The organism is Nitrososphaerota archaeon (assembly GCA_016872055.1).
GTDB lineage: Archaea > Thermoproteota > Nitrososphaeria > Nitrososphaerales > Nitrosopumilaceae > Nitrosotenuis.
Genome location: VHBH01000005.1, coordinates 1 through 92,036 on the forward strand (window position 1 = coordinate 1; position 92,036 = coordinate 92,036).

A 92,036-nucleotide genomic window follows, 5' to 3' on the forward strand; every position below is an offset into this window, starting at 1 on the left:
GCTTCATGCATCATCTGGCTTTTTGCACAACCAGCTGCAAGCTCATCGCCTTTTCCTCTTCTCATAAGGCCTCTATACAGACCATCTTCTAGTTTGACACCCTCTCTTTGCTCCCATTCTTCTACAGTAATGGAATATTTCTTTTGGATTCTGTCTCTGTACCATTCTGGAATGACATTGAATGCACAGAACGGAATGATTCTAAGATCTGGAGTCAAATAGTGAATATCACATCTTTGCAGTCTTTCCAAGTCCTCGTTGTATTTGTCCTGGAAATGCATCATGCCTAGGAATAATCCCTTGACATGCCAAGAGCCAACTGCATCAAATGATCTCTTCATTAGGATATTACCAAACATCTTTGCCAAGTCTAGACCTGCTGGCTGTTTTTTCTTGTCAACAAAACTTGAAAGTTTTCTTACTACTTCTAACATTGTAAAGTACTTGTTTTTGCCAGAACGAATTTCCTCTGCTTTATCTTCGAATAATTCCAACATACCCTGAATGTCTGCAAATCTTGGCAGTGGAACAAACTTTTTGGTCTCTGCATCTTCAAAGACATAGGTGCCTGCACCACATGCAAAATGAATTGATAATTCGTATTTTGGTTTGCTAGAGAATGCCTCAATGACATTGGTCAGTGGCATGCAGCTTGGGACTGGGAACCAGTCATCAACTGTAACTTCGCCATTTGTCTGCTCTTCGATTCTCTGTATGCAATCAGGAATTGTGATTCTGTATTTTTCACGCTCTGCTTTGCCCATTCTGCCAGTAAGTGATACTGGTTGGAAGTTTACTGCGTGAACTACATCCATGTTCTTTTGAGCGTATCTAATGATGCCGCCTAGTTCATGGTCGTTAATTGATTTGATAACTGTTGGAACAAAAACAACTGTTGTACCAGTCTTTCTGCAACTATCTAATGCAAATGGGATCTCCCAGTGGTTCTTTGGATTTGTTCTTGCAGTGACGCCATCGAAGCTCAGATACAAATTGTTGCATCCTGCTAGTCTTACTTCTCTTGCTGCCTCTGGGTCTAGTGCATGTCTGATTCCGTTTGTGTTCATCTGTACATGATCAACACCTTCTTGCTTCATAATTTTGATTAAATCGGTAATATCATCTCGTAGCATCGGTTCTCCACCAGTAATCTGAATAGAGTTTCCTGGAATTGGTCGCTCTGCTTTGAGGGTTTTCATCATTGCACGAACTTGATCATGTGATGGTTCGTACATGTATGCACCTTCAAGGCCCTTCTTTACGTAAAAGAAGCAGTACCAGCATGTCAGGTCACACCTGTTGGTTACAATCATGTTTGCAAGACCACTATGTGATAGGTGATTAGAACATAAACCGCAATTATTTGGACATGAACATTTCTCAATCATTACGTTTGGTGCATGTGCGCCCTTGCCGTCAGCCCAATAGGTGCTGAACTTTTTGTACATTTCATAAGAGCCAAAGTACAATTCTTCACATTCACCGTGTGTTGGGCATGTTTTGCTCATAAAGACGCGTCCGTCCCGCTCAAAGACCTCTGCATCCAAAATCATGTTACAGTCAGGGCAGATGCTCTGGGTGAATCTGATTGTGGATTTCTTTCCAAGCGTCTTTGTCGAGTTTCTTGAGAGCTGAATTAGCGACATGTACTAGTTGCAGTTTTTCGAATTGATATTTAATGTATTTCCCACCCTGCCCCGTGGTATTTGGTAGATTGATCGGTTCTGTGTTTAAATACTGAAAAACTACGCATTAGATCTGATGAACATTTCGGATAACACACGTAAGTCGCTTGAAAAGATCGGCCTGACAAGCTATGAGATCAGGACATATTCTTCTTTACTAAAAGGGGGTGAGCTTACCGCGTCTGATCTGAGCCAAAAGTCAGGCGTGCCATATTCCAAGATTTATGAGGTACTCGGATCGCTTGAGGAAAAAGGCTGGATCGGCTCTGACGATTCCAGACCCACAAAATATTTTTCAAAATCCCCGGCAACTGCGCTAGAGGCAACAAAGCAAAAGATAGAATCTGATTTTAAGGAAAATGAGAATATTGTTTTGCGGGAACTGGTGCCATTATACGAAAAAAGCGGCGTAAGTGAGAGGCCTGACATCTGGGTTTTATCAGGCATAATGAATATTGCATCGAAAATCCTAGAGATGGTTGATTCTTGCAGAAATGAGGTATTGATCGCCCTGCCAAAGGCAAACGAGATGTTAGTAAAGCAGGCATTGCCGAAATTGCGCCAGCTACATGACAAAGGTGTTGTAATTACAATATTGATGTCAGATGAGATGGACAGGGAGTCGCTCAAGGCTTTGGCCAGAGTATCCACAGTCAAGGTCAAAAAAGGTCTGTTTGGGGGAGGAATAATTTCGGACAAGCGCTATGTGGTGATTTTGCTTGGTCCAATCAACGATGCCTCAGAAGGAGAGGCAGTAGCCATTTGGGCAGACCATGCAGGTTTGGCTGTCTTTGCAAGGGAATACTTTGAATATTTGCTCAAAGATGCAAAGGGTGTATCATAATGGATTCGACAAATGATGAGATACTGTTCGTCGGAACTGCCGAGGCAGAACATGTTGAAATGTACCTAAAAGCAATCTGGCACATCAAGGAGAGAAACGAGCCAGTCAAGATCAGTACAATTGCCAAGATGCTAAATGTCAGGCAGCCAAGCGTAGTCCAGATGCTAAAAAAGCTAAACGAGCAAAACTTGGTAAATTACAGCAAGGCAGGCGTATCTCTGACAGAGGGAGGCGAAAAGGTGGGTTCTAGTATGATGCGAAATAGTAGACTGCTTGAGGTCCTAATGGATAGCGCGTTAAAGGTCAAAATTGATGAGGAGATGGTTTGTGGAATAGAACACCACATGAATAAACAATTCACAGACGCATTATGCACAATGCTAAAGCATCCACGCAAGTGTCCGCACGGACACGCTATTCCACCAGGCTCTTGTTGTTCTGCGTAAGGTTATATCATAGAATATAGAATTTCTAGCATGGCATGCTTTTGCGGATGCGAGACATATGTCAAAGACAAATATGGATTCAAGGTAGGTTGTGTAAATTGTACACATGGCCCGCAAAACCACGATGATGAATTTCGATTCGCATCTCGCAAAAATGAAAGCGCTAGTCAAAAGCGAGATGTAGATTTCGGATAATCATTCCCCAATAATTTTGACTAGAACTCGCTTTGGTCGCATCCCATCAAATTCTCCGTAAAAGATTTGCTCCCAAGGTCCAAAGTCCAGTTCGCCGTCGGTTATTGCTATTATGACTTCGCGCCCCATGATTTGTCGCTTAAGGTGTGCATCTGCATTGTCTTCCCCGGTGTCATTGTGTTGATATTGGTTTATTGGTTCGTGTGGTGCCAGTTTTTCCAGCCAATTTGCATAGTCTTTGTGAAGACCAGACTCGTTGTCGTTGATGAAAACACTTGCAGAAATATGCATTGCGTTGACAAGACACAGGCCCTCCTTGATTCCGCTTTTTTTGACTAGTTGACGCACCTGTGGTGTAATATGTACAAATTCTAGTCGTTTTTTTGTGTTAAATGTCAGATATTCTGTTAGGAATTTCATTATTCTTGGAAAACAAATTTTGAATTAAATCTTTTAGCAAAAATGCAGGCTCAGAACTCAAGATCTATATCATTTTTAGAATCAATGGGATAAGGTCATCAACGCCTACGTACAATATAGTAGAGAGGGATTTTTAAAAGAAGCTTGATAAGGCGCAATGCCAGTGCTAAAGAAAATGGTTGCAATCGACGCTCCAGCCTCACTTGAAAGCTTTAGACGATTCATCGTAGCAAGTACATGCAGCTCATACATGCCCCGAAGCTATCTTGAAGACCCAGAGGTATTTCCAGAGCGAGAGGAATCACTGGGTTCCATTTACGTAGAGGCGGCAGACAAGGTAACACTAAAGAAAATTCGTGACATTACGTTTGTAAACGCACGAGACGTCTTGGGTATAATTTACAACTCAAAGAGCGGCAATACAACACTAAAGTGGAGGCAGCTTAGAAGAAGGGGCGGCAAAGTGACTGGTGAGGCATCATCTAATTCGCTTGTCAATTTGGCAGAAGGTGGTGTAATTACGCCAGACTGGGTTGATAATTATCTGAAAAAGAAAAATATGCAAAGTACCAGTACTGTATAATATCACTTTACACAATACCATTCCATGATTACAAAAATCATCGACGACAATACTGTATCATTTTTAGTCGAAGAGCCGGATGATTTGCTGGTATTGCGCAGAATTATAAAAAATCAGGACACCATAATCTCAGATACAACGCGTGTAATAAAACAGGACAAGGATTTCTCCAGGCCTGACAGGGGTGAGCGAATCAGGATTCGCATAGCACTGGAGGTTGAAAAAATAGCGCTTGATGCAGTATTTGACAAACTGCGAATCCACGGCACCATTACAGAGTCAACAAATGAGGCAGTATCAAAAGGACTGCACCATTCAATTCTGGTAAGAATTGGGGATTCATTTAACGTTGTAAAAAAGAAATGGCAGTCAATTGAGCTGAAATTGATCAAGACAAAAGACGAAAGTCTTGGGTTTGTCTTGGTTGCAATTGACAAGGGTGACTGTGGAATAGGCAAGCTAAAGGGAACTCATCTGGAATTAATGCAAAATATGTACTCAGGCTCTAGCGGAAAGCAGTACAAAACTAATTTTAATATTCAGACATTTTTTGAAAATGTTGCAAAAGCACTAAACACGGTACTCAGGGAAAACTACAGTCTAGTCATTTTTGGACCTGGCGAGACAAAAAGACAGTTTGCCAATTATTTAGCAAAAAGCCCCATCTCAAAGGCCCACAAAATAGAGACAGTTGACGGAATCGATTCTGGTGGGGAAGATGGAATTTACACGTTTACCAAGTCCCGGGCAATGCAGCAGATACTGGGTCAGAGTAAGCTTGCCAAGGTGTCAGCCATACTAGAAGAAGTAATGATTAGGGCGAACAACAAGAGTAGAAAATTCACCATGGGTTTTGAGGAGACAAAAAAGGCAAACGACCTTGGGGCAGTAGAATCACTTGTTTTTTCAGAAAAGATAATCCAGACTCATGATGAAGAGCAAATAATACAGTTCCTAAACGATGTTGAATCCAAGGGAGTCAAAGTTTACGCATTGGATGCGTCAACCGATATCGGCCTCCAAGTATCAGGCCTTGGCGGAATTGTATCCCTTCTCAGATTTGCAGTGGATGTCTAGCCAGTAGAGTCAATAAGCCATTGTAGATATGGTTTGTTTAGATCTTTTATTGTTATTTCGGCAATTTCCGGTACTTTGTATGGATGTGTAAGCTTGATCTGTGCTTTTAGTTTTGACTTGTTTTTTTGTGTTGTTTTGAATACTGCCAATACTTCGTCTGTGTTTTCTATTTTGCCTTGCCAGGTATATACCGAAGATATTCTAGTCATGTTTACGCACGCTGCAAGTCTTGACCGTACAAGCTTGTTTGCTATTTTTTGAATTGATTTTTTATTCGGATATGTGGATAAAATCACTACTCCTTTCATAGCAAACGATAAATGGGCGTCATTAAAAAAAGTAGCAATTAATTTGAACTTGGATTTTTTATCGCAGAACGCCATAATCTATGTTTTAATGGCTTGGGTAATCATACTTGGGGTAACCAAAGCACTCAAGCTGGAAAGGTACGGATTTGAGATAAAGCCGTACAGCCTCGTATACAAGAACACCCAAGTTCAGGTAGCACTGACCAAGATGCTTGGTAGAACCAGGCGAGGCATACGCGTCTTTGCCGATGTAAGCGTGATTGCGGGCTTTATTATGATGGGCTTTGGGTTTTGGTTTTTGATAGACAATGTTACTAAATTCTTTGACAGGCCGGAAGAGTTCTCAGAGTTGACTGTTTTGATTCCAGGTGTTACATTGACGTCATCTTCTGCAATTTTGTATTTTCTGTTGTCCATTCCAATTGTACTTGTAATACATGAAGGGGCTCATGGCATAGTTGCAACTCTGGAAAAGATCCGAATCAAAACAGGAGGATTTGCCATATTCATTGCAATGTTTGCCGGATTTGTAGAGCCGGACGATGAAGAATTCAACAAGGCAAAAAAAATCTCAAAGCTCCGAGTAATAGGTGCAGGTGCTACTTCAAATGTCATATTTGCACTTGTGCTTGGCGCCATTTTACTGACAAACCCGTTCTTTGCAATCGTTGTGCCAGAGCCAATACGAAGTACATTCTATGAGACCCCGCAAGGAGTGAACATACTGAGCATAATGCCTGGTGGAGGCGCAGAAAAGGCAGGATTACAAATCAATGATGTCATAACATCGATTAATGGAATTTCGGTTATAACACCGATTGATTTTGCCAAGGTGAAGCTTCTACCAGGAGAAATTGCCAAGGTCACAGTATTTCGAGACGGAGTCAGCATTGATCACCAAGTAGAGATAATGCCTTCTCCTGATGATCCCACCAAGGGCCTAATTGGGATAACACGCGATAATTCCATATCATACAAGCCAGTCTACAATTTCATAGAATGGAAGAGTCCTGAGCTGTCAATGTTTTTGCTGTGGCTATGGATGATCTCATTTTTCATAGGAATAATCAACATGCTTCCATTACCAATCCTTGATGGGGGCAAGTTCATCCACAGCATAATTGACAAAAAGCTTTCAGATTCAATGGTAAATCGCACAATGTGGGCAATCTATGGCTTTACCTTTACCCTGTTTGGCCTAAACATTGCGTTATCATATCTAAAATCAGGCTGGTTTACAATCTAGGGCAATTATCGTTAAATTTGGGCTACTGGCACCAAAGCCATGAAATGCGACAGATGTCAAAACACTGCAGCCTATTCTAGGAAATATTCTGGCGAGAGCCTATGTTCTGAATGCTTTTCAAATTCCATATTGCGTAAAACTGCGAAAACCATTTCAAAATACAACATGATCCAAAACGGCGAATTGGTTTGTGTGGCAGTCTCTGGAGGAAAGGATTCACTTGCATTGTTGCACGTATTGTCAAAGATGGCAAAAAATCACAATTTTAGAATTCATGCGGTGACAATAGATGAAGGGATTCCAGGATATCGCGATGAGGCACTGGACATAGTAAGGGATTTTTGTGCAAGGCTCGGAGTAGAACACACCATATACCCATACAAGGACTTGTTTGGTTTAACATTGGATGAATCACTAAAACAAAATGAAGACGACAGATTGTCATCGTGCTCCATTTGTGGTACATTTAGAAGGCGTGCAATGGATCATGCAGCAAAGCAAATTGGGGCAGACATTATTGCGACGGGTCACAACCTAGACGACACACTCCAGACATTTGTCATAAACACATTATCTGGAGACACTAACAAAATTGGCTGGATGGATCCAGACACCTCCGATAACACCCTCCGAAAAATAAAGCCATTTTGTGAGATTTACGAGTCAGAAATCGTCTTTTATGCATTCACAAATGATTTGCCATTCCAAACCGAGCCGTGTCCCCACATGAATGAGGGAATTCGGACAGAGATTCGCGAGTTTTTGAACAAATTAGAGAACCATCACTCTGGAATAAAGAACAACATGTACCGATCTGTTCTAAAAATATCGCAAACCATGAAGGATGTCAATTATAAAGAAAAGATCAAATGTGCAAATTGCGGCGCAGAGTGCACTGGTAAGGTTTGTTCTGTGTGCAAGATGATCATAGATCTGCGCGAAAAACCTTAATGCACATATAACATTACGTCGTAACTATATTCGGTAGTAGGTAGGATCGGGGCGCTAGCCGTGCCCTTTTCTGAAACCGGCTCTATGCAGAGGTCAGTAACTGCTGGATAAACTTCCAGATGGATAATTCCCGCTTGATGTACTGAAATGAAATCACGCCGAAGCGGGTGGATACAGGCACGTGATTGCTCGAAGGAGTAATCTTAGTGTCGAATTGCCGAAATGGATGAGGTCCGGGAGGGAGCAATCCTAAGGCAAAGTATTCACGCTACTTCGTCAACGTGGCGGATCTTGTACATCTTGAGATGGGGTTACTTGTCTGGATCGGAACTGGCAGATCTACTACCACTTGAATTATTTAGTATTATATCAGTTCATAAATATGGATGGATTGTTTTTGGGGCCAAAAAGAAACTACGAAGACTTTAAAAAACAGATACCAAAATCGGCACTTTCCATGTTTGGGTCATTAAGGGAATATTGTCTTTCGCTTGGGAATAATGTAGTAGAAGACGTCCGTGCACACAGAATAGTGTTTGGAAAATCGCTTTCATTTAGGTGGTTTGTGGACCTCGAACCAGAGGGAAACTCCATAATTGTCAAGATACAGCGAGACCGAAAAGAACCGTTTCAGATCAAAACAATAACAAACGAACAGGAATTGGATGCACTCAAGGCTACAATTTCTGATGCATATAACACCATACGCTAGTACAATACTTCAAACTTGGCAAATTCGCCTTTGAATTTTTCATTTCGTATTTCTACGTCTTCTACTCGTGCGTTTGCAGGACCTGCGTGGCACCACTCCACCACATTACTGACATCAAGATCTTCGCCTTCGATTACTGCCTCGACTCGGCCATCTTTGAGGTTTCTAACCCAGCCTGTAGTGTTATTCTTTTTTGCAGTCACTTTCATTGCCTGGCGAAAAAAAACGCCCTGTACTTTACCCTTTATGAGAAGATGAACGCGTTGTTTTGCCAATTAGGAATTGATCTTGTCTTGATCTTAATCAATTTTAGGGTGCAGAAAAATTGGATTATGCTCTTTCTTTGACTCGAGATCGTCCAGTCTTTCTTGCCGCGATGCTTCCTACTTTTGCTCCTGGCGGTGCATCTCTTGCGACTGTTCCTCCACCACCCATGTGTTGGTGTCGTCCTCCTCCGTGTGGATGGACATATGCTGCTTGAGCTACACCCCTGACTATTGGATATTTGTGGCCCTTTGATCTGTATCTTCTCCATTTGTTTCCTGCATTAAGGAATGGTCTGTCTCCAGCTCCTCCTCCTGCCAGTACTCCAATCATGGCGCGATTCTTTGGGTTTAGTGTTGTAAATGCTCCAGACGGTAGTTTTAAGATAACACCGTCCGTACCATGCGAGAATACGGTTGCAGAGCCGCCTGCGCTCTTTGCAATTGCTCCACCGTCGCCAAAGTGCTTTTCAACGTTGCACACGACGGTTCCGTCTGGAATGTTTTGAATGCTAATTACGTTTCCTTGCTTAAGATCTGCGTTTAATCCAAATTTGATAGTGCTGCCAATGGTTGTTCCGAGAACTGCAGGAATCATGGAAACGGATCCATTTTCAAAGCGGACTCGTGCAAGCGGTGTGTCCCGGCCGCTCTCATGGACCAGATCGACTACTGTGCCTGTGTGATCTTCTGCCAAGTCAAAATATGGGTATTTTGCTGGTGAAATCTTGCTAGTTGCGGCTGCTCTGAATTGCATGCCTCCCCGGCCACGTCTTCTAACTAATGGTCGCTTACCCATTTTTGGTGATGGTTGAGACTTTGGATTTTAAGCTTTGTTTTATGTGGAGAAAAAACGCCAAAGATATAAAAAATACGCTGAGATGATAGAAGTATGAGCCAGAGCGCCCTTTCTCTCAAAGTTCTTGAAGCATACACACGAGATGTTGGACGTGGGGTGGCAAGAATCGACTATGATTCTATGGACACATTAAATGCCTCAACTGGTGATGTCATTGAAATTAAAGGAAAAAGAAGAACCGTTGCAAAATGCCTTCCACTATACCCATCAGATGAAGGTAAGGGAATTATCCGAATTGACGGCCTAGGTAGAAACAACGCAGGCATTGCAATTGGCGATACCATTACAGTTCGCAAGATAAAGGCAGTGGCTGCCGAAAAAGTCGTAGTTGCACCACTAGAGGCAATCCCCCCAATTGATGAGAGATATTTGGCAGACGCATTAGAAAGTGTTCCACTAATCAAAGGCGACAACGTAATGGTGCCATACTTTGGAGGACGATTGACATTTCAGATAATTGGTGTTACTCCCGCAGCTGATGCTGTACTGGTTACACAGAAAACAGTTTTTCACATTGCAGAAAAAGGAGAAACACTTCGCGGTGTACCACAGGTAACATACGAAGACATTGGCGGACTAACTGATGAAATCAAAAAGGTCCGTGAAATGATCGAGTTGCCGCTACGACACCCAGAGATATTTGAAAAACTCGGAGTCGAAGCACCAAAAGGAGTTTTGTTGTATGGTCCACCAGGAACTGGAAAGACTTTGCTAGCAAAGGCAGTTGCCAATGAGAGTAATGCTCACTTTATCAGCATTTCAGGCCCAGAAATAATGAGCAAGTTTTATGGTGAAAGCGAGGCAAGACTCAGAGAAATATTCAAGGAAGCCAGAGAAAAATCACCATCAATAATTTTCGTAGACGAAATCGACTCTATTGCGCCAAAAAGAGAAGAGGTAACTGGTGAGGTAGAGCGACGTGTCGTATCACAAATGCTATCACTAATGGACGGATTGGAGGCAAGGGGCAAGGTAATTGTAATTGCCGCAACAAACAGACCAAACGCAATTGATCCAGCACTGAGAAGACCAGGCAGATTTGATAGAGAAATCGAAATCAAGGTGCCAGACAAGAAAGGCCGAAAAGACATTCTAAATATCCACACAAGAAACATGCCACTTATCACAGAAGAAAACGATGTGGGTTATGTCAATATAGATAAAATTGCATCAGTTAGTCATGGCTATGTAGGCGCAGATTTGGAATATCTTTGCAAGGAAGCAGCAATGAAATGCCTTCGAAGACTATTACCGGAGCTAAACATGGAAGATGAAAAACTACCTCCAGAAACGCTAGACAAGCTTATTGTGAATAACGATGATTTCCAAAAGGCACTCATTGAGGTAACCCCCTCAGGAATGAGAGAAGTTTTCATTGAGAACCCAGATGTAAAATGGGACGACATTGGTGGACTAAAGGAAGTAAAGCAGCAACTCCAAGAAGCAGTAGAGTGGCCAATGAAGCATCCGGCACTATATGACAAGCTGGGCCATAGAATGCCAAGAGGAATCCTATTGCATGGAGCGAGTGGTGTCGGAAAGACATTGTTAGCAAAGGCAGTTGCAACTGAAAGTGAGGCAAACTTTGTCTCAGTGAGAGGACCAGAATTGTTATCAAAATGGGTTGGAGAATCAGAGCGAGGAATCAGAGAGATATTCCGACGTGCAAGACAGGCATCACCATGTGTTGTATTTTTCGATGAAATTGATTCTATTGCACCAATTAGAGGAGCGGGTGCTGAAACAGCAGTAACTGAGCGAGTAGTAAGTCAGCTCCTAACAGAACTGGACGGAATGGAAAACATGCACGGAGTAATTGTTCTTGCAGCAACTAACAGAGCAGACATGATAGATCCAGCACTACTAAGGCCTGGACGATTTGACAAAATCATACAAATCCCAATGCCAGACAAGGACAGCAGACGACAGATCTTGGAAATCACAGCAAAAAGCATTCCTGCAGTATCTGACAAAAATCAACTTGACTACGTCAATTTGGACAAGATTGCAGATCTCACAGATGGAATGAGTGGAGCGGACGTAGCTGCAATTGCAAACACAGCAGTGTCCATTGTAATTCACGAGTATCTAGACAAGAACCCAACAAAGGAAGAGCTAGAAAAGGCATCAACTGACGCCAAAGTAACTATGAGACACTTTGAGGAAGCAGTCAAAAAGGTAAAGACCCAAAAAGACCTCAAGATTGGCCAAAAGATAGCAGTGCCTTACTATAGATAACTAAAATAACAACAAGACTTAGTTTTTCGTAAATGTCAGAATACAGAGGCTACAATGGCAGGGCCCTAGAATTCCTAAAGCAAAACAAAGTCAAAGTAGGAGACACTATCAAAATTACAACTGATTTTGAGCAGACTGCTACAATAATGCCGAGATATGAGCACAGTGATGACTCCCACATTGTTGTAAAATTCAAGAGCGGTTACAATGTGGGCCTAGGTCTAGAAAAGATAAAAAAAATCGAATTTCTGTCCAACAGTTCCTCTGCTTTGGAAAATGATAACACCATAAAATATAATTCTGCATTACCAAAAATTTTGTTGTTATCCACTGGTGGAACAATTGCAAGTAGAATTGACTATAGAACCGGCAGTGTTACACCAGCACTCACTGCGCAAGAGCTAAATGCATCCGTGCCAGAACTGGCAGAAATTGCAAATATTGATGCCGAAGTGTTGTTTTCTGAATATTCAGAAAACATAACACCAGAACACTGGGTAAAAATTGCGCAAAAGCTCGACTCGCTTGCAAATTCCGAGTATAAAGGAATCCTAGTTGCGCATGGAACTGATACAATGCAGTACACTGCAGCATTTTTGTCATTTGCACTGGCTGGTTTTCCAAAGCCAATTGTATTGGTCGGCTCTCAGAGATCATCAGATAGGCCTTCATCTGATGCCGCACTAAACCTAATTGGAGCTACAAAGTTCATCGTAAAATCTGGCGTGAGTGGCGTCTTTGTTGCAATGCACAATTCTGAAAACGATAACGACATTGCGTGTCATCTTGGAACACGCGTACGAAAAAACCATACTAGTAGGAGAAGTGCCTTTGAGACGGTCGGTGCCAAGCCTGCTTTTGTTGTATCTAGTGATTCGGTAATTCAGAACTTTACTGGACAGTACTACACCCAAAAAAACTATACTCCAAAAATAGGACTAGACTCCAAAGTGGCGCTGGTAAAGTATCATCCAGGATACGATCCAAAACTAGTTGAGAATTTACTAGACCAGGGATACAAAGCAATAATTTTTGAGGGGACTGGTCTTGGGCATGTTGGCAGAACAATGTACGATGTGATTAAAAAAGCAAAACAAAAAGACATCTTTGTGGGAATGGTATCGCAGTGCTTGGACGGTCAAGTAAACATGGCAATCTATGAGAGTGGAAGAGATTTGATGCATTTTGGCGTGATACCTTTGTCTGATACGATTTCTGAGATTGCACTTGTAAAAGCAATGTGGGTATTAGGCACAGATGCTAAAAACATCAAAAATATTATGTTAAAAAATATTGCATCTGAATTTAGAGAATAAGATTTAAGGCAATCAGAGGTAGGTTTTGCGTGGAGCCTCAAATAGACAAAATTGGCTTAAAGGTAGGCCTTGAGATACATCAGCAGTTAGCCACCAATAAAAAGTTGTTTTGTGGCTGCAAACAGCTAGAACTAGATGAATATCCAGTCCAGTTTACAAGAAAATTGAGGCTGGCAAAAAGCGAGCTCGGTAAATACGACCCAGCGGCGCTCTTTGAATCATCAAAATCAAAACAAATCCAATATTTTGCAAATCCACAGAGTAGTTGTCTTGTGGAATATGACGACGAGCCACCTCACAAGCCGGACCAGGACGCAAAAGACACTGCGTTGATCATTGCCTCTGCACTAGGTTCGGATATTTTTGATGAAAGTTATGTTATGAGAAAAATAGTAATCGATGGTTCTAATACGTCAGGATTTCAGAGAACCATGCTGGTATCACAGGGAGGACACATTAGGGTAGACGGTCAAGATGTTGGTGTCCAGACAATTTGCCTTGAAGAGGATGCTGCAAAACTGCTCAAAGATACAGATAGCACACGAGAATATGCAGTTGACAGACTTGGAGTACCACTTTTAGAAATTGCACTAGAGCCAGTCGAAGGTAATCCGGCATTTGTAAAAAAAATCGCACTGACGCTTGGAAGACTGCTCAGAGTGACTCGCAGAGTGAATCGTGGAATAGGATCAATCAGGCAGGACGTAAATGTCTCAGTTTCTGGTGGTGGAATTGTAGAGGTGAAGGGAGTCCAACAGCTAGACCAGCTTGAAAAAGTGATTTTGTATGAGGCAAGTCGACAGCATGGATTACAGCTAATAGCACACAAACTGGAAAAAATCGATCATGGCTCCATATCAAGGGAACAGAGTGTTGATGTTACGGCATTTTTTGCAGATTGTAAATCAAAGATAATTCAGAAATCAATCAAGGATGGTTACACCATCAAATCACTAGGAATCAAAAATTTTGCTGGCATGTTTGGATATGAACCATATGCGGGAGTACGACTAGGAAAAGAGCTTGGGCAACAGGTACGGTTTTTTGGAATTGGTGGTATTTTTCATTCTGATGAGCTGCCAAATTATGGCATAGAACAAGACTATGTTGACAAATTGCGTGCACTACTAAAGTTAGAAAAAAATGATGGATTTTTCATAGTTGCAGGTCCAAAAGACAAGCTAGAGTTTGCGCTAGATGCAGTGATTAACAGAATTAAAGCTGCAAAAAATGGGGTTCCTGCAGAAACCCGTGCTGCAACAAATACTGGTGAGACGGTATTTTTGAGGCCGAGGCCTGGTTCATCACGAATGTATCCGGAAACAGACATTCCTCCAATACTAGTAAGCAAACAAGAACTTGAATTTGCGCAAAAAAATATTCCAAAATCTTGGGATGAAACAATAATAGAACTACAAAAAAAATACAGACTAAACTTGCAGTTAGCAGAACAAATCTTTGATTCTGATTATTTGGAGTTGTTCGAGTCAGTTTGCACAAAATATCAGAATCCAAATTTCGTTGCATCAGCCTTGTGCTCTACTATAACTAATCTGCAAAGACAAGGACTAGACGAGATGCTTCTCAAGCCAGAACACATTGCAAGAACATTTGAGTTATTGTCAGATGACAAAATTGCAAAAGAGTCAGTCGAGATTATCTTTGAGAATATAATGTCGGACAAAATAAAGTCGCCGGATGAATTTGTACAGGACCAATCTTCCTTTGACGAAATGAAACTAGAAAAATTCCTCGACGAGTTGGTTCAGAATAATATCAGCATAATACAAAAACAAGGCACTCGTTCTGCAGGCATGCTAATGGGAATTGCAATGAAATCGCTTCGCGGTAAAGTTTCAGGCGAAAAAATAAGCATATCCCTAGAGTCAAAAATTACGAAAATATTAGAAAAATAGGAAAATTAGTTTATTCTAATTTTTTTCTTCCTGTTCCTCTACCCGTTGAAACATAGCGACCCTTTGTAGAAGGTTTAGCATTTTCTGGAGTATCACCGAGTTTTCTTTTGCCTGTACCACGGCCAGACACAACATATTCGTCCGCTGCTTTTTCTTTCATTTTTTTCTGGTATTCTCTGAACTTTTCGCCAGCCCATTTTTCATCGTCAGCTTCTGCAACTCTACGTGATGTTCCCCTGCCGCCGACTTTAACGATTTTTCCCATTGGTAAACATTAGAACTAACTATGGTTTAAAGTTGTTCATAATTTTGGTTTTTTATTGTAATTTATGCGGGAGGTGGGATTTGAACCCACGAACTCCTAGGAGATAAGGATCTGAACCTTACGCCTTTGACCGGGCTTGGCGACTCCCGCAAACAGTGGTTTTTGCTTCCAAAATAAAAGTCATTTATTAGTAGTACAGCAGGATATGTACAATTGGAATTCAAGGAAATATACTGCAATAACTGCAAAAAAATACTAGGGCGCTATAACATCAGGTATTTTTCTGATGCTAAGATTGCCGAGTTGCTAAAATCAACTCACACATCACACTTTAGAAATGGCCACCAAATATCAATAAAAAAGATCAGTAAGTAGATTATTCGAAGGTTTTACCGAGTTTTTCCAGCAATTCCTTTTGCTGCTTGTTCAGTTTTGTCGGTATGTCTATGACCAGTCTTACATACTGATCACCTCTTCCCCTAGAATTCATGTATGGGAGGCCTTTGCCCTTTAGTTTTGTAATTGTGTTTGGCTGTGTTCCTTCATCTACTTTGACTTTTTCTGGCTTTTCTAGTGTAGGTACTTCGATTGTTCTGCCTAGACATGCATCGACTATAGAGATCTTGGCATCATAGAAGATTTCTGCGCCATCCCTTTTGAAATGCGGATGTGGTTGAACTCTGACTCGAATTACAAGGTCGCCATTTTGGCCATGTGGTATTGATTCGCCCTCGCCGGATATTACATAATCACCGTTGTCAATTCCTGGTGGAAGTTCAAATGAAAGATGTTTGGTGCCGCGGATTTTTCCAGATCCCTTGCATCCAGAGCAAGGTTTTGAGATGAATTTTCCTTCGCCATAACACTTTGAGCACGGCTGAACAGTAACAAACGTGGAAAATCCCATGTTGCGTGTAATTCTGACTTGGCCTTGCCCCTTGCAAGTAGGGCATGTCTCAGGACTAGTACCTGGTGCACAACCAGAGCCGTTACAGTCCTTACAGTCAATATTTTTTTTGATGTCGATTTCTAGCTTTTTGCCCCTAAATACATCATCAAGAGATACTGATACTTCGTGCAAAAGGTCTTGGCCTCGCTGTCTTGAAAATCCTCCAAATCCCCCACTTCTTCCAAATAACGACTCAAAGATAGAATCAAAGCCGCCTGAACCAAAATTAGAAAATACTTCGTCAAAGTTTCCTCGTGCCCCAGAGAAAATATCCTCTGTAGAGTATTTGCCGTCGACTCCAGCATGCCCATATTGGTCATAGAGTTTTTTCTTTTCAGAATCAGAAAGTACTGCATAGGCTTCCGAGATTTCCTTAAAGTGTTCTGCCGCCTCAGGAGACTTGTTTCTGTCAGGATGAAATTTTAGCGCCATCTTACGATATTGCGATTTTATTGTATCTGTGGAATCAGATTTGGATACTCCCAATACCTCATAATAGTCTCGTTTTGCAGACATTTCTTATTGTAATGGATTGATTAGTAATTAGTTTGTAGAGCCTGGATTCTGCGTGTTTTGTTCAGATGGGCCTGACTGTTGTTCTGGTTGTGGTGGTTGCTGGACATTTTTGTATAATTCGGTTGTGATTTGATTTACCAGAGTTTTTAGTGCCTCAAGCTTTGGTTTGATTTCATCTGGGGTTTTGTCCAAGACTTCTTTGAGTTCTTTGACAGACTCGGAGATTTTTATTCCTTGTTCTTGCGTCAGTTTGTCTTTGAGGTCTTGGGTAAGAAGCTTTTCAGTAGTATAAACAAAGCTTTCTGCCTCATTTTTGATGTCTACTGATTCTTTTTTCTTTTTGTCCTCTTCGGCAAACTTTTCTGCATCTTGTTTTAGTTTATCAATTTCCTCCTTGGACAGTTTTGTCCCCGCCTGAATCGTTATTTTTGCTTCTTTTGACGTGCCAAGATCTTTTGCTGTGACATTTATGATTCCATTCGCATCAATGTCGAACTTAACCTCGATTTGAGGGATTCCTCTTGGTGCTGGCGGAATTCCGGCGAGATTGAAGCTACCAAGTGATACATTGTCAGCTGCCATCGGTCGCTCGCCTTGAACTACATGAATCGTGACTGCCGTTTGATTGTCTGCTGCCGTTGTAAAGACCTTGGTTTTTGAGGTCGGAATTGTTGTGTTTCTTTCAATTAGTGGTTCTCGTAGACCGCCTAGTGTTTCAACTCCTAGGGTTAACGGAGTTACATCCAACAATACAATGTCACTGGTAACATCACCTGCGATTATTCCTGCCTGTATTGCAGCACCCATTGCAACTGCCTCCATTGGATCAACACCAGATTCTGGGGTTTTGCCAATGACGTCGCCTACAAATTTTTTAACCATTGGAATTCGTGTAGGACCACCAACCAGTACGATCTTTGAGACATCTCCAGTAGAAAGTTTTGCATCACGTAATGCGTTATCAATTGAGGTTCTGCATCGCTCTACAATTGGTCTGATTAGTTCCTCGATCTTTGCCCTAGTTAGTTTTAGCTCTAGATTTTTTGGGCCTGATGATTGATCATATGAGATAAATGGCAAGTTAATGTCAGTCTCCATTACTGTGGAAAGCTCTATCTTTGCTTTTTCTGATGCCTCTCGAATTCTTGTCATTGCGGTACTATCTTTGGTCAGATCAATTCCAGTTGTTTTGCGGAATTCATTTACAACATGATCAATTAGGATTTTGTCCATATCCGTGCCTCCCAACTGTGTGTCTCCTGATGTGCTCAGTACTTCAAAGACGCCACCTCCCATCTCCATTATTGTGACATCTAATGTTCCGCCTCCAAGATCAAAAACTAGGATCTTCATTTCTTGGCCTGCCTTGTCTAGGCCAAATGCCAATGATGCTGCTGTTGGTTCATTGATAATTCTTACAACATCAAGGCCTGCAATTGTTCCTGCGTCCTTTGTTGCCTGTCTTTGGTTGTCATCAAAATAGGCAGGAACCGTGATTACTGCTTTGGTTACTGGTTCACCCAAGAACGCTTCGGAGTCTTTTTTGATTTTTTGCAAAATAAATGCAGAGATTTGTTGTGGTTTGTAGTCTTTGCCCTGTACTTTGAAGATATGATCAGAACCCATCTTTCTTTTTGCTGCGATTATGGTATTATCGGGATTTGTGACTGCCTGTCTTCGTGCTGGCTCGCCTACAAGTAATTGACCTTCTTTTGTAAAGGCAACTACAGAAGGAAATGCTTTTCCACCAATTGAGGTGCCCTCGGCGGCCGGAATCAAGGTTGGCTTGCCTCCCATCATTACAGATGCCGCAGAGTTACTTGTTCCAAGATCTATTCCAATTATTTTTGCCATTTTTTCACCATTTGATTATTTTATTGCGATTTTTTTGATATTTCGACTAGTGTCGGTCTAAGTGTCTTACTATGAGAAATATATCCTTTCCTTAATTCCTTTGTAATTGTGTTATCATCAAGAGAATCATCATTTATGATAGCAATTGCCTCATGCAAATTCGGGTTAAATATCTCACCTAGTGCACTAATTGGTCTAACGCCATAGCTTTCCAAGAGGGAATCAATGTTTTTTAGAATTCCATCGAGGCCTTGCGCTTCCGGGTTTTCCTTTTTTAGAACTTCTTTTGCACGCATTAGATCATCATATATTGTTAGAAATTGTATCATGAATTTGTCTAGTTTTTCTGCAACACCGTTTTGTATGTCAGATTTGGTCTTACGCTCCAGATTGATGTAATCAGCAAGAGATCGCTTGAGTTTGTCTTCACAGTTAGTCAGGCTTTGTTTTAGCTCCTCAATTTCATTGTTTAGTGGTTGCTCTTCAGAAGAAGTGATTTGATCTTCATTTTGTTCTGACATGATAAATGAATTTTTCTATTCTAGTTTTATTCTTTGTGTGATATTTCACATAGTGGATTTGCTTTTATTATTATGAGATCATCGTCTTTCCTTTTGCGCATATTTTCATAGTCTGCTTTTGAACATATGACAAGAATTGTTGTTTTATCATTATGGAATAGATCCAGATTTGGATCCTCGTATGCTTCCACATCTCCAATATAGTCACGCAGTTTAGTGATGAGGTTTTGTAGCATCTCTATTTTGTCTCCTCGCATTTCATATTGGTCCAATGACCATGATAGTGCAATCTTTGTTCTGCTTGCCTTTAGATCGTTTTTCTTTAGAGTTGCACGAATTTCATCTATCAGTCTTTTTATGTAACCATCTATTCCCTTGAGGCTTCCATTAATTAGATACATCAATGTGTTTGCACCTTCAAATGAAGTACCAAGTGAGCGAAGATCATAGAGTCCATTTACCATATCATCTAGGAACAGATTCTGAAAATCGTCTGACTGAAGGTCTGTTTTTGTAGTGTCGTCATGTGCAAACTTGCATACTTCAAGAACACTGCATAAAGTGGAGAATCTTGAGAGGACGTTTATTGCATGGAAATGTTCTGATGAAGAGATTCCCACAAGCGATAGTTCTTTTTTAGAATTCGTAAGAAGATTTGTAAGAACAGGATCTGATTTGTTGTTAAACGAGCCTATTACCTTGGGTGGTTGATTTCCCCCTCCAAGTGGATAATAATAATACGAAATTGATTTTCCTACTTCAAGCCCAGTCACGTGTTCTAGTAACGAAATGTTTTCGCCATTGCCGCCAATTCCAGTAGGTAGAGTATAGACGACAGAGCTGCCCTTTTTGAGTGATGATGTAGCATCTTTGAATTTGGAGTGAACTTCGGTTTTTGTTTCCTGGCCAGTCTTTCTTATTCTTGGTGCAAAAAATAGGTATTGCGCCTTTGATATTGCAACGTCGATTGGCTCCATTGCAAGTAATGGTTCGTCTTCTTTTAGCGCAGAAACATTAGGATAGGTCTTTGCGATCTCTGCTTTGAGTGAGATTGCGGACTGAGAAGACTCATCGATGATAAATACATTAGCTCCATTTATTGCCATTTGACATGCAATAGAGTAGCCTTCAGTACTCAGACCATAAACTACTACTCTATCAGATGCCAATTCAATAGGGCTAGGCACAAGACTAAGAAAAACTTATTGTATCAAAACTTAGCAGATTTGATGTCTTGAAGATTTGGTTTGATATTTTGACACCAAAGCAAATCTTGTTTTTCGATCCAATGATCAAACGGTTGAGGAAGAACAATTCTATCTTGTGTACAACTCGAAACTACCGCGAAGTAAACGAGCTTTCAAAACTAAAGAAAATGAAGTTGATAGTAATAGGCAAACATGGCGGAACCACCAAACCCGGCAAACTAGATGCCTCACTAAAAAGAAGCACAGATCTTGGTACAATCATAGAAAGATTCAAGCCAGATCTTGCCATAAGCTTTTGTTCCCCAGAAGCCTCACGAGTGGCATTTGGCCTTGGAATCAGACATGTTGCATTTTGTGATTCACCGCATGCAGAAGCAGTAATGAAACTATCAATACCGCTTGTCGATAAGCTGTTAATTCCATGGGTCATACCAAAAAAAGAATTTGCAAAATATGGGATTGCTCAAAAGGACATCATACCATACAAGGCAATTGATGCGGCAATTATTGTTAAGAATGCAGCAAGATCAAAGATAAGAAAAAACAAGGAAAAAACAATTCTAATCAGAGTAGAGGAAGAACAAGCTGCATACGTACAAAAAAATAATCACACAATACAGATGATTCAAAAGATCTCCAGTGATCTCCCACAGTACAAGATATTGATACTTCCAAGATATAGATCTCAAATTGTTAAACTCAAAAAAACACTAGGAACTAGAGTTCGAATTCTAGGTAGAACTATAGTTGGTAGTGAATTATTACAAAATGTGGATGTCTTCGTGGGATCTGGAGGAACGATGACTGCGGAATCTGCTTTGCTTGGAATTCCAACAATATCGTACAATGCAGCACCAAACTTGGTTCAAGATTATCTTGTGAGAAAAAAACTCGTCATACTTGAATCAAATCCAAATAAAATAATTTTACAGATTGAAAAGTTCTTGTCCTCGGATAACCGTTCCTTACAAAAAAATGCACAAAAAACTTTGGCATCAATGAAAGATCCTTACAAAAAACTGATCCAAACAATCAGAAAGTAATAGAAAATATCATAATAGGGGTTTTTGAGGAGTCATTATAGGAAGCCCGGTAGTGTAGCGGTCAAGCATAGGGGCCTTTGGAGCCCTTGACCCCAGTTCGAGTCTGGGCCGGGCTACTTTGTTTTACAAATCTAATTTTGTGAGAAGTTTTATTGCAATTATAAACAAAATTGTTGCAACGCTGACTAGTACTACCATCTCAAGTATGACAAATTCATTAAATGTCCCAAAGATTCCCGCACGAATAATGTCAACTAGATACGTTAATGGATTTAGGTAAAAACCGGTTGCCAGAGGCTCTGGTGCTCCTTGTGCGGGATAAAATGCAGTGCTTACAAAGGCAAAAAATAGAAAAACCGTGTTGATTATTACGTTGAATCCCTCACTGGATCGAAGCCTAGTTGAAATTATTGATGCAATAGAGCCAAACAGAATAGAGCCAACAATGGAAGCAAAAACAAGAAACGGAATAGTAAGCAAGTTGAATTGGACTGATTTGAAAAATAATGGAAAACCAATCAATGTGATCAATGCAGCACTAATCAACCCAACAATAGCTATTGTGTAGATATTACTCAAAATGTAATGGCTGCGCTTAAATGGCCCAACCAAAATTTGCTCAAACATTCCATGTTTTCTGTCGTTCCAGATTATGATTCCAGAAACCAACGTACTGTTCATAATGTTAAAACCAATCATGCCAGATGCGATAAACGCTGGATAATCCAGTGATATTTCGCCGAATTGGACTGAATCGATTAATGTAGTATAAGCAAATCCCGCCACAAAAATATACACAATAGGAAATAATACCTGCCACACTAGGAATCCAGGATTCAGGGATATTGTCAGGTTTCTGTTTACTAGCCTAATTGTTGGATTCATTTGTATCCCTGACCATTTTAAGAAAGATCTCCTCAAGCGTAGTCGGCATTGCAGATAGATCCTCTATTGCAATATTGTTTTCAATTAGGATCGACAGTACCTGTGATAGTACAATTTCCGCCTTGTTTGACTGTATTATGATGTCCGTTCCAGTGTTAAAGTCAATGGTGCACCCAGATATTCCCGATAATAGATGTGATAACCTCTCGTGTCTGTCCAGAAGATGGATTTTGATTGTTTTTTCCTGTCCAAATTTTATTTTGAGCTGATCTGGAGTGTCTACTGCCAGAATTTTGCCCTTGTTAATTACTGCAATTTCATCACAGAGATATTCAGCCTCTGTTAAAACGTGCGTGGTATAGAATATGGTCAAGCCTGCATTTGCTTTTTCTTTTAGATAGTTCAATAGCCTACGCCTCGCGCTTGGGTCCAAGCCTACTGTTGGCTCGTCCAAAAACAAAAGTTCCATTTCGTGCATGAATTCACGAGCTACCTGTACACGCCTACGCTGTCCAATTGAGAGATCTTCGTTCTTTTTCTTTCTTATTTCTCCTAAATCAAACACATCGATTAGCTCCTCTGTTCTTTGTTTTCGGGTTTTTTTGTCCACGTCCCACATCATTCCATATTTTTCTAGAGATTTTTCCACAGATAAGTTTGGCTCATAGCTTGGTTGTTGCAGTACAACTCCTATCTTTTTTCTTACCTCTAGAGGGTTTTTGATCGCGTTTACTCCCAAAATTTCAATCGTTCCACTTGTTGGTGGAATCAAAGTTGTGAGCATTTTGATCGTAGTTGATTTTCCTGCGCCGTTTGGTCCCAAAAATCCAAAAACTGTACCTGGCTTGATGTCAAGATCTATTCCATCCACTGCCATTAGGTTCCCATATGATTTGAAAAGCGATCTGGTTGTAACTGACACTAATCTGCTGTAATCCCATCTCTTAATTTACATTAGTGAAATTCTTATTAGTAATCAAACTATGGATAGATCAAATTGTCTGAATTTGATGCACTGCTTTCCAAATTGCTGGAGCAAAAACCAGATCTCTCAAAAACTGATGTTGAGGCTCTGATCGCAAAGAAAAAGGAAAAGATCGGTGCTGGCTATCTTACAGACCAAGGTGCATTATTTTTGGTAGCATCCGATTTTGGCATTACAATCTCAGAGCCACCAAAAAGCGAGATTGCAATCAAGGACCTGCATGCAGGAGCAAAAGAAGTGACATTACAGACACGTGTACTCAACGTATCACCAAAGAAACAATTCTCAAGAAAGGACGGATCTCAGTTTTACCTTCGAAACATGACTGTATATGACAAGGACTCGGCAGTAGTAGTGAAGCTCTGGGATGAAAAGGCAAACTTACCAGAGATGACAAATCTAAGCCCAGGCGACTTAATCAAGATAATCAAGGCATATGTCAAGTCCGACCTCAATGGTCAACTAACAGTCAACATTGGCTCCGGTTCTAGTATAGAAAGAACAGAGACAGAAAGCGTAATTCCTTCCATTGATTCCATCACTAAGGATGTTTCTGAGCTAAAAGAGGGAGATAACAATGTGGTAGTATCTGGAGTGCTAGATGGTCCAATTACATTTTCAGAATTTACAAACTTTAAAGGAATGCCTGGAACTGCCTTGCGCCTCAGACTAAAGGGAAAAGACGATCGCTCCATGCGGGCAGTGTTGTGGAGCAAAACAGATTCAGAGATGCCAAAAGTCATTCCATCTGGAACCAAGGCAAGGCTCATTGGTGTCAAGGCAAAGATAAACCAACAGGAACTTGAGATTCATGGAAACGAATCAACCATACTGGATATTCAGGCAGAAAAACAAGTAGAACCACTGGTAATCAGAATTCTTTCTTCGAATAAAAATGAAAATGGGCAGAAAATGATTTTGGGTGTAGATAAACAAAGACAACTCTATAACATTGTCGACACTGCAAACATCACAGAGCAATTTTCGCAAGAAGAAGTACTAGAATGCATGCCATCTAAGCTTTATGGAAATAATGTCACAATAGACTCTGAATCATTTGTTAGAAAAATTGACGAGGACTTGCCAAAACTTGTGGATCTTCGAACCAAGATTACTGATATCAAGGCGGACAACAACACATATTGCATTGAGGCAATTATTCTAAAGGCGCCAGAGAGAAGAAACGTCCAAACAAAGACAGGAGAAACAATAACTCTTTCTGAAATGTATGTGGAGGACGACACTGCCCAAATTTGGCTCAAAGGGTGGAGAAACCAAGCACGATTATTAGATGAGTGCACCATAGGCGAGATTATCTCAGTTACCGGAGTCACTGCAAAGCAGGGTTTGGAGGGAAGAACTGAGCTGTTCTTGACTCCGTACTCAAGCATAAAGAAGAAAAACTAATCCCAGAATCCCCGCGTAGTCACGTACTGGCGCTCGGCCTCATAGATTTGCCGATACAAGGTTTCCTCATCAACCATATTTCTCAGGATTCTTGATGCAGTGTCAACTCCTACTCCATATCCAGACAGAACTATGAGTGCAGTTTTTCCAAAATTTTCTAAAAGTGACGCCGCCTTCCATGCACGGGAAAACTTGTGATTCTCATCTGGGGTGATCATTTTTCCTGCAGCCTTTTTTTGTACGATTTTTGTCAAATCATAGTCAGAATAAAATGTTACAGCGATCTGCCTTGCTTTGCAATAAGGGCAGATTGGGATGTTCTCTATTTCGTTTGTTTTCATTATTCTCTCCCATTTCCCACATCTAGCACAGATGAACCTGTGCGAGGTTTTGAGGAGACGTGCTTTTACCAAATCAAGTATACCTTTGTCAATGCTACTAGGTGATGAGTAATATTTTGTAGTATGATCCAAGATTGGATCGGCAAGCTTGGAGAATTTGTTTTGCTCAAGCCAATGGATTTGAATATTTTGGGATTTAATGTCATCTAGGATCTGTGTTGTCTTTTCCAGATCATACTTGTCATGGAATAATTCTCTCAAGGCTTCTTTTACAAGAGGGGTTTTGATGTATCTCTCAAAGAGAAATCTCGCTGACTTTTTTTCATATACTGCACCTCGTCCAACGACCCCAAATTTTTTTGCCACATTCCAGGTTCGCCAGCTTACATTATGTGTTCCACCTAATGACGCAGTGACTATTTCGTATAGATCGTATGTATCAACAAGAATTTGCTTTACATGATTTTCTAGGATTCGGCCCTTAGAGGATAAAACAATTCTATACGCATCTGATCGCGCATCTACCTGTAGTCCTGTCTTGGAAGAAAGCATTGATGAGAGTAGTGTGGCCAAAGTGGAGTTTATCTTTGTGCCAAAACAGCTATGAATCACTATCATCCCCTGTCCGCGCACGGATTCTACTACAATTGTTTTGTCATCAGGAATTATCGGCAAATCAAGTTGAGTGATAACGTTGTCAGGTAGAACTAGTGAGCCTGCACGTATCTTGCTTCGAAACTTGCCCACCTTTGATGTGGTTTTGTAGTCTACTGGAATATTTTCTCCCTCCCAATACGGTACCGTGATTCCACCTGAACGAATTGGTTCCACGTTTACTTTTAGTGAGGATTCATCGACGTTGATGATTCTCCACTGTGAGCCGCGCAAGACAAATACATTTCCAGGATCGCCAAAATCCCCTACAAATCTCTGATCAAGGCTTCCGATTATCTTTTTTGACACAGTGTCGATAACCTTGAATTTTAAAATGTCAGGTATGGTGGACAAATTTTCAAAATAATACCTATAGCACTTAGAGGTTTTCTTAAAGATCATCTTTTCCTTGTCAAAAAATATCAAATAGTTGGATTCTAGCAGCTCAACGACGCCAACCAGATCATCTATCGTAAGATTTCTAAAGAGAAATGAATTTCTGAGCAGTTCCAATGTATCGATGACTGACATGGAACCAAGCTGCATTGATAGTCCTACCAAGTGATGTGCGAGGACATCAAGGGATCCGTCATGGATCAGTTGATCTTCGATAGAACCTTCATGAATTCTCTCCAAGATTGCTTTTGTTTCTAGCTCATCGTCTACATTGTTCGTTACAATTAGACCTTTGGCGGAAGAATGCTTGTTGTGTTTGCTTCGACCTATTCTTTGCATGAATTTGGAGACCTGCCTTGGGGAGCCATAGTGTATCACAAGCTCAACTGAGCCAATGTCCAGTCCGAGCTCAAGAGATGACGTGCATACGACTAGTCGCGATTTGCCAGATTTGAGGTTGTCTTCTGTCTCTTCACGTACTTGTTGTGACAAAGAACCATGGTGTAATTCAACTGAGACGGGTGATTTTTCACGTAAAATTGATGCTAAAAATTCCGCTTCACCGCGCGTGTTTGTAAAAAGCAACACGGGGGAATCCAGATTTAGTTTGGCAAGATATTCTACTATAAAATCAGCCACATCGCTAATGGTTCCATTTACGTGTTTGATCTCTACATCATATTTTCGAATGGTGTTGTCACGAATTATTTGGTATTTTCTCTTGGTTCCAACCAAGAATTTCGCAGCATCATCTGTATTGCCAACTGTTGCGGAGAGGCCTATCCTTGTGATTGTGTGATTTGTGTTTATTTGTAGTCTTTCAAGACTAAGCGACAGTTGAGAGCCCCTTTCATTGGATAACAAATCATGAATTTCGTCAATTATGACCCATTCCAGCTCCGATAGTGCATTTAGCATTTTTTCCTGTGTCAGTAAAATCACCAGTGTTTCTGGCGTAGTAATCAAAATGTCTGGCGGCAGAGCGGTTATTCTTTTTCTGTCTGCCTGTGATGTGTCACCATGACGAATCTCTATTGTCAGGTTTTCTGATTCCGCATACTTGATTATTCTTTTGAATACGTCTCGATTTAATGCCCTTAGTGGGGTAATGTACAATGCCTTTATCTTGCCTGTCTGCCTGCTTGAAGATAGAAACGAAAATACTGGAATCACCGAACACTCGGTTTTTCCAGAACCGGTTGGCGCTATGATTAACGAGTCTTTTTTCTGAATTATTAGTGGTACTGCTTTTTTTTGGATCTCTGTTAGATTCGTAAAACCTAGGCTGTGAAACTTTTCTAAAACAGAGTCAAGTAGTTTGTTGTGCGTCTTTTTTTGACTTTGCTCGCTCATAGATCATTATTCCGACAACTCCAATTACAAACAAGACCACAGAAATCATAGGTATGGAGTCGAAAATTCCTGCCATGGCTTGTAGATGTATGCTAGAGTTAAATAGCTTAAGGCAGATCAGATAGGCCTTGTTTTGTTATTGTGTATAGAAAGCGATTTTTTTTCATTGGGTTAATTACTTGGCCTTCATAGTTTGCTTGCATTCTAGCAAGCTTGATCTTGATGTGCGTATATATCGAGATGATGGAATCCATGTTTTCTTGTTCAAGCTCGTCAACTTTTCGCATCATGTTTGTAATTACAATTGGAATCTTTGTTTGTGATGTGATTTGAGATAGTTTTTTCATGTACGTGGAAAATTGTATTGTCTTTTCAAGAATTTGTTCCTCTTTTGGATATTCAAACGAGAAAAGATCAGTGACATTATCAATTATTATTAGAGAAAAATCAGATTCCTGAATTTTATCAAGACTTTTTTGTTGTTCCATTACGTTTGTTATTCTTCCAACAGTGATTTTATCAAGAAAGTCTGCATTCATTTCTTTAAATTTTGCCATCTCCACTAATCGTTCGGGCCTAAAGTTTCCCGTTGTGTCCTGATAGAAGACTTTATTGTTCTCTGACATAGAATTCAATATAATTTGTAGTGCAAGCTGGGTTTTGCCTGTACCACTTGCACCAAAAATATCAGTGATTGTGGAGCTTTTCAATCCGCCGCCAAGAATTTGATCCACTTTTTCAAGTCCCGTTCTGATCATGCCAATGAAATCTACAAAAATACAAAAAATAAACGAATCCAGTATTTTTGCTATAAAATAGGTAAGGCTTTTATTCTGGTTACCAAGCTAGCAACTCAAGAGAACAACCATTGTCACAAGTAAGCGCAAAAAGACCTTTAACGACACTACAAAAAAGTACTAAAAAGAAAGTCACCGTACGACTAAAGAACGAGGTAGAGTACAAAGGTAAAATGGACAATGTCGATTCATACATGAACCTGATTATGACTGATGCTGAAGAAATGCACGGTGGCAAAATTATTGCAAATTATGGTAGGGTCATAGTTAGAGGAAACAACGTATTATTCATCAAACTAGAAAACGACCTGTAGGTAATCTTAATGGCACGAAGTTTCCTTTTTACTTCTGAATCAGTAACAGAAGGACATCCTGACAAGATTTGTGATAAGGTTTCAGATGCTCTGCTTGACGAATTTTTGCGACAGGATCCAAACTCACGAGTCGCAGTAGAAACAATGACTACAACTGGAATTGTCGTAGTTGCAGGCGAGGTAACAACCAAAGCAAAATTTGACATCCAAGATGTGGTCAGAAGAACAATTAAAGAAATCGGATACGACAAGCCGGAATATGGTTTTGATGCAGACACATGTAGTGTCATGGTTTCAATCCATGCGCAAAGCCCAGATATTTCACAAGGAGTAACTGCAACTGAAAACAAGGATCAAGGCGCCGGAGATCAGGGATTGATGTTTGGTTATGCAGTAAACGAATCAGATGAACTAATGCCATTGCCAATACTGATTGCACATCAACTTACACGAAGACTATCTGAGCTGAGAAAAAGCAAGGGATTACCATGGGTAAGACCAGATGGCAAGTCCCAAGTCACAGTAGAATATGAGGACGGCAAGCCAAAAAGAATAGAGGCCATAGTGATTTCAACTCAGCATGCCCCAGAAGTCACCAATGATGAGATAAGAAAGCAGATCATCGAAAAGATCATCAAGCCAGTTTGCGGTAAATGGTGGAATGACAAGATCAAAATTCACATAAATCCAACAGGACGATTCGTAATCGGAGGCCCACCAGGAGATTCCGGCCTAACAGGAAGAAAGATCATAGTAGACACATATGGTGGTGCTGGCAGGCATGGTGGCGGAGCATTTTCTGGTAAAGACCCATCAAAAGTAGACAGATCAGCATGTTACATGTGCAGGTACATTGCAAAAAACATCGTTGCCGCGGGTTTGGCAGAAAAATGTGAAGTCCAAGTTGCATATGCAATCGGTGTTGCAGAGCCAGTTTCCCTAATGGTAAATACCTTTGGTACAAGCAAAATCCCAGAGGAAGAAATCGAAAATCTCGTGCGAAAGCACTTTGACATGAGACCGGCAGTAATCATTTCCCAATTAGATCTAAAGCGACCAATTTACAAGGACACTGCAGCATTTGGTCATTTTGGAAGAACCGATGTTGCCTTACCATGGGAAAAAACAGACAAGGCGGATACTCTCAAAAAGGCAGCGGGTCTATAGTACAGGAAATCCTAGTTTTATTCCAGAGAGTTTTTCTAGTTTTTTGTGACTAGACGTAAAATCACCAATCATAATATTGAGATCATCAATTCCATATGGGATCTTTTTTGGGTTATTAAGTGCGGTAAAATAGGCCTCTTCCAGAGGAATTTTTTTAATTTTTACTTTTTTACCTTTGATGAATTTTTTTACATAGCTTTCAAAGCTAATTGTCCTTGGGCCAACCAGATCAACTATTTGGCATGAGAGTTTTTTGTTCATAACACAATTCAAAATTACTTTACAGACATCATGGATTGCTATAGGTTGTAGCCTATACAGCCCAGAGCCAGGTATTCGTATTGTCCCTTGCTTGATTTGCTTTGAGAGATTTTTTGATAGAGAATCATCTGTCCCAATAATATACGACGATCTAAGAATTGTATAGTCAAGACCTGACTTGATGATTAATTGTTCTGCCTTTAGCTTTGATATGAAATACCCAAATGTTGTAGTGTCACTAACTCCTAGACCACTTATATAAACAATTTTTTTTATGTGTGATCTTTTGCACAATCGAATGATTTTTTGTATTTGCTTGACATTGATCAGTTCATAATCGGCATCCTTGGTTTGAGCACCAATACCAATCAAGTGAATTAGTGCATCACATTTCATTTTAGGGATATCATCCAAATCTGAAAAAATAATGTTTTTTTCAGATTTGAAATGCATGTGTTGTTTTCTTGACAAGGAAATTACTGGAATGTTTTGATCTGCGAGAAATTGTCTAAGATTTTTCCCTACAAATCCGGTAGAGCCAGAGATCGCAATTGTGAGTTGTTTTGCCACAAACTAGGAAAATCAACTATAATTTTAAATGTTAAACCAGACTAGAATCATCATTGAATGTAGCTCAGTGCTATGAAATTTTCGAACTACAAAAAGATGCATCACATAAGGAGATAAAACAGGCTTACAGAAAACTGTCACTTAGGTATCATCCAGATAGAAACAAAAACAGCGATGCTGAGAAGAAATTCAAAGAAATAACGCAAGCATATCAAATCCTAAAGCTGGAGCGAAAAAAGAACAACTCTACACACAGAGACGTAGAAACAGCACAGACCGAGTTTTGGAAGTATTATGATAAGAAGACCTCTGAAGTGCATTTTGGTTATGAGGCATATAGAGAAGGACTCAAACGCAATTTTGGAGTCAATGTAGACGAGTTAAGAGAGTCAGAAGAGAGGCCGGTATCACATAAGATGACACATTTGTTGTTATATGGAGGTCTTGGCGCAATAGCAATGTGGATAATCATTTCAGAGATACTCAAATAATCCAATAAGAGTTATTATCCAAAAATAGAATTAGTCATTGTGACTGAAACTGAAAAACCTCGCCAAAAACTGCGAACAGGTTTTACTACAGGCACATGTGCAACAGCGGCTGCAAGAGCAGCTCTGATATCAATAATTACAAAAAAGAAGATCAATTCGATCAAGGTTTCACTACCAAAAGAAAAAGAAATAACAATCAACATTGAAAGCTGTGAATTTAGCGATATCACATCAAAATGCTCCGTGATTAAGGATGGAGGAGACGATCCAGATGTTACACATGGTGCAGAAATATTTGTCGACTTGGAAATAACAGACAACACAGGCCAGATCGAAATTGATGGTGGGGATGGAGTCGGGCGGGTAACAAAGCTTGGTTTAGGCCTCGAAGTTGGCTCTGCCGCAATAAACTCCACACCAAAGAAAATGATAATTCAAAATTTGACAGAAGTGGGAAAGGAAGTATTGCAAAAAAATGGAATAAGAGTTGTGATTTCTGTTCCAAAGGGAAAAGAGATCGCACCAAAGACAGACAACCCAAGGCTCGGAATTATAAATGGAATATCGATTCTTGGTACCACCGGTATAGTAATTCCATATTCTACAGCATCATTTGCTGCATCAATACGTCAAAGCCTTGATGTCAACGTTGCAATGGGAGACAACACGGTAGTTCTGACAACAGGTGGAAGATCTGAAGATTTTGCTAAAAAAGAGATCAAGCTGCCAGACCATTGTTTTGTTCAGATGGGTGATTTTTCTGGATATACAATTCAGCAGTGTGCCAAAAAATCAATCAAAAAGGCACATGTTGCCGGATTCATAGGTAAGCTAACTAAGATTGCAATGGGCGTAAAGCAGACTCATGTAAAGGGCTCCAAAGTAGACATGGATTTTTTGGCAAAAATGGCGCAGAAATACTATGCCGGTCAAGAAGTCATACAAGATATAAAAAAAGCAAACACCGCAAGACATGTCCAAGAAATCATAATCAAAAACAAGATAGGTGGATTTTTTACCGGTGTTTGCAAGGAAGCCTATGAGCAGATGCGCGCTCACTCTGAGAATAAAGTTGAGATTGACGTAATTCTCTTTGATTTTGATGGTCATACATTAGGTAGATATCCCTAACAAGAAAATTTATCTAGCAACAAAAAACGGCAAGACATGGATAAAGTTGCAATTTTGGCAATTACAAAAAATGGTATCAGGATTGCATCTACAATCAAACAATTTTTCCCAGGGTGGGAAATCTTTGCGCCATCAAAATTTCAGAATAATGCCATTTCTGCAACATGGTACAACGAGCAAACTTCGGTCAAAGTGGCAGAACTTTTTGGAAGATTCGATGGCCTGGTTTGTCTATTTTCCCTTGGTGCGGCAATAAGGCTTGTCTCACCATTTCTTAAGGATAAAAAAGTAGACCCGGCGGTAATAGTAATTGACGATAAGGCAAGTTTTGTAATTTCAGCCTTGTCTGGCCACATAGGAGGAGCAAACGAGCTAACAGAAGAGATTGCCAAAAAGATTGGCGCAACACCAGTAGTAACTACGGCAGCAGACGTAAACAAAACCATACCAGTGGACTTGGTTGGCCAAGAGTTTGGCTGGGAAATAGAGGACGATTCTAGTGTCACTAGAATCAGTGCCTTCATGGTAAATGAGGAAAAAATTGGGATATACCAAGAGGTTGGAGAAAAGAACTGGTGGAAATCAGAGTTGCCAAAAAACGTCACAATCTACCAAACAATCGATCAACTCATGCAATCAGATTCGAAGGCATATTTGATCATATCAGACAAGATAATTAGTGACATAATTGCAAAAAATTCTGTGATATACAGACCTAAGACACTTGTTGTCGGTATTGGGTTACATGGGGACACCTCAAAAGAAAAGATCAAAGAATGCCTCAACCTTACTCTGGCAAAACACGATCTCAGCGCAAAATGCATAGCAAGATTTGTTTCAATCAAAAAACCTAAAGACGTTCAAGGATTAGTCGATGCTGGAAAAGACATGCAAATACCACTAGAATATTTTGATAGGGAGGAGCTTGCCAGAGTTACCATCCCAAATCCCTCACAGATGGTGGAGGCCTATGAGGGAACCCCAAGCGTATCAGAAGCTGCCGCAATCAAGAGCTCAGGTGGAATACTAGTCGTTGAAAAGCAGAAATTCCCGCCAGATCTTACAATTGCAATAGCAAGGATTGAAAAATGAAGCGTGGACTATTACTAATCGATAGGGGAAGTAGAGAGCAAGAGGCAAAGAATGAGCTGGAATACATTTGTAAAAAGATCCAGCAAAAGAGAGACTATGCCTATGTGAATTACTGTTTTTTGGAAGTGGTTCCGCCGTATATTGAGGAAGGAATTACAAATTGCCATAAAGAGGAAATTGATGCACTGACCATAGTTCCATATTTTCTATATCCAGGAAAAAAAGTCAAAAATGCAGTAACAGAGGCCGCAAAACTTCAGGCAAAAACCAAGGTCAAGTTCGTGGTGACAAAGCCAATGTCCATGCACAAGAGCATGGTAGAGATTGTAAACTCCAAAATAGAATTGGCCTTGAAGAAAAACAGTATTGCACTATCAAATAACAAAGTGGATGTTTTGGTGATAGGTCATGGAAGCAAGGACCCAAACGCCCAGATTTCAATGAAATACGTAATTGATAATCTCAGACCAAGCTACAGAAATGTCGAACATTGTTTTTTGGAAATAGAAGAGCCAAACATTGCTCAGGGAATACAAAAATGCGACAAGAACAATCCCGAAGTCCTAGTAATTGTGTTTTATTTTCTGCATGAGGGGGCACATGTAAAAAGAGACATTCACCAAGATCTCAATCCAGCACTAGAAAAATCCACATTAAAAAAAACCATCATAACAGAACATATTGGAACAGATGATAAGATGATCGATTTTGTTTTAGAGCGAGTACGTGAGGCAGAGAATGCAAACTAGTAAAGGCCAATCAATAGAAGACGAAAGCATGGAGATAATAGAGCGTGAGATCGGCCCACACCCATACAAAGGACATGAATGGAAAATAGTGCGAAGAGTGATTCATTCTACTGCCGACTTTGACTTTGCAGGCAAAAATGGATTAGTTTTTCACAAAGATGCTGTATCGTCAGGCCTTGACGCCCTAAGATCATGTAAGAATATCATAGTTGATGTAAACGGAATAATCGGCCTTCTCAACAAGCAAAACTTGGCTGACTTTAAGACAAGCGTCATTTGCGACATTTCAAATCCAGTTGTTGTAAAAGAAGCAACAAGACTAGGTAAAACCCGTGCCCAAACGGCAATGAGAATTAGGGCAAAAGAGATGAACGATGCAGTGATAGCGATTGGCAATGCTCCTACTGCCCTCCTAGAAGTAATTCAGATGGTGAAAGAAGGAATAACAAAACCGGGCCTAATAATTGGCGTACCAGTTGGATTTGTCTGTGCAGCAGAATCCAAGGAAGATCTGCAAAAGATGGACATTCCGTTTATTACAAACAAGGGTAGAAAGGGTGGAACTCCTTGTGCCTCTGCAATTGTCAATGCTCTCTTTAAGATAATTCGAGAAGGTTAGGTTTTAGAAAATTTCATGCAATTATTTACAAAATTTTTAGCATGGGCTGCCCTATCAAAATAAAGATGCATGTATGACGCTAAAGCATTATCTTGGATCAGTCCGTCTTTTTTGTTTTTGATTCCAACTCCAATTGAAAGATCGTATGCAAATTTTGCATCCTTGGGTATTGAGCTTAGCTCGGAGTAATGGAATTCATGGCCAAACAATCTTGTTGAGCTTTTTGCAATTATGCAGTTTGAGACCACATTTGCTCTAGTATAGTTTAGTGTCATTTTCTTTTCCATGCTTGTTACGGCGTCAAATAATCCCACCATTGAATATTTTTTAGAATCATATTCAATTGATTTTGTAAGGTACATCAGTCCTCCACATTCGCCGTATATAGGCATGTTTTGCTCTGCTAGTTTCTTTATCGATTTTTTCATTGATTGGTTTTTTGCAAGTGGCTGTCCTAGCACCTCTGGAAATCCTCCTCCAATGTAAATTCCAGAGCATTCAGGCGGAGAATCATCAGAAATTGGACTGAAAAACTCTATTTTTGCGCCATTTCTACGCAGCGAATCAAAGTTATCATAATAATAGAAATTAAATGACTTATCAAGGGCAACGGCTACTGTTACCTTTGGCTTTTGCGGTTTTTGCCCAGATGGATTTGGTATTGTGCCGGCGCGATTTGCAATTGAGATTATCTTTTCAATGTCCAGATTCACAGAGATTGTCTTTGCAATTTTTTTGATTTTCTCCTTGAGATGCACCTGCTCTACTGCAGGAATTAGTCCTAGATGGCGTGATTCTAACAATAGTTCGGAATTTTTTGGAATGCAACCAAGAACAGGAATTTTTAGTGGCGCAAGCGCTGACCTGCACATTTCTTCGTGTTTTTTGCTTCCAAGCTTGTTAAGAATTAGGCCAATAATTCTGGAATTTCTATGGAATTTTACATAGCCTAATGCAGTTGCTGCAATAGAGCGTGCGGTTTTGCTTGCATCCAAGACCAAGATGACTGGCGACTCTAGAATTGTTGCAATATGATGTGTACTGGACTGGTTTGTTGCCCCGGAAAATCCATCATAATATCCCATCACACCTTCTATGACAGAAATGTCGGATTGGGAGTTTTTTGCAAAGCCCTCAAGTATTGCATCTTTGCCCATTATCCACGAATCTAGGTTTCTTGCAGTATTGCCGGATATCGCGGAAAGATACGTAGGATCGATGTAGTCAGGGCCAACCTTATACGGCTGAACCGAATATCCCTTTTGCTTGATTCCATAGATGATAGAGCAGGTAATTGAGGTCTTGCCTACACCACTTGTGGTACCCGCAATTACTATTCTGGGGATTTTCATTTTCTTTCTCTTAAAATTAGAACTATACCAATCTTTTTCTAGCCTAAAATGGTTATTTGGTTATGGATGAAGGTCTTGTAATTGTGTATACAGGCAATGGCAAGGGAAAAACCACTGCCGCACTAGGCATGGCACTTCGGGCAATAGGACACGATCACACCATTTGTATGATCCAGTTCATCAAAGGATCATGGCATTATGGCGAGATGAGCTCTTCCAAGAGACTAGAGCCAGAGTTTGAGCTAACAGCAGTAGGAAAGGGCTTTGTTGGTATTTTGGATGACAAGACTCCAAAAGAAGTACACCAAAAAATCGCCAAAGAGGCAATAGAGATAGCAAAACAGAAAATTCTTTCAGAAAAATACAACATTGTAATCCTAGATGAAATCAATTATGCAGTAAATTTGGAGCTAGTTGATGTTAAAGATGTTTTAGATTTGATAAAAATCAGGCCTCAAAAAGTAACTCTTGTACTGACTGGAAATCATGTAAAACAGCAAATAGTGGATGTGGCGGATCTGGTCACAGAGATGCGAGAGATAAAACATCCATTTCAGAAAGGAATCCGCGCAAAAAAAGGTATTGATTTTTAGACAACATTAAATTATGTAGCCCAAGCCAGAGCTGCATTGGTCACTCAAACTCAGGAGCTTCCAGAAATAGGTGAGATTGTTCTTGCAACTATCAGTAAGCTGACTGATCACGGAGCATACGTAACTCTGGACGAATATGATAACATGCAGGGCTTTTTGCACGTATCAGAGATTGCACCCGGTTGGGTTCGCTCTGTCAACAAGTTTGTGCGCGAGGGCGAAAAAAAGGTCCTCCTAGTAAAAAAGGTGAATCCCGGCCGATCCGAAATTGATCTTTCACTTAAACAAGTATCAAAGGAGCAACAAAAGAAAAAGCTTCTTGAGGTAAAAAGAATTGAAAAAGGCATAACACTGCTGGATGCGGTGAAGACGTCAGCAGGGTTAACAGACAATGACATTGAAAAGCTAGAGGATGCAATTTTTTCAAAATATGATTTTGTTTATGACGCGTTTTTGGATGTAGCGACGAAGGGAATTGTGGCACTAGATGAGCTCAAGCTGGCAAAAAAGACCGAATCTGCAATACAAGAGACAAGCTCCAAGATAAAGCCGCCATCTGTTGAGATACGCGGAATTTGTGAGCTGACATGCAGCCAGCCAAACGGTGTTGAAGTAATCAAGAACGCAATCTTAGATTCCATTGGTGATCAGACAGCAAGCATTTCCGTTACCTATATTGGAGCACCAAAATACAGACTAAGTGTCACAGGTCCAGACTTTAAGACAGCGGAAAGAATGCTCAAGCCAGTTCTTGACAAAATTCAAAAAATCATAGAAAAGAACAACGGCATCTTTAGCTTTACCAGAGAAGAGTCAAAAAAGACAAGGGAAGGATAACTTGAAGTTCCAGCTCCGCAAGTGCTCAGAGTGCAAAAAATACACATTAAAGGAAGAATGTCCCGCTTGTCAAGCAAAAACCATAACGGCTCACCCAGCCAAATTCTCACCAGACGACAAGTACGCTCGCTACAGAATAATGAACAAATTCAAGGACTAGGAAATTCTAATACTTTTAATTCGTGCCGCCTCAAAGTCAACCGGCCTGTCGTTCAGATCAGTTTGCAGTGATGCTATTTTGTCAACTACTTGTTGACCTTGAATAACTTTGCCAAATATTGTGTACTTGCCATCTAGGAATGGCGCATCGCCAGTCATAATAAAGAACTGTGATCCTGCGCTGTTGATGTCGGTTCCGCGCGCCATCGACACTGCGTATTTTATGTGCTCGAGATTACTAATTTCCGCATCTATGCTATAGCCTGGTCCACCAGTTCCCCATGTTCCTGGTGGCTGGTCCTTTGTATTTGGGTCTCCTCCCTGTATTACAAATGTGGATATGATTCTGTGAAATAGTGTTCCATCATAGAATTCCGAGTCAGCTAGTTTTACAAAATTTGCAACCGTGTTTGGCGCGATTTCTGGATTTAGTTCAACTACAATATCACCAAAGTTTGTCGATATTGTTGCAATGGGATTACTCGACTCTGGAGTTTCAATGGGGGTTATCGGTGTAGTGGCCGGTGCGATTGGAGCTTCTGATGGTACATAGTCCTTGTTTATTTCATAAATCAGAACACCGTTGATTGCTCCAGATTCTTTTATGAAAAAGCCAGGAGACAAGTACGCCAGCTTTAGTGGACCGTTTCCTTCTTTTGGATACTTGATGTCATCAAGATACACTGGGGTAAATCCCGAAACATAAGAGTCGGCTTGTCTCTGGCTTGCAAGATCAACATAGCCATATACAGTAAATGGTATCATTCTACCTAGTAGAGTGTTATTCCAAAATTCTGGAGTAGAACTAATGCCATCATCATAGAGAAATTGTTGAGAGTCAAAACCACCAATTCTCATAAACCATTGTTTTTTGCTCTCATCACCACCACCCTGGACAAAGAATAGTGGAGGATCTTCACTATTGATTCTCTGTGCTGCCACATAGATCAGAACATAGTCAGCGTCTATTTCTTGTAGTATTTTCCATCCTTGGTCAGGCGTGCTCAAAAATGCCTGAGCTAGCTGCTCTATTCTCCAATCAATCAAAGTAGAATTGTCTGCAACGGATTTTCTCTCACCTAGCGTCGTAATCCAATAACCATAATCCCACCATGACGCCACAACTGCATCATCTGGTGTTTTTTCCCTTAGCCAAGTCATGGCATCAAGCCAGTCATTTGTTGCAATTAAAAAGTTGCTTCCGCCGTTCAGTATTGTTGGTGGTGCCTTTCCACCATTTACCCAGTTTGCACTTGCTGGCACCATCAATGGTGTTATCAGAAATATTGTAATTACAACAAAAAATGAAATCTTGATCGTCGTTGGATGGGATTTGACTAGTTTCTTGCTTTCCTGCCTTACGGGTTTGAAAATTTCTTTTGTCAATAATGCAAGGCCGATAGAACCCAATATCACAAGTGCGAGAGATGAGAACAATTCTAGTCTGATAAATGCGGAGCTGATGTATACGCCAAGTAGGCCGAAGATTAGTGAAAATACTTGGACGTCTCTTCGCTGATTTGCGACATTTGTGAGATTCTTAAAGATAAGCCAGATCCCGATTCCGGCAAACACCATAAAAACAGAATTGAATAAAAATGACTGAAATATCGTGGTTGTGGCGTGCTCTGCTACAGAGTCAGTTAAAGGATCAAGTGTGGTCAAAAACGGATTTACTGCATTAAGGTATCTAAAGGCAGGCAGGCTAAACACGTTTGTAGAGAGTATTCCGACTCCGGCAAGTATTATTGCAATTAAAAACAACGCAGTATAGCGTTGCACCTTTTGCTCACCAGCAATTTTTTGGATAAATGATGATGCGATCAGGAATAACGTCGGGCCGATTATCAAAAGGCCGCTTGCCTTGCCAAAGAATCCAAGGCCTGGTCTTTCAAGTGGCATAAGAGAGATCGCCAGACCCAATATGAACAGAGGTATTACCCATCTCAGAAAATTCGTATCCTTTCTGGTAAACGGTAATGATAAGATGAAAAGTCCTATTGGAAGGACAAAAAAGTCGGTTCCTCCCCATGCCGAAAACGCAAAGCCAAGCAGTATTCCTCCGCCAAAAAGCTTTGCTGCAGCTATTTTATGTGAGGATGATTTTATTCCGCTCAAAAATAGGTACACTGCAAGCAATCCATAGAACAGACCCAATGGTTCAGACTTGAACCAACCAAGCGAGCCCCTTGTGATTATTGGTAACGATACAGAGTACATAAGTGCCGCAAACAAGCCAGCGGTGGTTCCGCCAATTACCCTGACGAGTGCAAATACAACAATTGCAGTTAGTGAGCCAATAACCAGAGGAAACACAATTGTAAATCCATACAAATCCCCACCAAATGCGCCATAAAGAACTGCAGTGGTAATATGTAACATGACCTGGGATGTTCCTGCAACATCTCGTCCAAACGGATACCAGCTCATGTCGTCGTGCCATTCAAAATATGCAGGGATTCCGTTTTCTACTATAAACTGGGTTGCTCTGTAATTGAAAAACGGATCAAACTCGTTTAGATGAAATCCGTACTCTGCTGGCTGGCCTCGGATCATTGCAGATATGGAAAATGATAATGACAAAACTCCAATTATGAGCAAGTGGTGTAGGTAAAACTCAAAGCTACCTACAGAGAATAGTCTTTTATTAGAAAGCAATTGTGTTTTTTGCCCAAAGTGCGTTTATTACTCTTTTGTGGGTATTTGAACTTGGCATGAGCTCACAAGTTTTTTGAAAGACTCTGCATCATCTTTGTTTCCAACAATGCTTCCATAATGCATCGGTATTGCAAGCTTGGGCTTTACTCCCAGAACAGAGCTAGCCGCCTCTTTTGCAGTCATGACGTATGTTCCACTTACTGGTACAAAGAACACGTCTGGTGAAAGTTCATTCATTTCAGGAATATAGTCAGAGTCTCCCGCATGATAAAACGTCGAATTGTTAATCGTAATGATGAATCCGACCTTTTTGTCCTGCTTTGGATGAAACGGCTGGTTTGTTTGCGGATTTATCTTGTCAAGATTGTACGCAGGAATTGCCCTTATCTTGATGCCGAAAACAATCTTTTCTTCGCCTGGTTCTATTCCAATTACCTGATTGCTATTTGCCTTGATTTGGCCTAGGCATTCCTTTGCTGCAATGATTGTGGTTTTCTCTGTGGATGTATTTTGCAGATCGTCATTGCTTAGGTGATCAAAGTGATTGTGCGATACTAGAATAATGTCGGCATTGATTTTTTTTTCTAGTTGGTACGGATCAATGCAGACAGTCAGATTATCATACGATAATGTAAATGTGTCATGGCCGTACCATTTGATTTGCACTCCATTGTACTCCATGGATATAATTCTGGAATAATCAAGTTAAACCTTTGCTGGCTTCAAGCACTATTCTGTTGTTTGCTATTGATATGACAGAGCCACCGTGGTTTTTAATTTTGTATTTTAGGGCCTTGTCTATTGTTGCAATTACGCCGCCTGTATCTTTGACATGAGACAGAATAGAGTCGTCTGCAAAACTTCCGCCAATTTTGATTGTCTGGAAATTCTTGATGTATTGGATGGTAGTTGTCGCCTCTTTGGTTTTTTCCTCTCTTTTTGCAAGATTTTTTAGCTCTGCAATAACAATATCTGGCACCAAAAACTGGATTTCTCCAATGTCTGTATCAAGTGTGGCCAGATTTTTGATTCGGTGATTAGCTAGATGGATTAGAAAGCTCGTATCGCATATTACCTTAACCAACTATTCCTGCACCAATTAGTCTCCATCTGTCCTCTATTTTGCGGCTCAGCGCAACATTACTTTTTTCAAAGAGGCATACTGGTCGCTTGAACTGTACCTCGATTTTTTCTGATTTGACTTTGGCTACTTTTGCCAAGACGGGGGCAGTGCCAATATTTAGTCGCAGTGACTCTCCTACCTGTATTGGTAGTACTTTGATGTCATTCATTGTTCCAACTGCGGAATCAAAGAGGCTTACCTCAAGTCGCGCATCGGATGCATTATCTGGTAGTGTTTCTGGCTTGCCAATGACGCTTCCGACAAACGAGTCGCCTCGCGTCATTGATGGATCGAGTTTAGTGCCTATCGCCACTAATCCTCCAGGCTTTACATTGTCTACAATTCCTGCAGCCGTACCCAAAGAGATGATTTGGGTTCGGATTGGCTCATAAGAGCTCTTTTTGGAGTTCAGGATTCCTGGTTTTATTTCGATTTCATCACCTATCGAGAATGTTCCCTGCGTGAGGCTTCCTCCAATTACGCCGCCCTTGATATCCTTGATTTTGGTTCCAGGCTTGTTCACATCGAATGATCTTAACACATGCATTACTGGCTCTTTGGATTCTGCCCTAGTCGGAGTTGGAATTGTTTCCTCTATTGCGCCAATCAAAGCATCAATGTTCAGTCTCGATTGGGCGGAAATTGGAATTATTGGGGACTTGGATGCCTTGGTTCCCTTCACAAACTTAACAATGTCAGCATAGTTTGCAGTCGCATCCTGATATGATATTAGATCAACTTTGTTTTGAATAATGACAATTTGCTGGATTCCAAGAATTTGCAGTGCTAGGAGGTGTTCTTTTGTCTGTGGTTGTGGGACTTTTTGGTTTGCCGCAACCAAAAGCAATGCCCCATCCATTAGTGCGGCGCCAGAAAGCATGTTTGCCATGAGGCTTTCGTGGCCTGGACTGTCCACAAAACTGACTACTCTGGACAGCTCGCTTTCCTTTCCGCAATTAGGACAGGTCGGCGTAGTTGAATAACCAAGTGGTACCTCGCACTTTTTGCACTTGTAAAATGCCGCATCAGAATAGCCAACGCGAATAGTGATTCCTCGCTTTAGTTCTTGGCTGTGAACACTGGTCCACTGGCCAGTCAATGCTTGGATTAGCGTTGTTTTGCCATGATCTACATGGCCTGCAGTGCCAATGTTGACACATGGTTGATGACCATATTTTTTTACATACCAATCAGGTAAAGTTTCACGCCAATGCAATGAAAAACTTCGAAAACTGTACTATGTTAAGTTATGCCTTGTTTTCCACCGGAGGTGCTTCTTCTATTTTGATCTCGCCGTCATAGGAGCAGTTCAGCTGATAGATCTCTTCGGAAATTGTATTTCCTCGGATCAGTCGTCTTTTTCTTTGGCCATCACTAACTCGTTTTAGGCCAACTCCCTTTGATATGAGGACCTGCTTTCTTGCAGAGCCGTAGATGTCTGCTCTCATTGGAATTCCGGATTTGTCGCTACCTCCAGTGATTCTAAGTTTTCCTGCAAGGCCTGCAATTGCCGCGTCAACCTCTCCGCCAAGATGCAATCCAATGAAGGTATTTGCCTCTTTGTCCTTAATCTCTTTGGAGACTGACTTTCCATTTTTGTCCGATATTGTTAGCTTAAAGTTAGCCAAGTATTGCTCAGTTTTTTTGGCCGGCTAATAAACCATGTGAAAAAATAAAAGCAAATGATCCGCAATAAACAATTATGAAAGAAGAAATTATGTGCCCCAGATGCAATAACAAAATGGACGACATGCAAGCATGCCACATGGTTTGCAGTAATTGCGGTGCGCACCTTGACTGCTCAGATAAGGGCTCTTTCTGGTAAATTATAATCCTGGCCTTTTTGGTAGATAATCAATCGACATGTTGACTGCCTTATCCTTCATTATTTCCAAATACGTGTCATAGTCGGCCTCAAAATTGCAGTGCGGGCATTTTACCCGCGTTACATCATCGTCTAGTATTGCAGTCCTGTCGCATTCCGGGCACTTGGCATCCATGGTAGTATAATATTCTCAAAACTATATTAACGCTAATTTGCAGAAACCGATCTGCGCGGTGTTAGTCCAGCCTGGCAGGACGTCAGCTTCCCAAGCTGAAGGTCGCGGGTTCAAATCCCGCACACCGCATTATTGATTCAGTATGTTTTGAGGGGAATTTTGGGAAGAATAATAGTTCTATAAATTAAATTCATGACTAAGATACGTACAATATGAAGACAATTTACATCATATTTGCAGTTGCCGTAATAATTGGAGTTCTAGTTTATTTTGGATTTGTAAATGTGGATGTGTCTCCAAAACAAAAATTCAATGAACGGCTTTCACAGTTAGATGAGCAGTTTGAGTCAACTAAAAAAAGTTTTGAGGGGGGATTATTGAGTGAGACAAAATATAAAGAAAAATTAGAGGATTTGATTAGTAAGCAAGAAAATTTGTATGCCGAGGTAAAAAAATATCCCTGGAATGATTCAGAGATGACAGATTACAATCAATGGTTTAGAGGCATCATGAAATTTCCAAGTAAATTAGAACAGGAATATCAAAAATATTTTGGATAGATATTTCGTCTATATTTTGAGATAAATCTATAGATAAACTACATCTCGTTTATTGCTTGGGTTATGGCGTCACGATCTTTAGCATTTGGAGTATATTTTAGATAGTTTTCAAAGTCCTGCTTTGCTTGCTTGTTTTTGTTTTGCGACATGTATACAATTCCGCGGTTTTTGTAGATTGGGCCAAACCTGTTTTCGTTTATCTCTATTGCAGAAGAATAGTTTGATTCAGCCTTTTCGTATTGTTTTGTTTTGAGGTAATAGTTGCCTAGTCCCCTATACGCCAGATAGCATTTTTTATTAGAGTCAATGCTTTTTTGGTAAAATGAAACGCATTCTGCCAAATTTTTCTCATTGAATATTCCGCCTAAAAGGCACAATGCCGTAGAATTAGAGGCATCAAGTGTGATTGCCTCCTTTAGTGACTTTATTGCCTCGTCTTGCTTTGCCTGCAGGTTTAGCTTCTCAGATACAAAGCAGAGCCGGTTTGATTTTTCCTTGGACTTGTTATCCACGTGTATTTTGGAGATTATGTCTGGCGGAGCAAGCAATATCATCAGCATTCCGTCTTCCTGCCAGAGTTTTTCAAATTGTTTTTGTGGTATTGCACCGATTTGGTCCTGCTGTGGTATATAGTGGATTATTGTCCTCTCAGAGTCGTCATAGCCAGAAATTACTGATGCGTGCTGGACTATCTCGTACAGCCCCGGTAAAATAACAATGGGTGGAATTCCCATGTCTATTATTTTTTTTAGTTCTAGTATAGTAGAGTGTAAAATCAGGCTGCCTAAGCCGTGTCGCTCTGCTAACTCGATTCCCTCAATTAGAATACTCCCCCGAACATTTGGGTATTTTTTTGCAATTTCCTTTGCCTCCGATATTGGTAGATTAACGTTCCAGTATTTTGAGACGGCACTTATGGCTAGTGGAAGGCAAATATTTTCCTCAATTACCTGTGGAAGTAAGAGCTCGTGCTCACTCATTGTTTTTTGAGCCTAATGTTTTGTATTAATACTGATCAGAGTCTGATGAATTTTTCAATTAGGGACAAGCCATCTTGGGTCATTTCTGGATGGAATTGTGTTCCATAGATTTTGGAATTCTTGTATTGGATTATCTCATATTTGCAGGAATCAGAGTGTGCTAGCTGTATGAGGGATTTGCCTAGTGTGGATATCTCATAGTTGTGGCTTTGGTACACTTGGATTATACCACTGCATAATGGGTTTTGTTGTGTTGTTCGTATGGTGATTGGTCCCTTTTGTATTGAGGACATTTTACGAATGGTACCACCAACTGTTAGGGCAAGAATTTCTGCTCCGTAGCAAATCCCAAGCATTGGTTTGCTTTGAGCTATACAATGATTGATGATTTTGGAGTTTAGTGCATTCATTTTCTGGTCGTTGTGCCTTCGCCCAGAAAGAATTATGGAGTCAAAATTACTCAGATCCGCCAATTGTAACTTGTCAAACGGCAGGGCAGCATGATCTGTTTTTGCAGAGTCCAAAAAGTCGACAATATTTTTTGTAAATACCGAGCCATTGTCCACTAGTAACAACATTAGAGAAATTTAGGGAATACTTCTTTTATTTGTGATTACTTGCCCACAATCACGGAGATATAATGAAGCTCAGGTACGCCTTCCATTGTCGATAGGACGCCAATGTTGATGGTGTCTTGTTCTTGCCATATCAGGACTCGCCTTGTCTTTTGCAGTACAAACTCGTCTAGGAATTCATCCAGTAGCTTGTCTGTTGCTTCGGCGTCAACTTGTGAGAATAGTGATACTTCACCTTCCTTAAACGACAGGGGCACAGACAGGCTTGTAGGTGTGACTATCTCCAACCCCTTTTGTTCAAATGTCAACTTTATCTTGGCAATTCTTGCCTCTTTGTCAAATCCTGGCTCCGGCTTGGATGTTACAGATGACGGAACTACTCCTGCCAGCTTTTGAAGATATGCCTCAAAGGCCTCTTGTTGTGTGTTGCCCAATCCGACATAATATTCCCCATTGAATGCGGCTCCGACTGCGGCAATTGTTCCTAATTGTGCTACAACTCCGTCTCCAGAACCTGCAGTATATACTGGAATAAAGTAAACGTCATGCTCACCTACCTTGTACAGAATATTATCTCCAATTCTTGGAGTTCTAAGCAATGTCTTTAGCTGTGCAAAATTATTGTCTTTTTCTAGTGCCTCTCTGACCGCAGTAGGTCCGATAAGCTTTGTAGTAGAGTTGAGTGGGACTTGATAGAAATGCATGTTACCAAGTGTTGACAGGTCATTTTCCACTATCATGTATCCAGAGAGGTTTTTTCCTCTAGAGTCTCGGAGCTCTAATGACAATAATCCTAGGAACTTAGTACTGTCAAATCCAGGAGGCTTTGCCTGAATATAGTATGCATCTATTCTTTCTGGAATCTGGAAGAATGTGTTTGCTTGGATGAATGTCTCTGTGTCAGTTACGTGGTAAATGTTGAACATTTCTGTCTTCCACGTGAATAGTTCCTGTGGATAACGAATCTGCTCGGTAAGCCAAGACGGAATTGGCAAAAGCTTGTCGCCATATTGGGATTCCAATATATCTGCAAAATAATCATCGCCGTGTTTGAGTAAAGTAATGTCGCCGTCGTATGTATCCACAAGTGCAAATCCTACCAGTCTGAGATACGGATTGCCCATGGACCATGGCACTGAATTAGTGTCAAATCCGATTATTAGTGGCACTAGCCAATATGTGCTGGTGCCATCGGTGACTGGATAGATGTCTAGCTTTTGTCCAAATAGATCATACAGGAAATACGGGTATAGTGTTTCCATTCTGTCATAGACATCCTTGTATCTCATGACATGGACTGATGTATTTGGATATGAGAGTAAAAAGTTAGGCTCAAAGACCCAGCTTAGTGGCGGTGCCAGTGTTATTCCGCCTGCGCCTGAATACATAGCATTATTGATTTCTGCACTTGTGCCCCCACGGTTGGTTGCATATGCAGACCATGTTTCCTGGAACAGCCCACCCTCTCCATAATAAATAGACCTTTGTGAAAATAGATCAGCGGCTTTAACTGACTGGCCTGTTGTTGCCTCCAGAGTAAGGAATCCATCTGGTACGTGTGTGTAAACTAGGTGTTCGTTGTACCACCTATTTTCAAGACTAACTGTGCTTGGTATTACTGGCTTCATTGATGCAGTCCAGTACAGAGTATTGTTGAATCGCAAAATGTCATTGTCTCCAAATGTGATATACGGGATTAGGCCGATTTCCGGCTTTAGCTTGGCAAATGCAGCCTCCCAGTCCCAGATCCTAATAGAATCCAGGACATCGCGGTTTTGCTCCATGTAGGACTTGATGTTGTTTGGAGAAATCGATGTAAGCTTAACATCATTTGGGGTTACGGTAATTTTGTCTAGTTCTCCTAGGTATCGGTTCAGTGTGATTTGTTGCTGGGTGTATGGACCTAGGTATTCGATTTTGCGAGTGTCTGCAATGCTGTTGTTTACCGCCATTACTGTTCCAGCAATAATTCCAATTGCAATTAGCGCAAAAACCCGGATGTAAATGTCGCGCTTTATTGGATGAGTCAGGACCTTGGAGCGAATTTTGTCATAGATGGCAAATGCAATTAGGACAAAGCCTGCGCCTAGTGTTCCACCAATTACGTATTTTGTATTGTAATCGATTTTATCAGTAAAGAACATGTTGATTCCAGCCCAGATTATGCCGATTCCTATGACTGCCTCCATAATGGAAACATAGTTGAGGTACTTGGGCTTGCCTTGGGATGAATCGGAAATGTAAGATGTGATTACCCTGATTATAGAGTGCAGTCCAACATAGAGCCCCAACCTTATTCCAATTACACCTAGAAGGGACGGGACTAGAATCGTTAGTGCCGGAATTATCTCTATTATTGTGAGGGCTGCTTCTGATGACTGCGGGGTGATAAACGGTAGTGAAAACAGATTTGGTAGCTTTTCCAAACCAAGATCGTTTCCATCTAAGAGATATACTAGTGCAAGGCCGAACGTCATATTGACAAAGAATGCGCCAAAGAGGAAGATCTTGGTGATCTGCCAAATTGCAAACTGCGGAACACTTAGCTTGTAATCCCTAAAGTTGGAAATGTTTTTGGTTACTGGATCCTGTGCTGTTCTGTTTAGGGACATCACCATTACATGGATTGCATACCAAACTATTGAGGAACGGTTCTTGGCATCTACGTTGACTAGGGCTATTGCGGCCAAGACCACTGCAGAGATCAAGGAGTATTGAAATGGCCTTGTGAACTGGTCTCCAAACTCTGTCATATTCATTGATAGCATGACTCCCTGGTTTCCTACCATTACGAAAACAATGATTCCAATTATGCCGACTATGCCAAGTCGGATCAGCTTACCTGCGCCTGGGGGTGATGAACCGGACTTTGAGGAACTGTACAAATTCAAATTTTGCTCAATTTTGGATAGATTAATGTCTTCGGGATGCTGTACGCCTATGAGATGCTTGCACAGCCCTTGCAAATCATGTAGACTGCGGCATATTTAGGCACACTTAGGTGTTCTTTATTGTATGGACCAAACTTTTTGTTTTTAAGCCTAAACGATACTGGGCAGTCGGTAATTACGGAAACCTCACTTTCATCAATAAAGCAGGCATCTGAACTTGGGTTGAACTTGGCAATATCCGTACAAAGCATCTTGGTAAGGCCTGACTTGGAGTTGATTGTGCCGCCTAGTCGGAATATTCGATGAACATCTATTGTAACATTTGGGTCTATTTGCGCGCCCAACTCTTTTTGGAGCGACTCTATCTTTTTTTTAAAGGGGAAATATCCTTCAGATATTATCTGTTTTGATATTTTGGCCTTGTTTGATTTTGCACCAAATACTGCCTTTGATACTCGGCCCAGCCAGCCCTTGTCATCTAGGTCTGGAAATACTGACTTTGCAAAATTTGTCCGAGCTCCAAATGTTTCCGGTGTTACTCCGCGAAATGTCAGATAATCTATGAGTTCTGCTCTCTGCTTAGAATCTAGGTTCTCGTATACTGATGTGACATGGACGTGAAACCCCTCGTTTCCTGAGAAATAAACTGTAATATTTTCCCTTGGTATGCCAAGGTCACTGATTAGAATCGTGATCAGCTTGTCGAGTTCTTTTTTTGCCCCGGCAATGCAGTCATTGCACAACACCGATACTGTTTCAAACTTGGTTGCATTACATTGTGGACATGACTCGGAATTGCCAATTTTGCCGCAAGAGGTGCATTTTTTGATCGTATGATTTTGCCTGCAAGGCAGATGTAGGTCTTTGGCATCAATGTCAAATATGAGATCTGCATTTTGCCAGTCTTTTTCTGCCATTGGTAAATTTGGGAATGAATAACGTGCATTAGAACAATATACATCAGCTGGAATGTTTTTCATCAACAACAGGTGCAGTTCCTTGTCTGATTTTAGCGAGATATGTCTAATCATACCGGAATTGAACTTTTGATAGCCAAACTCACGCATCTCTGGATTTTTTGGCGTATGAATCAGATCAAAGTGATCAAAATAGTATTTTTTGAATGCTTCCTCTAGGAATTTTACGTCTTTATCATGCATTTGGGATTTTTTTCCTCCCAAATTGTAATGGATTGATTATGTTTGCGCATTCTGGGGTGGCAAAGCAGAGATTTTCGCTTTTCAGCTTTTCGCATGAAGGACATGCGTATTTGGTGCCACTTCCAAAGTTTCCTGCGAGGTGCTTTAGTTGGTATAGTGTGATTTTCTCGTTATAGTCTGGCGCGTTTTTGAAAAGAGGTGCAATCTCTTCTATCGTTTGGCCTTTGTTGAGAAGATAAGTTGCCAGCATGAACCTGCCGGAATGAGGGAGATTTTCGCCCTTCTGTAGTACTTCCAGGGCGTGTTTGATACATGGTGGTCGTTCTGTTGTTTCCACTATTTGGACTGTGAATTTTTTTCCCAGTATCAATAGAGTCTCAATTGGCTTTCTAAATGACTCTGGTATACTAGGAATGTTTGCAGATTGGATTTTTTTTGCAATGAAATTATCAAGCTCTTTTCGTATCAGGCGGACAGTTTCATGTGCGGAAAGGAAAACTTTTCCGTCATCTACTAGTCTGTTGACTAGCTTCCATTCTTGTTCGTGAAAATGCACCGAATGCATCAGATAATCAGACGCAGGTATGACAAAATAATCTGCTGACTTTGTGACATTCATTGAGAACAGATCCTTGATGATTTTGATTGCAAGCTCCTCGTTTGTGTGAGAGTTGATTAGGTCTTTTTCTAGGAATTTTTCTGCACGTCTGGCCTCTGCCAGAGAGAATCTTTTGATTAGCGTATTCATGTTAGTCTGCTTGAGCAGTATTACCGCTACAAGAAAGGAAAAGACCTCGATGTCCAAGTTTTTGATGGAAAAATCAGAATTGAAGATTTTGCCGTCTGCTGCTGTTTGGATTCGAGATAATGCTAGATCAATTATTGGCTTGAGATCCGCATCATTGCCAAACTGCTCTAGCGTGAATCCTTTTTCGCGCAGATAGTTTCCTGCCTCTGCGAGAAATGGATATTTTGCAATCTCTTCCGTTCCAAGCTTCATACATACAATAATACAATTTCTAGTTAAAAATCAGAGCCTGATTTTGGTTTAAATTATGATGGTATTGGGAAACAATATGCGAGTGGGACTGCATGTATCCATTTCTGGCTCACTTTCTGCAGCAATTGATAATGCAGTGGAACGAGAGTGTTCCGCGTTTCAGATATTTACCCGCAGCCCAAGAATGTGGACTGCAAAAGATATTTCAAAAAATGATGCCCAGGAATTCAAGGATAAACTATCTGTAAGCAAAATAGATAGACTTGCAACCGTTGCTCATATGCCATACCTGCCAAACTTGGCCTCACCAAATTCTGCCACACATGAAAAGTCTGTTTCTGTCTTGGTAAAGGAAGTCCAGAGGTGTGGAGAAATTGGCATTCCTTATCTGGTTGCGCATTTGGGAAGCCATATGGGAGAGGGAGAAGAAAAAGGAATATCTCAGCTAATAAAGGCGTTTGAAAAGGCAGCAGAGGTAAAAAACGATGTTGTTATATTATTAGAGAATACTGCAGGGCAAAAAAATTCTGTTGGATCTGATTTTTCCCAGTGGTCGGATATATTTTCTAGATTAAAGCCAAAGAATAGGTTTGGTGTTTGCCTTGATACTTGTCATGCGTTTGCATATGGATACGATCTAAGATCAGAAAAGGACGTGTCTGAGACATTCAAGGAATTTGATGATAGAGTCGGATTTGAAAACTTGAAGATTTTACACTTAAATGACTCCAGGGGTGAGCTTGGATCAAACCTAGACAGACATGAACACATTGGTCTAGGTAAAATTGGTGAGCGTGGAATGGCATCTGTAGTCAAGCTCGCGAACAAAAAAGACATTCCCATAATTTTAGAGACGCCAATCGATGGCACGCGTGATGATTTTGGCAATATTAAAAAGGTAAAAGAGATTGCATAGCTTGGAATTTATTCCTATATAGGATAGCATTGTAATGAACTATGATAGTGTAATGCAGCTTGCACTGGAGCGTGGATTTTACTTTCCTAGCTGTGAGATTTATGCAGATGCACAGGCTGGATTTTGGGAGTATGGCCCGTCTGGCGTATCAATGAAGACTAAATTCATTGAATTGTGGAGACGGGAATTATTACGACGTGATGGAATGTTAGAGATAGATGGCTCACAGATAATGTCAAAGTCTGTCTTTGAGGCATCAGGACACCTGGCAAGTTTTGCAGATCCCGTTGTACGCTGCATTAGCTGCAAACTAAACTATAGGGTGGACAAACTTATCTTTGAGCAGACAAAAATAGAGATCCCAGAAAGTGCTGACCTGCATGAATTTGACAAGGTTGTCACAGAGAAAAATATCCGGTGTCCAAAGTGCAAGGGCGAGTTTGAGCGTGCCCGTAAGTTCAACATGATGTTCAAGGTAGAAATAGGCCCGGAGGCAGAAACAGCATACCTTAGGCCAGAGACGTGCCAGTCCATTTTTGTTGATTTTCCAAGACTGTTCAAGACAATGCGTGGCAAATTGCCACTTGGAGTTGCCCAAATTGGGAAAAGCTTTCGAAACGAAATATCACCTAGACAGTCATTATTGAGATTGCGCGAGTTTTACCAGGCAGAAATTGAGGTATTTTGCAATCCTGCCAAGCTAAACGACTTGGATCGATTCACCCAAGTTCAAAATACGACGATTCGGCTGTGGATTGATAATTCTCTAAAAGCCATGACGTGTCAGGAGGCAGTAGATTCTGGATTATTGCCAAACAAGTTTGTCGCGTATTACCTCGGATTGCTGACTGAGTTTTATGAGAAAACAGGAATAGACATGACAAAATCTCGATTCCGCAGACTGGGAGAAAAGGAAAAGGCATTCTATGCCACTGTTGCGTTTGACTTTGAGGTGCAAACAACAATTGGCTGGCTTGAGCTTGTAGCATGCAACTATAGATCTGACTATGATCTGACTAGCCATGCTACAAAATCCAAGGAAAAATTCGAAGTATTAGATGATGAGCAAAAGGTCCTGCCGCACGTATTTGAGATATCAATGGGAATTGACCGCTCTTTGTACACCATATTAGAGCATGGTTTGCGTGAAGAAAAGGAAAACGACAGAATTGTGCTTTCTATTAAGCCGTATTTGGCACCAGTACATGTTGGGGTCTTGTCTTTGGTCAAAAAGGATGGTTTGAAGGAGAAAACTGATGAGATTTTTCTTGTGATAAAACGAAAGTATGACGCATTTTTGGATCATTCTGGAGCCATTGGCCGCAGATATAGAAGGCTAGATGAGGTAGGCGCTCCATTTGCCATAACGGTAGACCACCAAACACTCCAGGATGATACAGTGACTCTGAGAAGTCGAGATTCTATGAACCAAAATAGGATCAAATTATCAGATTTAGAGTCAATTCTATCCTCTGCAGTGTCATTTCCATAATCTAGGTCTATAGATCATCGTTCAAATTGATGATGTTACTGTTACTAGAAATGTCTTCAATGTATAGGCATAGTCTAAATTGTTTTATCGTAACAATTTAGTTGTGTATGTATAGCATTTGTATAACATTGTAAGAGAGACTAATATGATGAAAAAATTATTCAGAGAAAATTAGTAAAAACAAAAAGAATTTCGCCGATCAATCTACTCATAAGTAGAGGAGCTTGATTGGGACGAAAGTCCAGATGGTGAAGGAACAGATGGGAATCTGTCGCCAATTTGCTGTTCAGCAACCGCTGATGCTTCTTGTAAGATCTTTTCGGTTTCTTCGCTTGAAACGTCAGATCCGACATTGAATGCATCGCCTGCCAGTGAGTCCATCATCAGACCGCTGAGTGTTTGTGTCATAGAGTTTAGCTCTGCGTCTGCTTCTGGCATAAAGCGTCCTAGTGAGGACTTGAGGCCCTTCATTGTCGACATTGCTGGACCTATTGCTACCATTGCATCACCCAAGTCATGGATGGTGGTCAGGCGCAACTGTACTTGCTCTAGTGCCATTCTTGCATTGCCTAGCATCTTTGTGACTTTACGAATTTCAGCTAGTTCGTTTGATAAGACACGACTTGCGCTGGTGTCATGCTGTTGCATTGCAGCTACGATTCGTTTGAATAGTTGAGCGTCACGTTCGTGCAATTTGTTTAACATTGAATCCATTTTTGAGATTTGTAATTGCAGTTTGTTGACTGCAGTTTGAATTCTTGGTTTCAATGCGCCCTGTGGTTTAACAGAGTCTCGAAGTCTGTCTGCCACACTTGCAGTGTCCTGACGTGCCCAATTTTTCTCGAAGCCGGTCATGAACCACCGTTTTGGATTTTCTTCTTAATGGAATTAGTGCATTTTAGTGAGCTAGGTACTAAATTTAGCTAACAAACTGTAAATTGGGTTTTTTCAAAATCCAACTATGGCAAGAATTGTAGTTTTTGATTCGGGTCTTGGATCACTATCCATCATAAAATCAATTCAGAAATTTACCAAATCGGAAATAATCTATTTCGCAGACCAAAAAAATTTTCCATACGGGACTAAAACCAAAACCGAATTAAAAAAAATAATAGATAACACAATCAACAAACTGGAAAAGAAATTTCATCCAAATGTGATCATAATGGCATCAAACACACCGTCAGTGTTGTTTCCAGAATACTTGGACTCTGAAATAATCGGTGTGTTGCCACCAATTAAAAAATCTGTGTCACTTACAAAAACTGGAACAATCGGAATTCTTACAACAAAAATAGCTACAAAAAGTAAAGAACTCTCAGAATACGTTAGGAAATCATCTCATAACACATATGTAAAAAAAATTGATGCAACAAAACTGATAAAACTTGTAGAGACTGGAAAATTCCTAACAAATCCAGATTATTGTGAAAAAGTTATACTAGATGTTCTTGAAGACAAAATTAAAAGAAACAAAATTGACGTAATCACATTATCAAGCACGCATTTGCCGTTTTTACTGCCAATGTTAGAAAGAAGATTCCCATCTGTCAAGTTTGTAGATCCCGCCGACGACATTGCAAAGACCATCGCAAGAAGAATAAAAAAATCCCCCCGTAACAAACTACGAATCTACACTTCAGCAGATGCAAGATTATTCCAAAAACATTTACAGAAAATCGGAATTAAAAATACTGTTAATTTTTTACCTTAGCTTTTCTATATCCATGACTAAATGTCTTGTCATATAGTTTGGAATATTCATACGACTTAGGCTTTATGACATCACCAATTATAACAATTGCAGTTCGCGTAATTTTTTGCGCCCAGACTTTCTTGGATATGTCTTCTAGTGTTCCGGTGATGATTTTTTGGTCCGGCCAGCTTGCCCTATATACAACGGCCACAGGCGTAGTTTTTGGGTATCCGCCCTTAATTGCCTCCTTCACAATGTCAGATAGTAGGTGTACACTAAGATAGAAAATCATTGTAGATTTGTGCTTGGCCAATTCAGAAATTTGCTCTTCCTTGGGAACCTTGGTGCGCTTTTCTGCACGTGTTATAATCATAGTTTGAGTAACTCCAGGCAACGTCAACTGTAATCCCAATGCAGCAGATGAAGCCAAAAACGACGTAACACCTGGAACCACAACACATTCTATTCCTTCTTTTTCCAGATTGTCTGTCTGTTCACGAATGGCACCATAAATTGCAGGATCACCATCGTGAAGTCGTATTGTAAGTTTTTTTTGGGCGACGCCTTGCTTAAGGATCTCAAATATTTCTTCTCGTACTAGGCCAGCCGCATCATACATCTTTGCCTTTTTGCAAATCTTTAGTATTTCATTTGGAATCAAAGAACCAGAATACACCACAACGCCCGCTTTTTGTAGTAATTTTTTTGCCTTGACTGTTATGAGATCAGGATCGCCAGGACCACACCCAACAAAGTAAACCCTAGACACGCTTTACCACCATTATGGAAAAATATTTCGTAGTCATTGTATTTTCGTTTACCTCACCCAGCGTCATTTTGCGGACAATCTCATTTGACGTACCCAAATCTTGGCCTATTGCAAATATGGAATTATCAGAAAAGCCGGCTTCCTTAAGCAATTTTATGACCTGATCAAAATAGCGGCCGTCTTTGAGAAATATCATAGTGTCACAGTTTCTTGCTGTCTCTTTTACCCGCGACAGATCATAACAAGATGGGATTACTGCCATGGTCTCTGCGCCCTCTGCCAAGCTTATTCCTACCTTTGATGCAAATGTAAACATCGATACTATTCCAGGAATGACGTTGATCTTGATGTTCGGATATTTTGTCTGCAATTCTCGATGTAGATATATCCATGTGCTGTACAGGTACGGGTCGCCCACTGTCAGGTATACTACCTTTTTTCCCTCCATTACTTTATTGGCTAAAATTTTCGTGTTTTTCTCCCATGTTGTTTCCAGTGTGTCTTTGTCCTTTACCATTGGAAAGACCAAGTTCACTATTTCCGGCATTTTTGATTTGTCCAATAACGATTCTACCACGGAAAGAGCAATACTTGGCTTGTCCTCTTTTGCCGTAGGACATGCAATGATTTGTGCGTCTTGAATTGCCTTTACTCCCTTGACTGTAAGCAGCTCTGGATCGCCAGGCCCGCACCCAACACAAATCAAATCATGCATGTAAGACCAAAAAATTTTCCTAGTTAAAAGCGAATCTAGGTCTTTGTTGCAGAAATTATTGTCACCGGATTTCTTGCAAGCATCATTGTTCCAGTACTAGTCTTTTTGCTTTTGGATATGGTGATCTGTGTAATATCAACATCAGTAAATTCAAGCTTGTATATTACATCCAGTACAGCATACAAAGTTTCAATCAGTATTACACCAATTACTACTCTTGCGCCAGACTTTAGTTTATCATTGCACAGTGTTACAATATCTTTGGTATCACCTCCTGTACCGCCAATGAAAATCGCATCAGCTAATGGCAGTTCCGGGATTTTCTGCTTAGCATCAGATAGTATAAGCTCCACATTTGTGATTCCGAATTTTTCTAGGTTTTTTCGTGTAAGATCTATTGCATTTTTGTCAATGTCTATCCCGTAAATTTTGCCAGACTTTCCTATTTGTATGCCGGCCTCTACTGTTATGGACCCACTACCGCACCCAATGTCATAGACAGTATCTCCCTCTGATAGACGTGCCTTACTGATCTGTATTGCGCGCACCTCTTCTTTTGTTATTGGGACGTCCTCTGTTCTAAAAAATTCCTCGTCAGGTATTCCGGGTGTCTTGTGGTTCCACATATTAAATTGGGTTAAGCGGGGCAGTGCCAGTTCCCGGCAGGTGTACCAGTGTGTACGATAAAATCCACATGAACAAGTACAAGAACACATACGTTCCGATTCCTGTCGTTACTAGTTTTTTTCTGTCAGATGAGGGTAGTCCTATCTTCATACTTTTGCCAATAACAGCAGATGCGATAAACACTATAATCATAAATCCAATTGAGGCCCATCTTCGCTCCTCGCCATCTATAGAGTCGAACAGAAACGTTGCAATCACGCCGCCAATTGCAGCCATCCCTATTCGTATCCAGAATAATTTGTCCAATAGTTTTTTGCGCCTATCAAGCTCGTCCTGACTGTCTGTCGGAGGTACGACCTCTGGGGCTTTGTCATCAGCAGGATCCGACGGATTTGGGGATTTCTTTTTTGGATGCTTCAATGAAATTTCTAAGGGTGACTCGAGCAAGTCTGGTTTAAAACGTTTGGTCGCACTCAGTTCATTAGTAGAGCACGACTGAGACATACCATGGGACTAGCTGGAATAGAGCTTGCGTTTTTGGTCAGGAATATTTCTGAGAAAACTCGAGATTACTATGTCAACAATATTTATTCGATAAACCAGAACAGCATTCTATTCAAGCTGCACCATCCAGAAAAGCCAGACTTGTTCTTGGTGGTCTCGTCAATTGGGATGTGGTTTACTGGAATCAAAATCGAGGCTTTGGAAGAAAACAAACTTGTAAAAAGGCTACGCGATGATCTATTGCGGCTTAAGCTGGTCAAAATAGAGCAGATTGGAGTCGAGCGAATCGCATATCTGACATTTTCCGGGTTTGATAAGGAGTTTGTCCTGATTTGTGAGTTTTTTGGCGACGGAAATATTTTGTTGTGTAATAAGGATCTCAAGGTTTTGGCATTATTACATTCAATCCAAGTACGACATCGGGAGCTTCGTGTTGGTACAATCTATACACCACCACCCCAAAAAGGCCTCAACATTTTTGAGATAACTCCAGAGAATTTTGTCGAATTAAAATCAATTACAACGCCGATTGCAAAATGGTTTGGCAGAACATTTGGCCTGCCGACAAAATATGCTGAAGAAATACTTCGGTCCGCAAATGTAAGTCCTGAACTTGCAGCAAATGTAGTCACAGATCAAAATATTATAGATTTGGTATCATCTGCAAAAACCCTAGTTGGTACAATAATTTCCGGTAACCATACACCTACAATTGTAAAAACAGAAGACGGTCTAGATGTATATCCAGTTTCTGTTACAATACCAAATTCTGAGCAAGAACCCTCCCCAAGCTTCATGGAAGGCCTAGACAAAATATTCTCAAAGATAATACTTGAAAAGGGAAAGGAGATAAAATCTGGCTCACTCGACAAAAAAATTACAGACATCCAGTCGACAATAGACGAGCAAAGTAGGGCAATATCACTGGTAAAGGAAAAGGCGGAAAAAATCTCCAGTGTGGCAAAATCTCTATACACGTTTTCCTCTCATGGTATAACAAACATCACTGACCCTGCAGCATCTGAAAATCTAAAATCACAAAACGCAGAACTAGTCAAGGATAGAGGAATATTATTTCTCAAAATAGACGATGAGAAAATCCAGATAAAGGCAGACGCGTCGTTTCCTGCACTCGCGTCAACTCTGTTCAACGAGGCAAAGAGGCAGTCTTCTGCAATAGAATTAATCGAGTCATTGAGAAGAAAAAACCAAAAAGAAATTGACAAGCTCAAGTCCAAGTCGCAAGAGACAAAGAAGGCAGTCTTTTATACGGAATTTAAGAAAAAGGAATGGTTTGAGAGATATAGGTGGTTTTACACATCTGATGGCCTGCTAGCAATTGGCGGCAGGGATTCGTCGTCAAACTCAGCCATAATACGAAAGCAACTTGCAAAAAACGACAAGGTCTTTCATGCAGAGATTTTCGGCTCACCGTTTTTTGTTCTAAAGGGCACTCCAGAATCATTGCCGTTTGATTCTCTAAATGAAGTAGCACAGGCAACTGTCTGCTTTAGTCGTGCATGGCGCGAAGCAATGTATGGCATGAGCGCATACTGGATAAATCCAGATCAGGTAAAAAAAGCAGCACCAAGCGGGCAGTTCCTCTCCAGAGGATCATTTGTCTTGGAAGGCCACAAAAATTTCATCAAGGCGCCAAACCTGAAGCTTGCAGTTGGAATTTTGTATCATGATGAGCGATATATCATAACGTGCGGGCCGCCAGAACCAATTAAAAAGATCTGCATTTGTTATGCAATAATAGAACCAGGACTAGACGAGATGACAGAATGCGCAAAGAGATTACGAGTGGAATTCATAAAATTGCAGGAAGACATTGCAAAACAGTTCACCATTGACGATTTTGTACGAGCGCTTCCTGCAGGCGAGAGTCACATTACAGAATCAGGCAACACCAAAGTTGAGTCACCCTAGTTTTTTAACAGACGCAATGCTTGGAACAATAGCAAAAAAACTCCGAATTTTTGGCTTTGACTGCAAATATCACAATACAATGAATGATAATGACCTGATACTTGCGGCAAAAAAAGAAAATCGAATCATAATAACTAGAGACTCTAGACTTGCGGCAAATGCAGTCCAGTCCCACATTACAACAATAGAGCTAGAGACAGACACAGAAAAAGAGCAGCTAGTCGAAATTGCGCATAAAATAAACTTGGAGAAATTTTCTATTGACTATTCTAGATGTTCGTTGTGTAACGGTATGTTAGAACAGGTAGAAAAATATGCAATAATAGAAAAAATTCCGCCAAGAATTGCAGAATCTGTGGAAAAGTTCTGGCAGTGCAAAGATTGTAATCATATCTATTGGGTGGGAACTCATATTAGAAACTTGGAAAAATTAATTGCAGAAATAAATGGCATCATTTAGCATAACAGATCAGGATGGCCAGCTTCTAGTATCTATTGCAAGAAAAGTTGTGACAGAATTTGTCAGTAGTGGTAATAGACTGGCTCTTGGCAAAGACATTGAGACAAGACTGTCCTTTGATGCAGGAATCTTTGTTACACTAAACTCTAAAAATGTTCTACGAGGCTGCATTGGATTTGCCCTGCCAAGAAAGATCTCAGAATCATTGCCAGAGGCAGCAATTGCAGCTGCAACAGAAGATCCAAGGTTTTCTCCAGTGGAAAAAGTGGAGCTTGGCAACATCATATTTGAGGTTACAGTGCTTACACCCCCAGAAGAAATACACGTAAATGATCCTGCCATACTCCCAGACAAGATCATAGTCGGACGGCACGGCCTGATAATAAAACAGGGATACAATTCTGGATTGTTACTGCCGCAGGTACCGGTGGAATACGGCTGGACAGAAAAAGAATTTCTAGATCATACCTGCCAAAAAGCCGGCCTACCCTCAAAATGCTGGATGCAAAAACAAACTAGAGTATTTTCATTTGAGGGAATAATCTTCAAGGAAACAAAGCCAGGCGGCGTAATAATTCGAGAAGATCTATAGCTTGCCAGAATCAGTGTCTAGTGTGAGGCTGGAACCGTTTTGCAGTTTGTCAAATTCCTGCTCACTTGCAATTACAAGTGGGATGTTTGCAAGGGCACATCCAGAGGCCACAGTCAAGTCGACTTTTTTGCAAATCATAGCAGCCGGTGCAGAATTGTTTGATTTTATTGAATATATGGTATAGGCCCCGACGCTGCTTCCAACTCCGTTTGGAAAAACAAGAATTGAGTCCTTCATCGGCATGTTAAACAGATCATGCTTTGAATCATGAATTATTCCCGTTTTTTTGTCGACTGTGCCAAGAAAGTTAATCGGTATGTTTGTCTTGAGAATTTTTCCCTGTGTCTTTCCTGCAACAATAACCTTCATCTTGTTTCATCTGATATTATTTGCGAGAGTGGTTTGAGGTTTACACCTACGCCATTAGAATTATTCAGGTAATATGCTCCCTTGATGCTGTTTGTAGTAACAGAGTCTATCTCGTTTTTATCGACAAGTGGAGAAAGACACGTACAACAGTCAGAGAGAATTTCACAGCCTGCTCTCTCTATTTCGTTTGTGTATCCGAGCTTTCTAGCATGCTCTTGGACAGTTCTTGGGCAAAAAACCATGCATCGCTTTGAAAATTCACGCCCCTTTAACATTGAGGAAAGATCTGCAATTTCCTGCAGTCCAAGCTGCGGGCTGCCCAGGGTTATGATATCTCCCTTGTCTGCGGTGTTTAGCTCATCATGGATTTTTTGCATTTCCTTTTTGTCAAAGTCGACTTTTTCTGAGCCAGGTGTTTCTTCTCCTAGAATAAACTTGCCACACCTGCCAGATGTGCCCATCCCACCGCACAATGCCTTGCATTTACGCCTATCCATGCCTGAAACACCAGATAACTGCACTGCATTATCAGCTATTTTGCCTGCAAAATATCCAAGCATTCCAAATTCAAGCTCGTCTGGATTTTCTAGCCTCATTCGAATTGTAAGATTTGGTGTATCGGCAATCCTAAGATCCGAATATGGTGATTTGCCTGAAAGTGCGCTAGCTAAAGCAGAAAATGCGCTTTCCTTATTTGTTTTTAGGTTGCCAATCGAATTTGCATAGATTGCCGCATTGCTTTCAGCAAAAGAGACCTGCGTTCCCTTTTCCGGCAGATCAAATATTTCGTATGGAACACACGAAAAAGAAGGAATGACTCCCATTTTCTTGTACGAGTCTGCAATGCTTTTTTGTTTTCGTACAAATTCTTCTGACAAATTATATTTTGATACGGAATCAAAGTCAAAGCCCATTGGGTTTACTGTAGTCATCACTTTTACCTTGGCATCTAGGGATAATTTTGATAGAAATTCTTCCCCTGCGTCACCAATTGTGTTATAGTTGACGCCGGAAAGATGTGCCCACTTGATTGGAACTAGTTTTTGTGCATTTGTTGCCTCGCCTGTTGCAACCAAAATTCTATATGCAGTCTCTAGTGTTTCTCCATATTCACCCTTTAGTGCAAGCTCTTCTTCTCTTGTTAGCTCCATGGTATGAATTGCTTTTTGGCAGTATAATACTTGTTGCAGGTTTATTATTGGATATGCACAAAAAAAATCATGCAGAGGATTCTCTCCGGCATGATTCAAACCATGAATGCAGTCAAGCCACCAAGAATGACTGCATTGCGGGAGCTTCGTGAATCCGAGCAAGGAGATCCGTTTGCAATTCTGATTGGTACTATCTTGTCGGCAAGAACCAAAGACGAGAACACTGCCAGAGTCGTAAAATCACTGTTTTTGCGCTACAAGAACGCAAAGGAATTGGCAGGGGCCAAAGTAAAGGATGTTGAAAAAATTATCCACTCAATTGGGTTTTATCACGTCAAGGCAAGGCGAATTATACAAGTAGCAAAGATAATTCACACACAATATAAGGGAAAAATCCCAGAAAACATGGATTTACTGGTGGGCCTGCCAGGGGTAGGCCGAAAGACGGCAAACTGTGTCTTGGTGTATGCGTTTGAGAAGCCTGCAATACCTGTAGACGTTCACGTACATCGAATCTCAAACAGATTAGGGCTCGTCCAAACCAAGACGCCAGAGCAGACAGAGCAAGAACTAATGAAGAAAATCCCAAAAAAATTCTGGCTTCAGATAAATGACACATTTGTCATGTATGGCCAAAACATTTGCAAACCAATTTCCCCAATGTGTGATGTCTGCAAAATAAAAAAGCTCTGCAAGTATTATTCTATGAAGAACGGCGCTTAGTCAGCAATAGTACGCCGATCAGGGCACCAACTCCGCCTGCCACAAAGAACGGATAATAATGAAATGGATTCTTTGATGCATCTCCAGACATAACACCCACGGTAAACGTTCCAGAGTTTATTGCCGGAGGATCGGTTGGCTCGTTTATACCATACACAGAATAGCCACCAACTACAAAGTTTTTTAGATCAATTCCGTCAACTACGGTTCTTTGGCCGTTGTTAACCATAATTCCGTGCGAGTCGCCGTATGCTATAACCACGTCTTTTCCATCGAACCATCCGTTCTTGTCAATCCTTGTTGCAGGTAGATATCCTTCTTCTGGAAAATTGATTGCAACCCAGAACTTTCGCTCAGGTGGACTCCCCATACCTATTTCGACGAACTTGTTTTCTATTTTTGCATCATATAGACGCAGTACGGCGTTTCCGTTTGGATTTGAGTAAAGGAGTTCATTAATGATAGTGACTTGCCAAGAGACGGGATGTTCATTTTTTAGCGGAATTATTGTGATGTCTTCTCGCATTTTGTTAAAGTCACTTGGTGGAACGCTGATGTTTTCTAATGACAGCGATGGGTTGCTGTGTTCATTTGCATATGCAGGAATGGCCAAAGACATTGCAAGTAAGAATAAGATTAGGAATTTCATTCTACAAACGACCTTTTGAATGACTGGATTACCTTGACCACTTCTGGTCTCATGATATATTCAGATGGTGACTTGCCCTCATCGATGATTTGTCGGAGCTTGGTTCCGCTGATTTGCTCATGAAAGTCTGGAGAATGTGGACATGCGCGCTCGTTTGTAAATGCAAGACATTTTTTGCAATAATAAAATGCCGGGAAGAACAAAGGCTTTATGTCCAAGTCCGGAAAATCAGAGAAGATTTCTTGCGCTGCAAACGGGGAATAGTATTTGCCGACTCCTGCATGGTCTCGGCCAATTATGATGTTGGTGCAGCCATAGTTTTGTCTCATTATAGCGTGGTGAATTGCTTCTTTTGGTCCTGCGTATCTCATTTCGGTGTGCAGGGTTGCAAGCGTACACCTGTTCTTCGGGTAATAATTCTCAATCATGGTGATATATGATTCCAAGATTACTTCGTCGACAAAGTCACCGGATTTTTTCTTGCCGATCAATGGATTTACAAATACGCCGTCGCATGACAAAAACGACTCTTTTTGCAGCATTTCGTGAGCAACATGAGGGGGGTTTCTAGTCTGAAATGCAGCTATGGTCTTCCAGCCTGCATGTGAGAATGCCTTTCTTGTGTCAGTTGGGGTTAGCCTGTATTTTCTAATTGGGTCTGCGCCAGGCCTCGTGACATAGTCGATTTTCCCTCCGATAAGATAGTCATTCATGGATATTGTTTTTGCAACGCCTGGATGATTCACATCAGTTGTGCCGTAGACTGCCTGTGATGTTTTTGTTTTATCAAAGGTATAGATTTCCTCTACGTGTAATACGGCAAACTCTCCGTGGGTTGTCTTTAGTGTAACATCGCCCGAGTCCTTTGCCTTTTGTGCGGTTTCCTTGTCCACATCAAGAACTATTGGAACGGTCCATGCAAGATCGCTTGCCAGCCTTCCCTTTGATACAACACCATCGAAGTCTGATTTTACTAAAAATCCCTCCAGTGGGCTGAAAATTCCGTCTGCAATGTTTTCAACATCGTTTGCCAGATCTTCGCTAATAGAAATGGAAAACATTCCTGCCGTGTTTTTTTGCGAAATTCGGCTTACCAGTCTTCCGCCGTGTGGTCGTATTGCGTCCATGCCTTCAGTGTTTCATGTGCAAGCCGCACTCTTTATGTGTATCAGACTCCCACCACCATCTACCTGAACGGAGGTCCTCGCCTGGCTTAATCGCTCTGGTGCATGGCTCACAGCCAATGCTGGTATAGCCACGGTCTAGGAGTTTGTTATATGGTAAATTGCGCTCTTTAATGTACGATAATACCTGGTCCCATGTCCACTCTATGATTGGGTTTACCTTTACTATTCCGCCGTGGAGGTGATCTAGCTCCACCATTGCTGCGTGGGATCGGTTTTCGTTTTGGTCCCGTCTCAGGCCTGTAACCCAAGCATCTAGTGTTGAGAGAATTTTGTTAAGAGGGCGGACCTTTCTTATTTCGCAGCAGAGCTTTCTGTTTTCCACTGAATCATAGAACAGATTAATCCCCTTTGTACCGACCATTTCTTCTACTGCCGCAGTTTCTGGGAACATTACCTCGAAATTGATATTGTATTTTTTTGCTATTGCGTCCATTACGTCATAGGTTTCCTGGTTTAGTCGGCCAGTATCCAATGTGAAAAATCTCGCCTTTGGATTTACTTTTATAATCATGTCAGTGACAACGCTGTCTTCTGGGCCAAAGCTTGACGCCTTGGCAATTTTGTCGCCAAATGTTTCGTACGCCCACCTCAATGCGTCTTCTGGGGTTTTAAGTCGAGTGTTAACCTTGTCGATTTCTTCTTGCGTGTACAACTGTATGTATAGTGAAAATTTGTCTTATAATTATTTGGAGGGATCATCCAGAATTATAAGCAGGGTTTTGGCATGAAAAAAAATGAATGAACCTGCATTTGTAGTTGTTTTTCCGTCGATTTTTGCCAAAAACAAGCAAAGTCTGCTAGTATCTAACATTAAAAAAATTCTCAAAATTCAGAATCATGGATATTCCACAATTACAACGGACGATGATCTCATAATAATAGATGCAAACGATCCAGTCTTTGCATCGTCTGCAATAAACCAGCTTTTTGGTGTAGGCCAAGTCTCCATTGCAAGACGAACTGAGAATAAATTCAATGAAATAGTATCTACTATTGCAAAAATTGGCAGCAGCCTTTTGTTGCGGGGCGATGTTTTCTATGTCAAAGTAGAAGGTCATGCATCTGGTTATTTGCCAAAAGACGTAGAGATTGCTGCAACATCTGCACTAATTGAAAAGACTGTAGACATGGAATGCAAGCCTGGAACTGAAGCAAAACATGACAGTCTAATCCATTGCTATCTTACCAAAAAGAACGCATATGTTTCGATATTTTTGGAAAAAGGCCACGGCGGAGTTCCGTACAATTCCCAAGAGGAACAGATTTTGTGTTGCATCTTTGATGAGCTCTCCGCGATTTCCTGCCTTGAGGCAATAAAACAGGGATTTGATGTTAGAATTTTAGTTTGCTACACCACGGATGCAAATCTGATGGAGCTAGTCAAGATGACAAATAGGATCATCCCAAGACTACCAAGCCCATCAGTAACACTTGACTTTTGCCAAATTGCAATAAAAGATACTGCAAAGACGTTGCAGCAAAAAATTCTTGTGACATCCAATGTTTTGTGCCAGCTTGCAAAAAAGCACAAGATCCAAAGGGTTTGCCTTTCCCTATCACCACTTGTGTTTCCAATTTGGCTAATTGAGCAAAGCCTAGACACCGTGACAAAAAACAAGCTTATTCCGTGGATTGTGCTTGCCGGGCTGGATCAGGCTATCATAGACACTGCAAAAGAGATCGGCCTTGGGAAATATCTATCCAGAATAGAAAAGCTTGGTTCACTCAGATTAGCTAAGAGCAAAGACGACGTATCTGAAATCACACAAAAGGCAGTTAAGTCGTACCAGTCAGTTACAGTCAGGATTGGCCCAAACAATGTCCATGACATTTTGGACTCTCTTGATCACTGAAAATTTATTGTGCAAAATTTGAGGTGTTGCTATGAAAAAGATAGGCCAGTTCATCTATTCGTGGGGAAACGGTCACTATTCCCGTATGATGTCACTAAATGAGGAGCTACCCAACTTTATTCCGCAGTATGAGGGTCATTTTGCAAGCAAGGATGAAATCTACCAAAAACTACTGCAAAAATTTCCAAAGGAAAACGTGCACGAAGCACTTGCCCCTACTCCAATTGACGGCAAATACGGACCTGACGTGTTCTTATCAATGGTTAACACATTATTGCCAGTGCGTGGTAACCCCCCAGTAGTAAGACAGGTTGTAAGATACCTAAGAAAAGAGCGCGTGCTTTTTGATTCGCTAAAATTTGATCTTGTAATTAATGATGGTGATATGGGCCCAAACGTTTTGGCAAAAAACAGAAACATTCCATCCATATTCATAACAAACCAGTTTAGGCCGAGACTTTGGAAGTCCAGATTTTACTTTTATCCAGGAGTATGGTACGTATCAAAACAAATTGCCAAGGCAACAATGATTACAGTTGCCGACTCTCCACCTCCATATACTATGTGCGAGTATAATCTAAATTTTCCAGAAAAACTCAAAGAAAAAGTTGTTTATGTGGGCCATTTTGCATCTGACAAAAAGAAAAAATCCGACGTAAAATCTGATCTTGAAAAGATGGTTGAAGGCCACAAGTTTGGTTATTGGATGAGAACGGGCAACAAATCCACAAATGATATCACAGGTAAAAAATATGAGGAAGCATTTTCCCAGATGAAAAAGGAAAAGAGGGTCATCTCGCATGCAAGAGCAGACCAATCAATTGACAAAGTAAAGGACGCTGACGGCAAGACATATTCCATTTCAGAGGCACTGGAAAAGAAAATAGACTGGATTCAAATTGACGTAGGATTCCTATCAGAATCGCAAAAAGAAACAGTTGTGGAGGAATGCGACTATGCAGTAATCAACGGCTCACACACTGTCATGGGTGAAATTATTGGAGTAAAGGGAAAGCCAATAATCGGCATTCCAGTGTATGATGAGCAGACAAACCAGATCCAATGGGCGCAAGAACACAAACTTGGCATATTGGCAAACAGTACTAAACAGCTTATTTCTAGCATTTCGCATTTAAAGGGAAATTATGATTCTTTTGGGGACGCAGTAAAACAATACCAGAGAAACTTTGTTGCAAATGGTGCTAGAACCACTGCCAAGCTAGCTGCAGAGATGCTAAGTTCACGATAAGAGATAATAGCTTTTTTGATCGCAGTAGAATGGTCTGGTACGCGGTATTTCGATGGGCGAAATGACCGAAAGGGATGATGATAATGATCCGCGTGCCAGATTTTGGCTTTCTAGTGGGAACGCTTTTATGGAAAAATTTTATGGCAAACTCATTGGTTAATTGCCCAGAATGTGTAGCAAGGGAACGCAAGGCAGTTATTGAGCGAGAGGCTGCTAGTGGAAGCCAAGAAGGGGTTCAAAAACTCTTAGAACAGATAGAGATCCCCATGAAGTTTGATCCAGTAACAAAGCACTACATCTGCAAAAGATGTGGTCTGTATGCCACACGAGAGCAAGTAGGCGACATTCGCGAAAAGGTAAACAGACGAGATCCAACAAAAGAAGATAAGCACTATGACTATTTGGATTGGTGGCAAAAAAGTAAAAAAGACAAGATATAGGATTGGTGTTTCTTGGTAAAAAAGAAGGACGAGCTCCCAGATTGGGTATTAGATGATATAAAGGGCGCAAGATTTGCAAAGCCAGAACTATTGACCAGAACTGGTTACATTCTTGAGGTGTATATGGCTGACAAAAAAATTGATGCTCAGATATACGAAGCAGTAGAGGACGGTCGCCACATAATAACATTGGATCTCCCAAAAAATGTCAAACCGGCTGACTGTCAGACAGGAGCCGTGTATGAATTTGCAATAAACATGCTTAAGGCACCACTGGCAAAGAAAACAGTTGAGTTTCTAAAAAATGAAAAAGAAATCGAAATGTCTGCAATATACCAGTTTGAGCTCCAAAAGCTGACGCTTATGGATGTTGCATCAGACAATTCCGAGTCGGAAGAATAATAGAATTATTTTTGAAGTTTCCTAAATGCTGCACCCATTATGGGGTTTATCACAAAAGGTATTGTGTGCTTTAGCCAGACTCCGATTCGCACTATACCTGGCACAATTATTTCTAGTCTTGATGACTCAGATGCTGATAAAATTGTCTTTGCCACTGTTTTTGGGTCTAGCGAGGTCTGGGAATATTTTGGCATTTTGCTAAATGATTCATGATCAAAGAAATTAGTTCTAACCATTATTGGACTGACGACAGTTACGCCAATGTTTGTGCCCCTTAGTTCGTGCTTTAGTCCCTCAGAAAAGCCAAGCATTGCAAATTTTGATGCGCAGTACGATGCGATTCCTGGCAGGCCAAACGAGGCAGCAACCGATGCAACATTCACAATGTGGCCGGAATTTTGCTTTTGAAATGTAGGCAAAAAGCTTTTTGTGCAATATACCATCCCCAGATAGTTTGTTTTCATTTGGGATTCAATCTCTTCTATTGAGAGATCTGATACAGTTCCATAAATCGCAAAGCCTGCGTTATTTACCAGAATGTCTATTCTACCAAATTTATCCAGGACTTGGGCGGCCATTATCTTGACTTGGTCCTTATCGGAGACATCGCATGGGCAGACTAGTACATCAGATTTTAGCAATTGTTGCAGTTCTTCTAGTTTTTCCTTTCTTCTTGATACTAGTACTAGCTTTGAACCCTTGTTTGCAAACTCGATTGCCGCTGACTTTCCAATCCCACTTGATGCGCCAGTAATAACTACGACTTTGTCTTTGAATGACATGTTTTTTGGATTTATACAGTAATGATATGTTGGTTTCTATTCAGCTGGCTTTTGGTATTTTCGAAGCGCCATTTTCATTAGCAAAAACCACGCAATTGGAATTGGTAATTGATATGTCGCAATTCTCCATGCGATTATCGCATCCCATTCTACACTGTCACTTGGCAGCTCCAGCATGAACTTATCTAAATCCGACAGATAAGCCCACGTGCCAAATTCCGCAAGACCTGAACCACCTACCGTGATAGGCATGTTTCCAATTGCGTTGCCCGCCATTACTGCCAAAATGGAATCTATTGCGCTTACTGTCTGCTCAGTTCCAAATGAAATGAACATGAATGAAATTCCAAAGACAAGCCAAGACGCTAGCGAGATTAAAAACGATATTACAAATGCCTTTTTTGCATGTGGTGCACGAATATTTTGGCGCGTCATTGTACAGACATCTATCATCCATTGATTAGTCTTGTCCAAGTATTCCTGTCCTTTTTCCTTGCGTAATCGCAATACCAGATTTACAAAGATTTTTGGCACCTGAAAGTCTCGCTTGGCAGTCAAAAAGAATAATCCCGTCCACAATACAACAACTGGAATTGTAGTGCCCAAAACAATTGCACCAATTATTACATGCCCAGCTAAAATGGCTACTATTCCAGCAGTCAATGATAAAATACCTGCTGCCAATACTTCTGTCACCATCTCAAATATTCCAAGCCAAGATGCCTTTGATGCGGGCATGCCACGTTTGTTCATCCAGTATATTCTGACCACTTCTCCGCCAACAAACATTGGCGTAGTCATTGTTACAAATTCAGAACCGATTCTCACAAAGATGGTTCGCCAAAGAGATTCTATTTTTCCATGAAATACACCGATGATGTAATGGAATTTTATTCCTTGCAGGAACAGCTTGCCCATCATTGCCGCAAAGGCTGCAAGAAAATTCATAATTCCTACCGCAAAGACGTCCTCTGGTTTGACATCAAAAGATACGGCAATTATCAAAAATGGAACAAGGCTAGCTGCAAATGCAACAATTCGCCATTTCATTTTAGCAGGTTTTCAACTGAATCAAATATAAGCCAACAACTCTGACATTTACAAATTGAAAGCAATTTTTGTCGCGGGAACAGCCGGTGCTGGAAAATCACTACTCACATCTAAGATTCATGAATATTACACCAGAAACGGAGCATTTACTGCAATTTTGAATTTGGATCCCGGTGTGATTTCACTACCATACACGCCAGATATCGACATTAGGGATTCTATAGATATTGTATCCATAATGAAGCAGTATGATCTTGGACCAAATGGTGCACTGATGATGGCAAATGATCTGATTGCATCCAAGCTTGACGAGCTGCAAGAGGAAGCAGACAAGATTAATCCTGATTATTTGATTGTCGATACGCCGGGACAAATCGAATTATTTGCGTATCGTACCAGCGGCCCCTATTTTGTGAATAATTTTATGGCAGATCAAAAGTCTGCATTGTTTTTGTATGATGGGGTCCTAGTCACAACTGCAGTCAATTTTGTATCCATGGCACTTCTTGCTACATCTATTAGACTACGAATGGGGATGCCGACAATCAATGTATTGACAAAAACTGACTTGATTGCAGACAAAATCTCCGAGATATTACGATGGACTACAAATCTAAAAACTCTGGAAAATGCCATCTCTGCAGAAGCAGACGGTGAAACCTATGTGCTTGTGACAAATATTTTGCGCAGTCTAAACCTATCCGGCTTTGCTCAGGGGTTGATTCCAGTATCCAATGCAACAGGTGAGGGAATGGTAAACTTGGAAGGCTCACTGAGCAGAATTCTTAACCAAGGAGAGGAGATTGAAGACTGATGAATTCTGTTACCGCCAAAGCGCCATCATCTACTGCCAATTTAGGCCCAGGCTTTGACGTGTTCGGCCTTTCACTGGATGCATTTTATGATACGGTTACATTGACCAAACAAAAAAACGGCATTTCAATAATTACTGGTGATTCCATTCCTGTTTCCCCAAGCAAGAACACCGCAGGACTAGTAGTCCAATACATGAAGAAAAAATTCAAGATAAAAAGCGGAGTCCAAATCAGGATCAAAAAAGGAGTCCCGGCCGGATTTGGGATGGGAAGTAGTGCGGCCTCTGCAGCCGCCACTGCGATTGCGTTTGATAGGTTGTTTGGCCTTAAGCTGGACGATAACACCTTGGTAGAGTGTGCAGGGGTTGGTGAGCGTGCAAGTGCTGGCTCTATTCACTATGATAATGTGTCTGCGTCGGTTTTGGGTGGATTTGTTATAGTTAGGACCAATCCACTTGATGTGCTCAAAGTTTTGCCCCCTTCTGATCTGAGACTAGTTGTGGCGGTGCCAAAGATGATGGTTCCTGCAAAAAAGACACAAGTCTCCAGAAGTGTTGTGCCAAAGCAAGTAGCGCTTGCAGATTCGGTGGTTAATTTGTCAAATGCAGCTGCAATCGTTGCGGGATTTGTGAGTAAAGACTCGGAGTTGATTGGTCGATCAATCCACGACATCATTGTAGAGCCCGCGAGAGCACACCTAATTCCGGGATTCAATTCTGTCAAGAAAAACGCTCTGAAGGCAGGAGCATTAGGCGTTACAATTTCTGGCGCTGGACCTTCTGTTATTTCATTTGCCACAAAAAAGACAAACTTGGACAAAATAGCAAGTGCAATGAAAAGGGGATTTACCTCTGCAAAAATAGATAGTACTGTTGTGATTTGCAAGCCTAGCAGCGGCGCAAAGACGATCTAAATTGAAAAAAGCAGTCCTGGTTCTCAGTGGTGGGCTGGACTCGTTGTGTCTTGGGGCTCATCTGGCCAAAAAATATGACTTGTATGGAATCACGTTTTCATACGGACAACGGGCATCAAAAGAGCTAGAGGCTGCAAAAAAAGTAGGAAAGACTCTTCACCTCAAAGAACACAGAATAATTCCACTTGACTTTATGAAGTCACTCTATGGGGCAAGCAATGTCCTTACAAGCTCCAAAAAGGTGCTCCCATCAAAATTTGAATATTCCATTGTGGTGCCAATCAGAAACGCAATTTTTGTAACAATTGCAACCGCGTGGGCATTTTCACTCAAGGCATCCCTCGTCGCATATGGCGCTCACACAGACGATACGAAATATCCAGACTGTAGGCCTATATTTGCAAAAAAGCTGGAATATGCCCTAAATCAGGGAGAAATTGATGGAATCAATCTAGGAATTAGAAACAAGATTCAGATCTGGTCTCCATATTCAGCAGGCATATCAAAGAGCACCCTAATCAAGTCAGGCTATGAAAAATTTGGTGATAGAATATTTCAGACTTGGAGCTGTTACGCAAACACAAAATATCATTGTGGAAAATGTGAGTCCTGTAATAACAGAAAGGCCGCATTTATGCAGGCAAAAATTAAGGACAAGACAAAATATCTAGTATCTGGTTTCTAGAACTTTTTTGCGCAAAATTCGGGGTCGTATTCCCATGTACCAAGCAAGAACAATTGCTGCAATTATTCCAAAAAAGTACCAGTTTTGCATTGCAGAATCTGCGTCTTTTGCTATAATATTTACGAGCTCACGAGAACTAAGTGCCGCTATTGCCAGAAGAACAAAAAACTCTATTGCAAGCCACGTAAAGTGAGGCCAAGATTCCCCTGGAACGTGAACGTTGTTATGTACTCCCACAAAGAGCTAAACTTACATTTGATTATTTATCTTTTTCAAAGAAGCGATGATTTAGAATTACGAATTATGGCAACAACATCCTCGCGATTTTCCCTTCTTTCATAGTATCCTCGATATGCTGTTGAGGTCATTGTTGCGTCGTTTTTGACTCCTCTCATTTTCATGCAAAAGTGTTCTGCATCTGTTACTACCACTACTCCCTTGACTCCCTGAGCATATAGCTCATCAGCAATATCTTTTGTCATGCGTTCCTGAATTTGGAGGCGTTTTGCATGTTTTTCCACAAGTCGAACTAGCTTGGATACGCCAAAGACTCGGCCATTTGGAAGATACGCAATGCTGATTTTGCCAACGATGGGAAGCATGTGGTGCTCACACATTGAATGGAACTTTATGTCCTTTACTACAACTGCGTCCGAGTCCTCTGAGAACTGGACCGATAGTTGAGAATCTGAATCATAGCCCGAGAAGATTTCCTCATACATATCTGCAATTCTTTCTGGCGTTCCTCGCAGTCCTTCACGTGTTGGATCTTCACCTAATTCTATGATTATCTCGCGGACTAGTTTACGCACTCGCTCTTTGTTCATGGTGCACCTATCAGTTTGTGTAGTTGCGGTACGACTCGTACCTCATTATAGTAAGGATAAACTAAATCGTAAAAGTTCAAAAGTTTCTGCAATGTCGGTTCTGCTATTCCGTATGTCGGTTGTATTATAAAACCCTTAAGATCCCTAGTGCCAACAGTCTTGAAAATTTTCTGCACTAAATCTAAAAATGTTTCCAGTGTTGTTTTTGATGAAACAACAATTTTGATGTAGGTTGGTTTTTTTGCTGCAACTGATTGCCTTAGGCAATCAAGTGCATTTTCTATGAGTGTGGAATAATGTTTTGCATCTACAAATTCTGAGTCTTTGGTTTTGAGCTCAATTTTGATGTAATCAATGAATGGTAGAACCTTGGCAAATTTTTTTGAATCAAAGCATGATGATTCCAAATATGTTGGGATTTTTTTTGACTGGATGAATTTTGCCATTTCTGAGACTGCCTCTGCCTGCACTAGTGGATCGCCTCCTGTGAAATTGACCTTGTAGGTATTATCTGCGAGATTTTTTTCAACTAGTGCACAAGCATCTGAAATTTCGTATTCCTGACCAGAATCCATTGGGAGGGATTCCTTTGTGTCGCAGTAAAAGCAGGTAAATGGGCATCCTGCCAGCCTTACAAAGAGGGTTTTTGTTCCATAAAGAATTCCTTCACCTTCAAGAGATGTGAATATTTCAAAGAGTCTAACTTTCAAGTAGACGATCTAATTACAGTCATTATTTAATTCAGACTAGTTCAGGACAGGCTGCTTTGAATACATGAGGCCTGCCATGAAAAAGATAACGCCCAAGATTCCGATTAGGCCTCCTACAAACTCGATTGTCTCAATCCATTCTATGTTTGTTGGTGCCCACAAAAACGCCATCAATGCGCCCACTATTATCATCGGTACGCCGACGCCAACAGAGATTTGCTTTGATGCCATGCAAATTTGCTTTTCTTCAAAATCTATATGAAGTTTTGTTAGGATCTGTCGGATTTGATATTCTCTGTTTGGACTTATGAGTCATCAAATTCTGCAGAATCTAGGTATTGATAGATTTCATCAATTAGTGCGTTGATTGCTCTGATTATCTTTTTTGAGTCTGCGCCGGTTTCTTTGAGTTTGGCAAGCATAGATTTTGCAGAATCTAACTTGGGCTTGATAGTATCATCAATATGAGGCTCTAATTCAACTAGCTTTGCCTCTAGTCTGGAAATTTCGGCTGAATTTCTTTGTACCTTATTCTGTTCTTTTGCCTTTTGTCGCTCTTGTTTTTGGGACTTTTCTTGTTGTTTTGTATCCGCCTTTAGCGCTTCCGAATCTGGTGTTTCTGATAACTGAGATGTTTCCTGTTTCGGTGCGTTTTGCACTGACACGGCGCTAGTCGGTTGAGTTTGTGATATAAAATATGACTCGATTACTTTTATTGTTGTATCTAATGTCCTTAGTAGTTTTATAGAGTCATCAGTTGATGTTGGGTATTTTAGTAATGCCAATAATGATTTTGCCTCATCAAACTTGGGCCTCATAGTATCATTGATTTTTGGTTCTAATAACAATAGTCTACTCTCAAGCTTGGATATCTCTGAGAGAATTTTTTGGTTCTTGGTATCAAGTAGGTCCAAGTTGATTTGGTAGACTCGCTTTATTTTGATGACGATTTGGGATGGTTCGCCTCCGCTTGCTGCAAGTTCTTCTTTTGCCTTTTGTAGCTTGGTAATTTGTTCTTCTGATAGGTTTAGTTCCTTGGCTTGTGCGAGGACAGTATCAATTTTGGTTATGTACTTGTTTGCGAAAGAGATTGCCCTTGTGTTGGAGCGCTCTGTTACCATGTTTTTGATTATTACCTGAAGATCAGATCCCGCTGTTTTTAATTCTACAAGTGTTTTTTCCAGCGTTGCCATATCGCCGCTTGCAAGACTTGATTTGGCAGATTGTAGCAATCCATCAATTCTGGTAAAGTCGATTTGGAGGTTGTTCTTGGCGACAACTGTTTTTAGCATGTTAATGTTTGACTCGAATCTTTTGAGTGTATTGTTATAATCAAAGTCGGTTATTGGTGCTGTCATCTTTGATACGACTGGTTCATGAGTCGGGATTGTTTCAGAGAATACTTGGGTTACTTGTCTGAATACCTTCATTGCAGCCAAAAAGTGCTTTTTTGCCGCAACGGCATCATCTGTCTTGACAGCTTCGATTAGTTGCTCAGTTTCTGAATTGCCTTGGGCATACAAAGCCTTAGCCTCTTCTGAAACAGAAGGCATTCTATCTAGTTGGATCTTTACTTGGTCTCTTGCCTTTGTTGCTAGATTTACAAACGAATCCAGTTTGGAATCCGCAAATGCTGGCGCAACCACCATGCTAACAACAAGGGCACACAATGCAAGTGTCAGTATGATTTTCATTGTGATTCCTGCCTTTTCTTTAGTCGTACCAAATTCTGAAAGTCTTTTTTCTCTATCTCTATAACACCTTGTCGTTCAAGTCGTTTTACTGCTCGCCACATTGTGGTTCTAGGTAAGAGGAATTTCTTTCGCAGATCACGCTCAAAGGCTTGGCCTCCGTTTTTCTCTAAATATGATACTAGTTGCTTGTCGTCTTCTCTCATTTCCTGAGTTACTAGCTCGTCTGAATCTACATCTGATTCTTGCTCTGAATCCTCCTCGTCTTTGCTGAGAAGTGGTCTCATTGTCTTTTTGACTGCGCTCTTGGTCTTTTTGAGTAGAATTGTAAGTACAGAGACTGCACCGCCTATTGCCACAATCGAGGTTGCAATTCCTACGATGTTGTCTTTTAACCAGTCTACTGGGTTTGTTGCCGAGTTTTGGTTGTTTTTCTCAAATTCGTCAATTTTTTGCTGTGCTAGTGCACTTGCCTCTAGCGCCAAGTCCTTGGCATCGACATATTTTTTGTTGTCATAGGCAAAGATTGCCAAGTCTAGCTTTTCCCTTGCTGATATTACATCAATGTTTTTACTAGTGGATTCTTCAAGAATTGATCTTACTTCGTTTATTGCTTTTAGTGCAGAAAGTGCTGGACCTGACGTGCTAAAGAAATACTCTATCTGGTTTTTGCCTTTGAGTAATGAAATGCGTTTTTCAGCTATAATATCAATACTGTCTGGATTTGAAATATCTACTATGGTTGCGTCATCCGGCATTATGATGGAATAGTCGATTGGAGAGTCTATTGCAAAGGTCCAGATCTTGCCCTTCTTTGAAACCATGTCATAGCTATCGTATTCAATAGAAACAAAGGATGCCCCAAAGGTCTGGATTGTGGCACCCTTGCTATCTATCTCAAACGATAACAGTAAGCCATTCTCGTCTTGGACTACGAAATTATCAATGGATTTACCAAAAAGTGGGACCCTTAGTTCTGGTTCTGTTGGGTCGGCAGATGATTGTTGAGAAATATGAGTAGTGCCATCCGGGTAAATTGTAAAGTCAACAGCTCGAAGAGAACCAAAAGATTGTGCAGGCAGTACTACTGTAAGAAGAAGTCCTATTACCAGTAGTGGTGCTTTTACCATTCTAATGAGAATATCTGTAATCCTTACAAAAAGCATTCCTTCTAGATTAGGAAAGATTTCATCTTGGATACAGAGTACTGCCTCTTGGTTATTCATGGTTAATACCTCAAATTCAGCGTGTCTAGGATGGACTGGAACTTGCGGAACTCTTGGACAAACTCGATGCCTTTTTCGGTGATTGTATATAGTCGGTTCTTATCGGTTTTGACGGTTTGGACCAAGCCTGCTGTAGAGAGCTTTTCACATTTGTCAATTACGGCATAGTGTGAAAGGTTTGCCCTTCTAGATATTGCAGAGACAATAGTTCCTTGTCTGCCCCCTTCCATTGTGACATTGAGGATATCTCCCATTATGCCCATTTCGGACCTGTATTGTTGTTTTGACATGGTATAGTAATACACTACAGTCTAGATTAGGGACATTTTGAAACCTCGAAGCGGAACGCACAGCGGAACAGTTGTTTCGGGTCTCTGAAACGGCCAAAATTGGGCTTTTTTCATGCGGGAAAAAATAGACCCAAGACCAGGGTTGGAAATTTTTGTCACTTGTGGGATTTTGTCTTACTTTATCTTTATTAGGAATAAAATGGCATGAACTGATATCACCGATACAAAATGTTTGAAAAATTTAAGAAGACGGAGGAATTTGAACAGGATACTGGTATGTTAGAGCAGGAAAAACCACGAGTTGAAGCGGAACGCACAGCGGAACAGGCTCCGTCTGGGTCTGAAATCGGCATTGCAGACCTGATGAACAAGCGCGCAAAGCTGGAAGAAGCCATTGACTATGTCGGACTAATGATAAAGAACCTCAAGGACAAGCGAACCAGGCTAGTCAAGGAAATAGAGGACGAATCCGTAGACATTCAGAATTTAAAGGATAAGCTAGTTAAAGTCGGCGAATACATAGAAGAGGAGGGTCGCGGAATTCGGGATCTGTCCAACAAGCGTTCTCAGGTTGAAAAGCAGGCAGATGAGGTTGGCGCTCTAATAGGCAACCTACGAAGCAAACTTGCCAGTATCGACAGCGTAGTCGAAGGCGAAGAAAACAAGGTTAAGTCCATCAAGGAATCTAGGCAAAAACTTTAGCTCACCATTTCACACCGAAACACATGGTGGAATAGGCATTTTGGTAAAAATTGCTATCAAACTAGGCAAATTTACAATAATACTATACAGTTTTTGGAATAAAAGAAGAAAAAGAGATACTTTAGAGGTATCTTGTTGAGGTTGCTGTCTTGGAGCTTACTGGCGTAGATGGGAATTTGTCGCCCACTGACGCTTCGGCTACGGCTGCGGCTTCCTCTAGAATCCTTTCGGACTCTTCGTTTGTGCTTTGATCCATGCCAAACGCACCCTCACCTGAGAAGGACTCTGCCATTAGTCCGTTTAGCATCTCGGTCATCATGCCTAGTTCGTGGTCTGCCTCTGGCATGAACTTGCCCAGCGAAGACTTGAGGCTTCTCATTAGGCCGATTGTCGGTGCTATTGTGACTACGGTGTCTCCTAGGTCGTGGAATGTGGTTAGTCTTAGTTCGATTTGTTCTAGCGCCATTCTGCAGTTTCCTAGCATCTTGGTGACCTTTCGGACTTCGGCTAGTTCGTTGGCTAAAACTTTGCTAGTGTGAGTATCATGTTTTTGGGTTGCTTGGACTACTCTTTGGAATAGGTTTTGCTCTCTTTGCTTTAGTTTGGTCAGCATTCCGTCAAGTTTTGAGATTTGGTTCTGTAGGCTTTTAGTTGCCTGCTCAATTCTTGGCTTTAATGCGCCTTTAGGCTTGAGAATGTCGCCCAACTTTTCAGATACGCTTGGTGTTGTTTGTTTGGACCAGGAATTCTGGAAGTTTGTCATGGCTGCCTTTTACTAGTTTATTGAAATTGAAAGGTGTGAAATCTATTTTACCAAAAGATCTAATGGGTAACTTTTGAGGCTAATTTCGCCTCGTTTAGCGTAGGCTAGGAGGCATTAGAAAATAAAAAACAAATCGCCTATTTTACTGGGCTAGAATGCTTTGCGGGTGCATTTTCTTAATGTGATAATGCACTCCATGTGATGCTGTGACTGCTTCGCCACATAATGGACATGTTTCCATTTTTATAGTAGTCCGTTCTATATATAGTATATAAGGTTTACGTTTTTCGGATCTTTCGAGCTTAGAATGTGGATTATGACTCGTCCATGAGATAGAGGAGATCAGTGAAGATTACAATCTAAAAAAAATCCGGACGAAAAAAATTTTGCAGTAGAATTTTCATGGGGAAAAAATTCTGTAAAATTAATTTTTTAAAATGCAAAAATTTTTTTATTTTATCAAGCTAGGAATTTAATCCTGTAGACGTAGCAACAATCTGTTTGGAACCATGATTTCTAGTCCAGTCGAAAGGGAGTCTAAAAATCGATTTTTAAAGGTCTTTTCATAGATAAATATTGTGTAATGTTTATATGTAGAGGACAAAAATGCTTTACACCTTATGACACAAACAGCACGAAATAGCGACCGTTGTCCTCGTTGCGCAAAAGGCACAATGCTAACTGATGGTAGCACTGGTGAGATGTTTTGTAACACATGTGGATTTGTTGCGACAGAGCGAGTTGAAGAAGAAGGGCCGGAGTGGCGTTCCTTTTCCAAAGAAGAGGGAGAGAACCGAACTCGAACAGGTACACCAACTTCACTTGCGATGCACGACATGGGTCTTGCAACAATTATCGGCCAGGCCGACAAAGACGCATCTGGAAAACCACTGACATCATCTATGAAGAGCACCATTGAAAGGCTACGAACTTGGGACTCACGAAGCCAAGTCCACGAACCAGTGGATAGAAACTTTAGGCAGGCATTCTCGGAGCTGGACAGACTCAAGGACAAGCTGGCACTTTCTGACGCAGTCATTGAAAAGACGGCATACATCTACAGAAAGGCACTTGACAAGGGGCTTGTTCGAGGACGTTCGATTCCTGGACTAGTTGCAGCTGCCCTTTATGCGGCATGTAGAAACACAGAAACTCCAAGAACTCTAACCGATGTGGCAAACGGCATCAACATCAAGCGAAAAGATGTAGCTAGATGTTACAGATTGCTCCTTCGAGAACTGGACCTAAAAATGCCAGTAGTCGATCCAATCAAGGGAGTCGCAAGAATTGCAAGCATTGCTGACTTGTCTGAAAAGACAAAGAGAAAGGCACTTGAATTCCTGAAGGAGGCGAGCCGAATTGAGGTATCTGCTGGAAAGGACCCAATGGGTCTTGCGGCAGCTGCTTTGTACTTGGCTTGCGTGATGCTAGGCGAGAACAAAACCCAAAAAGACATCGCCCAGGCAGCAGGCGTAACTGAGGTTACCATCCGAAACAGGTACAAGGGTCTTAAAGAAGCATTAAAGCTCTAAAACCTCTTTTTTGTTATTTTTTGCAAATTTTAATAGGAATTGTATAAAGCTAGATTTTGTGAAAAAGAAAAACATCATTGGTCTTGGACTAGTGGGAATTGCAATATCTGTTGTGTTTGGTCTGATTTTGACTGCTCCTTCTGGAGACGATGAGCGGGAGAAGATCTATCATGCAAGGTTAGCAGATCCAAAACAATACCAAGATGGAGTTTTTTCTGATACGTTTTTTATCAAGCAAGGTCAGTACGAGTTTCGATTTGTGCCAAATGGTGATAGCCCTCAAAAATTATCCATTTCATTAGATGGGTTGTCATTTTCATTTGCCGAGAATTTCATCTTAGAGTCAACTGAACATGGAGACATTGGTAAATACTATACTTGGAAATATCTGGGCCAAGACAAAATCGAGATTCCAGAAGACCAAGAACTTCGAATCAGAATCAACCCAAATGGGAATGTACTAGGACCAGTTTCGGTTTATTTGATAAAATAGGACTGGCGTGACCCCAAACGCAGAACCATGAGAGAACACCTCTCTTATCCATAGCGCCAATGCGCCTTTTTAGACACAAATCAATTCTGCTGGGTCACGCGCCCATTAGTCGATAGGATTTATGTCCTTTCGCATCAATATGTATAGGAATTTATGTTATTTAAGATTTAGTGTGAATTTTTACATAAAAAGATCTAGATATATTAAAATTATTTTTGGTTGGATTTTTCAAACAGCAATATACCTGGAATAATCCTAGCCAACAAATGAAGCTCTCCGGTAAAATCGCAATCATAACTGGCGGAAGTAGGGGAATCGGAAAAGCAATTGCAAAAGAGTTTCTTGCAAACGGTGCAAGCGTTGTGATTTCTGGAAAAGGCCAAAAAAAGCTGGACGAATCCGCAAAGGAGATTGGCGCATTTGCCATACAGGCTGACATTAGAAAAGAATCCGAAGTTCAAAATCTCATAGAAAAATCAATTGAAAAATTTGGTAGATTGGACATCTTGGTAAACAATGCTGGAATTTTTCCCAAGATTAAGCTTCTCCATGAGATTTCAGATTCAGAGTGGAGGGATGTCTTGGATGTCAATCTCAACGGTTCATTTTATGCCACAAAATATTCCATAGCACATTTGCAAAAAAATGGAGGTGCAATAATCAATATTGCATCCTCTGCTGGTATAAAGGCATATGAGAATTTTAATGCGGACGCATATTCTGCGTCAAAGGCGGCCTTAGTTTTGCTAACCAAATGTTGGGCATTGGAATATGCAAAAAATAAGATTCGCGTTAACTGTATTTGTCCTGGTGTTGTAGAAACAGACATGACGTCGGAATTTCTTTCAACTCCAGCTACTAGAGAGATGATGAACTATGCGTATCCTATAGGAAGGTTTGGCACAGTAGATGATGTTGCAAAGGCTGCCCTATATTTTGCATCAGAGCAAGACTCTTCTTGGGTTACTGGCGCTGTTTTGCCCTTGGATGGCGGCGAATCCCTAAAGTAAATCAATTTAATACACCAAGATTCAGATATGTACATTGGAATCAATAAAGAAAAGACGCGCAAAGACACTCATTTTGCTTTCAACCATATGGTTGGCAGTTGCAATACCATTGCCGTTTTTGTTTAATGTGCCGGAGGAAGCAACGCCACAATATTTCACACTGATTCAGATTTTGGGCTTCATCTCAATTCCATTTGTAGCACTTGGAATTGCGTGGACGCTCAAGCCAGAGCTAGCGCAATAACATGTCCAATAGCCTACCATTTTTACATCCCATCAGCGAAGCCTATCTTGCCTTGGATGCTGCAAAAAAGGCAAGCTTGGCTGTGATGACAGTGTATGGGGAAGAGTTTACGTCTCACCTAAAGGATGATGATTCTCCAATAACAAAGGCTGACCTGCAAAGTAATGAAATAATCAAGCAGACTCTGGCATCATCTGGTCATCACATTCTATCTGAGGAAGATGTTGATGATGTATCTAGGCTGGGCCAGGAAAAGATTTGGATTGTGGATCCGCTTGATGGGACAAGCGACTTTGTCAATAGGACAGGCGAATTTACCATTATGATTGCTCTAGTACACAACAAGGTTCCAATTCTTGGTGTTATTAGCAGGCCCACAACCAACACAATATTTTTGGCGCAGAAGAATTCCGGCGCATTCAAGCTTGAAAATGAAAAATGGGTAAGACTACAGGTCAGCAATACAAGAAATTTGGCGCAATGCAAGGCTGTAGGAAGTAGATTCCACCTAACAGAACAAGAAAAAGAGTTTTTCAAAAAACTTGGTGTTGCTAGCTTTGAGAGCCGGGGTAGCTCATTGAAAGTAGCGGAGATTTGTCAGGGCTCGGCAGACTTGTATCTTACCACATCAAACAAAATAAAACAGTGGGATACGTGCGCATCGCACTGCCTTATTACAGAGTCTGGGGGTAGAATCACTGACATCTATGGTAATCTGATTTTATACAATACGGAAAAGGTAAACCATGAAAACGGCTTAATTGTGACAAACGGCTTGGTCCACGAAGAGATAATTCGAAAATATAACAGCTAGGCTACGTTTTTTGATTTTAGAAAGCTTAGCATTTTTTGTACTGACTCGTCCAGTGTTTCCTTGTCAGTTTCTACCACAAAGTCTGGGTTTGTCGGTATGTCGTATGGATCTGAAACACCCGTGAATTGCTTGATTTCGTTTGCTCGTGCCTTTTTGTACATGCCTTTGACATCTCTAGTTTCGCATTCCTCTAGGGAGCATTTGACATATACTTCAAAGAATTTTGAGTCATCTCCCACAATTTTTCTTGCGTCTGCTCGATTCTCAAAGAATGGAGAAACCAGCGAAACTCCTACTGGCACATTATGCTTGATCAATAGCTTTGCTAGGTGGGCGACCTTTTTGTTGTGCTCTACTCTTCCTTCCTTTGTAAAGTCCTTTGGTGAGAGCCACTCTCTTAACTCATCTCCATCTAGAATGGCAAGGTTTGGTACGACTTTTTGCATTGTGCGAACTATGGTTGTCTTACCAGAGCAGGGGAGCCCTGTCATCCATACTACAAATGCCATTTTCAGATTGCCTGCCTTTTGTAGCTCTTAAAGACTTTACGACACAAACCAGTCTTGCTTTTCCAGATAATCGATCTGCTGCAGTATAGTCTCCATTTTTGTAGAAACTGCCATTACTGACTGGAACTGCTCATACATTGCTTGTTCTTCTTCTTTTGATATGATTTCAGCCTCTGCCTTATTGAAGAACTCTTCTTCTTTTTTTAGATGATCTTCTAGGTATATGGAATAGGTTCTCAGGAATCTAGCTACTGGTTCACGAGAGTCCTTTCCTTGCTTCCAGTCTTGGAGGTGTTTGCTGATATTTTTTGCAATCCTTCGGGAAAACTCATGCTCAATCATGAATTTTCTGATTTCGTCCTTTAGGGAATCATAGCTTGCAACGCAGGCAAAATACGAGTCCTCCTCCCTGGAATAATGGATTGAATCTAGGAATTCAGAAATTACAAAGTTGATTTTTTCAATGTCAGATAATGGAATGTTTTTTCCTGCATAGAGATCTTGGTAGCACTTGAGAATAATTTTTTCTAGTCTCTTTATTTTGAGATGATCTTGCCTTAGGATGTCTGTTGCGCTCATACTACAAAATTAGAATTTGCCCCATCAAATGGAATGGTAACGCCAGAAAGATACTTGATTTTGTTTTCAACTATTCCTTTGACAAAATCTCCAATTTCTCTTGGCTCGCCAAGTCTTTTCATTGGGATGTTTTTTGCCATGTCTAACGCATTGCCAAGAACGCGCACCCGATCTGTGTTGATCAATCCAGGCGCAATGTTTACGCAGCTTACCTTTCTTGCTGCAAGCTCCTTACTTGCAAGCTTGAAAACGGCGGTAAACGCCAGTCTGTACGCACTGGAAATAACCAGTCTCGGATTTGGCTCCTTGATGACACCAGATGTTATCACAAAGATGTACCCGCCATCGCGAACCTTTATCTTTTGAAGTAAGAGGCAGAATCCCAAGAACAGCTGGTTGTGGTATTTTTGCCACTCTTTTTCGGTTACCTCAGAGAACTGTTTTGGTGGTGGTCCACCTGTGTTTAGAATCAAGATGTCTGTCTGTTTTTGTTTTTTTATGAATCGCTTGACGCTTGATAGGTTTGCAGTGTCGATTTCTTTTCTAGATGTTGCCACAACATCACATCCAATTGACGACAGAGAATCTGCGATTGCCTTTCCTATTCCCTTAGAGCCGCCAAGAACAATTGCTTTCATTGTATCATGGTATAATTATAATTGATTTTAATCTAGTGGCTATTCGAGCTCAAAGAATATCACTTGTCTTGTATGGTCTTGTATGATTCCAAAGTGGGGCCTGGCAAATCCCCCTCCATAGTATCCTTGCGGGCCGCCAAGACCCATCCTTATCAGATAGTTTGAATTCTTCTCAATTGGGATTTGTCTTTTTCGGAGAGTATATTGTGAGATTTGTTCCGTTTCATATCTGAATGGTAAAATGTTCGTGATTTCGTCACCGGTTTGCTTGATGGCTGCTTCCATGTGTTGGTGTCCGCAAAGAATTAGGAAATTGTCCAGCTCGGCCTTTGCCTCACCAAATGCAGACTCTGCTTTATAGTGATACCCGGAGTAACTGAAAAACTCAAAGTCTTCTTCTGATAGTCTCTGCCAGGTTCGCTGGTACAGCCAAGGATCATCGCCTTTCTTTGTTATTTTGTCTGGGTTTACTGGGCCGCCGTGTACGCAGAAAAGTCTGTGCTTTCTGTCTATTACAAACTGGTCTCCAAATGTGCCGTCCTTGTTTTGCCTAAAGAATTCAGTATCCTGATTTGATAGTGATTCATGCTCCTTGAGGCTTGTATAGGAGCTTCCAGAGAGGAATTTTTTGTACAAAAACCCCTCATCGTGATTACCCATCACTGAAATCATCGGAAATGACTTGGCAAGCTCGCTCATCTTCTGCAGTACTTTCTTTGGGCTTGTGCCACGCTCTAACAGATCCCCCAGGTTGATAATCCTTGATGCTTTGCCGTATTTTTCTTCAAACTCGCAGGAGAATGCAATATCTAGTATTGTCTCCAGTCCCTCAATGTCTGCGTGAATATCAGAAAATACTAGATCCATTGATTTGGATTTTAGTTAGCTACGTTTATTCCGTTTTCTTTGGCTTCTTGTTTTATCTCTACTATCTGGTTGTTAATTTCTTCAATTTCAACTACTAGCTCTGCGCGTCTGTCTACTAGTGTCTTGAGCATAGCGCTGTAGAGATTTGTTAGTGTTTCACTCATTTTTCTTCGAATCTCCTTTACGGTTTTAGTCTTAAACCCTTACTAATAATTTGTACTAGTGTATTTGTCAACAATCAGCTCATCTTGAGCTTATTGCGCACGATCTCCAAATTTTCCACATTGGAATGGTGGGAATTTGTGCAAGCCAAAATGGTCTTGGTTGCTTAATAAACCAGGTACGCATGGGTTAAACACTAAACTGCTTCGTTGTAGCTCAGAATGTTTGAGGATGTGGTCAGGGCCTGACAGAGGCATGGGCTGGCGCAATAATACAGGAAAGCGTACTAGGGGAAATTCAAGACTTCATTCCCGATTTGGTCTCACAGTTTGAACAGGGAGTAGACTAGAGTGTAGTGAAAGACCAGAGACTTAACAAGACATTTGACATTGTGGAAAGTGTTGTGCTAATGGATGCTACAGCACATGCATTGGACAAGTTCTCGGACAGAATTGTGGATCTGCTCTTTGGGTAAGTATTTTTTAATGTATTATCACATGCAGTCACACTTATTTCAAAAAGTACATCGCCAGTCTAGGTAAAAACAGTACAGCGACAACCTTTGACTAGACATTTTCCTAGGCCGTCATGTAATTTAGAATCATGAAAACAACCCGCATGGAGGTTTTTACAGTTCATGAGCTGAATGTGGTCTTCTTACTAATCCATTTTGCTGTTTTACGCTACAGCTATGCGGATTTGGCGGGATTCGTGGTTGCAAATGTTTTGGTGCAGATCTGCTAATGACTCCTCTTTGAATGTCAGATCGCATCTGTAACATTTCCATGCAGTTGTTGTCATGATATCACAAATGTGAATTTTGTATTTAACGCGCGCGTAGAATTTGTATGGATAATTTCTACTAGCCAAAAAACAGGTCTAGATTACGCCGGTGCTTTTAGCAAGATCCAGTGCCTTCTTTTCTGTCATATTGATCCGCTTTAGAATGGTGTATCGCTCAGGCCGTAGTGATTGCGCAATGACTAGTGCCTGAGCTAGTGTTTCCTTTTTGAGACCGATCTGCCTTGCAGTAGTCGGTGCACCAACATTTTTGAGCGTATTTGTAATTTTTTTCCAGTCTTGGCCCTGAAGTTTTGCCATCAATATAGCTCCGATTCCACATTTTTCTCCATGAAGGCCAACATTTGGCGCTAGCTTGTCCAGTGCATGAGAGAATAGGTGTTCTGAGCCAGAACAAGGCCTGCTACTTCCAGCAATGCACGAAGCAACTCCTGCACTGATCAAGGCTTCGACTATTTCGCGAACGTCTGGCCGCTTTTTCTTTTCAGTTGCCTCTAGCAGAATTTTGGCACTCATTGATGCTAGATTAGACGAGTATCTTCCGTAGTATTCTCCGGTGTTGTCACGCCCAAGCTGCCAGTCCTTTACTGCGGTAATTTTTGCAACCAAATCACCGCATCCAGCTGCTAAGAGTTTCTTTGGTGCCTTTTTGATAACATCAATATCAACAAAGACACCAAGCGGTGCACTTGCAACAAGAGAATGTGGTTTTTCTCCCTTGATAGACACAAAGGGACTTGCTATTCCGTCATGCGATGCAGCGGTCGGCACACTAACAAAGGGTTTTCCTAAATTATAGGAGATCATTTTTGCGATATCGACTGACCTTCCGCCTCCTACTCCAATTATGAGATCAGCCTTGTCCCCCCTTACTCGAGATTCTACTAGTCTAATTGATTTTTCATCGTTTGTGCTTGGCACATGCCAAGACGACTTGATTTTAGAATCAGACAAAGATCTTGTAATTTTTGTTTTGACGATTTTTTGAACATGGTTTCCTGCAATGACAGAGACCTTTTTTGTTGGGCCCAAGTCCAGCAGAAATTTTCCAAAATTTCCAATGTTTTTTTCTCCAACCACAATCAGGCGTGGAAGCTCCATTGTATGAGATGGAGAATTACGCATTACGTCATTGATTGAGCCTACCACTTATCAAGTTGACCCCCCAAAGTTATTTAAAAGGGTCCAAGCCTTTTCATGTTATCTAGGAGTATTTTCTGTGTCAGCTAATAGCGTAGAAGACAAAATTCTACATGGAACAACCACGGTAGGTATCAAGGCAAGCGACGGCGTAGTCTTGTGTGCAGACATGCGTGCAAGCGCAGGCTATTTCATTGCAAACAACAACACAATGAAAGTGCAACAGCTAGCAAGACATGCCGGAATGACAATGGCGGGTGGAGTTGCAGATGCACAAAACATCACAGATGTTCTAAGATACCACTCAAATATTCACTTGGTACAAAAAAATGAAAACATCCCAATCAGATCACTTGCAAGACTCTGTTCATTGATGTTCCACCAAAACAGGGGCTATCCGTTCATTGCAGATATTCTCATCGGCGGATACGACAAACAAGGACCGCAGCTAGTAAACATTGACGTGTTTGGCTCTGTTGAAGAGAAAAAATATGTCACAACAGGAAGCGGCTCACCAGTGGCATATGGAACACTAGAAGACGAATACCGAGACAACCTCACAGTAAATGAGGCAAAGGTAATCGCATTGCGTGCTGTTAAGGCAGCAATTGTTAGAAACATTGGAACCGGCGACGGAATCAATGTTGCAATTATCGATAAGGATGGCTATCGCCTTTTGACCAAAGAGCAAAAGAAAGCCATCATTACTTTGTAGTGATTTAATGCAAAAAAGACAACAGGAAAAGGATTCATCTACAGCCCAAAGTGTAATGGCAACAATACTGCAAAGTATTCCAAAAGATGCCCAGGTAAGCAAAATCGATTATGAGGGCCCAAGAATAGCACTGTACACTAAATCACCATCTTTTCTGATGGAAAACAACCAAATTGTATCTGATCTGGTAAATGTAATCAAAAAAAGAATTGTAGTTAGAACCGAGGAGTCGATTCGTAAAAACGAGGAAGACGCCCGCAAAATTATTGCTGAAGCTTTGCCAAAAGAAGCAGAGCTTGGGGGTACATTTTTCGACACCGCAACAGGAGAGGTCTCTGTAGAGGTCAAGCGACCTTGGCTGCTCCAGAACAATGTTGAGTTTAATTCGGCAAAACTAACAGAGCAGATGGGCTGGAGAATCCGAGTAAGAAAGGCAACCACAATCCAATCTAGTACAATCCAGCAAATCAACTATAATCTAAAACTGACATCGTCCGAGCGAGCAAAGCATCTAAAACAAATTGGTGAGAGTATTTTCCGGCCAAGGTTAGCCCAGAGATCCGAAGTTTCCCTAATGACTCTGGGTGGATTTGGTCAAGTTGGAAGATCAAGCATGATTCTAACTACACCAGAAAGCAAGATTCTCATTGACTGTGGCGTAAACCCAGGGGCCAGAACTCCGGCCGAGGCATTCCCAAGACTGGATTGGGCAAACATAACACTAGACGAGCTAGACGCAATTGTAATCGGCCATGCACACTTAGACCACACTGGATTTTTGCCAGTGCTGTGCAAGTACGGCTACAAGGGCCCAATCTATTGCACAGAGCCAACATTGCCAATGATGAACTTAATCCAGCTAGATGCAATACGTGTGGCATCTGCACAGGGACGAGCCCCACTATATGCAGAGCGCGACGTAAAGCAAATCATGAAACAAACCATCACCATACCATACGGAACAGTAACCGACATTGCTCCAGACATCAAGCTAGTATTTTCAAATGCAGGCCACATCTTGGGCTCTGCCACATGTCATTTTCACATTGGTAATGGTGATCATAATTTTGTGTACACTGGCGATATCAAATTCGGCAAGAGCATTCTCTTTGATAGCACATCATGGAATTATCCACGAGTGGAAACATTACTCATAGAAAGTACCTATGGAGCACGCGAAGACATCCAGCCGACACGACAAGAGGTGGAGTCCGCATTCATCAACGCAGTAAACAACACTTTAGTTGACGGCGGAAAGGTCCTAATTCCAATTCCTGCAGTAGGTCGTGCCCAAGAAATACTGATGGTAATTGATCATTACATGAAGGCAGGCCAAATGGTCGAAGCCCCAGTATTCACAGAGGGAATGATCTCAGAGGCAACTGCGATTCATGAGGCATATCCTGAATATTTGGCTCGTGAGCTCCGACAAAAAATTCTGGAAACTGACGATAATCCATTTAATTCAGAATATTTCACAAACATCGAGCATTCAGATGCGCGAGAGGAACCATTGCGCGACAACACACCATGCATAATCTTGGCAACATCTGGCATGCTAGAGGGCGGCCCAGTCCTAGAGTATTTCAGAAACATTGCGCCATCAAACAAAAACAAGATAATTTTTGTTTCGTATCAGGTCAACGGCACACTAGGTAGAAGGGTCCTTGATGGGTCTAAACAAGTTTCATTGCTTGGTAAGGACGGCAAAGTTGAAGTAGTCAACGTAAACTGTTCGATGATAAAGCTTGACGGATTTTCAGGTCACAGTGATTTCAATCAGCTAATGTCATTTGTGCACAAGCTCAGACCAAAGCTTCGACGTGTTCTGGTAAACCACGGGGAGCGAAGAAAATGCGAAAGCCTGGCAATGAACATACGCAGACAGTTCCGAGTTCCGGCTCATTACCCGCAAGTCCAAGAAGCAATCAGACTGTTCTAGTTTAATCCTAGTAATGCCAGGTTAAATTACAAGATCATCAAAATACGCACAAAACTGCATAGTTCTGAATAGTTGTGTCATCATATAATCAAAAGACGTCTCTAGTTTTTCCAAAAATTTTCCATTATTTTCCATTTTAATAGATTGCAAACTCTGACTAGTGCCAGTCATGCTTTTAACCGTGATTTGCCAAAATCAACCGTGAAAGAAGAAAAGAAAACCCAGACTAACACATTTCGACTCCCGTCATATTTAGTAGATGAAATGAAAAAAGAGGCCAAGCTAGAAAAGATAAACCTCAATGCGCTTGTGATAAAGATTCTCTCCAATCATATTCTCTGGGAAAGATACGAGCGAAAGGTAGGGTTGTTGCCGATGACAAAGCCATTTGTCAAGGACGCAATTCACAGATTAAACGAAAATGAGGTAGTCAAGCTAGCAAAGGAAGTCGAACGCGACACGTTCTCAAACATTTTGGCCTTTATGAAAGGCGAGTACACTGTTCACGATTTTGTAGAGATTTTGCGCACCTGGCTCAATGTCTCCTGGATGCAGCACAACATAGAGCAGACAAAGGACTCGTATGTTTTTAAAATTCAACACGACCTTGGAGCAAAGTGGTCCATCTATGTAGAGACACTAATCACGGAATTATTCCATGACATAGTCAAAAAAAGTCTCCAAGTCAAGTCAACCAAAGGCAACATTGTGCTGATCTTTCCAATAGAGTAATACTTTGTAACACATTGTCTTAGCTAGTTTAATATCTTGAAAAAAATTCAGCCGTTTCGTTGGAAAGTTCCACAAAGATCTCAAGTCTTGTAAACAGCAAAAGGTTCGGCCTGGCAATCACCGCAATCATAGTGATACAGGCAATAGTGCTTGGTCTGGAGACGTTTTCCGAGCTTGCCGATTTTAGCAATGTCTTTGAATTCATTCATTGGTTTGTAGTAAGCGTCTTTATTGTCGAGGCCGGCCTAAAGCTTGCATCGCAGTATCCACGACCTCAACTGTATTTTAGGGACGGCTGGAATGTCTTTGATTTTGCCATAATTGTATTGTCGCTGATTCCGTTTACAGGAAGCTTTTCGACTGTGGCAAGGCTGGTGAGATTACTGAGAATAACTAGGCTCACAAACAGATCCAAGGAAATGCGGATAATGGTTGCAACAATAGCCAAGTCTCTTCCAAGCATGATGAACATAATGTTCCTCCTTGGAATTTTGTTCTTCATTTACGGTGTGGCAGGATACCACCTCTTTTCGAAAATCGATCCCGTACACTGGGGAACCCTGCCGGATTCGCTAATCACATTGTTTAAGATAATCACCCTTGAAGGCTGGGTCGAGCTGATGAATCCAGTCACCAGCGTAAGCATGTTCAATGTTGTGTTTTTTATCAGCTTTATTGTGATTGGAACGTTTGTAGTCATCAATCTTTTTGTGGCAATAATTGTCAAAAAGACAGAAGAGGCCTACAAGCAGATACAAAGCCAGTCAACCCCATCCCAACATGAAATACTAAGCGAGATAAAAGAAATCAGGCGAATGATAGAGGATCTCGAAAAAAGAATCTCAAAGGCTTGATGGGTTTAGATCTTTTTCCAGTTTGTAGAGCGCCTCTATTCTTTTGTATGTAAGTGGATGCGTTCTGAACAATTCGCCAAACTTTGACATGCTATTTCTTCTCTCCCAGTCCATTGCCTTTTTGACCTCGTCTTCTGAGATGTGCATGTCGGAATAATATGACGCAAATCTTGATACTTCAAGGCTTGATGCAACAGGATCCACTGCATAAAATGTTCTAAGCGACGAGTTTTGGACCTGTTGTTTTTGCACAGCAAGGCCGTATGTAATCTTGGCAAGTGCGCTTGCCAAAAATGACGGCTTGATCTG

At 41.0% G+C, this 92,036-nt stretch carries 100 protein-coding genes, 3 tRNA genes, 1 other RNA gene and 1 pseudogene; 50 read left to right on the forward strand and 55 right to left on the reverse strand.

All coding sequences use genetic code 11. The features are described from left to right. The coding region (locus FJ354_04775; protein ID MBM3905977.1) for a radical SAM protein at positions 1-1,553 on the reverse strand (1,553 nt) is incomplete at its 3' end. 208 nt (positions 1,554-1,761) lie between these two features. Here FJ354_04775 and FJ354_04780 point away from each other — a divergent pair. Then, positions 1,762-2,529 carry a TrmB family transcriptional regulator gene (locus FJ354_04780; GenBank protein ID MBM3905978.1) on the forward strand — a complete coding sequence of 256 codons (768 nt, stop codon included), beginning with the start codon at positions 1,762-1,764 and terminating at the stop codon, positions 2,527-2,529. After that, on the forward strand, positions 2,529-2,975 hold the full coding sequence (locus FJ354_04785; GenBank protein MBM3905979.1) for a metal-dependent transcriptional regulator: 447 nt from the start codon (positions 2,529-2,531) through the stop codon (positions 2,973-2,975). The genes FJ354_04780 and FJ354_04785 overlap by 1 nt, the downstream gene beginning before the upstream one ends. 195 nt (positions 2,976-3,170) lie before the next feature. On the opposite strand, the gene FJ354_04790 is transcribed toward FJ354_04785, so the two are convergent. After that, positions 3,171-3,590, reverse strand: a complete 420-nt coding sequence (locus tag FJ354_04790; protein MBM3905980.1) for a YjbQ family protein — start codon at positions 3,588-3,590, stop codon at positions 3,171-3,173. Positions 3,591-3,765: 175 nt separating this feature from the next. Between FJ354_04790 and FJ354_04795 the strand changes: the two genes are divergently transcribed. Together FJ354_04795 and FJ354_04800 are read left to right on the forward strand one after the other, a co-directional pair. Then, positions 3,766-4,173, forward strand: coding sequence for a hypothetical protein (locus FJ354_04795; protein MBM3905981.1), 408 nt, complete (start codon positions 3,766-3,768; stop codon positions 4,171-4,173). A gap of 24 nt (positions 4,174-4,197) precedes the next feature. Continuing rightward, positions 4,198-5,250 carry an mRNA surveillance protein Pelota gene (locus FJ354_04800; protein ID MBM3905982.1) on the forward strand — a complete coding sequence of 351 codons (1,053 nt, stop codon included), beginning with the start codon at positions 4,198-4,200 and terminating at the stop codon, positions 5,248-5,250. Here FJ354_04800 and FJ354_04805 read toward each other — a convergent pair. Continuing rightward, positions 5,247-5,558, reverse strand: coding sequence for a divalent-cation tolerance protein CutA (locus FJ354_04805; GenBank protein MBM3905983.1), 312 nt, complete (start codon positions 5,556-5,558; stop codon positions 5,247-5,249). The genes FJ354_04800 and FJ354_04805 overlap by 4 nt on opposite strands. Positions 5,559-5,646: 88 nt before the next feature. On the opposite strand from FJ354_04805, the gene FJ354_04810 reads away from it, so the two are divergent. The 4 genes from FJ354_04810 to FJ354_04825 all read left to right on the forward strand — a co-directional run bounded on the left by FJ354_04810 (position 5,647) and on the right by FJ354_04825 (position 8,467). After that, the gene (locus FJ354_04810; protein MBM3905984.1) at positions 5,647-6,804 is read left to right on the forward strand and encodes a PDZ domain-containing protein; all 1,158 of its coding nucleotides are present in this window, start codon (positions 5,647-5,649) and stop codon (positions 6,802-6,804) included. A gap of 39 nt (positions 6,805-6,843) precedes the next feature. Beyond that, positions 6,844-7,755, forward strand: coding sequence for a TIGR00269 family protein (locus FJ354_04815; GenBank protein MBM3905985.1), 912 nt, complete (start codon positions 6,844-6,846; stop codon positions 7,753-7,755). Between the two features lie 34 nt (positions 7,756-7,789). After that, an RNA gene (ffs, locus tag FJ354_04820) (signal recognition particle sRNA) lies at positions 7,790-8,100 on the forward strand. 37 nt (positions 8,101-8,137) lie between these two features. Beyond that, on the forward strand, positions 8,138-8,467 hold the full coding sequence (locus FJ354_04825; GenBank protein MBM3905986.1) for a hypothetical protein: 330 nt from the start codon (positions 8,138-8,140) through the stop codon (positions 8,465-8,467). Here the strand turns inward: FJ354_04825 and FJ354_04830 are convergent. Further along, positions 8,464-8,742 carry an acylphosphatase gene (locus FJ354_04830; protein MBM3905987.1) on the reverse strand — a complete coding sequence of 93 codons (279 nt, stop codon included), beginning with the start codon at positions 8,740-8,742 and terminating at the stop codon, positions 8,464-8,466. The genes FJ354_04825 and FJ354_04830 overlap by 4 nt on opposite strands. Positions 8,743-8,797: 55 nt before the next feature. Further along, on the reverse strand, positions 8,798-9,529 hold the full coding sequence (locus FJ354_04835; GenBank protein MBM3905988.1) for a 50S ribosomal protein L2: 732 nt from the start codon (positions 9,527-9,529) through the stop codon (positions 8,798-8,800). A 93-nt stretch (positions 9,530-9,622) separates the two neighbouring features. Between FJ354_04835 and FJ354_04840 the strand changes: the two genes are divergently transcribed. Genes FJ354_04840 through gatE form a run of 3 tightly spaced genes read left to right on the forward strand, consistent with a single transcriptional unit; the run spans position 9,623 to position 15,059 of the window. Further along, complete coding sequence (locus tag FJ354_04840) at positions 9,623-11,827, forward strand: CDC48 family AAA ATPase (protein ID MBM3905989.1); 2,205 nt, start codon at positions 9,623-9,625, stop codon at positions 11,825-11,827. 32 nt (positions 11,828-11,859) lie between these two features. Next, positions 11,860-13,143, forward strand: a complete 1,284-nt coding sequence (gene gatD, locus FJ354_04845; GenBank protein MBM3905990.1) for a Glu-tRNA(Gln) amidotransferase subunit GatD — start codon at positions 11,860-11,862, stop codon at positions 13,141-13,143. Between the two features lie 29 nt (positions 13,144-13,172). After that, entirely contained in the window at positions 13,173-15,059 is a 1,887-nt protein-coding gene (gene gatE, locus FJ354_04850; protein ID MBM3905991.1) for a Glu-tRNA(Gln) amidotransferase subunit GatE, read from the forward strand. Positions 15,060-15,069: 10 nt separating this feature from the next. Here gatE and FJ354_04855 read toward each other — a convergent pair whose 3' ends face one another. The 6 genes from FJ354_04855 to FJ354_04880 all read right to left on the reverse strand — a co-directional run bounded on the left by FJ354_04855 (position 15,070) and on the right by FJ354_04880 (position 20,333). Next, positions 15,070-15,324 (reverse strand): hypothetical protein, encoded by a 255-nt coding sequence (locus FJ354_04855; GenBank protein MBM3905992.1) that lies wholly within the window; start codon positions 15,322-15,324, stop codon positions 15,070-15,072. Between the two features lie 65 nt (positions 15,325-15,389). Beyond that, positions 15,390-15,474, reverse strand: a tRNA-Leu gene (locus FJ354_04860). A gap of 226 nt (positions 15,475-15,700) precedes the next feature. Then, positions 15,701-16,789 carry a molecular chaperone DnaJ gene (gene dnaJ, locus FJ354_04865; GenBank protein MBM3905993.1) on the reverse strand — a complete coding sequence of 363 codons (1,089 nt, stop codon included), beginning with the start codon at positions 16,787-16,789 and terminating at the stop codon, positions 15,701-15,703. Positions 16,790-16,816: 27 nt separating this feature from the next. After that, the gene (dnaK, locus tag FJ354_04870; protein ID MBM3905994.1) at positions 16,817-18,643 is read right to left on the reverse strand and encodes a molecular chaperone DnaK; all 1,827 of its coding nucleotides are present in this window, start codon (positions 18,641-18,643) and stop codon (positions 16,817-16,819) included. 20 nt (positions 18,644-18,663) lie between these two features. After that, positions 18,664-19,164, reverse strand: coding sequence for a nucleotide exchange factor GrpE (locus tag FJ354_04875; protein MBM3905995.1), 501 nt, complete (start codon positions 19,162-19,164; stop codon positions 18,664-18,666). A gap of 26 nt (positions 19,165-19,190) precedes the next feature. Beyond that, positions 19,191-20,333, reverse strand: coding sequence for a hypothetical protein (locus FJ354_04880; protein ID MBM3905996.1), 1,143 nt, complete (start codon positions 20,331-20,333; stop codon positions 19,191-19,193). A gap of 65 nt (positions 20,334-20,398) precedes the next feature. Between FJ354_04880 and FJ354_04885 the strand changes: the two genes are divergently transcribed. Both FJ354_04885 and FJ354_04890 read left to right on the forward strand, forming a co-directional pair. Continuing rightward, a complete protein-coding gene (locus tag FJ354_04885) occupies positions 20,399-21,415 on the forward strand; it encodes a DUF354 domain-containing protein (protein ID MBM3905997.1) in 1,017 nt (338 codons plus the stop codon). A 43-nt stretch (positions 21,416-21,458) separates the two neighbouring features. After that, positions 21,459-21,531: transfer RNA gene (locus FJ354_04890), tRNA-Gln, on the forward strand. A 7-nt stretch (positions 21,532-21,538) separates the two neighbouring features. Here FJ354_04890 and FJ354_04895 read toward each other — a convergent pair. Beyond that, a complete protein-coding gene (locus FJ354_04895; protein MBM3905998.1) occupies positions 21,539-22,300 on the reverse strand; it encodes an ABC transporter in 762 nt (253 codons plus the stop codon). Further along, a complete protein-coding gene (locus FJ354_04900) occupies positions 22,284-23,177 on the reverse strand; it encodes an ABC transporter ATP-binding protein (protein MBM3905999.1) in 894 nt (297 codons plus the stop codon). Before FJ354_04900 ends, FJ354_04895 begins: the two co-directional genes overlap by 17 nt. A 120-nt stretch (positions 23,178-23,297) precedes the next feature. On the opposite strand from FJ354_04900, the gene FJ354_04905 reads away from it, so the two are divergent. Continuing rightward, positions 23,298-24,692, forward strand: coding sequence for a single-stranded DNA-binding protein (locus FJ354_04905; GenBank protein ID MBM3906000.1), 1,395 nt, complete (start codon positions 23,298-23,300; stop codon positions 24,690-24,692). Here FJ354_04905 and FJ354_04910 read toward each other — a convergent pair. Together FJ354_04910 and FJ354_04915 are read right to left on the reverse strand one after the other, a co-directional pair. After that, positions 24,689-27,436, reverse strand: coding sequence for a DEAD/DEAH box helicase (locus tag FJ354_04910; GenBank protein MBM3906001.1), 2,748 nt, complete (start codon positions 27,434-27,436; stop codon positions 24,689-24,691). The two genes, FJ354_04905 and FJ354_04910, sit on opposite strands and share 4 nt — an antisense overlap. Before the next feature lie 107 nt (positions 27,437-27,543). Next, positions 27,544-28,194, reverse strand: coding sequence for an AAA family ATPase (locus FJ354_04915; GenBank protein ID MBM3906002.1), 651 nt, complete (start codon positions 28,192-28,194; stop codon positions 27,544-27,546). A gap of 110 nt (positions 28,195-28,304) precedes the next feature. Between FJ354_04915 and FJ354_04920 the strand changes: the two genes are divergently transcribed. Together FJ354_04920 and FJ354_04925 are read left to right on the forward strand one after the other, a co-directional pair. Then, entirely contained in the window at positions 28,305-28,547 is a 243-nt protein-coding gene (locus FJ354_04920) for a ribonucleoprotein (protein MBM3906003.1), read from the forward strand. A gap of 9 nt (positions 28,548-28,556) precedes the next feature. Further along, complete coding sequence (locus FJ354_04925) at positions 28,557-29,714, forward strand: methionine adenosyltransferase (protein MBM3906004.1); 1,158 nt, start codon at positions 28,557-28,559, stop codon at positions 29,712-29,714. On the opposite strand, the gene FJ354_04930 is transcribed toward FJ354_04925, so the two are convergent. Then, complete coding sequence (locus tag FJ354_04930; protein ID MBM3906005.1) at positions 29,709-30,545, reverse strand: NAD-dependent epimerase/dehydratase family protein; 837 nt, start codon at positions 30,543-30,545, stop codon at positions 29,709-29,711. The genes FJ354_04925 and FJ354_04930 overlap by 6 nt on opposite strands. A gap of 53 nt (positions 30,546-30,598) precedes the next feature. Here FJ354_04930 and FJ354_04935 point away from each other — a divergent pair, with 53 nt between their 5' ends. From FJ354_04935 to FJ354_04955, 5 genes are read left to right on the forward strand one after another with little or no spacing between them, the layout of a single operon-like run. After that, positions 30,599-31,036, forward strand: coding sequence for a hypothetical protein (locus FJ354_04935; protein ID MBM3906006.1), 438 nt, complete (start codon positions 30,599-30,601; stop codon positions 31,034-31,036). Positions 31,037-31,075: 39 nt separating this feature from the next. After that, on the forward strand, positions 31,076-32,167 hold the full coding sequence (locus FJ354_04940) for a cobalt-precorrin-5B (C(1))-methyltransferase (protein MBM3906007.1): 1,092 nt from the start codon (positions 31,076-31,078) through the stop codon (positions 32,165-32,167). A gap of 36 nt (positions 32,168-32,203) precedes the next feature. Further along, complete coding sequence (locus FJ354_04945) at positions 32,204-33,259, forward strand: precorrin-3B C(17)-methyltransferase (protein ID MBM3906008.1); 1,056 nt, start codon at positions 32,204-32,206, stop codon at positions 33,257-33,259. Further along, positions 33,256-34,008: a sirohydrochlorin cobaltochelatase gene (locus tag FJ354_04950; GenBank protein ID MBM3906009.1), complete on the forward strand. Its 753-nt coding sequence runs from the start codon at positions 33,256-33,258 to the stop codon at positions 34,006-34,008. The genes FJ354_04945 and FJ354_04950 overlap by 4 nt, the downstream gene beginning before the upstream one ends. After that, complete coding sequence (locus tag FJ354_04955) at positions 33,998-34,627, forward strand: precorrin-8X methylmutase (protein MBM3906010.1); 630 nt, start codon at positions 33,998-34,000, stop codon at positions 34,625-34,627. The genes FJ354_04950 and FJ354_04955 overlap by 11 nt, the downstream gene beginning before the upstream one ends. Here FJ354_04955 and cobB read toward each other — a convergent pair. Next, positions 34,624-35,979 (reverse strand): hydrogenobyrinic acid a,c-diamide synthase (glutamine-hydrolyzing), encoded by a 1,356-nt coding sequence (gene cobB, locus FJ354_04960; protein ID MBM3906011.1) that lies wholly within the window; start codon positions 35,977-35,979, stop codon positions 34,624-34,626. The genes FJ354_04955 and cobB overlap by 4 nt on opposite strands. Before the next feature lie 62 nt (positions 35,980-36,041). Here cobB and cobO point away from each other — a divergent pair, with 62 nt between their 5' ends. The 3 genes from cobO to FJ354_04975 are packed head-to-tail and all read left to right on the forward strand — an operon-like array spanning position 36,042 to position 37,569. Further along, entirely contained in the window at positions 36,042-36,572 is a 531-nt protein-coding gene (gene cobO / locus FJ354_04965) for a cob(I)yrinic acid a,c-diamide adenosyltransferase (protein MBM3906012.1), read from the forward strand. Positions 36,573-36,608: 36 nt separating this feature from the next. Next, positions 36,609-37,409: a S1 RNA-binding domain-containing protein gene (locus FJ354_04970; GenBank protein MBM3906013.1), complete on the forward strand. Its 801-nt coding sequence runs from the start codon at positions 36,609-36,611 to the stop codon at positions 37,407-37,409. A gap of 1 nt (position 37,410) precedes the next feature. Beyond that, positions 37,411-37,569, forward strand: coding sequence for an RNA-protein complex protein Nop10 (locus tag FJ354_04975; protein MBM3906014.1), 159 nt, complete (start codon positions 37,411-37,413; stop codon positions 37,567-37,569). On the opposite strand, the gene FJ354_04980 is transcribed toward FJ354_04975, so the two are convergent. The 7 genes and pseudogenes from FJ354_04980 to FJ354_05010 all read right to left on the reverse strand — a co-directional run bounded on the left by FJ354_04980 (position 37,566) and on the right by FJ354_05010 (position 43,349). Next, positions 37,566-38,042, reverse strand: a complete 477-nt coding sequence (locus FJ354_04980) for a peptidylprolyl isomerase (GenBank protein ID MBM3906015.1) — start codon at positions 38,040-38,042, stop codon at positions 37,566-37,568. The two genes, FJ354_04975 and FJ354_04980, sit on opposite strands and share 4 nt — an antisense overlap. Positions 38,043-38,108: 66 nt before the next feature. Continuing rightward, a pseudogene (locus FJ354_04985) lies at positions 38,109-40,226 on the reverse strand (hypothetical protein). 27 nt (positions 40,227-40,253) lie between these two features. Continuing rightward, a complete protein-coding gene (locus FJ354_04990; protein MBM3906016.1) occupies positions 40,254-40,907 on the reverse strand; it encodes an MBL fold metallo-hydrolase in 654 nt (217 codons plus the stop codon). A 19-nt stretch (positions 40,908-40,926) separates the two neighbouring features. After that, positions 40,927-41,310: a twitching motility protein PilT gene (locus FJ354_04995; GenBank protein ID MBM3906017.1), complete on the reverse strand. Its 384-nt coding sequence runs from the start codon at positions 41,308-41,310 to the stop codon at positions 40,927-40,929. Further along, positions 41,303-42,565, reverse strand: coding sequence for a translation initiation factor IF-2 subunit gamma (locus FJ354_05000; protein ID MBM3906018.1), 1,263 nt, complete (start codon positions 42,563-42,565; stop codon positions 41,303-41,305). Before FJ354_05000 ends, FJ354_04995 begins: the two co-directional genes overlap by 8 nt. A 31-nt stretch (positions 42,566-42,596) precedes the next feature. After that, the gene (locus FJ354_05005) at positions 42,597-42,977 is read right to left on the reverse strand and encodes a 30S ribosomal protein S6e (GenBank protein MBM3906019.1); all 381 of its coding nucleotides are present in this window, start codon (positions 42,975-42,977) and stop codon (positions 42,597-42,599) included. Between the two features lie 198 nt (positions 42,978-43,175). Further along, positions 43,176-43,349, reverse strand: a complete 174-nt coding sequence (locus FJ354_05010) for a zinc-domain-containing protein (GenBank protein MBM3906020.1) — start codon at positions 43,347-43,349, stop codon at positions 43,176-43,178. 55 nt (positions 43,350-43,404) lie between these two features. On the opposite strand from FJ354_05010, the gene FJ354_05015 reads away from it, so the two are divergent. Together FJ354_05015 and FJ354_05020 are read left to right on the forward strand one after the other, a co-directional pair. Then, positions 43,405-43,478 (forward strand) — tRNA-Gly (locus FJ354_05015). Positions 43,479-43,561: 83 nt separating this feature from the next. Beyond that, on the forward strand, positions 43,562-43,909 hold the full coding sequence (locus FJ354_05020) for a hypothetical protein (GenBank protein MBM3906021.1): 348 nt from the start codon (positions 43,562-43,564) through the stop codon (positions 43,907-43,909). A 38-nt stretch (positions 43,910-43,947) separates the two neighbouring features. Here the strand turns inward: FJ354_05020 and FJ354_05025 are convergent, their stop codons facing one another. The 5 genes from FJ354_05025 to FJ354_05045 are packed head-to-tail and all read right to left on the reverse strand — an operon-like array spanning position 43,948 to position 50,515. Further along, the gene (locus FJ354_05025; GenBank protein ID MBM3906022.1) at positions 43,948-44,889 is read right to left on the reverse strand and encodes a hypothetical protein; all 942 of its coding nucleotides are present in this window, start codon (positions 44,887-44,889) and stop codon (positions 43,948-43,950) included. Between the two features lie 35 nt (positions 44,890-44,924). Further along, positions 44,925-45,467: a glutamine amidotransferase gene (locus FJ354_05030; protein MBM3906023.1), complete on the reverse strand. Its 543-nt coding sequence runs from the start codon at positions 45,465-45,467 to the stop codon at positions 44,925-44,927. 35 nt (positions 45,468-45,502) lie between these two features. Next, positions 45,503-48,349, reverse strand: coding sequence for a hypothetical protein (locus tag FJ354_05035; protein MBM3906024.1), 2,847 nt, complete (start codon positions 48,347-48,349; stop codon positions 45,503-45,505). Positions 48,350-48,402: 53 nt separating this feature from the next. Beyond that, positions 48,403-49,515 carry a DNA primase gene (locus FJ354_05040; GenBank protein ID MBM3906025.1) on the reverse strand — a complete coding sequence of 371 codons (1,113 nt, stop codon included), beginning with the start codon at positions 49,513-49,515 and terminating at the stop codon, positions 48,403-48,405. Then, positions 49,508-50,515, reverse strand: coding sequence for a DNA primase (locus FJ354_05045; GenBank protein ID MBM3906026.1), 1,008 nt, complete (start codon positions 50,513-50,515; stop codon positions 49,508-49,510). The genes FJ354_05040 and FJ354_05045 overlap by 8 nt, the downstream gene beginning before the upstream one ends. Positions 50,516-50,591: 76 nt before the next feature. Between FJ354_05045 and FJ354_05050 the strand changes: the two genes are divergently transcribed. Continuing rightward, on the forward strand, positions 50,592-51,431 hold the full coding sequence (locus FJ354_05050; protein ID MBM3906027.1) for a deoxyribonuclease IV: 840 nt from the start codon (positions 50,592-50,594) through the stop codon (positions 51,429-51,431). 34 nt (positions 51,432-51,465) lie between these two features. Continuing rightward, on the forward strand, positions 51,466-52,923 hold the full coding sequence (gene glyS / locus FJ354_05055; GenBank protein MBM3906028.1) for a glycine--tRNA ligase: 1,458 nt from the start codon (positions 51,466-51,468) through the stop codon (positions 52,921-52,923). Between the two features lie 204 nt (positions 52,924-53,127). Here glyS and FJ354_05060 read toward each other — a convergent pair whose 3' ends face one another. Beyond that, positions 53,128-53,778: a hypothetical protein gene (locus tag FJ354_05060; GenBank protein MBM3906029.1), complete on the reverse strand. Its 651-nt coding sequence runs from the start codon at positions 53,776-53,778 to the stop codon at positions 53,128-53,130. 106 nt (positions 53,779-53,884) lie between these two features. Between FJ354_05060 and FJ354_05065 the strand changes: the two genes are divergently transcribed. After that, the gene (locus FJ354_05065) at positions 53,885-54,637 is read left to right on the forward strand and encodes a glutamate racemase (GenBank protein MBM3906030.1); all 753 of its coding nucleotides are present in this window, start codon (positions 53,885-53,887) and stop codon (positions 54,635-54,637) included. Here FJ354_05065 and cobM read toward each other — a convergent pair. From cobM to FJ354_05085, 4 genes are read right to left on the reverse strand one after another with little or no spacing between them, the layout of a single operon-like run. Next, complete coding sequence (gene cobM / locus FJ354_05070; protein ID MBM3906031.1) at positions 54,621-55,388, reverse strand: precorrin-4 C(11)-methyltransferase; 768 nt, start codon at positions 55,386-55,388, stop codon at positions 54,621-54,623. The two genes, FJ354_05065 and cobM, sit on opposite strands and share 17 nt — an antisense overlap. Continuing rightward, positions 55,381-56,103 (reverse strand): precorrin-2 C(20)-methyltransferase, encoded by a 723-nt coding sequence (gene cobI / locus FJ354_05075; protein ID MBM3906032.1) that lies wholly within the window; start codon positions 56,101-56,103, stop codon positions 55,381-55,383. Before cobI ends, cobM begins: the two co-directional genes overlap by 8 nt. A 35-nt stretch (positions 56,104-56,138) precedes the next feature. Continuing rightward, positions 56,139-56,729 (reverse strand): precorrin-6Y C5,15-methyltransferase (decarboxylating) subunit CbiT, encoded by a 591-nt coding sequence (gene cbiT, locus FJ354_05080; protein ID MBM3906033.1) that lies wholly within the window; start codon positions 56,727-56,729, stop codon positions 56,139-56,141. Between the two features lies 1 nt (position 56,730). Further along, entirely contained in the window at positions 56,731-57,150 is a 420-nt protein-coding gene (locus FJ354_05085) for a hypothetical protein (protein ID MBM3906034.1), read from the reverse strand. Between the two features lie 87 nt (positions 57,151-57,237). On the opposite strand from FJ354_05085, the gene FJ354_05090 reads away from it, so the two are divergent. The 3 genes from FJ354_05090 to FJ354_05100 are packed head-to-tail and all read left to right on the forward strand — an operon-like array spanning position 57,238 to position 60,218. Continuing rightward, on the forward strand, positions 57,238-59,166 hold the full coding sequence (locus FJ354_05090) for a fibronectin-binding domain-containing protein (GenBank protein MBM3906035.1): 1,929 nt from the start codon (positions 57,238-57,240) through the stop codon (positions 59,164-59,166). After that, positions 59,153-59,626 (forward strand): hypothetical protein, encoded by a 474-nt coding sequence (locus FJ354_05095; protein MBM3906036.1) that lies wholly within the window; start codon positions 59,153-59,155, stop codon positions 59,624-59,626. The genes FJ354_05090 and FJ354_05095 overlap by 14 nt, the downstream gene beginning before the upstream one ends. Then, a complete protein-coding gene (locus FJ354_05100; GenBank protein MBM3906037.1) occupies positions 59,613-60,218 on the forward strand; it encodes a TIGR00296 family protein in 606 nt (201 codons plus the stop codon). Before FJ354_05095 ends, FJ354_05100 begins: the two co-directional genes overlap by 14 nt. On the opposite strand, the gene FJ354_05105 is transcribed toward FJ354_05100, so the two are convergent. Together FJ354_05105 and FJ354_05110 are read right to left on the reverse strand one after the other, a co-directional pair. Beyond that, complete coding sequence (locus FJ354_05105) at positions 60,213-60,587, reverse strand: DUF126 domain-containing protein (GenBank protein ID MBM3906038.1); 375 nt, start codon at positions 60,585-60,587, stop codon at positions 60,213-60,215. The two genes, FJ354_05100 and FJ354_05105, sit on opposite strands and share 6 nt — an antisense overlap. After that, a complete protein-coding gene (locus tag FJ354_05110; protein MBM3906039.1) occupies positions 60,584-61,738 on the reverse strand; it encodes a DUF521 domain-containing protein in 1,155 nt (384 codons plus the stop codon). The genes FJ354_05105 and FJ354_05110 overlap by 4 nt, the downstream gene beginning before the upstream one ends. Before the next feature lie 69 nt (positions 61,739-61,807). Between FJ354_05110 and FJ354_05115 the strand changes: the two genes are divergently transcribed. Further along, positions 61,808-62,461 (forward strand): endonuclease III, encoded by a 654-nt coding sequence (locus tag FJ354_05115; GenBank protein MBM3906040.1) that lies wholly within the window; start codon positions 61,808-61,810, stop codon positions 62,459-62,461. Here FJ354_05115 and FJ354_05120 read toward each other — a convergent pair. The 3 genes from FJ354_05120 to FJ354_05130 are packed head-to-tail and all read right to left on the reverse strand — an operon-like array spanning position 62,442 to position 64,955. After that, positions 62,442-63,110 carry a hypothetical protein gene (locus FJ354_05120; GenBank protein MBM3906041.1) on the reverse strand — a complete coding sequence of 223 codons (669 nt, stop codon included), beginning with the start codon at positions 63,108-63,110 and terminating at the stop codon, positions 62,442-62,444. The genes FJ354_05115 and FJ354_05120 overlap by 20 nt on opposite strands. Beyond that, on the reverse strand, positions 63,107-64,237 hold the full coding sequence (gene sat, locus FJ354_05125; protein ID MBM3906042.1) for a sulfate adenylyltransferase: 1,131 nt from the start codon (positions 64,235-64,237) through the stop codon (positions 63,107-63,109). Before sat ends, FJ354_05120 begins: the two co-directional genes overlap by 4 nt. A gap of 4 nt (positions 64,238-64,241) precedes the next feature. Continuing rightward, positions 64,242-64,955, reverse strand: coding sequence for a phosphoadenylyl-sulfate reductase (locus tag FJ354_05130; protein ID MBM3906043.1), 714 nt, complete (start codon positions 64,953-64,955; stop codon positions 64,242-64,244). Positions 64,956-65,031: 76 nt separating this feature from the next. Here FJ354_05130 and FJ354_05135 point away from each other — a divergent pair, with 76 nt between their 5' ends. The 4 genes from FJ354_05135 to FJ354_05150 all read left to right on the forward strand — a co-directional run bounded on the left by FJ354_05135 (position 65,032) and on the right by FJ354_05150 (position 68,241). After that, positions 65,032-66,150 (forward strand): thiamine biosynthesis protein, encoded by a 1,119-nt coding sequence (locus tag FJ354_05135; protein MBM3906044.1) that lies wholly within the window; start codon positions 65,032-65,034, stop codon positions 66,148-66,150. A gap of 31 nt (positions 66,151-66,181) precedes the next feature. Then, positions 66,182-67,399, forward strand: a complete 1,218-nt coding sequence (locus tag FJ354_05140; GenBank protein MBM3906045.1) for a glycosyltransferase — start codon at positions 66,182-66,184, stop codon at positions 67,397-67,399. A gap of 152 nt (positions 67,400-67,551) precedes the next feature. Then, the gene (locus tag FJ354_05145; protein ID MBM3906046.1) at positions 67,552-67,839 is read left to right on the forward strand and encodes a hypothetical protein; all 288 of its coding nucleotides are present in this window, start codon (positions 67,552-67,554) and stop codon (positions 67,837-67,839) included. A gap of 12 nt (positions 67,840-67,851) precedes the next feature. After that, positions 67,852-68,241 (forward strand): hypothetical protein, encoded by a 390-nt coding sequence (locus tag FJ354_05150; protein ID MBM3906047.1) that lies wholly within the window; start codon positions 67,852-67,854, stop codon positions 68,239-68,241. Between the two features lie 5 nt (positions 68,242-68,246). Here FJ354_05150 and FJ354_05155 read toward each other — a convergent pair whose 3' ends face one another. Next, positions 68,247-69,023 carry an SDR family NAD(P)-dependent oxidoreductase gene (locus FJ354_05155; protein ID MBM3906048.1) on the reverse strand — a complete coding sequence of 259 codons (777 nt, stop codon included), beginning with the start codon at positions 69,021-69,023 and terminating at the stop codon, positions 68,247-68,249. A gap of 36 nt (positions 69,024-69,059) precedes the next feature. Next, a complete protein-coding gene (locus FJ354_05160; GenBank protein ID MBM3906049.1) occupies positions 69,060-70,073 on the reverse strand; it encodes a flippase-like domain-containing protein in 1,014 nt (337 codons plus the stop codon). 55 nt (positions 70,074-70,128) lie between these two features. On the opposite strand from FJ354_05160, the gene FJ354_05165 reads away from it, so the two are divergent. From FJ354_05165 to FJ354_05175, 3 genes are read left to right on the forward strand one after another with little or no spacing between them, the layout of a single operon-like run. Then, a complete protein-coding gene (locus tag FJ354_05165; protein MBM3906050.1) occupies positions 70,129-70,887 on the forward strand; it encodes a GTPase in 759 nt (252 codons plus the stop codon). Further along, positions 70,884-71,801, forward strand: coding sequence for a homoserine kinase (locus tag FJ354_05170; GenBank protein ID MBM3906051.1), 918 nt, complete (start codon positions 70,884-70,886; stop codon positions 71,799-71,801). The genes FJ354_05165 and FJ354_05170 overlap by 4 nt, the downstream gene beginning before the upstream one ends. A 1-nt stretch (position 71,802) precedes the next feature. Further along, positions 71,803-72,486 (forward strand): 7-cyano-7-deazaguanine synthase, encoded by a 684-nt coding sequence (locus tag FJ354_05175; protein ID MBM3906052.1) that lies wholly within the window; start codon positions 71,803-71,805, stop codon positions 72,484-72,486. Here the strand turns inward: FJ354_05175 and FJ354_05180 are convergent. The 7 genes from FJ354_05180 to FJ354_05210 form a co-directional block, all read right to left on the reverse strand. Next, positions 72,469-72,723, reverse strand: a complete 255-nt coding sequence (locus tag FJ354_05180) for a hypothetical protein (protein ID MBM3906053.1) — start codon at positions 72,721-72,723, stop codon at positions 72,469-72,471. The two genes, FJ354_05175 and FJ354_05180, sit on opposite strands and share 18 nt — an antisense overlap. Positions 72,724-72,758: 35 nt before the next feature. Next, complete coding sequence (folE, locus tag FJ354_05185) at positions 72,759-73,313, reverse strand: GTP cyclohydrolase I FolE (protein ID MBM3906054.1); 555 nt, start codon at positions 73,311-73,313, stop codon at positions 72,759-72,761. After that, on the reverse strand, positions 73,310-74,023 hold the full coding sequence (locus FJ354_05190) for a 7-carboxy-7-deazaguanine synthase QueE (GenBank protein ID MBM3906055.1): 714 nt from the start codon (positions 74,021-74,023) through the stop codon (positions 73,310-73,312). Before FJ354_05190 ends, folE begins: the two co-directional genes overlap by 4 nt. Before the next feature lie 36 nt (positions 74,024-74,059). Beyond that, a complete protein-coding gene (locus FJ354_05195; protein MBM3906056.1) occupies positions 74,060-74,254 on the reverse strand; it encodes a hypothetical protein in 195 nt (64 codons plus the stop codon). 74 nt (positions 74,255-74,328) lie between these two features. Continuing rightward, positions 74,329-75,717 carry a hypothetical protein gene (locus tag FJ354_05200; protein ID MBM3906057.1) on the reverse strand — a complete coding sequence of 463 codons (1,389 nt, stop codon included), beginning with the start codon at positions 75,715-75,717 and terminating at the stop codon, positions 74,329-74,331. Beyond that, positions 75,714-76,940 (reverse strand): hypothetical protein, encoded by a 1,227-nt coding sequence (locus tag FJ354_05205; protein ID MBM3906058.1) that lies wholly within the window; start codon positions 76,938-76,940, stop codon positions 75,714-75,716. Before FJ354_05205 ends, FJ354_05200 begins: the two co-directional genes overlap by 4 nt. A gap of 2 nt (positions 76,941-76,942) precedes the next feature. Beyond that, positions 76,943-77,203, reverse strand: a complete 261-nt coding sequence (locus FJ354_05210; protein MBM3906059.1) for a winged helix DNA-binding protein — start codon at positions 77,201-77,203, stop codon at positions 76,943-76,945. Between the two features lie 255 nt (positions 77,204-77,458). Here FJ354_05210 and FJ354_05215 point away from each other — a divergent pair, with 255 nt between their 5' ends. Beyond that, complete coding sequence (locus tag FJ354_05215) at positions 77,459-77,932, forward strand: transcriptional regulator (protein MBM3906060.1); 474 nt, start codon at positions 77,459-77,461, stop codon at positions 77,930-77,932. Positions 77,933-78,053: 121 nt separating this feature from the next. On the opposite strand, the gene FJ354_05220 is transcribed toward FJ354_05215, so the two are convergent. Next, entirely contained in the window at positions 78,054-78,695 is a 642-nt protein-coding gene (locus FJ354_05220; GenBank protein ID MBM3906061.1) for a hypothetical protein, read from the reverse strand. 620 nt (positions 78,696-79,315) lie between these two features. On the opposite strand from FJ354_05220, the gene tfb reads away from it, so the two are divergent. The 5 genes from tfb to FJ354_05245 all read left to right on the forward strand — a co-directional run bounded on the left by tfb (position 79,316) and on the right by FJ354_05245 (position 82,788). After that, positions 79,316-80,227 (forward strand): transcription initiation factor IIB, encoded by a 912-nt coding sequence (gene tfb / locus FJ354_05225; GenBank protein MBM3906062.1) that lies wholly within the window; start codon positions 79,316-79,318, stop codon positions 80,225-80,227. Positions 80,228-80,300: 73 nt separating this feature from the next. Continuing rightward, positions 80,301-80,720, forward strand: coding sequence for a hypothetical protein (locus tag FJ354_05230; protein MBM3906063.1), 420 nt, complete (start codon positions 80,301-80,303; stop codon positions 80,718-80,720). A 266-nt stretch (positions 80,721-80,986) separates the two neighbouring features. Beyond that, the gene (locus FJ354_05235; GenBank protein MBM3906064.1) at positions 80,987-81,730 is read left to right on the forward strand and encodes an SDR family oxidoreductase; all 744 of its coding nucleotides are present in this window, start codon (positions 80,987-80,989) and stop codon (positions 81,728-81,730) included. 43 nt (positions 81,731-81,773) lie between these two features. Further along, a complete protein-coding gene (locus tag FJ354_05240; GenBank protein ID MBM3906065.1) occupies positions 81,774-81,974 on the forward strand; it encodes a hypothetical protein in 201 nt (66 codons plus the stop codon). Position 81,975: 1 nt separating this feature from the next. Beyond that, on the forward strand, positions 81,976-82,788 hold the full coding sequence (locus FJ354_05245) for a 3'(2'),5'-bisphosphate nucleotidase CysQ (protein MBM3906066.1): 813 nt from the start codon (positions 81,976-81,978) through the stop codon (positions 82,786-82,788). Here FJ354_05245 and cysC read toward each other — a convergent pair. The 6 genes from cysC to FJ354_05275 form a co-directional block, all read right to left on the reverse strand. Then, on the reverse strand, positions 82,785-83,297 hold the full coding sequence (gene cysC / locus FJ354_05250; GenBank protein ID MBM3906067.1) for an adenylyl-sulfate kinase: 513 nt from the start codon (positions 83,295-83,297) through the stop codon (positions 82,785-82,787). The two genes, FJ354_05245 and cysC, sit on opposite strands and share 4 nt — an antisense overlap. Before the next feature lie 36 nt (positions 83,298-83,333). Further along, entirely contained in the window at positions 83,334-83,876 is a 543-nt protein-coding gene (locus tag FJ354_05255) for a hypothetical protein (protein ID MBM3906068.1), read from the reverse strand. Beyond that, the gene (locus tag FJ354_05260; protein MBM3906069.1) at positions 83,873-84,514 is read right to left on the reverse strand and encodes an SDR family NAD(P)-dependent oxidoreductase; all 642 of its coding nucleotides are present in this window, start codon (positions 84,512-84,514) and stop codon (positions 83,873-83,875) included. The genes FJ354_05255 and FJ354_05260 overlap by 4 nt, the downstream gene beginning before the upstream one ends. A 39-nt stretch (positions 84,515-84,553) precedes the next feature. Further along, positions 84,554-85,381, reverse strand: a complete 828-nt coding sequence (locus tag FJ354_05265; protein MBM3906070.1) for a metallophosphoesterase — start codon at positions 85,379-85,381, stop codon at positions 84,554-84,556. Between the two features lie 11 nt (positions 85,382-85,392). Continuing rightward, the gene (locus tag FJ354_05270) at positions 85,393-85,545 is read right to left on the reverse strand and encodes a DUF2312 domain-containing protein (protein MBM3906071.1); all 153 of its coding nucleotides are present in this window, start codon (positions 85,543-85,545) and stop codon (positions 85,393-85,395) included. An 877-nt stretch (positions 85,546-86,422) separates the two neighbouring features. Then, complete coding sequence (locus FJ354_05275) at positions 86,423-87,445, reverse strand: iron-containing alcohol dehydrogenase (protein MBM3906072.1); 1,023 nt, start codon at positions 87,443-87,445, stop codon at positions 86,423-86,425. A gap of 118 nt (positions 87,446-87,563) precedes the next feature. On the opposite strand from FJ354_05275, the gene FJ354_05280 reads away from it, so the two are divergent. The 4 genes from FJ354_05280 (at position 87,564) to FJ354_05295 (ending at position 91,727) form a co-directional block, all read left to right on the forward strand. Next, entirely contained in the window at positions 87,564-88,199 is a 636-nt protein-coding gene (locus tag FJ354_05280; protein ID MBM3906073.1) for a proteasome subunit beta, read from the forward strand. Positions 88,200-88,206: 7 nt separating this feature from the next. Beyond that, entirely contained in the window at positions 88,207-90,141 is a 1,935-nt protein-coding gene (locus FJ354_05285) for a beta-CASP ribonuclease aCPSF1 (protein ID MBM3906074.1), read from the forward strand. A gap of 201 nt (positions 90,142-90,342) precedes the next feature. Then, complete coding sequence (locus tag FJ354_05290; protein ID MBM3906075.1) at positions 90,343-90,873, forward strand: hypothetical protein; 531 nt, start codon at positions 90,343-90,345, stop codon at positions 90,871-90,873. A 59-nt stretch (positions 90,874-90,932) separates the two neighbouring features. Next, positions 90,933-91,727, forward strand: a complete 795-nt coding sequence (locus FJ354_05295) for an ion transporter (protein MBM3906076.1) — start codon at positions 90,933-90,935, stop codon at positions 91,725-91,727. Positions 91,728-92,036 lie beyond the last annotated feature (309 nt).

Bases quoted from the DNA above. Each gene is read 5' to 3' on its own strand.
- FJ354_04780 (MBM3905978.1), top strand. From the start codon at position 1,762: ATGAACATTTCGGATAACACACGTAAGTCGCTTGAAAAGATCGGCCTG.
- FJ354_04785 (MBM3905979.1), top strand. From the start codon at position 2,529: ATGGATTCGACAAATGATGAGATACTGTTCGTCGGAACTGCCGAGGCA.
- FJ354_04790 (MBM3905980.1), bottom strand. From the start codon at position 3,590: ATGAAATTCCTAACAGAATATCTGACATTTAACACAAAAAAACGACTA.
- FJ354_04795 (MBM3905981.1), top strand. From the start codon at position 3,766: ATGGTTGCAATCGACGCTCCAGCCTCACTTGAAAGCTTTAGACGATTC.
- FJ354_04800 (MBM3905982.1), top strand. From the start codon at position 4,198: ATGATTACAAAAATCATCGACGACAATACTGTATCATTTTTAGTCGAA.
- FJ354_04805 (MBM3905983.1), bottom strand. From the start codon at position 5,558: ATGAAAGGAGTAGTGATTTTATCCACATATCCGAATAAAAAATCAATT.
- FJ354_04810 (MBM3905984.1), top strand. From the start codon at position 5,647: ATGGCTTGGGTAATCATACTTGGGGTAACCAAAGCACTCAAGCTGGAA.
- FJ354_04815 (MBM3905985.1), top strand. From the start codon at position 6,844: ATGAAATGCGACAGATGTCAAAACACTGCAGCCTATTCTAGGAAATAT.
- FJ354_04825 (MBM3905986.1), top strand. From the start codon at position 8,138: ATGGATGGATTGTTTTTGGGGCCAAAAAGAAACTACGAAGACTTTAAA.
- FJ354_04835 (MBM3905988.1), bottom strand. From the start codon at position 9,529: ATGGGTAAGCGACCATTAGTTAGAAGACGTGGCCGGGGAGGCATGCAA.
- FJ354_04840 (MBM3905989.1), top strand. From the start codon at position 9,623: ATGAGCCAGAGCGCCCTTTCTCTCAAAGTTCTTGAAGCATACACACGA.
- gatD (MBM3905990.1), top strand. From the start codon at position 11,860: ATGTCAGAATACAGAGGCTACAATGGCAGGGCCCTAGAATTCCTAAAG.
- FJ354_04855 (MBM3905992.1), bottom strand. From the start codon at position 15,324: ATGGGAAAAATCGTTAAAGTCGGCGGCAGGGGAACATCACGTAGAGTT.
- dnaJ (MBM3905993.1), bottom strand. From the start codon at position 16,789: ATGTCTGCAAAACGAGACTATTATGAGGTATTGGGAGTATCCAAATCT.
- dnaK (MBM3905994.1), bottom strand. From the start codon at position 18,643: ATGGCAAAAATAATTGGAATAGATCTTGGAACAAGTAACTCTGCGGCA.
- FJ354_04875 (MBM3905995.1), bottom strand. From the start codon at position 19,164: ATGTCAGAACAAAATGAAGATCAAATCACTTCTTCTGAAGAGCAACCA.
- FJ354_04895 (MBM3905998.1), bottom strand. From the start codon at position 22,300: ATGAATCCAACAATTAGGCTAGTAAACAGAAACCTGACAATATCCCTG.
- FJ354_04900 (MBM3905999.1), bottom strand. From the start codon at position 23,177: ATGGCAGTGGATGGAATAGATCTTGACATCAAGCCAGGTACAGTTTTT.
- FJ354_04910 (MBM3906001.1), bottom strand. From the start codon at position 27,436: ATGAGCGAGCAAAGTCAAAAAAAGACGCACAACAAACTACTTGACTCT.
- FJ354_04915 (MBM3906002.1), bottom strand. From the start codon at position 28,194: ATGATCAGAACGGGACTTGAAAAAGTGGATCAAATTCTTGGCGGCGGA.
- FJ354_04925 (MBM3906004.1), top strand. From the start codon at position 28,557: ATGGCACGAAGTTTCCTTTTTACTTCTGAATCAGTAACAGAAGGACAT.
- FJ354_04945 (MBM3906008.1), top strand. From the start codon at position 32,204: ATGGATAAAGTTGCAATTTTGGCAATTACAAAAAATGGTATCAGGATT.
- FJ354_04950 (MBM3906009.1), top strand. From the start codon at position 33,256: ATGAAGCGTGGACTATTACTAATCGATAGGGGAAGTAGAGAGCAAGAG.
- FJ354_04955 (MBM3906010.1), top strand. From the start codon at position 33,998: ATGCAAACTAGTAAAGGCCAATCAATAGAAGACGAAAGCATGGAGATA.
- cobB (MBM3906011.1), bottom strand. From the start codon at position 35,979: ATGAAAATCCCCAGAATAGTAATTGCGGGTACCACAAGTGGTGTAGGC.
- cobO (MBM3906012.1), top strand. From the start codon at position 36,042: ATGGATGAAGGTCTTGTAATTGTGTATACAGGCAATGGCAAGGGAAAA.
- FJ354_04990 (MBM3906016.1), bottom strand. From the start codon at position 40,907: ATGGAGTACAATGGAGTGCAAATCAAATGGTACGGCCATGACACATTT.
- FJ354_05010 (MBM3906020.1), bottom strand. From the start codon at position 43,349: ATGGATGCCAAGTGCCCGGAATGCGACAGGACTGCAATACTAGACGAT.
- FJ354_05020 (MBM3906021.1), top strand. From the start codon at position 43,562: ATGAAGACAATTTACATCATATTTGCAGTTGCCGTAATAATTGGAGTT.
- FJ354_05025 (MBM3906022.1), bottom strand. From the start codon at position 44,889: ATGAGTGAGCACGAGCTCTTACTTCCACAGGTAATTGAGGAAAATATT.
- FJ354_05030 (MBM3906023.1), bottom strand. From the start codon at position 45,467: ATGTTGTTACTAGTGGACAATGGCTCGGTATTTACAAAAAATATTGTC.
- FJ354_05040 (MBM3906025.1), bottom strand. From the start codon at position 49,515: ATGCATGATAAAGACGTAAAATTCCTAGAGGAAGCATTCAAAAAATAC.
- FJ354_05045 (MBM3906026.1), bottom strand. From the start codon at position 50,515: ATGAAGCTTGGAACGGAAGAGATTGCAAAATATCCATTTCTCGCAGAG.
- FJ354_05050 (MBM3906027.1), top strand. From the start codon at position 50,592: ATGCGAGTGGGACTGCATGTATCCATTTCTGGCTCACTTTCTGCAGCA.
- glyS (MBM3906028.1), top strand. From the start codon at position 51,466: ATGAACTATGATAGTGTAATGCAGCTTGCACTGGAGCGTGGATTTTAC.
- FJ354_05060 (MBM3906029.1), bottom strand. From the start codon at position 53,778: ATGACCGGCTTCGAGAAAAATTGGGCACGTCAGGACACTGCAAGTGTG.
- FJ354_05065 (MBM3906030.1), top strand. From the start codon at position 53,885: ATGGCAAGAATTGTAGTTTTTGATTCGGGTCTTGGATCACTATCCATC.
- cobI (MBM3906032.1), bottom strand. From the start codon at position 56,103: ATGCATGATTTGATTTGTGTTGGGTGCGGGCCTGGCGATCCAGAGCTG.
- cbiT (MBM3906033.1), bottom strand. From the start codon at position 56,729: ATGTGGAACCACAAGACACCCGGAATACCTGACGAGGAATTTTTTAGA.
- FJ354_05090 (MBM3906035.1), top strand. From the start codon at position 57,238: ATGGGACTAGCTGGAATAGAGCTTGCGTTTTTGGTCAGGAATATTTCT.
- FJ354_05100 (MBM3906037.1), top strand. From the start codon at position 59,613: ATGGCATCATTTAGCATAACAGATCAGGATGGCCAGCTTCTAGTATCT.
- FJ354_05105 (MBM3906038.1), bottom strand. From the start codon at position 60,587: ATGAAGGTTATTGTTGCAGGAAAGACACAGGGAAAAATTCTCAAGACA.
- FJ354_05110 (MBM3906039.1), bottom strand. From the start codon at position 61,738: ATGGAGCTAACAAGAGAAGAAGAGCTTGCACTAAAGGGTGAATATGGA.
- FJ354_05115 (MBM3906040.1), top strand. From the start codon at position 61,808: ATGCAGAGGATTCTCTCCGGCATGATTCAAACCATGAATGCAGTCAAG.
- FJ354_05120 (MBM3906041.1), bottom strand. From the start codon at position 63,110: ATGAAATTCCTAATCTTATTCTTACTTGCAATGTCTTTGGCCATTCCT.
- sat (MBM3906042.1), bottom strand. From the start codon at position 64,237: ATGGACGCAATACGACCACACGGCGGAAGACTGGTAAGCCGAATTTCG.
- FJ354_05135 (MBM3906044.1), top strand. From the start codon at position 65,032: ATGAATGAACCTGCATTTGTAGTTGTTTTTCCGTCGATTTTTGCCAAA.
- FJ354_05140 (MBM3906045.1), top strand. From the start codon at position 66,182: ATGAAAAAGATAGGCCAGTTCATCTATTCGTGGGGAAACGGTCACTAT.
- FJ354_05155 (MBM3906048.1), bottom strand. From the start codon at position 69,023: ATGTCATTCAAAGACAAAGTCGTAGTTATTACTGGCGCATCAAGTGGG.
- FJ354_05160 (MBM3906049.1), bottom strand. From the start codon at position 70,073: ATGAAATGGCGAATTGTTGCATTTGCAGCTAGCCTTGTTCCATTTTTG.
- folE (MBM3906054.1), bottom strand. From the start codon at position 73,313: ATGAACAAAGAGCGAGTGCGTAAACTAGTCCGCGAGATAATCATAGAA.
- FJ354_05195 (MBM3906056.1), bottom strand. From the start codon at position 74,254: ATGGCATCAAAGCAAATCTCTGTTGGCGTCGGCGTACCGATGATAATA.
- FJ354_05200 (MBM3906057.1), bottom strand. From the start codon at position 75,717: ATGAAAATCATACTGACACTTGCATTGTGTGCCCTTGTTGTTAGCATG.
- FJ354_05205 (MBM3906058.1), bottom strand. From the start codon at position 76,940: ATGAATAACCAAGAGGCAGTACTCTGTATCCAAGATGAAATCTTTCCT.
- FJ354_05210 (MBM3906059.1), bottom strand. From the start codon at position 77,203: ATGGGCATAATGGGAGATATCCTCAATGTCACAATGGAAGGGGGCAGA.
- FJ354_05215 (MBM3906060.1), top strand. From the start codon at position 77,459: ATGTTTGAAAAATTTAAGAAGACGGAGGAATTTGAACAGGATACTGGT.
- FJ354_05220 (MBM3906061.1), bottom strand. From the start codon at position 78,695: ATGACAAACTTCCAGAATTCCTGGTCCAAACAAACAACACCAAGCGTA.
- tfb (MBM3906062.1), top strand. From the start codon at position 79,316: ATGACACAAACAGCACGAAATAGCGACCGTTGTCCTCGTTGCGCAAAA.
- FJ354_05235 (MBM3906064.1), top strand. From the start codon at position 80,987: ATGAAGCTCTCCGGTAAAATCGCAATCATAACTGGCGGAAGTAGGGGA.
- FJ354_05245 (MBM3906066.1), top strand. From the start codon at position 81,976: ATGTCCAATAGCCTACCATTTTTACATCCCATCAGCGAAGCCTATCTT.
- cysC (MBM3906067.1), bottom strand. From the start codon at position 83,297: ATGGCATTTGTAGTATGGATGACAGGGCTCCCCTGCTCTGGTAAGACA.
- FJ354_05255 (MBM3906068.1), bottom strand. From the start codon at position 83,876: ATGAGCGCAACAGACATCCTAAGGCAAGATCATCTCAAAATAAAGAGA.
- FJ354_05260 (MBM3906069.1), bottom strand. From the start codon at position 84,514: ATGAAAGCAATTGTTCTTGGCGGCTCTAAGGGAATAGGAAAGGCAATC.
- FJ354_05265 (MBM3906070.1), bottom strand. From the start codon at position 85,381: ATGGATCTAGTATTTTCTGATATTCACGCAGACATTGAGGGACTGGAG.
- FJ354_05270 (MBM3906071.1), bottom strand. From the start codon at position 85,545: ATGAGTGAAACACTAACAAATCTCTACAGCGCTATGCTCAAGACACTA.
- FJ354_05275 (MBM3906072.1), bottom strand. From the start codon at position 87,445: ATGGAGCTTCCACGCCTGATTGTGGTTGGAGAAAAAAACATTGGAAAT.
- FJ354_05285 (MBM3906074.1), top strand. From the start codon at position 88,207: ATGCAAAAAAGACAACAGGAAAAGGATTCATCTACAGCCCAAAGTGTA.